The following is a 114,374-nucleotide window of genomic DNA, read 5'->3' as shown; positions in this document are numbered from 1 at the left end:
CGCCCTGCGTGACTTTCCCGGCCTGCCGCTGAACGATGCCATCGCACGGGTGACCTCCACCACGGCGGACCAGTTCCACGCGGACGTGAAGGCGCTGGGCTGCCTTGAGCCGAACCATGAGCCGCGCGCGACCCAGCACATTGCGGGCATGGTTTCGATGATCGAGACGCTGATTGTCCGCGGCCATGCCTATGTGGCTCAGACGCAAGATGGCGGCGAGGTGCTGTTCGACACCGGCTCGATGGAGGCCTATGGCCAGCTCTCCAAGCGCAATCTGGAAGAGCAGAGGGCAGGCGCGCGCATTGCCGTCGATGCCCACAAGAAGAACCCGGGCGACTTCGTGCTGTGGAAGCTGTCTTCCCCGGAAGAGCCGGGCTGGGACAGCCCCTGGGGCCGTGGCCGCCCCGGCTGGCACATCGAATGCTCGGTCATGAGCGCCCATCACCTGGGTGAGGTGTTCGACATCCACGGCGGCGGGCTGGATCTGATCTTCCCGCACCACGAAAACGAAATCGCCCAGTCCTGCTGCGCCCATGGCACCAGCGTGATGGCAAACTTCTGGCTGCACAACGGTTTCGTGCAGGTGGAAGGGCGCAAGATGTCCAAGTCCGAGGGCAACTTCGTCACCATCCACGACCTGCTGCACACGGAAAAATTCGGCGGCCGCAAATGGCCCGGCGAAGTGCTGCGCCTTGCCATGCTGATGACTCATTACCGCGAGCCGATTGATTTCTCGGTGAAACGGCTGGAGGAGGCGGAAGCCTTGCTGCAGAGCTGGGCGTCGTTGATTCAGACCGTTAACATCGGACTGATCAGAGCCAAGCCTTCAGATGAAGTTGTAAATGTGTTGGCAAATGATCTGAATACGCCAGAGGTTGTTCAATCCTTTGCGCATCGAGCCGCAGCAATCAGAGCGGGGGAGGGTTCACTTGAGCAATTTGCAGCTGACTTGTGCTTCGTAACGGGTGCACCCTTTAAAGAAATTCAGGCCTGGTACGATTTACCCCAGGAACAGTTTGACATTGCAGATCAGAAGTTCGGTGAAATTTTGGATCGTGAAGGTCAGCCTTTTCTTATTCAGCGTCCAATGATTAAGGATTATGTTGCCGCCTCTACATTAGGGCTTGAGCCTGACGCGATTAAGCTGAAACTGAGGCTTCGCTCTAGCTACATTGATGAAAAGAATTGGGCCGAAGCTGATCGCATCCGCGACGAACTTTCTGTCATGGGCATTCAACTCAAGGACAGCAAGGACGCCGCTACCGGGAAGCGCGTGACCACATGGGAGGTGAAAATCGCAGGCGAACTTAAACTCCCCGGGCTTAGATAAGTTAGGGCAATGATGGACCGCAAAGCTTGTCTCTGTATTTCAGGATCTGCAGATTGACGAAAATATTCGCCAGTCTTGAAGCCAAAAACTGGGCCGAAGCCGACCGCATCCGCGACGAACTCTCTGCCATGGGCATCCAGCTCAAGGACGGCAAGGACGCTGCAACGGGCAAGCGTGTAACCACGTGGGAGGTGAAGCGCTGAGCCAGCTGCAGGCCGCAGCCTCCCTCTCCCCCCTTGAGGGGGAGATGCCCCCGGCAGGGGGCAGAGGGGGGTAACGGACTGTCCGCTTGCAAGAGAGATTGTGCTGCGTTGAAGTGCTGCTACCCCCCTCTGTCTGCTGGCGCAGACATCTCCCCCTCAAGGGGGGAGAGGGGCGCTGCGGCAAAAGGTGGGCGCGTTCCTCTTCCTCACGCGCAATGTAAACGCCGCTCTCAAGGGGAATGCGGACTGATTGGTGATGTTGGAGGAACATTGCTCCTTTCAAAAAGGGGAGCGGGGTATGGGCTGGAGAAAACGGCATGCCGCATCACAAGGTACCGCAAGCCTTGAGGGGGCAGGCAAAGCGCATGCGCGGAGATTTGACAGAGGCTGAGCGCCGCTTCTGGCACGCTGTTCGGGCGCATCGGCTGAATGGCATTGCCTTTCGCAGGCAGATGCCGATTGCAGGATACATCGCTGACTTTGCAGCGCCGGAATACAAGCTTGTCGTCGAGATCGACGGCGGCCAGCATGGAATGGCGGACGGTTTGACGCGGGACGAGCGCAGGGATGGCGTGATGCGGGATTTGGGGTGGACGGTCCTGCGGTTCTGGAACCGTGACGTTCTGGCCAATCTCAACGCCGTGCTGGAAACGGTACTGGCGAGTTGCAACAGGGAGAGACCAAATCATGATCAATGAACGGTCTGGCGGGTGCCAGTGCGGGGCGGTGCGGTTCCGGGTGCGGGGGCAGCTGGGGCATGCGTCGGTGTGCCATTGCCGCATGTGCCAGAAGGCCTTTGGCGGCTTCTATGCGCCGCTGGTCTCGGTGCGCGAGGCGGACAGCGTGGAGTGGACGCGCGGGGAGCGGGCCATCTTCCGCAGTTCCAATGTGGTGTCGCGCGGCTTTTGTGCGGCTTGCGGCACGCCGCTGACCTATGAGGCGCCGGACGGCATGGCCATCGCCATTGCCGCCTTTGATGACCCGTCGGGGATCGTGCCCATCGTTGCCTATGGGGTGGAGGGCAAGCTGCCTTATGCGGATGCGGTGCCGGATCTGCCGGAACGCAAGACGGAGGAGGATTTTGCGGCGGCGGCGTTTCTGGCCTCCATCGTCAGCTTCCAGCACCCCGATCATGATACAGACGTCTGGCCGCCGGAGGCGGTTTGAGGAAGGCCTGAGAACGGCCTGAGGAAGGAATCATCCAATGACGGAATTGCGCGGCCTTTATCCTGAAATCGAGCCCTATGCCTCCGGCATGCTCGATGTGGGCGATGGTCACACCATCTACTGGGAGCGCTCCGGCACGCCGGGCAAAAAGCCGGCGGTGTTCCTGCATGGCGGGCCGGGCGGCGGCATTTCGCCGGCGCACAGGCGGCTGTTCCATCCGGATCACTATGACGTGCTGCTGTTCGACCAGCGCGGCTGCGGCCGCTCCACGCCCCACGCGGAACTGGAAGCCAACACCACCTGGCATCTGGTGGAGGACATCGAACGCCTGCGCAAGCTGGCGGGCGTGGACCAGTGGCTGGTCTTTGGCGGCTCCTGGGGCTCGACGCTGGCTCTGGCCTATGCGCAAACCTGTCCGCAGCGCGTGAGCGAACTGGTGCTGCGCGGCATCTACACGCTGACCAAGGCGGAATTGGACTGGTACTATCAGTTCGGCGTCTCCGAAATGTTCCCGGAGAAGTTCGAGCGCTTTCAGGCGCCGGTTCCGGAGAATGAGCGCCATGCGATGATGGCGGCTTACCAGCGCCTGCTGACCCATCCGGACAAGGCCGTGCGCGTGGAGGCGGCCAAGGCCTGGAGCCTGTGGGAGGGCGAGACCATCACCCTGCTGCCCAGCCTCGACAACAGCCAGCATTTTGGTGAGGACGAATTCGCCCATGCCTTTGCCCGCATCGAGAACCATTTCTTCATGCATGGCGGCTGGCTGGAAGAGGGACAGCTGCTGCGCGATGCGGGCAAGCTGAAGGACATTCCGGGTGTGATCGTCCATGGCCGCTACGACATGCCTTGCCCGGCGCGCTATGCCTATGGCCTGCACAAGGCCTGGCCGCGGGCGGATTTCCACCTCATCGAAGGGGCAGGGCATGCCTTCAACGAGCCGGGCATCCTCGACCGGCTGATCCGCGCCACCGACATGTTCGCAGGCCTCCCCGAGGCCTGAAGCTAAAAAAACAGCCAGAAACCGGTATCCAGACAATGACCCGCGAGAAACTCTACCTGTTCGACACCACGCTCCGTGACGGGGCGCAGACCAGCGGCATCGACTTTTCCATCGCGGAAAAGATCGCCATTGCCGAGCTTCTGGAGCGGCTGGGTGTCGATTACATCGAGGGCGGCTATCCGGGCGCGAACCCGACGGATACCGAGTTCTTCTCGGAGAAGCGGACGAAGACCGCCCGCTTCACCGCCTTCGGCATGACCAAGCGGGCAGGGCGCTCCGCCTCCAACGATCCGGGCCTGCAGCTGCTGCTGGAGGCCAAGGCGGATGCGAACTGCTTTGTGGCCAAGTCCTGGGACTACCACGTGGAAGTGGCGCTCGGCTGCACCAACGAGGAGAACCTCGAAAGCATCCGCGACACGGTGCAGGCGGCAGTTGCGGCCGGCCGCGAAGCCATGATCGACTGCGAGCATTTCTTCGATGGCTACAAGGCCAATCCGGACTACGCGCTGGCCTGCGCCCGCACCGCCTATGAATCGGGCGCGCGCTGGGTGGTGCTGTGCGATACCAACGGTGGCACCCTGCCGGGCGAGGTGAAGGAGATCATCGCCAAGGTGAAACAGGTGGTGCCGGGCAGTCATCTGGGCATCCACGCCCACAATGACACAGGTCAGGCGGTCGCCAATTCGCTGGCGGCGGTGGAAGCTGGCGTGCGCCAGATCCAGGGCACGCTCAACGGCATCGGTGAGCGCTGCGGCAATGCCAATCTGATCAGCTTGATCCCGACGCTGATGCTGAAGGCGCCTTACAGGGATACGCTGGAGCTTTCCGTCCGGCCGGAGCGGCTGAAGGACATCACGGCCATCTCGCACGCCTTTGACGAGATGCTGAACCGCGCCCCGGACCGGCACGCGCCCTATGTGGGCGAAAGTGCCTTTGCCACCAAGGCCGGCATCCATGCCTCGGCCCTGCTCAAGGACCCGAAGACCTATGAGCATGTGGAGCCGGAAAGCGTCGGCAACAAGCGCAAGGTGCTGGTGTCCGATCAGGCAGGCAAGAGCAACCTGCTGGGCGAGCTCTCCCGCCTTGGCATCGACGTTGACAAGGCGGATCCGAAGCTGGATGCGCTGCTGACGGAAGTGAAGGAGCGCGAGGCCAAGGGCTATGCCTATGAGGCGGCGGACGCGTCCTTCGAGCTGCTGGCGCGGCGTATTCTGGGCAAGGTGCCGCGTTTCTTCGAGGTGAAGTCCTTCCGTGTCATGGTGGAGCGGCGCTTCAATGCGGTGGGCGAGCAGGTCACCATGTCCGAGGCTGTGGTGAAGGTGGATATTGACGGGGAGACCCGCATGTCCGTCTGCGAGGGCAACGGCCCCGTCAATGCGCTGGATGGTGCCTTGCGCAAGGATCTGGGCAAGTATCAGTCAGCCATCGAGGGGCTGGAGCTCGTGGACTACAAGGTGCGTATCCTCGATGGCGGCACAGGCGCCATCACGCGCGTGCTGATCGAGAGCCACGACAAGACGACGCACCAGCGCTGGTTCACCATCGGCGTGTCCGCCAACATCGTCGATGCCTCGTTCCAGGCGCTGACTGACTCCATCACTTATGCACTGTTGAAGTCGGTGGGATAACCAGTCTGAACTTCACTCCCTCTGCTTCAGGCAGCAGGGGGAGTAAACGCTCAGGATCAGGAGGCAACCAGCTGGTTCCGGCCGGCGTCCTTCGCGCAATAGAGCCGGCTGTCGGAGGTGCGGATCGCTTCGGACAGGTCGTGGCCGGGAATGACAGACAGGCCAATGCTGGCAGCAATGCGGAAGGTCTGCTCGCCTGACGTGATGTCGAGATTCTGGAGACGGCAGCGGAACGCTTCCAGACGGGTCGTAACCTCTGCTTCGTTCGCTCCGCACAATACGGCGCAGAACTCGTCGCCGCCCAGCCGCACCGCCAGGCCTTCTTCACCTGCAAGCCGCAGAAGCTCGTCCGAAAGGGCAATCAGCGCCCGGTCCCCGGCCTCGTGACCGTAGGTATCGTTGACATGCTTGAACTTGTCGACGTCCACGAGGGCGAGCCAGCGGACCTCGCCGCGATCCTGCGCTTCGGACGCAAGCCGGATGCCCTCGCTGAACAGGAAACGGCGGTTGTAAAGCCCGGTCAAAGCGTCCCGGAAACTGCGGTCACTGAGATCGGCAAACCGGTCGATCACGTCGAGGTTCTGGGAAACCCGAAGCAGAAGCTCTTCCGGCGGGCAGCTCTTGTGCAGGAAGTCGCTGGCACCATACTTCAGGAAGCGGATGCGGTTTTCCATGTCTTCCGACCCGGAAATGCCGATGACTGCCAGAGACTCCCGGCTGCGCTTGCGCCGGATTGCCTTCAGGAAGGAGAAACCGTCCTCCTCAGGCATGAAGTAATCCACAATGACCAGCCGGATCTCAGGATAGTCCTGCAGGTGCTGCATGCCTTCCTTGGCCGATTTGGCCATGAACATCTTGTAGCGGTGCCGCGCGATCGTCTCGCTCATATAGGTCCGCTCGACGACTGCATCATCAATGACCAGCACGCCAATGGACGAGTTCCGGCCCAGCCGCTGCACCAGGTCGCCAAGATAGTCGAGGCTGGAGGGGCTGTCCTTGATGATGTAGTCGAGCACCCCCTTGTCACGCATGGCCTTGCGCAGGCCGGGTTCAAAGCGGCTGGTGAAGACCACGGTCGGGACCTTGTGCGCAATGCACAGATCTACGATCTGACCGTCCGGAGCATCTGGCAGGGTCAGGTCCACAAGGGCCAGATCGAAGGACTCGCCGCCGCCGTTGCCGAGCAGTGCTGCGGCCTGTGAAAGCGTCCGCGCGACCGTGACCCGGCGCTCTCCGATCTCAGCGAGTTTCTTGAGCGCAGCCTTCTCAAAGAAGGCGGCATCCTCGACGAGAAGGATCTTTTGCATTTTTGTCCGCCGGCATTGATAAAAGTAAGGGGAAGTGTGACCGGCAAATCCCAAACAAAGGGTTATCCCGAGGCGTCAATTTTTCTCAAATGACGGTTATGCCACGGGATCGTAGGAGCGGGAAAAATCCAGAATTTCAACAGTTTGACAAGAATTGCAGGAGACTGCGTGCGTGGAAGAGCCGCACACGCAGGGATATATTACCCGCAATTATACCGATGCGCGGATCAGAAGTTCTCAAGTCCTGCTTCTGCCTCAAGGGCTTGAGCCGTTTCCAGCCGCCCGCAGGCCTTTGCCAGCATGGGAATGATGCTGCTGATATCCTCCGTGACGAGATAGGGCACGTCCTGCTCGGGGCGGATAAAAGCCTCGTTGCGCATGTGATCCAGAAGTTGCAGAAGAGGCGACCAAAAGCTGTTGATATTGGCGAGGAGCACAGGCTTGCGGTGCTGGCCAAGCTGAGCCCAGGTCATCATCTCGATAACCTCTTCCAGAGTGCCGACGCCGCCGGGCAGCGCGACGAAAGCATCCGACTTCTGGAACATCAGCTTCTTGCGCTCGTGCATGTCACGGGTGACGATGAGATCGCTCACCTCATGCAGCATGACTTCACGCTGTTCCAGAAACTCCGGGATGATGCCGGTCACCTGTGCCCCATGATCGAGCGCCGACTTTGCGACCGCACCCATGAGGCCAACGGAACCGCCGCCATAGACGAGCGACAGTCCGGCCTCGCCGATCAAGCGGCCAAGACTGCGGGCAGCCTCCAGATAGGTTGCGTCATGGCCGAAGCTTGATCCGCAATAGACACAAATGCTTTTGAGATTCGTCATGCAAAAATGTTTCGCATTGGCGGACAGCCATGGTCAAGCATTGCCTTTGGTAACAAGGCCTGTGCGCCTTGTGCAAAACGCCGTTTGTGCGGCGAATCTGCTAGATCTTGTGGTGTTCTTCGTGAAACGCTGGGGAACTGTTCAGAAAATGGCTGTCTGGTGCAGCCGGGCATGTGGCAGGGGGCGAGTTGTGCGGCCGTTGAAGAGATCTGCCGCACCTCCAATCAGGGTTTGGGGTCTGAGATGACACGTAAAGGGGTTACCATCAGTCTGGTCATTGCCGTGATCGTGGGGATCATTGCGCTGCTGACAGGCTATCTGAGCCAGAAGGATGCGGGAGCGCCCCAGCAGACTGCAAATGCGCCTCAGCCCGCGGCTCAGGCCCAGGCCCCTGAAGCCGCTCCCGCTGCGCCTCAGCCGGTCACCACGGCAGCCCCGGCGGCAGAGCCGGCACCCGCAGCACTCCCTGAGCCTGCGGCACCCAGCTTTGACGTGGCAGGCATTGAACCGGATGGCGCTGCAGTCATCGCAGGCCGTGCCGCCCCGGGCTCGAAAGTCTCTCTTCTTGCCAACGGCGTAGTGACCGGGAGCGCCACTGCCAATGAGGCCGGGGAGTGGTCTATGGTGCCGGAAAAGCCGCTGGCACCCGGCGACTACGACATGCTGCTGCGTATGGAAATGCCTGACGGTAAGACCGTCGAGTCAAAGCAGCGGCTGACCGTTTCCCTGTCCGGTTCAGGCAATGAGCGTCCGCTGATCGTCCTCAACAGCCCGGATGCCCCGTCCAGTGTTCTGCAGCAGCCCGCCGCTGTCGAGGTGGCGACCGCTGACGCGGAGCCCAAGCCAGAAGACGCAAAGCCGGAACCTGTTGTTGCGGCGCCGGCGGCTGCAGCGGCACCTGCGTCTGAGCCGGCTCCTGCTGCGGCCCCTGAAGCTGCACCAGCGCCTGCCGCAGCTCCTGCTCCTGCCACAGATCCTGCTCCGGTTACCGGCAGCCCGCAGCCCGCAACGGCTCCAGTGGCGGAGGCTGCGCCTGAATCTGCTCCTGCACCGCAGACAGAACCCGCTGCCGCTACCCTTGCGGTTGCTGCTGCTCCGGAGCCGGCAGAAGCCCCGGCGGCAGAGCCCGAACCCGTCATCGCACCGGTCACTGTCGAAGCGGTCGAGTCCGAGGATGGCAAGCTCTATGTGGCGGGAACCAGCACGGCGGATGCGCTGCTGCGCATCTATGTGGCCGATGCTCTGGTTGGCGAAACGAAGGCCAACGGGGAGGGCCGCTGGCTGCTGGAGACCACGGCCGAAATTCCGGTTGGCGACGTGGAAGTGCGTGCCGACCATGTGGATCCGGTGACCGGTGCGGTACTGGCCCGTGCCGCCGTGTCCTTCCGCAAGGCCGAGCCGCAGGAAATCATCCTCAGCAAGGTCGATGAAGCGAAGGCTGAGGGCGGGGCAGAGGCTGAAGCCGCTCCGCAGATGCCGAATGTCATCATCCGCAAAGGCGACAATCTCTGGAACATCTCCCGCCGCCTCTATGGCACGGGCTTCCGCTACACCACCATCTATCAGGCCAATAAGGACCAGATCCGCAATCCGGACCTGATCTATCCGGGACAGGTGTTCCTGACCCCGGGCGCGGAACCGGATGACGCTGCCAAGTAAGCTGCGGATCTGTGCCGACGAATTGCGAGGCGCCGGGAAACCGGCGCCTTCGGTTTTTCTGGCTTTGCAGACCTGTTATGATGGAAGCCGGTTCACGAAAGAAGTTGCTTGGCCATGCGTGTTGTCCTGGCGATGATCGCCATCCTGCTTGCCGCCGCGCAACAGGTGCGCGCTGAGGCTGAGCCGTTCTCCCTTGCCCTGGATGAGCTGCAGGTGGCGCAGCGGTTCAGCTGCGTCGGCTCCTGCGGAACGGTGCGCTCCTGCGAGGAGGCCGTCTATCTCTGGTGTGTCTGCGGCTATTCCCGTGCGGATGGCGACGGTGATGGCGTGCCTTGCGAAAAGGTCTGCGGTGACAGCACGCAGCGCAATCTGCAGAAGGTGCGGGAGCTGATGGACCAGTTCGGTTGCCGCTAGGGATCAGTTGATTCAGCGCCTCAGCGCAGTGACTCAACGGCATCAATCACTTGCACCGGCAACCTGAATCACCTTGCCCCATTTGCCCGCAAAAGCGGATTCAATCTCGCAAGCGCTTGAATCAATTTGTGAAGAAGCCGAATCTGTCTCTCAGCTCTCAAGGCCAAGTGCCTGAGCCGACTCCACAATCCGGTCAATCAGTGCCGCCGATTCACCCATGTGCAGCGCAGGGTCCTTCAGGGCGCTCCAGTCATCGGGAACCGGTGTCATTGCGGCCAGCACATCGAAGAGATGGGTGCCGGTTGCGAGGACTGTAGCACAGGCTTTCTTTACCAAATCTTGCGCCTGCGGACGGGGCATGGTGGCGGCCAGTGCGAAGCTGGCGGCTTCCGCCAGCAGCAGGCCGTTGCTCGCCTCGATGTTGGCACGCATGCGGGCGGTGTCGATGACGAGGCTGTCCAGCAGGCTGGTGGCGGTGGTGAGTGCCTTGCCGGTGGCCGCCGCGATCTGCGGCAGGCTCAGCCACTCGATCAGCCAGGCCGCGCCGCTGCGCTCATATTCGGCGATGGCTGCCTGTTGCAGGGTGCCGAGTTGGCCGCCGGTGTAACGGGCGAGGGCGATCAGCACTTCGGCACCCACCGGGTTGGCCTTGTTGGGCATGGTGGACGAGCCGCCGCCGCTGCCGGGGCGCAGCTCGCCGATCTCGTTCTGGGAGAGGAGGGCAATGTCCTGCCCGATCTTGCCGAGGCTGCCGGTGACGAGGGCGCACCAGCCGGCAAATTCCATCAACCCGTCGCGGCTCACATGCCAGGGCACGGGCGAAATTGTGAGACCCAGCCGTTCGGCGAGCTTTGCCTCTACCTCAAGCCCATGCGGGGTCAGCGCGGCAAGGTTGCCCGACGCCCCGCCCAGCGACAGGCGCAACAGGCGCGGGCGCAACTGGGTGAGGCGCTCCAGATGCGCCAGAAGCGGCGCCAGCCACACGGCCGCCTTCAGCCCGAAGCTTGTGGGCGTTGCCTGCTGCATGCGGGTGTGCGCCGCCATGGGTGTTGCCCGGTGCGTCTCTGCCATGCGCAGCAGCAGCCGGGAAAGATCACGCAGGCGCGTTTCGAAAAGGTCTGCCAGTTGCGACAGCCGCAGCACCAGCCCCGTGTCGGCAATGTCCTGACTGGTCGCGCCCCAGTGGATGAAGGGGGCATGGTCTGCCGGCACGGCCTTGCGCAGGGCCGCGACCAGCGCTGGCACGGGCACGCCGTCCTGCGCGGTGGCCGCCGACAGTGCTGCCGGGTCCAGCGTCAGGTGTCTTGCCGCCGCGCTGATCGCCTTCGCCGCCTCCGGCGGAATGAGGCCGCAGTCCCCTTGCGCCAGTGCGAGAGCTGCCTCCACCTCCAGCATGGCCGCAAGGGCGGCAGCATCGCTGAACAGCGCCGCCGTTTCACCATCCTGCAGCAGGCCGGAAAGGAGAGGGGAATCGAAGGGGCTGACGGTCATGGCTGTCCCTGATGCGGCCGGAAATGGCGCTGGCGGCTATTGGTACTGGAACGGCAAGGGCCCGCCAAGGGCGGGCCGGATGCCGGGTGCTGGAGCATCGCAGAAAAGACTGGAGCCGGGCCGTCTTTGACCCGGCTCCATGCACGGTTCCCGATCAGGGAGTGATGGGCTATCTCGATCGCCCAGATCAGGTCCGTCTCTTGCCTGCGCGGGATCAGATGTCGAAGAACACCGTCTCGTTTTCACCCTGGATGTGGATGTCGAAGGTGTAGACCACCTCGCCATTCCGCTCCCCGCGCCGGGCGATCAGCGTCTTGCGGCGCACCGGGTGTTCCACCAGATTGATCACCGGGTCCTTGGCGTTGGCCTCTTCCTCGTCGGAGAAATAGAGCCGGGTGTTGAGGCCGATGTTGATGCCGCGTGCGACGATCCACAGGCTGATGTGCGGGGCCTGCGGACGCCCGTCACGCCAGCGCACGGAGCCGGGCTTGATGGTTTCGATGACGAACACGCCTGTTTCGAAGTCTGAGCAGGTGCGGCCCCATCCCCGGAAATCCGGATCAAGCTGGCCTGGCCCCTTGTCTTCCGGGTGATTGTAGCGGCCATCGCTGTTGGCCTGCCAGCTTTCGATCAGCACATCCTTCAGCGGCGTGCCGGAGCCGTCGAAGACGCGGCCCTCGATACGGATGCGCTCTCCGCGCGTTTCTGGCCCGGCCACCACGTGGTTGAAGTTTTTCTCGAAAATGTCGAACCCGGCTGCCTGCGGGGCAAGGCCGATGTGGACATAGGGGCCCGCCGTCTGGCTGGCGGTTTCCTGAAGATAGGGAAGCGGCAGAACCATGGCTCAGTTTCCTTCCAGACGATTTTCGAAAAGCGTGGAGCGGCGGCCGCGCAGCACGATGTCGAAGCGGTAGGCCCGGTAGTCGAGCGGAGCGGAGGCCTTCATGTCCAGCGGGGCAATCAGCCGCTCGATGGCACCGGCATCCGGAATGGTCTTGACGATCGGGCAGATGCCGATCAGCGGGTCGCCCTCGAAATACATCTGGGTGATCAGGCGCTGGGTGAAGGAATGGCCGAACACCGAGAAGTGGATGTGGGCCGGGCGCCAGCTGTTGATGTAGTTGCGCCAGGGATAGGGGCCCGGCTTGATGGTGCGGAAGAAGTAGTAGCCGTTCTCGTCCGTCAGGGTGCGGCCGCAGCCGCCGAAATTCGGGTCGATCGGGGCGAGATAGGTGTCCTTCTTGTGGCGGTAGCGCCCGCCGGCATTCGCCTGCCAGGCTTCCACCAGCACTTCGGGCAGTCCGCGGCCGTTCTCGTCCAGCACGCGGCCATGGACCACGATCCGCTCGCCGATGGGCTCCCCCGTCTTGGCGTAGTTGAGGATCATGTCATTGTCGAGCGGCCCGAGGTCGTTGTGGTTGAAGGCCGGGCCGGTGATCTCGCCCATGCCCTGTTCCAGTGACAGAAGCGCCTTCTGCGGCGAGCGCAGAACGGAGCTCTTGTAGCCCGGCGCATAGGCGGGCGGATGCATGGACAGCTCGCGCTGGTAGTAGTCGCCCAGTCCCGGGCTCGGAAAGTTGCTTGGGGTCTCGCTCATGACTGGCCTCCCTGATCCAGATCAGCAGGTTTGCGCATTTCCTCCACTTCGCCCATCCGCCCGTTGGCGGCCAGGGTTTCGCGGGCAATCTTGAAAGCGGTGTTGGCCGCAGGCACTCCGGCGTAGATCGCCACATGCAGCAGCGCTTCGCGGATGTCGCGCGCGCTGGCGCCGGTGTTGGCGCTGGCCCGCACATGCATGGCCAGTTCCTCATGGTGGCCGAGCCCCGCCAGCAGGGCAATGGTGACGAGGCTGCGTTCGCGCTTCGTCAGGCTGTCATCGGCCCAGACCGTGCCCCAGGCGCTCTCCACGATCAGCGTCTGAAAGTCCTCGTCAAAGGGCGTCTGATTGGCAATGGCCCGGTCCACATGGGCGTCGCCCAGAACGGAGCGGCGGGTCTTCATGCCGGTGGCATGGCGCGAGCCGGGGGAACGGTCAGACAAGGGAATGCTCCTCAAGGAAAGTATCGACGGCTGCGCAGAAGGCCTCCGGCGCCTCGACGCAAGGGATGTGGCCGACACCCTCGATAAGGATGAAACGGGCACCTTCGATAAGCTCAGCGGTGCCGCGCACCAGATCCGGCGGGGTCGAGCCATCCTCGCTGCCCGCAATCACCAGCACCGGCAGCTTCAGCTTCGCGGTGGAGGCGGTGAGATCAGCGCCAGCCAGCGCATGGCAGATGCCGGTGTAGCCTTCGCGCGTGGTGCGGGTCAGCATGGCGCGCCAGCCGGAGAGTTCCTCCGGGCGGCTCTGGCGGAAGGCGGCGGAGAACCAGCGTTCCAGAATGGGTTCGGAGAGTGAGGCAATTCCGCCCGCTTCAATCGCGGCGATGCGCTGGCCCCACATTTCGGCCGTGCCCACCTTGGCCGCCGTGTTGCTGAGCACCGCTGCCCGCACCAGACCGGGGCGCAGCGCCGCAAGCCCTTGCGCCACCAGCCCGCCCACGGACAGGCCGACGACAATTGCAGAGGTGATTCCGAGCGCAGCCAAAAGCTGGTCGAGGTCGGCAACGAGATCCTCAATCGAATAGGGGCCATCGGGGCACTCGGACAGGCCGTGGCCGCGCATGTCATATCGCAGGATCCGGAACCTGCCGGAGTAATGCGCCGCCACCCGGTCCCATGAGCGGAAGTCCGTGCCAAGCGAATTGGCAAAGACCAGAACGGGCAGGTGCTGCTCGCCGCTGTCGCTCACATGCAGGCACACCCCGTTTGCGCGGATCATCTGCAACGCACTCTCTCCCTCTTATCGCGTCCTGTGCCGGGCACGTCTTCTCCTGAGGCAGACTATTTCATTCATCCATCGGTTATGTAAAATGACAAATTGTCCAGTCAGCATAACCGGAGGGAATGGATGATCATTGATGGCCGGGTAAAGTACCGCCACATCCAGTGCTTTCTGGAGGTGGCCCGCAGGCGCAGTCTGGTGAAGGCTGCCGATGCGCTGGCCATCACCCAGCCTGCCGTTTCCAAGACACTGAAGGAACTGGAGGAGATTCTCGGCGTGCGCCTGTTCGAGCGCTCGCGCAAGGGCGTGGAACTGACCCAGTTCGGTGATGTGCTGCTGCATTATGCAGGGGCGAGTCTAGCTGCGCTGAAGCAGGGGCTCGACAGCGTGGCGCAGGCGCGCATGTCGGGGGATTCGTTCCTGAATGTCGGCGTGCTGCCCAGTGTCGCAGCGCGCATCTTCCCGGAGGCGGTGCAGCGCTTCGAGGCAGAGGCCATCGGCACTGTGCTGACGATGGAAACGGGCCCCAACCGGTTTCTGCTGGGCCGCCTCAGGGTGGGGGAACTGGATCTCGTCGTCGGGCGGCTGGCTGATCCTGAACAGATGCAGGGGCTCTCCTTCACGCATCTTTATTCCGAAAGCGTGTCGCTGGTGGTGCGCCGGGGGCATCCGCTGCTGGATGAGCCCTTGGCAGATCTGCCACGGATCGCGGATTTCACCGTGCTTTATCCAACGCGGGAGGCGATCATCCGGCCTTACGTGGAGCGGCTGATGATTGCCAACGGCGTCAGCCATTTGCCCAAGCGGGTCGAGACAATCTCTGACACGTTCGGGCGCATCTACACGCTGGACAGCGATGCTGTGTGGATCATCTCCAGCGGCGTGGTCGCGCGCGATATTGCCAATGGGGATCTTGTCGAACTGCCTGTGAAGACGGCGGAAACGCTGGGGCCGGTCGGGCTGACCACCCGCGCCGATACGCCGCCGACACCGGCGCTGATCCTGATGCAGGCCTGCCTGCGCTTTGCCGCCGGAATGGCGCGCTGACTGATTGATACATGCCCCTGTGTTACGGCTTTGGCCCGGGTCCAAGCCTGTCTGGGCGCATGACACCTGAATTGATGCTGCCGAAGGGATTTCTCCCAAGACCCCAAAAAGCGGGAGTAAAGGTCCGGCTTCCGGCAAACTGCGCAAAACTGTTTCTTATGCGCAAGGACAACGCCCTATAGTCTCGCGCACATGTTCCCGGTGCAGCAACGCGGCGGGAAGAGGGAGTGGAAGAAGGCAATCGCATGTCAGACCGGCTCAGCAATCTCCGGCGCCTTGAGGCGGAGAGCATTCACATCATCCGCGAGGTTGCGGCAGAGTTCCGCAATCCGGTGATGCTCTACTCCATCGGCAAGGACTCCTCCGTGATGCTCCATCTGGCGATGAAGGCCTTCTATCCTTCCAGGCCGCCTTTCCCCTTCCTGCATGTGGACACGGGTTGGAAGTTCCGCGAGATGATCACTTTCCGTGACGAGACCGCAAAGCGGCTCGGGCTGGAATTGATCGTTCACACCAACCCGGACGGGCTGGCGCAGAACATCAACCCCTTCGACCATGGTTCGCAGGTCCACACCCACATCATGAAGACCGAGGCGCTGAAGCAGGCGCTGACGAAATACGGCTTCGATGCGGCCTTCGGCGGCGCGCGCCGCGATGAGGAAAAGTCCCGCGCCAAGGAGCGCGTCTTCTCCTTCCGCACGGCAGCCCATACCTGGGACCCGAAGAACCAGCGGCCGGAACTGTGGAACCTCTACAACGCCCGCGTGGCGAAGGGCGAATCCATCCGCGCCTTCCCCCTGTCCAACTGGACCGAGCTGGACATCTGGCAGTACATCCTGGCGGAGAACATCCCCATGGTGCCGCTCTATTACGCCGCACCCCGTCCGGTGGTGGAGCGCGACGGCATGCTGATCATGGTCGATGACGACCGGATGAAGCTGCGTGCCGGGGAGACGGTGGAAGAGAAATCCGTCCGCTTCCGCACGCTCGGCTGCTATCCGCTGACCGGTGCCATTGAATCCGGGGCTGATACGCTGCCTGCTGTTCTGCGCGAGATGCTGATTGCGCGCACATCCGAACGCTCCGGCCGCCTGATCGACCACGACGACAGCGCCTCCATGGAAAAGAAGAAGCGCGAGGGGTATTTCTGATCATGGACTTCTCCGAAAAGCTCACGTCCGAAGAGGCCGTGCTCGACTATATCCGTTCGCAGGAAAACAAGGATCAGCTGCGCTTCCTCACCTGCGGCAGCGTCGACGACGGCAAGTCCACCCTGATCGGGCGCCTGCTCTATGACACCAAGCTGATCTTCGAGGACCAGTTGGCGGCACTCGAAAAGGATAGCCGCAAGCACGGCACCGTGGGCGAGGACATGGACCTTGCCCTGCTGGTGGATGGTCTTGAGGCCGAGCGCGAGCAGGGCATCACCATCGACGTGGCCTACCGCTTCTTTGCTACCGACAAGCGCAAGTTCATCGTCGCCGACACGCCGGGCCATGAGCAATATACCCGCAACATGGCGACCGGTGCCTCCACCGCCGATCTCGCCGTGCTGCTGGTCGATGCCCGCCACGGGCTGATGACCCAGACCCGCCGCCACGCCTTCATTGCTTCGCTGCTCGGTATCCGCCATGCGGTGCTGGCGGTGAACAAGATCGACCTCGTGGATTTTTCGCAGGAGCGCTTCAACGAAATCCGGGAGGCTTTCGAAGAGCTGGCCCGTGGCTTCGGCTTCGAGACGCTGCAGGCGATCCCCATCTCCGCCCGCTATGGCGACAATGTCACCACCCGCAGCGCCCGCATGCCCTGGTATGACGGTCCGGTACTGCTGGAGCATCTGGAAAGCGTCGACGTCAGCCTTGCCGGTACGGGGCAGCCTTTCCGGTTCCCCGTGCAGTGGGTGAACCGGCCGAACCTCGACTTCCGCGGTTATTCCGGCACGATCGCCAGCGGCCGGGTGACCGTTGGCGAGGAGCTGGTTGTCGCCGCCTCCGGAAAGACGTCTTCGGTCACCCGCATTCTGGGCGCTGGCGGCGATGTGGAAAACGCGAGCGCCGGTGAGGCGGTCACCATCGTCCTTCGGGACGAGATCGATATCTCCCGTGGTGATGTGCTGGCGCCCGTTCAGGCGCGTCCGGATGTGGCGGACCAGCTCTCGGCTCATGTGATCTGGATGGCGGAAGACGCCCTGCTGCCGGGCCGCTCGTATCTGATGAAGATCGGCGCACGCACGCTGGCGGCCTCCGTTACCGACATCCGCCACAAGATCAACGTCAACACCTTCGAGCAGACGGCAGCCAAGACGCTGGCGCTGAACGAGATTGGCCTTTGCAACATATCGCTGGCAGCTCCTGCTGCTTTCGAGGCCTACGGCGCCAACCGCACCATGGGCGCCTTCATTCTCATTGACCGCATGACGAATGCGACGGTGGGGGCGGGCATGGTGGCCCATGCGCTGCGCCGGGCCAGCAACATCCACTGGCAGGCGCTGGACGTGGACAAGGCGGCGCGCAGCGAGAGCCTGCGGCAGAAGCCGGTGGTGCTGTGGTTCACCGGGCTTTCTGGCTCCGGCAAGTCCACCATCGCCTCCATCGTGGAGAAGAAGCTGCATCTCGAAGGCCGTCACACCTATGTGCTCGACGGCGACAACGTGCGCCACGGCCTCAACCGCGATCTGGGCTTCACCGACGGCGACCGGGTGGAAAACATCCGCCGCGTCGGCGAGGTGGCCAAGCTCTTCACCGATGCGGGTCTGATCACGCTGGTGTCCTTCATCTCGCCCTTCAAGGCCGAGCGCCAGATGGCGCGCGAACTTCTGGAACCGGGCGAGTTCATCGAGATCTTCGTCGATACGCCGCTGGACGACTGCAAGGCACGCGATCCCAAGGGCCTCTACAAGAAGGCGATTGCGGGCGAGATCCCGAACTTCACCGGCATCAGCAGCCCTTATGAAGCACCGGAAAACCCGGAACTGCACCTCAAGACCGCAGGGCGTGAGGCCGAGGTTCTGGCCGAGGAAGTGCTCAACCACCTGCGCCGGGAAGGCATCATCCCCGCCATCGGCTATTTCTCGGCCGGCGAGGGGATTTGATAACAACTCTCGATGAGCTCGACTCATCGAGAGTTGGTCAAGCCCTTGCGGCGCCTGAGCAATATCAATGCGTGATGCGTCAGCATCCCGGAGCCTTGGTATGAGCCTGAAGGCGGGCACATGCGGGGCCGCCGGAGGCAGGTTGAGCCTTCCGTATTCGTCATGCCATGGCTACGGCCATGGCATCCATGCCGTGACGCTTCTGCCCGGCGAGGCCTCAACATTGCTGTCTTTCCATGCTGACTGCCCGTTGTGAGAGGTCTCGGCATGGATGGCATGATCAAGTCATGCCATGACGACAGGATTGTCGTTTAGTGAAAAACAAACAGGGCGCGGATCATCTCCGCGCCCTTGATCGTTTCAGCTCTGATGCCGTGCGGCGGATTAGCTTCCGCCCGACAGGCAGGTCTTCAGCGAGGCGGCCATGTTGCGGGTCACCTCGAAATAGAGGTCCTTGCCATTGGCCACATCCGCGCCCAGCGGGTCGAGCACGCCGGTGCGCACATCCGTGCCTTCGATCAGCACGCTGACGAGCTTCGGCTCGAACTGCGGTTCGGAGAAGACGCAGACGGCGCCCAGGTCTTTCAGCTTGGTGCGCAGGGCGGCGACACGCTCGGCACCCGGCTGCACTTCCGGGCTGAGGGTGACGGAGCCGGCCGCACGCACGCCGAAGCGGTGTTCGAAATACTGGTAGGCATCGTGGAAGACGATGAAGGGCTTGTCCTTCACCGGTTCCAGCTCCGCTGTCAGCTCGGTTTCCAGCGCCGTCAGCTTTTCCTTCAGGGCCTTGGCATTGGCGGCATAGGTTGCCGCGTTCTCCGGATCAGCTTCGGACAGGTGGTGGGCAATGTCGTCCGCCATGGCCTTGGCGTTTTCCGGATCCAGCCAGACGTGGGCGTCAAACTCGCCATGCTCGTGGCCATGGCCGTGGTCATGCGAATGGCCGTGATCATGGCCCGCCGCTTCCTTGGCTTCGGTGCCATGGTTGTGGCCCGAATGGTCATGGGCGGCATGGTCATGCCCTTCATGGCCGGCTTCACCTTCCTCCTCGCCGTGATGATGCGGTTCGAAATTGGCATCCTCGCGCACCGGCAGCTTGGTGACGCCCGGCGCTTCGGACAACTCGATGGCCTCGGCCTTTTCGCCCAGCGTTTCGAGCGGCTTTGAGAGGAACGGCTCCAGCTCCGGCCCGACCCAGAACACCACATCCGCATCCGCGATCAGCTTGGCGGTGGAGGGCTTCAGCGCGAAGGTGTGCGGCGAGGCGGCGCCATCGACGATGACGGAGGGCTCACCCACGCCGTCCATGACGGCGGCAACGAGGCTCTGCACCGGCTTGATCGAGGCAACGACCTTGGGCGCGGCGAGCGCAGGGGAAAGGCTGAGCAGCATCAGGGCCGTGCCGGCCAGTGCTGCGCGGGCGAGGCGGCTCTTCGAGCCGGTGCGGGAAGTCTGGGACATGGGAAGTCTCCTTCAGTCCTCGGGGAAAGGCCCGGCGCAGGAGGCGCGTCAGGCGGAACTTGTGATGTTATGTTGTTACATTGTTTGCGTGATCGTATAACGTATGAGATAAGTCGCGGCAACCCCGATCCTCACACTGGAAAGCAACCGGCTTGTCTCCCAGCGGTTCCCATCTCATCCAATTGTCCAATGCCGGCGTGCAGCGCGACGGCCGCTGGCTGGTGCGCGGCGTCGATCTGACCGTGGCCCCGCGTGAAATTGTCACGCTCATCGGCCCCAACGGATCCGGCAAGTCCACCACGGCCAAGATGTCGCTCGGCATCGTCGCGCCGACGGAAGGCACCTCCGCCCGCAAGGACGGGCTGAGGGTTGGCTACGTGCCGCAGAAGGTTGCCATCGACTGGACGCTGCCGCTGACGGTCGGCCGCTTCATGCGCCTGACGTCGCCGCTGTCCGAAGCCGAAGCCGCCGAGGCCCTGTCCGCCACCGGCATCGCCCATCTGATCAAGGCCGAGATGCGCAACCTCTCGGGCGGCGAGATGCAGCGGGCGCTGCTAGCCCGCGCCTTTGCCCGCAAGCCGGACCTCCTGGTGCTGGACGAGCCGGTACAGGGCGTGGACTACAACGGCGAGATCCTGCTCTACGACCTGATCAAGGACCTGCGCGACCGGATCGGCTGCGGCATCCTGATGATTTCCCACGACCTGCACGTGGTGATGGCCGCCACCGATCAGGTCATCTGCCTCAACGGCCATGTCTGCTGCCGGGGTACACCGGTCAATGTTGCCCGCTCCAGCGCCTACCGCGAACTCTTCGGCATCCGTGCCGCCGGGGCGCTGGCGGTCTATGAGCACAGTCACGATCACGAGCATCTGCCCGATGGCCGCGTGCGCCATGCGGATGGCTCGGTCACCGACAGCTGCCATCCGGGCGACGGGCATCACGATCACAGTCATGGGCACAGTCATGACCATCATGCTCACCATCACCGTGGACATGATCACGCCCATGAAGCAGGTGCAGAGCCTTGTGGCGGTGTGAAGAAGGATGAGCGCCATGCTGGATGATTTCTTCACCCGTGCCATTCTGGCCGGCATCGGTGTTGCGCTGGTGGCGGGCCCGCTTGGCTGTTTCATCGTCTGGCGGCGGCTGGCTTATTTCGGCGACACCCTGTCCCATGCCTCGCTGCTGGGGGTGGCGCTAGCGTTCCTGCTGAATGTCAACATCACGCTGGCGGTCTTTCTCATCTGCACGCTGGTGTCGCTGCTGCTGCTCACGCTGCAACGGCGCGGTGGGCTGTCGTCCGATGCGCTGCTGGGGCTGCTGGCTCATTCGTCTCTGGCACTGGGCCTCGTGTGCCTTGCCTTCATGACCTGGATCCGCATGGACCTGATGGGCTTCCTTTTCGGCGACATCCTGTCCGTTTCGCGGCTGGACATCGGGATCATCTATGGCGGCGGCGCGGTGGTGCTTGCCGTGCTGGCCATGATCTGGCGGCCGCTGTTTGCCGCCACCGTCAATGCGGATCTGGCCGAAGCAGAAGGCATGCAGCCGCAACGGGCCAACCTCATCTTCATGGTGCTGATGGCGACCGTGATTGCCATTGCCATGAAGATCGTCGGCGTGCTGCTGATCACGGCATTGCTGATCATCCCGGCGGCGACTGCGCGGCGGCTTTCCGCCGGGCCAGAGCAGATGGCCGTGATCGCAGCCCTGGCCGGGGCCTGCGCCGTCGTCATGGGGCTTTTTGCCTCACTGGACTTTGACACGCCTTCGGGGCCGTCCATCGTGGTGGCGGCGATGCTGCTTTTCGGTGTAAGCCTGTTCCCGGTCCGGGCGATGCTGGGCCGCAAGCGCCGCACTGACAGTGCGGGCTGACCGGCGGCTGAGAGAAGGAAACGACGATGAGTGACCACCACGACCATCATCATCACCACCATCACCACGACCGCTCCGGCCTGACGCGCAACCAGAACCTCGTGTTCGGCGCTTTGGAAGAGGCGCAAGGACCGCTGACGGCCTATACCATCCTCGACAAGCTGCGGGTGGAAGGCTTCCGGGCGCCGCTGCAGGTCTACCGGGCGCTGGAAAAGCTCGTTGAAATGGGCATGGTGCACCGGCTGGAAAGCCTCAATGCCTTCGTGGCCTGCCGCCATCCCTCCTGCGAGGACCACGCCAGCACGGCTTTTGCCATCTGCGAAACCTGCGGATCGGTGAGCGAATTTGCCGATGAAGAGATCTCCAAGCGGCTCAGCGGCTGGGCCAAGGCCGAAGGCTTTGCCCTGCACAAGACCGTGATCGAGCTGCGCGGCCTTTGCAGCACCTGCCGGGAAGCTGCCGCCGCGCAGTGACTTTTGCTTATTCCCGGAAAAGCCCGGGCACGTCCGGCCATTCTGCGCCCGGATGATGCGCGGCGATGGCGAGAAATTCCTCCAGAAAAGCCTGGCACCCCTCATCGTGAACGAGGTGATGGGTAAGGATGCCCAGCGGTTCGCCGTCCGTGTTGCGCCGCCGCAGAAGCTGAAGGTCCAGCCGTTCGCGGGCGCTTTCCCAGCCGATGAAGCGCCGGTCCTTCTTCCACTTGATGATGTCCACATGCGCCTGCACCACATGCGGCCCGTGGTAATGCCAAGTGAAGGTGGTCAGGCCCGTCAGCCCGGCCTCCGGCAGAATGCGGATGATGCCGGGAGCGATCCGGTTCCAGGGCGGCACCATGGCTGGCACAAAACGCGGCCCGAACAGCTGGCCGAGCCTTTCGTATCCGGCCTTCAACTCCGCCAGCGCTTCCGCTTCGTCCCGCCGCGTGCCGAACTCGGCGGCCTTCTCGCCCAGGTTCTTGAGCTGATGGTTGAGATGCTGCCAGCCATGCTGCAGCACCACGGCATGGGGATCCTCCGCCAGCCGCTGCGCCAGCGCTTGCGTCGCGTTTCGGGGAATGACGGCAAGGGCCACCTGCACCTTGTGGGCGCGGGCAAGGCCAAGGATGGCCTCCAGCGCAGGCGTGGGCTCAATGGCATCATCATCGCGCCACCAGAAACGCACCTTCCGGTCCCGCTCCGCAAACCAGTCGAGATGCGCCCTGAGGCTGTCCCGGAACGCGGCAAGCTCAATCGTCATTTGCGGAACTCTTCCAGATCCTTGAGGAGAATGTCAGCGCTCGCCTCCGCGCCGCCAAGGCGCACGGAGGTGGCGGCATGGGGCAGGGACAAGGCTTCATCCACCGCCCGGGCAAGGGCTTCGGCGGACAGGTCCTTCTCGGCCAGCATGACGGCGCGGCGGTGGCCGGCCAGCGCTTCGGCGCGCTGGGTCTGCTCGGTCTCCTTCACCTGCGCAAAGGGCACGAGCACGCTCGGCACGCCTGCCCGAAGGATATCGAGCACCGTATTGTAGCCCGCCTGACTGACGGACAGTCTTGCGCGGGCGAGAAGGTTCGGGAAATCCCGCCGTGCCCGCTCCACGATCACGCCCTCCGGCGCGCGCTCCACATAGGAGGCGAAGGCTTCCGCCTCCACGTCGTGGCCCACCAGCAGACGCCAGCGGGTATCACCGGCGCGGGTAGAGAGGAGACGGGCGCCAAGGGCAGCCTCGATCAGCGCGGCAGAGACGGCTCCGCCGCCGCAGGAGAGGATCACCTCGTCCTTTCCATCCTCGCCGGGGGCCTCGGGCCGCCCGTCCGTGCTGACATAGCCGGTGTAGCGCACCAGATGGGTGATGCGGCCCGCGAAGGGGAAGCTGTCGCCCAGCTCGACGAAATCCGGATCGGAATGGACCAGCACCCGGTCATAGGAGGCAAGCGCCTGATCCGCCATCCACTCTTCCTTCCAGAGCTGCTGCTTGCGCACCAGAATGTCGCGGATGGAACTGGCGGTCAGCGGGCGCTCCGGCAATGCACGGGCATGGGCAAGGAGCGGCGCCAGCTCGAACTCAAACTGGCGGCGGCCGAAGGGATAGGTTTCGGTCAGGAGAATATCCACCGGGCGGGCCGTGAAGGCCGTCATCGTGGCCTCTGCCCGGCGGGTCATCCAGGCCGCGTCAATGTCAACGCCTTCCGGCGTCACCAGCCGGTTGAACACCGCATCGGGGCTGCGCACCGGCGGCAGGGCGATGACGGTGAGGCCGGAAACATCCAGCGTCGGCGGCAGAATATTGCCGGTCGCCAGCGTCACGTCCACGCCGCGTGCGGCCAGCGCCTGTCCGATGGCGGCCGCCCGCACCGCATGGCCGGTGCCGAGGAGGTGCTGAACATGGATGAAGGCGTGCAGGGGGCGGGTGGATGTGCTGGTCATCAAGGTCTTGTCCTCACACCCAGATAATGCTTTTGCGCCGCATGGAGAAGGGCATCAAGCCGTGCTGCGCCTGCGGTGAGATCATGCCGGGCGAGAATATGGGCGCGTGCTGCCTCGCCCATGGCAAGCCGCATGTCCCGGCTCAGGATCAGGCGGCGCAGGCTGGCGGCAAGGGCGCCTGCATCGCCTTCCGGCGAGAGAAGCCCGGTTTTGCCATCCTCGACGATATCCGGCACGCCAAAGGTGGCGCCGCCCGCAACGGCCAAGCCGCTGGCCTGCGCTTCGAGAAAGACGAAGCCGAAAGCCTCGCGGATGGCCGGCCAGACGAACACGTCATGGCAGAGATATTGTTGCGGCAGCGCTTCGGGCGGCAGGGCCCCGGCGAAGCGGCTGCGGGCAGCGGGAAACAGCGGCTCTAAAACTTCGCGGGAGGGGCCATCGCCAACAAGGGTCAGCTCCCAGTCGAGATCCATCAGCTGCGCCAGTGCCGCAGCCAGCACCTTGTAGGAGGCTTCCTTGTCGCCGGGGCGCATCATGCCCACAGCCAGCAGCCGCACGGGGCCTTCTCCGGGCCGGACAGGACGGGCTTTCAGGAACGGTGCTGCATCGAGGAACGGCGGGAAGAGATGCAGCACATCCTGCGCCAGCACCGGCTCAAGGCAGCCCGCATCGGCCCGGTGGATCGCACCCACCGCGTCAGCGCGCTGAAGCGCCGCATCGGCAGCGGCAAAGCCGAAGGCCCAGGGGCCGGTCTGGCGCTTGGGTGCGCGGCTGGCTTCCAGCACCACGTAGGGGATCGCGAAATGGTCCGCCACCGCAGGCCCGATCCAGTCCGGGGCCTTGTGGTAGAGGTGATAGGTCACCCACACTTCCGGGCGCCAGCCATCCGCTTCCCAGCCGCCGATGATCCGCCCCGCCTCTGCCTTTGCCGCCGCATGGGCGTCCGGCAGTTCCTGAGGCGCAGCGCGCCAGGTCTTCAGCCGGCTGGCCACGCGGGTGTCATGGCCGCCCGTCTCCAGCGCCCGCAGGATGAGCTGCGCAAAGGTCCGGTCGCCGGAGGGCACCGGATCATCGGCAGGTTTCATCGGCGCGTAGAAGGCGGCGCGCATCCCGTCAGACCAGCGCCTTGAACTTCACCGCCAGCCGGTCCAGCCCCGGCGCGGTGGCAAATTCGGCCCGCACCTTGCGCGAGGCAGCAAGGCCGAGTTCATCACGCAGGGCGGGCGTGGTGATCAGCCGTGCCATCGCTTCTGCCAGTGCTGCGGGATCAGCCGGGGGCACCAGAATGCCGGTCTCGCCGTTGTCGATCAGCTCCGGAATGGCGGATACGGCGGTGGACAGGCAGCACAGGCCCATGGACTGGGCTTCCATCAGCACGTTGGGCAGGCCATCCCGGTCGCCGCTTTTCGTCACCTTGGAAGGCAGCACGAAGAGGTCAGCGTCGAGAGAAGCGGCAATCACCTCCTCACGCGGGCGCGCGCCCATCCAGGTGATGCGGGCGGAAAGGCCGAGCTTGTCTGCCTGCGCCTTGAGTGTGTCGGACAGTTCGCCGCCACCGATATGGGTGAAGTGCCAGTTCAGCTCCTGCGGCAGGCGGGCGAGGGCGGACAGAAGATCGTCATAACCCTTCTTCGCCACAGCCCGGCCAACGGAGAGAAGCCGCACCGGCTCGCCGCTGCCATCACGGGTGGAGGGGCGGCCCGAGGGTTCGGGAAAGCCGGTGAAATCCAGCCCGTGATAAACCAGCTCCACCTTGGCAGGGTCGGCGGAGAGGCTGCGCAGATAATCCACATTCACGGAGGTGCAGGTCACGCCCCAGGCGGCGTCATCCAGCTTCGTGCGCAACTCCCATTCCGGGCTCGTCCAGATGTCCTTGGCATGGGCCGAGAAGGACCAGCCGCGCCCGGACAGATGCGCCGCATAGCGCGCCACCGAACAGGGCGTATGCAGATAGTGGGTGTGGATCCACGTCACGTCTTCCGGCAGTTCATGGGCGAAGACGCAGGCCTGGCCCCAGCGCCGGTGCCGGCCGGCGTTGCTTTCATGTTTCAGATCCGCCTCGAACAGGGCGCGGGCGGCAGCGTAGGTTGGCTGCTGCTCCGCCCAGCGGCGGGCGCGGGCGACGCGCTTCGGATCGTCCTTCAGATATTCCGGCAAATAGAGCACTTCGGCGCTGATCTGCCTGTGCAGCTCGTGAATGAAGGGGTCGTAGGGCTTGCGCAGCGCCACGATCAGCTGGCCGATGCCCCGGCGCTCCAGCCCGAGGATTTCCTGCGCGATGAAGGTTTCCGACAGGCGCGGATAGCCTTTCACGACAACAGCAATGCGGGACATGGGAGAGGCCTCTGGTCTTGATCTGAAAGGGCGCGCTCAGACGGCGGAGCGGCGCGGCTGCTGGAAGCGGGGGCGGGTAGACAGGATTTGCTCGACGCGTGTCTCGATCACCTCGATACCGCCGAGAAGGTTGTCAACACCTGCCATGGACGGGCGGGCCTGGCCGGGCAGGGCAGCGAGCGCATTCAGCATGGGCTCGACCTCCGGATAACGCTCGATCGGCAGCACCGTCAGCAGGCCCTTCTCCTCGGCTTGTCCAGCCCGGATGGCCTGTTCGCGGCGCGGGATGATGCGCGGCACCAGCAGGGTCGGCTTGTCGAAGGACAGGATCTCGCAGAAGGTGTTGTAGCCGCCCATGCCGACAATGGCCGTTGCCGCCTGAAGGTAAGGCTCGATCTGCGGCGTGAAGCGCATGATATGCACGTCGCGCAGATGTTCGGCGCGTGCCATGAAATCGGCCACGGCCGCCGCCGGCATGAAGGGGCCAAGCACGATCAGGGCCGGAAACAGCGGCCGCCCGTGCGATTCATACGCCCGCATCACCCAGTCCACCATTTCCACCCCGTCACCACCACCGCCGGGCGTGACCAGAATGAAGGGCTCATCGCCAAAGGGCAGGGGTTCGGACAGTTTTGCGCCCTTGGGCATCTCGCGGCGCAGGAAGCCGGTGTAGAGCATCTTGTCGAAGACGGATTGCGGCAGGTCGATCCCGGCCAGCGGATCGCACATGCCCTCCGGGCCATAGACCCACAGCTCGTCGTAAAGCTCTTCAAGGGCGGGATGCACGTTCTTGCGCTCCCACTCCTGCTGCAGCATCTGTGGATCGTCCATCACGTCGCGCAGGCCGAGCACCAGCCGGGTGCCGGTCTTCTTCAGCATTTCCAGCGTGCCCACCACCTCGCCGCGCAGGCCGAGCGGCTCCTTGTCGACGATGAAAATGTCAGGGGCAAAGACCTGCGCCGTATGCTCGATGATGGAGGAGCGGATCTCAAGCGTGTGGTCGATGTTGAGATGCAGCGACAGGGACGTGTACTCCCCGTTGCGCAGCTTGATCACGCCGGGAATGCGCACAAAATCCACCCGGGAGCGGAACTCGAAGCTGCCGATGATGGGCGAGCCGGAAAGAATCAGGACCGACAGCGTATCGAACTTGCCGACCAGCGACTGCGCGATGGCGCGGCACCGGCGCAGGTGGCCGAGACCAAAGGAGTCATGGCTGTAGATCAGGATTCGTGGCGATTCGGACTTCATGTGCCCCCGCGTGCATGCCCCGTCTTGTGTCTCTGTCGCGGCTATTCTTTGCGTCAGCCGCTCCGGCCCGAAGCCGGTCCCTGTCCGTCCTGCACTTTGCTCTCTTGAATTCCGGCAGTTTTGGGGCGGATCAGAAAAACTTTCTGCCTCTATGGCATATCCGGCGTTGCGAGTTAACTGGCAACGTCATACCAGTACAAGGATGGCAGCAGTTTCGCCAGACTGGACTTCACTATGGAAAAAAGCCTTTTTCGCTTCATCTGGAAGTTCAGTGCGCGGCAGCAGCTCTTCATTCTTTTTCTCACGGTCCTGTCTTACCCGATAAGCTACATCCTGCTGGAGCTTCCCAAGCAGATCGTCAACGATGCTGTGCAGGGCGACGGTTTCCCAAGGGAAATGCAGGGATTTGAATTTGATCAGATCTCCTATCTTTTCCTGCTCTGCATCACGTTTCTTGCCCTCGTTGTCGTCAGCAACGGGCTGAAGCTCTGGATCAACGTCTACAAGGGACGGCTGGGCGAGCGCATGCTGCGCCGCCTGCGCTTCGAGCTTTTTCAACGTGTGCTCAGGTTCCGCCTGCCGCATTTCCGCAAGGTGAGCTCCGGCGAGATCATCCCCATGATCACCGCAGAGGTGGAGGATGTCGGCGGCTTCGTCGGCGATGCCATCGCGCTGCCTGCCTATCAGGGCGGCCTTCTTGTGGTGCAGGTCGGCTTCATCTTCATGCAGGACCCGCTGCTTGGGCTTGCCGCCGTCAGCTCCTATCCGCTGCAGGCCTATATCATTCCCAAGCTGCAGAAGAAGGTGGTTCTGCTGTCGCGTCAGCGAGTGAAAAATGTTCGCGTTATTTCCGACAAGCTGGGTGAGGCGATTACTGGTGTTCACGAGATACATGCGAATGATACTTCGGCGCTGCATTCTGCCGATATTGCTGACCGGCTCTATGAAAATTTCAAGATCCGCTACGAGATCTACAATCGGAAGTATTTCATCAAGTTCGTGAATAATTTCATGAACCAGCTGACGCCGTTCTTCTTCTATCTGATCGGCGGCTATCTGGTCATCCAGGGCAATCTCAGCATCGGTGCGCTGCTGGCGGTGATCGCCGCCTACAAGGATCTGGCCGGCCCCTGGAAGGAACTGCTGGCCTATTACCAGCTCGTCGCCGACGTGCAGGTGAAGTACCAGACAGTGGTGGAGAACTTTGATGCCGCCGACATTTATCCTGTCGAGCGGCTGGTGGGGGATGAGCGCACCACGCTCACGGGTGCACTCGAGATGCACAATGTCAGCTTCTCCGGCGGCGCGGCAGGGCAGGAAGTTTTCGGTGTTTCTCTCGATGTGCCGGAAGGCACCCATTGTGCCGTTATCGGCGGCGATGGCTCCGGCCGCTCTGAAGTGCTGCAATTGGCGGCAGGGCTTGTGAGCCCTACTTCGGGCCGGGTGGAGATCGGCGGTCATGATCTGGAGAAGCTGGGGGAGGCAACTCTCGGCCGGGAAATCGCCTATGTGGGCGGCGCTGTGCATATCTGGACCGGCACCATCCGCGACAATCTCTTCTATGGACTGAAGCACCGGCCACAGAACGAGGTGCAGCGCACGGGCAAGGATCTCGACAGTTTCCTGCGGGCGATGCGCGAGGCGCGGGAGACCCGCAATCCGCTGCATGACATTCACGCCACCTGGGAGGATCTGCGGGCGGCGGGTGTTGCATCCAGGAACGATCTTGACGTTCTGGCGCTGGCGCTGCTGTCGGCGGCGGGGATGGAGGGAGACATCTACCGTCTTGGGCTCCAGTCCCGCTTTGATCCGGCGCGCGATCCGGTTTTTATCGAGCGCATCCTGGCGGTGCGTGCCCGCATTGGCGAACGTATTGCCGAGGATGGCCGTATCGCCGCTCTGGTTGAACTGTGGGACGTCAACGCCTTCAACCAGAATGCCTCGCTGGCCGAGAACCTTTTCTTTGCCGTGCCGTCTGATCCCAATGTGATGATGGACCAGATGCCGTCGATGCCGGAGGTCAAGCAGTTCCTGTCTGACACCGGATTGGAGACCAAGCTGCAGTTGCTGGGCCTGCGCATTGCCGAGACGATGGTGGAGCTTTTTGCCAATGTCAGCGGCGATTCAGGGCTTCTCAGCACTTATTCCTTCATCACGCAAGATGATCTGCCCGAGTTCGACCGGATCGTGCGGGCCTTCCGCTCCGAGGCGCTGAAGAACACGATCACGCCAGCCGACCGGGCACGCCTTGTGACGCTGGCCTTCCGTCTCATTCCTGCCCGGCACCGCCTGGGCGTTCTGGACGAGGACATGCGGGCGAAGGTGGTCGAGGCCCGGCGCGACTTCCGGCACAAGGTGGTGGAAGGCAGCCGCAATTTCATTGCGGTTGATCCGGCCGTCTATCTGCCCCCTCTCAGCATCGAGGACAATCTGCTCTTCGGCCGCGCCCGTCTCGACAGACGTGACGCGCGCCAGCGGATTGATGCGCTGGTGCGGCAGGTTGTGGAGGAGGAGGGGCTGCGCGAGCCGATCATCTTCACAGGGTTCGATTATCACGTGGGTGTCAGCGGCTCGCGCCTGTCCGCGGGCCAGCGCCGCAAGCTTGCACTCGTCAGAGGCCTGCTAAAGAATGCGCCAGTCACCATTCTCGACGATATCGCCGCAGGTCCCGGCGAGGATGACAAACAGTTGCGCCGCATATTGCGGGAGATCCTTGCGGGCCGTACGGTACTGTTCGGAACGGCGCACGCTGACATAGCTATTGAATTCGATCAGGCCGTGATCATGGATCAGGGCCGGACCGTCCGGCAGGACAACAGGGAAGAACAAGCCTGAAACAAGCTCTGGCTGCAAGTAATGGTGTAATGGAGGTTGGCCGTGTCTCTCGATCTGGAAGTCGACGCCCTGCGCAAGGTGCCCCTGTTCCGGGGTATCGATGAAACCAAATTGCGGCTTCTGGCATTTATCAGTGACCGGATCGGATTTCAGCCGGGAGAGCATCTGTGCGAGCAGGGGGATGAGGGTGACACGGCCTTCATCATTCTGAAGGGCGAGGCGGATGTGCAGGTGCGCAGCAATGGCCAGGACCAGACCGTGGCCGTCGCCCGCCAGCACTCCATCGTTGGCGAGATTGCAATCCTGTGTGATGTGCCGCGAACCGCAACGCTGGTTGCCAGAACCGATATGGATGTGCTGTCTGTCAGCAAGGACGATTTCCTGAAACTTTTGAAAGAATTTCCTGATATGTCGTTGGAAGTGATGAGAACTCTGGCCCAGCGTCTTGAACGCACCACCCGCGATCTGGCTGCTGCCAGGTCTGGTGAAGCGGCAGCATAGGGAGAGGCCGCGTGGCGGAAGACTTCTGGCTCCGGTGCTGGGGCGTGCGTGGATCCACCCCTACACCGGGAGCCGACACGCTGAAGTATGGCGGCGAGACGACCTGCTTCGAACTGAGGGCCGGCGATGCGCTCGTGCTGGTTGACTGCGGCTCTGGCGCCCGCAAGCTGGGTGCCGACCTGTGCACGCAGGGAAGCCGGTCCTTTGACCTGCTCTTCACCCATACGCATCTCGATCACATCTGCGGTCTGCCCTTCTTCAAGCCTGCCTATGATCCGGCTTTCAACATCAATGCCTGGGCTGGCCATTTTCAGGACGATACGGACCTGACCGACATCATCTGCCGGATCATGTCGCCCCCGATCTTCCCCGTGGCCGCCAACACGCTGAAGGCAGTGACCTTCCGCAGCTTCCGCGCCGGCGAAGACCTGCCGCGTGAAGACGGCCTTTCGATCCGCACCATCCGCCTCAATCATCCGGGTGGAGCCTGTGGTTACCGGTTCGATTTTCAGGGTAAATCCATCTGCATCATCACCGACCACGAGCATGGCGATCCTGAGATCGACGCCAATGTGGAGCGCTTCGTCGCCGGTGCGGATGTGATGATCTATGATGCGATGTTCACGGATGAGGAATATCCCACCTATCGCGGCTGGGGCCATTCCACGTGGCAGAAGGCGGTGGAACTGTCGCAGAAGGCCGGGGTGAAGACGCCCGTTCTCTTCCACCATGACCCGCGCCGCCTGGATGACGGGATGGACAAGATTGCCGCTGCCGCAAGCGCCGCCTATCCCGGCTGCCTGACCGCCATGGAAGGCATGATCCTGCGGCCATAAGGCCGCAGGCGGGGAATTTGCACCAGATCCCGTGCGGTGCATGAGCCTCTTCAAGGCTGGATTCGTCAACGTCGGAAGCCTTGGCATTATGGCGGGGCTCGTGCCCCTGTGTCCGCTTCTCCGCTTCCTCAACGTAAGACTTCCCCCGCCATCCCCCCTTTCGCCGAAGGCTGCGCGGCTTGACCGCCTTCGACTTTCGGCGCAGCGTCTCCTCATGTGACGCTTTCGTCAATGAAAGCGGTAAAAGCCGATATGAATCATTGGCTTGACTGAAAAATACAGGAGGAATTCATGCAGCTTTCATCCGCCATTGCGGCTGTTGTCACCGGGGGGGCGTCGGGCCTGGGCGCGGCGACGGCCCGGCTTCTGGCCGCCAGCGGCGTGAAGGTGGCCCTGTTCGACCGCAACGCGGAGCAGGGCGAAGCGGTTGCGAAGGAGATCGGCGGGCTGTTCGTCAGCGTCGATGTGACAAATGAGGAGAGCGTCAAGGCCGGCTTTGCCGCCGCCCGCGCCGCCCATGGCGTGGAACGCATCCTCGTCAACTGCGCGGGCATTGCCCCTGCCGCCAAGACCACCTCGCGCGGTGAGCCGCATTCGCTGGAACTGTTCGAGAAGGTAATCGCGGTCAATCTCTCGGGCACATTCCGCTGCATCGCCCATGCAGCCACGGCCATGTCGGCGCAGGACCCGCTGACCGCAGACGGCGAGCGCGGCGTCATCGTCTCCACCGCGTCTGTCGCAGCGTTCGACGGGCAGGTGGGGCAGGTGGCCTATGCCGCTTCCAAGGCCGGGATTGCCGGCATGACCCTGCCGATCGCCCGTGACCTGTCGAAGTCGGGCATCCGTGTCATGACCATCGCCCCCGGCATCTTTGAAACGCCGATGCTTCTTGGCTTGCCGGAAGACGTGCAGAAGTCACTGGGCGAGCAGGTGCCGTTCCCCTCACGCCTCGGCAAGGCCGCCGAATATGCCCAGCTGGTGAAGGCCATCTGCGAAAATGAAATGCTCAACGGCGAGACGATCCGTCTCGATGGCGCCATTCGCATGGCCCCGCGATAAGGCCGGTTTCTGCACAGTCCGGCCGGGCGGCTTTCGAGCCGCCGCAAAGCTTGAGAACTTTGCCCGAGAACGGCGGGCGAGGTGGTTGATGCCCGCATGTCGTTGATCCCCTTGGGGCAGTATAGCAGGCGCCTCTCCATGCAAATGGATGGCGTCTGTTCTTTTTTGTGCAGTTCTAAAGAATAGATCTGAGCAGCTCTTTTGTTGTTTTCCACAGGGGTTTCTCGTTTTTTCAGAAAATAAGCTCTGATCTCATTCAAAGAGAAACTTTGTGATTTAGATGGCAGTTTTGGACTTTGGATCTTCCTAAAACTCCCAGGATATCTCCTGTTAGTTGCAAGAAAGAGGTCTCATGGCACCCCGACTGCTTGATTTACCCGTGCGCCCCCTCTCCCTCAAAGGGGACGTTATCTCCATGCCCAAGGCGGTTTTTTGGGCAGTGCCCATCATGCTGGCTCTCTGCATCTTCCTTCTTGTCAGGGAGGGACCGGAGCTCTGGCGGGACATCCGCATCAGCTTCAATCCGGTGGAAGTGGAGGGGGACGTGCGCAACGGCCAGTGCACCACCCGGCGCGGCGTTTTCACCGACTGTGAGGCTGAGGTTGCCTATGCCTTTGAAGGGCAGACCTATCAGAGCGAAGTGCGGATCATGTTCCTCGACATTCACATGGGGGATTATGAGACGGGCATCGTCATCTCCCGTGACAATCCTGAGCTTGCGACGCTGACGCTCGGTCTCGACAAGCTGTGGAATCGCGTCCTGACGCTCGGCAGCTTCTGCCTGCTGATGTTCGGCCTCTGCTTCTACACCGTCTTCCAGTACATCCGCGCCCTTGGTGTGCAGAAGCGCTTGCGCAATCCTGCAATCCTGAAGGAGATTCCTGTCCAGGTAACCGGCTTTGAAAGCAAGAAGGACGGCCTCTACATCACCTATACGGACAGCCTGGCCGAGGACAAGACAGGCCGCGTCACCCATACGAAGCTGGAAAATGGCCAGCTGCCGATGATTGTCGGGCAGCAGAAGGGCCATGCGGTGGCTCTTGCCGTGCGCCATGGCAATTCGGCGCTGCCGGTGCTTCTGGACGATCAGTTGACCCGTATCGAGATGACGGAGGAAGAACGGCAGACTGCGCTGCATCCGCTGGCAGGTCTGGATGTGCCTGCCAGCGAAGGCACTGCAGCGGAGGCGATGTCTGGCCCTCCGGCTCCGTCGGCCGGTCAGGTGGTGATGCGCGGTGTGAAGGCCTTTCTGGGCATCATCCTGCTCATGATCGTCGGTGCCGCCGGTTTCTGGGTCTGGTACGTGACCAGTTCGCCGACCGCCTTCCAGCAGCCGGGCATGGAGATCAACAACATGATGCCCGCTCCGCTCAACCGCTGGGGCTGTGATCAGCTGAAGGCCCGTTTCGGCAACGACCGCGCGCCCTACGGCTGCACAGCTGCCGATCATCAGAGCTGGAAGTAATCACTTCCTGGCGAGTGAAAGAGAAAGGCCCGGAGCCATACGGTTCCGGGCCTTTCTCGTTCTTCTTTCCCTCACAGCCTCTGCAGCAAGGCCGGTGTCGGCCAGCCGTCGGCGGGGATGCCGAGGCGCTGCTGTTCTGTCTGGACGGCGCGGCGGGTGCCGGAGCCGAGGATGCCGTCGATCTTGCCCACATCATGGCCGCGGGCCTGCAGCTTGGTCTGAAGCGCGCGCATGCCTGCATCATCAAGACCCGGCTCGGGCGAGGTCTTGGCCAGTACCGGCGCACCGGCAAGGCGCGTGGCGAAATAGGCGGCGCTGGTCGTGTAGATGAAGGACTGGTTCCATTTCAGGTAAATGCCGAAATTCGGAAAGGCGAGAAAGGCCGGTCCCTTGCGCCCCTGCGGCAGAATGAGAGAAGCGGGCAGGGCACCGGTTGGCAATGCGCCGCTGCGGGCCTTGACGCCTAGGCCCGCCCATTCGGACACGGGCTTGGTCTTGTCGAGGCTGCTGTCCGCCCAGGGCAGGTTGTCCGGTGTTTCCACCTCGATGAGCCAGGGCTGACCGCGCTGCCAGCCGAGCGACTGGATGAACTTGGCCGCGGTCAGGATGGCATCGGGCGCCGAGTTCTTCAGGTCAACGTGGTTGTCGCCGTCACCATCGACGCCGTAGCGGATGATATCCTCCGGCAGCATCTGCACCTGTCCGATTTCGCCCGCCCAGGCCCCGGTGGTGGTCGCCGGGTCAAGGTCGCCATGCACCACCATGTGCAGGGCGGCAATCAGTTGCGGCCGGAACAGATGCGGGCGGCGGCAGTCGTGCGCCAGTGTGGCAAGGGCGTTGAAGGTGTTGAAGTCGCCCTGAACGGCGCCGAAATCGGTCTCAAGCCCCCAGAAGGCCGTGATGACGGCAGCTGGAACGCCATACTCCGCTTCGGCGCGGGCAAAGACCTGCGCATATTTTTTCATGTTGTTGGCGCCGTGCTGCAGGCGCGCGGAGCTGACAGAACGGGCAGAGAATTCGATGAAGGTCTGCTTGAAGACAGCCTGCCCACGGTCACGCGAGAGGACTTTCTTGTCGATCCGGGCGTTTGCCAATGCCCGTGCGGCGATGCCCTGGGGGACGCCGCTAGCCACCGCTTCCTGTTCCACGCCTGCGAGAAAGGCTCTGAAGTCGCCGCCGCATTTCTGCTGCGCCGCGAAGGCGGGCGTGGCGGTAAGGCCGGTCAGAAGGGCAAGCGCAGCGGTGCGGATGAGACTGCTGCGGGAAAAGGCTTTCATCGGGCGACTCCGTCTCTCCAAGGTTGCGAGAGGGTGGCCCGTCAGGGGGAAGCCGTCAACCGCCTGTAAAAGGGAGGCGGCAGGATTGCTCCTGCCGCCGGTCCGTCAAACAGGGCTTTCGCTCAGGCGAGCGAGAGCTTGACGTCGATGTTGTTGCGGGTGGCGTTGGAATAGGGGCAGACCTGATGAGCCTCCTCGATCAGCTTCTGAGCCTGCTCCTGCGGCAGGCCCGGCAGGGAAACGGCGAGGGACACTTCAAGGCCGAAGCCGCCTTCCGAACGCGGGCCGATGCCCACCGTTGCCGTGACCGTGGTGTCTGCGGGAACCTTCACGCCCGTCTGGCCGCCCACGAATTTCATGGCGCCAAGGAAACAGGCGGAGTAGCCGGCGGCAAACAGCTTTTCCGGGTTGGCTGCGTCGCCGCCTGCGCCGCCCAGTTCCTTCGGGGTGGAGAGGCTGACCTTGAAGGTGCCGTCGAGAGTCTCGGCGGAGCCGTCACGGCCACCGGTTGCGCGGGCTGCGGTTGTGTACAGAACGTTCACGGGCATTTCGGTCTCCTGTATTTTTATCGTGCGCGATTTAATCGCAAGAGATAGATAGGCTGGTTATGCCTGATTGTCAAGCGTTGCGATTTGATCGTGTGCGAACTAAATTCCTCTCCTGAAGGAGTAACCCATGACCCCATCCGCCTGTTCCCCTGAAAGTGACGCCTCCGGCCCGCTGACGCTTGGGGATCTCCTGTGCTTCTCCATCTATTCGGCCAGTCACGCCTTCAACCGCGCCTACAAGCCGCTGCTGGAGGGGCTGGGCCTCACCTATCCGCAGTTTCTGGTGATGATGGTGCTGTGGGAGGAGGACGACCAGACGGTTGGCGGGCTCGGCCAGCGGCTGGGGCTGGAATCCAACACGCTGACGCCACTGCTGAAGCGTCTTGAGGCCATGGAGCTTGTTGCCCGCCGGCGTGATGCGGCAGACGAGCGGCAGGTGCGCGTCAAGCTGACGGACAAGGGCGCAGACATGCGCAGGGCCGGACAGGCGATCCCGGAATGCCTTGGCGGGGCAGCCGGGTTGGATCTTGCGGAAATCCGCGACCTGAAGCGCAGGCTCGGCGAGCTTCATCAGGCGCTGGAAAAGGCCACGGCAAGCCTCACGGCCTGAGTGCCAGCCCTACTGGCAATTGCCGCCGGATCTTGCGGTAAATGTCGAGGGCTGGGTGCCGGGCGCAAATTTGCGGTAGCTGGCGCTGGAGCCGCAGGGCCCGCCCGAGGACTGAAATTCCTCCAGCGGCATGGACGGTGCAGGCTGCTGGGGGAGAACCTGTTGCGGCGGCGGTGGCATTTGCGCTCCCTGTGCCGGAGCAACGTAAGAGGGAGCACCGTAAGAGGGCAGGCCATAGGCAGGCACGCCGTAAGCCGGTGCGCTGTATCCCGGTGCGCTGTATCTTTGTGTCAGGCAGGTGCGGTAGGCGCTGTCGTAAAGCGCCTGCCAGACGCGCGGGTCCTGCGCCATGGTGCCGAGCACGCCAAGGGCTGCACCCGCATGGGCGCCGCGCTCTGCGCCGGAAGGGCCAGCCCAGGCGCCGCCGGCAACCGTGCCACTCATCGCGCCTTCCAGAATGCTGGTGCCCATGTCCCGCCCGCCGCCCGCGTGGGCATTGGCAAAGTCCCGCGCCGAGGCATCACACGTCATGTCCAGCCTTTGAGCGGCCGCAGGCCGCAGGGCTCCGGCCGCCGTAAGACCGGCGGCGAGACAGAAGACAGGAAACAAGGCACGGACAGTCGGCATCAGGAAGCTCCTTGGCCCCAGCCTAGCACAGTCCAGACCCTGGCGCCCACCATGGCCGGATTTTCACCCGGCCGCCTGAGGCGTCATCGCCTCCGTCACGTCCTTCAGGGCGGCCACCGTGCGGGTGAAGGAGGCCTTGCGGGCAGCGGGATCGTGGATGTTGCCGTTGAACATGATCTCGTCCGGCTGGTAGCGCTCGATCAGGCTGGCAAGCTGGCTGCGGATGGTTTCCGGCCCGCCGGTGACGCTGCAGGAGAGCGCCATCTCCACCATCGCCAGCATCTGCGGATCGAGCACGGCGTGGATGTTCCCGACAGGCCTGGGCAGGGGGCCGGGCCGTCCGCTGCGCAGGTTGGCGAAGGCCTGCTGCATGGAAGAGCGCAGATAGACGCCTTCTGTATCATCCTCCCCGGCAAAGGCATTCACCGCCAGCATGAAATGCGGGCGCGCAAGATGGCGCGAGGGCTGGAAGCGGCTGCGGTAGATGGTGACCGCCTGATCCAGCGCCTGCGGCGCGAAATGCGAGGCAAAGGCATAGGGCAGCCCGAAATGAGCCGCCAGCTGTGCGCCATAGAGGCTGGAGCCAAGGATCCAGACCGGAACTTCCGTGCCTTCGCCGGGGATGGCCCGCACCTGCGCCCCCGGTTGGGCCGGGGAGAGGTAGCCGATCAGCTCTTCAACATCGGCCGGAAAATCATCGGAGGCCTGCAGCGTCCGGCGCAGGGCGCGGGCGGTGCCCATGTCGGTGCCGGGCGCACGGCCCAGCCCAAGGTCGATGCGGCCCGGAAAGAAGGTTGCCAGCGTGCCGAACTGCTCGGCCACCACAAGCGGGGCATGGTTCGGCAGCATGATGCCGCCGGACCCGACGCGGATGCGCTTCGTGGCATTGGCCACCTGACCGATGACGATCGCCGTGGCCGCGCTGGCAATGCCGGGCATGTTGTGGTGCTCGGCCAGCCAGTAGCGGGTGAAGCCGAGGTCTTCCGCATGGCGGGCAAGGTCCAGTGTGGCCGCCAGCGCATCGCGCGCGTCCGAGCCTTCGGGAATGGGGGAAAGATCCAGCATGCTGTAGGGCAGCATATGCGCCTCCGTGCTGTTTGCGGTGCAAAGGGTGGACAGGCGGGGCGGCCTGTTCGTGTCCCCCTTGAATTACGGACTGAGCAGTCCATATTCAAGGCCATGACGAAAAAGACTGCCGAACCACGCCTCTCTGCTGCCGGAGCCACTGCCGGTCCGGGCCGCCCGCGTTCCTATGACGAGGGTGAGGTTCTGCGTGCGGCGCTGGAGCTGTTCCGCCGTCAGGGCTTCGAGGCGACTTCGCTGGACGACCTGACACAGGCGATGGGCATCAGCCGTTCGTCACTTTATGCCGCCTTTGGCTCCAAGCAGGATGTGCTGCTGGCGGCCCTGCGGCGCTATTCGGCAACGGCACTTGAGGCGCTGAAATCCATCGGCGATGCGCCGCATGCGCACCGGACCGGGGCGGTGGCCGCCATGCTGCGGGCGCTGGCCGATCCTTCCGGCGGCAAGCATGGCTGCCTGCTGGTCAATTGCATCACCGAACTTGCCCCCCAGAATGATGACGTGGCCACCCTTGGCCGCCGCCATCTGGAGCGCATCGAGGCCATCATCGCCGAGGCGCTGGACGAGAACGAGCCGCAGGCTTTCCGTGACCGGGCAAGGGCGCTGGCAGCGCTTGCCATCGGCACGCTGACCTTGCGCAAGTCCGGCCTGGATGAGGCCTATATCACCTCGGCGCTGGACGAAGGGCTCGCCCGGCTTCTGGCTCCGCCGCAAGCCGTCCCCGCTTAGCACCCCTCACACATAACCAGATCTCGAATCCCGCCCAATTATGGACTGATTGATCCAGAAAAGGCTGAAAACACCCCGGAAGAAGGAATGATCCATGACGGAAGCAAAGCTTTTCTCACCCGTGCAGGCTGGCCGCATGAAGCTGGCGAACCGCATTGCCATGGCCCCGCTGACCCGCAACCGCGCCGAAGACGACACGCCCTATGACATTCACGCCGAATATTACGCCCAGCGTGCCAGCGCCGGCCTGATCATCACCGAGGCCTCGCAGATCAGCCCGCAGGGCAAGGGCTACGCCTGGACGCCGGGCATCTACTCCGATGCTCAGGTGGAAGGCTGGAAGAAGGTGACGGATGCCGTGCACGCCAAGGGCGGCAAGATCGTGATCCAGCTCTGGCATGTGGGCCGCATTTCGCACAACGTTCTGCAGCCGGGTGGCGCCGCGCCGGTTGCTCCGTCCGCAATTGCCGCCCAGTCCAAGGTCTATGACGGCAACGGCTTTGTCGACACGCCGCAGCCCCGGGCGCTGGAGACCTCCGAGATTGCCGGCATCGTTGCCGACTATGTGAAGGCTTCCCGCAACGCGATTGCTGCCGGGTTCGACGGCGTCGAGATCCACGCGGCCAACGGCTATCTCATCGATCAGTTCCTGCGCACCGGCTCCAACACCCGCACGGATGCCCATGGCGGCAGCCTCGAGAACCGCACCCGTTTCCTCAAGGAAGTCATGGACGCGGTGGTGGATGCCATCGGCGCGGACCGGGTGGGCGTGCGCCTTAGCCCCTTCTCCAATGCCAATGGCATTCATGATGAGAACCCGGTCGAGACCTTCTCCCGCGCCGTGGACATTCTCAATGGCTACGGCCTTGCCTATCTGCACATGGTGGAAGGCCAGACCGGCGGCACGCGCGAGCTGAAGCCGGGCGAGGACATCGGCGCCCTGCGTGCCCGTTTCAGTGGCATCTACATCGCCAACAACGGTTATGACCGGGCCAGTGCCATCGAGGCGGTGGAGAGCGGCCGAGCGGATATGGTCGCCTTTGGCCGTCCCTTCATCGCCAACCCGGATCTGGTGGAGCGCCTGCGCCGTGACGCCCCGCTCAACGAGATGGACCGCGACACGCTCTATGGCGGCGGCACCAAGGGCTACACGGACTATCCGGCTCTTGAGGGCAGCACTGCCGCCTGAAGCCTGAGGGCTTCAATAATATTAAAATGGCGTGAAACTGCGCTCCGGGCGGCTCCTGCGCAAGGAACCGTACCGGAGCGTACTCTTTTTGGGTTTTCCGCCCTTTCGCTCTCCCGAAAAACCTGCCAAACCCTACATCTGAAGCACGCAACAAGCGTGAGGCGGACAAAGAGGCCGCCAATAGGATAACCCCAGGGAGTTCCAGATGCCCGCCTATCGTTCCAGAACCTCCACCCACGGCCGCAACATGGCCGGCGCGCGCGGCCTGTGGCGCGCCACGGGCATGAAGGACGGCGATTTCGGCAAGCCGATCATCGCCATTGCCAACTCCTTCACCCAGTTCGTTCCGGGTCATGTGCACCTGAAGGACCTTGGCCAGCTTGTCGCCCGCGAAGTCGAGAAGGCAGGCGGTGTTGCCAAGGAATTCAACACCATCGCGGTGGATGACGGCATCGCCATGGGCCATGACGGCATGCTCTATTCGCTCCCCTCGCGCGAGATCATCGCCGATGCGGTCGAGTACATGGTTAATGCCCATTGCGCCGATGCGCTGGTCTGCATTTCCAACTGCGACAAGATCACCCCGGGCATGCTGATGGCCGCCATGCGCCTCAACATCCCGGTGGTCTTCGTCTCCGGTGGTCCGATGGAAGCGGGCAAGGCGGTGCTGGCCGACGGTACCACCAAGGCGCTGGATCTGGTGGACGCCATGGTGGCAGCTGCTGATGACCGCGTGTCCGAAGAGGACGTGAAGGTGATCGAGCGCTCCGCGTGCCCCACCTGCGGTTCCTGCTCGGGCATGTTCACCGCCAACTCGATGAACTGCCTCACCGAGGCGCTGGGCCTTGCCCTGCCGGGCAATGGTTCGACGCTGGCCACCCACGCCGACCGCAAGCGCCTGTTCGTGGAAGCCGGCCACCTGATCGTCGATCTCGCCCGCCGCTATTACGAGCAGGACGACGAAAGCGTGCTGCCGCGCAGCATTGCCTCGTTCAAGGCCTTTGAAAACGCCATGACGCTGGACATCGCCATGGGCGGTTCCACCAACACGGTGCTGCATCTTCTCGCCGCTGCCTATGAGGGCGAGGTGAATTTCACCATGGCGGACATTGACCGCCTGTCGCGCCGCGTGCCGGTGCTCTGCAAGGTCGCGCCTTCCGTGCCGGATGTGCACATGGAAGACGTGCACCGTGCCGGTGGCATCATGGGCATTCTGGGCGAGCTGGACCGTGCCGGCCTCATCGACACCTCGCTGCCGGTGGTTCATGCCGCCAGCATGAAGGATGCGCTGGACCGCTGGGACGTGGTGCGCACCTCGAGCGAAGCGGTGCATACGTTCTACTCGGCGGCCCCCGGCGGCGTGCCGACGCAGGAAGCGTTCTCCCAGTCGCGCCGCTACAGCGAAGGCGTTGATACCGACCGCAAGACCGGCGTCATCCGCTCTGCGGAGCATGCCTTCTCCAAGGACGGCGGCCTCGCCGTGCTCTTCGGCAACATCGCGCTGGATGGCTGCATCGTGAAGACGGCGGGCGTGGACGAGAGCATCCTGAAGTTCTCCGGCCCGGCCTACATCTGCGAAAGCCAGGATCAGGCGGTGAGCGACATTCTCACCGGCAAGGTCAAGGCGGGCGATGTGGTGGTGATCCGCTACGAAGGCCCGAAGGGCGGCCCCGGCATGCAGGAGATGCTCTATCCGACGAGCTACCTGAAGTCCAAGGGCCTCGGCAAGGCCTGCGCGCTCATCACCGATGGCCGCTTCTCCGGCGGCACCTCGGGCCTGTCCATCGGCCATGCTTCCCCGGAAGCGGCTGAAGGCGGCGCCATCGGTCTGGTGGAGCATGGCGACCCCATCGTCATCGACATCCCGAACCGCATCATCCGCGTCGATGTGAGCGACGAAGTTCTGGCCGATCGCCGGGCGAAGATGGAAGCCAGGGGCGCTGCCGCCTGGAAGCCGGAAAAGCCGCGTACCCGCAAGGTTTCGGCAGCCCTCAAGGCCTATGCCGCCCTCACCACCTCCGCTGCCCGCGGCGCGGTGCGTGACGTGGAGCAGCTGACCCGCAAGTGACCTTTTTCGGAAGGTGCAAAATCAAAGAGCCGCCGGTCTTGTGCCGGCGGCTTTTTTCATTCTCGAAAGCTCAAGGCATCTGCCTTCAGTTCCGGCGGCTGCGCGCCTCGCGCCCCCGCGCCTTGCGGCCGTAGAGCCAGTCGCCAAAGACGCCGAGGCTCACCGTCACAAGCATGCCGAACAGAAGGCCCCAGCCGAAAATGTAAGAAATGACGATGCCGCCGAAGAAGCCGGCGATCATGCTCATCAATTCAATAAGCGAGTTGCGTTGCATGGGGGCTTCCGCCGTTTCCTGCAGGGCTTGTAAGCAGCTGTTTCTCTGGTGCGCAACTTTCGTATGTCAGAGAGCGCTGTCTTGTCACGTAAAAATCTTGAATTGAAAGAAAAATGCAGATGTTTTGAACTGCATTACTAAGTCTGATGAAATTTAAAATCATCCATTGAGAAATTATCTTCGTCTCATGAGAAGTTTGTTTCTTTAGTTCGAAACTTTATAGGAAAAGAGACGCGCTCAGGTTGAGTGTGTGGTGTGAAGACGCGGCCTCTGCGGAAGCTGGTCCGACTCAATGCTGGCTGGATTTGAGGCGATCTGTTCCGTTGCGTAATATATTCTGCGCAGCGCCGGTCAGCTTTCGGCCCCTGCGCGCAGCACCATGCCGAACAGATCCCGCGGATCATCCGGATCAGCCAGCAGGTCCAGCATCTCGCAATAGGGCAGATCCTTCAAAAGCCCGCGCAGGTAGCGCAGGGCCGAGAAGTCCTCCACCGCAAAGCCGACAGAATCGAACAGCGTCGTTTCCAGCGCCGACCGGCGGCCCGGCGCCTCTCCGGCAATCACCTGCCACAGTTCCGTGACCGGGTGATCTGCTTCAAGCTGCTGAATTTCGCCCTCGATGCGGGTCTGGGGCGTGTATTCGACAAAGATGGACGAGCGCAGCAGGATATCCCGGTGCAGCTCCGTCTTGCCGGGGCAGTCGCCGCCCACCGCGTTGATGTGCTGGCCGCTGGCGACCATGTTGTCGGTGAGGATCGTGGCCCGCTGCTTGTCCGCTGTAACCGTGGTGATGATGGCAACACCTTCAACCGCCTCTTCCGCGCTGGAGCAGACGGTGATGTGGAAGCCGAAACCTTCAAGATTGCGGGCGCAGCGGCGGCAGGCCGCCGGGTCGGTATCGTAGAGCCGCAAGCGGTCCACACCCAGAAGCTTGCTGAAGGCAAGCGCCTGAAATTCCGACTGTGCGCCATTGCCGATGATCGCCATGGAGCGGGCATCGGCCGGGGCCAGATATTTTGCCGCCAGCGCCGACATGGCGGCGGTGCGCAGGGCGGTGAGGATCGTCATCTCCGACAGGAGCACGGGATAGCCCGTCTCCACCTCTGCGAGCACGCCAAAGGCCGTCACGGTCTGGCGGCCGGTGCGGGTGTTCTTCGGGTGGCCGTTCACATACTTGAAGCCATAGGCAACGCCATCCGACGCAGGCATCAGCTCGATGACACCTTCCCTCGAATGGGAGGCAACGCGCGGCGTCTTGTCGAACAGCGGCCAGCGCCGGAAATCCTCCTCGATCACCTGCGCCAGCCCCTCGATAAAGGCCTCGATGCCCACCGCATTCAGAATGCGCATCATGTTGCCGACGCTGACGAAGGGCACCAGTGCGAGAGGCGAGGGGGCTGCCTGTGCCGGATGGCTTGCGGTCGCGGTCATCTTCTGGCTCCGGGTCAATAGCTGCGGGTGGGGCGGTCCATGACGCGCCGTCCGAAGAGGCTGGCGGTCAGGTCCACCATCAGGCGGGCGGTGCGGCCCCGGTCGTCGAGGAAGGGGTTCAGTTCCACCAGATCCAGCGAGGTGACGAGGCCGCTGTCATGCAGCATCTCCATCACTAAATGTGCCTCGCGGAAGGTGACGCCGCCCGGCACGGTGGTGCCGACCGCCGGAGCGATGTCCGGGTCGATGAAATCCACATCAAGACTCACGTGCAGGAAGCCGTGGGCGCGGGCGCAGCGCTCCAGAAACGGCTCCAGAAGCCGGGCGATGCCGTTTTCGTCAATGGCCCGCATGTCATGGGCGGTGATGCCAAGCTCCCGGATCAGCGCCCGCTCAGGCGGATCGACCGAGCGCAGACCCAGCAGGCAGAGGTTGCCCGGCGAAACCGGCGTGTCCAGCTTCTCGCCCAGCAGCACGTCAAACCCCGGCAAGCCGCAGGCAAAGGCAACCGGCGTGCCGTGCAGATTGCCGCTGACCGTGCTCTCGAAGGTGTTGATGTCGGAATGGGCGTCGAGCCACAGCACGAATTGCGGCCGCCCGGCCCCCGCCGCATGGGCTGCGTGCCCGGCGAGGGTGCCAAGAGCCAGCGCATGGTCGCCGCCCATGTAGATGGGCATCTGCGGCCCCGCCGCCAAAGACCGGGCCTTGCGGTAAAGCGCCCGCGTCCAGCCGGCAACAGCGCGCAGGTTCTTCAGCTTCGGGTCCGTGTCCGGCACATCCAGCGCCTGATCCGGCACAACGTCGCCATGGTCCTCGACGGCAAGGCCGAGCGCTTCCAGTTCTTCCTGAAGGCCCGCAGTGCGATAGGCGGCCGGTCCCATCAGACAGCCCCTGCGCCCTGCGCCTGCTTCCACCGGTGCTCCCACAAGCGCAATCTGCGTCATCCCTCGGCCTCCTTCACTGCGGATCTGCATCTCTTTCAGAGTGCAGCCATCAGATGGCAGTCTGAAGACAAAAAATTGCGCACTCTGGGCAGTAGACTATCCAAAGTGATAAGCTGAACTTCCCAAACTGGAAGGATGCCGCATGCTGGACGATACTGATCTTGCCCTGATCGCTGCGCTCAGAGCCGATGGCCGCCGCTCGATCTCGGATCTGGCGCTTGACCTGAAGCTCTCCCGCGCCACCGTGCGGGCACGCCTGTCGCGGCTGGTGGAAAACGGCGAGATTCAGGGCTTCACTGCCGTTTTGCGCAACGAAGGGCAGGACCTGCCGATCCGCGCCATGATGATGCTGGCCATCGAGGGCAAGCGGGCCGATGCAGTGATCCGCCGCCTCAGCGGCATGCCGGAAGCCCGCTCGATCCACACAACCAATGGCCGCTGGGATCTGGTGATCGAGCTCGCCACGCCGGATCTCGCCTCCTTCGACGCCGCCCTCCACCGCATCCGCCTCATAGAAGGCGTCTCCGCCACCGAAACCAGCCTGATGCTGTCAGCGGTGAAGACCTGGCGGCGGTAGGCGGATTGCAGCACCAGTTGCCTCAGATCGGCGGAAAGCGCGCGCGCAAGGAGCGGGCTTGTGGACTGTCCCAGTGGGCGACGAGTTGATCCCGCAGGGCCGCGTGTGCGGAAACCTCCAGCGGGGCACTGGCGATGAAGCGCCGGAGGCGGGACGCGCGGATGCCCTCGTTGGCAACATGGTCTGCCCGGTCGGGATAGCGCTCGTATTCAGCACGCGGCATTGGCTTGCCCAGACGGTCGAGGATCTCCCCATCCTCATTGGTCTTCGGCACTGCCTTGTGATGAAGAGCGACGACTTGCCAGTCCCGGCTGAAGACCGGCGCGCCGGAACTGCCTCTTTCCGTGTCTGCCGTATACCAGCAGAACCGCTCCTCATCGTCCGTCTTACCCAGCAGCAGGAAATAGCTGTTGTGCAGGGCGATGCATTTGGGCCGTCCCTGCGGATGCTGGATCACGCTGACCGGATGGCCCTCGAGGATCTTGCCCTCGTCCAGCAGCGGATGCCAGCCAAAGTCCGTCAACGGAACTCCGGTGTCGCCGACCGGAGAGACCGCCACGAGCGCAAAGTCATGCTCCTTGTCGGCAAGCCAGAACGTGCCCGGGTCAAGCGCATATTCGCTGGTCGCTGACGGAATGCCGAATTTTTGCTCCTCATGGCCAAATACTGCCGTCGCCGCAGCGGCCATGGCGGGCGTTTCCAGAACATGCTGGTTGGTGAGCAGCAGGCCGGGCCCGGCCAGAAAGCCCGTCCCGCTGATGGCTCCGCCTGCGATCTGAATGCAGGCAACGGCTCTGGCGGCAAGTTGTCCAGCTTCCAGAAACTCGACCGACAGAAGGTCGCTGGTGCCGATCAGCGCTTCCTTGCCCAGATCGTCATGCCCTTCAATCAGGGCCCGCTGGCGCTCTGGCGGGCGGCTTTGTCCTTCCAGATAACGTTCAATACGCGCCTTCGTCTCGGTCGGCGAGACAAGGCCCTGGCTTGCATACTTGAGTGCTCTGCGCAGATTGCGCAGGTTCTTCTGGACGCGCCCCGCAGCTGCTTCTGCAAGCTTATCCCCGAGTTCAGAAATTGTGATTGTGCCCTCTTCCCGCATGATGCCTCCTTATCAACTGGTGCGTTGACCGGTATGCAATTTAAGGTATAGTTAACGTAAGGGAATAAGAAGAGGGGGCAAGTCATGTCTGAGAAAATAAGCTACGCTGAGTATCTGGAAATTCTTCTTGATCCGGAGTCCGCGGATGAGGAAATTCTGGCCGTTGCCAAGGTTCGTGCACGGCATCACGGTCTGGATTTCGCCATCATTCCGGACCCGAAAAAGGTCGATATACCGCCTGATCAGGCGGAGTTGGAAAGTGCCCTTGGTATCGGCAACAATCTGGAGCGCTGGCGGCGCTGGGTCCGGTTCCGCAACCGGTTCAACTCAGGGGAAAAACTGCCTGTAATCGTTGAGGAAGGCGATAGCTGGCATCAGTTTCCCTTGCTTGTGAAGGATGTTGTCGATCATCTGGGCAAGGATTACCTGATCTATTCAGTTGCCGCGGCTGGAGATACTGCGGAAAACATTGTCTATGGCCCTGCGGGCAAGGGCGGGAATGAATATCTGGCAGCCCTCTGGCAATACAAGGACAACGTGAAGGGCTTCCTGTTTTCCGCTGCCGGCAACGACATTATCGGCGAGGACCCAAAGACCGGAAAGGCGGCGCTGCACGACATTCTGAAGCCGTTCAACAGCAACAAGAAGGACGTGCCGGGGCACATCAACATGGCGGTTCTGGGCGAAAAGCTGACTTTCCTTGAAAAAGCCTACCGGGATGTGATCACCAACATCCGCCAGTACGCCGAGTTCAAGACGCTGCCAGTCTTCATTCACGGCTATGATCACGCTTATCCGGAACTGAAGCAGAAAAAGGACCCGCGCAAGCCAAAGCATGCGAAGCGGGACGAATGGCTTGGCGAACCGCTGGATGCGCGGGGTATAGTCGACGATGCCCTTCGGCGCAACATCATCAAGTTTCTGGTGGATGCGCTTTACGACATGCTGGAGCGCGTCGCGGGTGATCCCAAGCAGACAGGGGTCTGGCTTGTCGACTGCCGGGGTGCCATGCCGGATGTGACAGACTGGATCGATGAGATCCACGGTACGGATGACGGCTTTGGCAAGGTGGCGGCGAGGTTCCGCAAGGTGCTGACGAAGGCCGGGGTTTGACGAGACTGAAGGCCAGGCTTGAAATACCCCCCCCGGCGCAATTTCTGCGCCGGGGGCTTGCACTTTACGCCCGGCGCGTCTTCACCAGGCGGGTCACGACGTTCTCGATGATCCGGTGGCCGGCATCCTGATCGAGGGACATGATGCTTTCCGGGTGGAACTGCACGGCGGCAATCGGCTCGCTGGAGTGCTCGATGGCCATGATGACCCCGTCTTCCGTCTCCGCCGTGATGCGGAAATCTGCGGGCAGCTTGTCCTTCTTCGCAAACAGCGAGTGATAACGGCCAACCGTGACAGGCGAGCTCAAGCCCTCGAACAGCACCGAATTGCCGGTGAGGGTTATGGGGGAGGGCTTGCCGTGCATTGGCACGTCGAGCTGGCCCAGTTCCCCGCCCAGCCCTTCGGCGAGAGCCTGCAGGCCGAGGCAGACGCCGAACAGCGGCAGGCCCCGCGCGCGGGCGCGGCCGATGGTGGCGGCGCAGTCGAAGTCCTTCGGGCTGCCGGGGCCGGGGGAGAGCACCACCAGGTCCGGGTTCACGTCATGGAACACGTGGTCGGCAACCGGCGTGCGGTAGGTGACCACATCGGCCCCTGTCTGGCGGAAGTAGTTGGCCAGCGTGTGGACGAAACTGTCCTCATGGTCCACCAGCAGGATCTTCAGACCGGCTCCGGGCTTCTTCTCGCGCACGGTTTCCGTGGCCTTCACGGCCAGTCCTGCCTCGCGCACGGCGGCGCGCATGGCTTCGGCCTTCAGCTCGGTCTCGGCCTCTTCGTCTTCCGGGATGCTGTCATAGAGCAGCGTTGCACCGGCGCGGATCTGGGCAACGCCATCCTTGATGCGCACGGTGCGCAGGGTGAGGCCGGTGTTCATGTCGCCGTTGAACAGCACGGCACCGATGGCCCCGCCATACCAGGCGCGGGAGCTCTTCTCGTTGTTCTCGATGAATTCCATTGCCCAGCGCTTCGGCGCGCCGGTCACGGTCACGGCCCAGGCGTGGGAGAGGAAGGCGTCGAGCGCGTCCATGTCCTCGCGCAGGCTGCCCTCGATATGGTCCACCGTGTGGATCAGGCGGGAATACATCTCGATCTGGCGGCGGCCGATGACCTTGACCGAACCGGGCACGCAGACGCGGCTCTTGTCGTTGCGGTCCACGTCCGAGCACATGGTCAGCTCTGCCTCGTCCTTGGCGGAATTCAGCAGCTTGCGGATCTGCGCCTCATCCTCGATGGCATTCTTGCCGCGCCGGATGGTGCCGGAGATGGGGCAGGTTTCCACACGCCGCCCGCCGGTGACGCGCACATACATCTCCGGCGAGGCGCCGACGAGATATTCCGCATTGCCGAGGTTGATGAAGAAGGAATAGGGCGAGGGATTGATCTGCTGCAGGCGGCGGGAGACGGCCGAAGGCGGGTTGGCGCAGGGCTCGTAGAAGGTCTGGCCCGGCACGGTCTCGAACAGGTCGCCCCGGCGGAAGTATTCCTTGGCCCGGTCCACGATCTTCGCATATTCGCCCGGTTCATGGTCGCCCCGGCCCGGATCTTCATTGGCCGGTTGATAGGCTTGTTTCTCCCCGTCACGCGGCAGGCCGTGGGTGCGCTTGCCATCCACCTCGAAGTCATACTCCAGCACATAGGCACGGCGGCCATGGTGATCGACGATGAGGATTTCATCGGGCAGGAACAACACCAGATCGCGCTGGTCTGCCGGGCGCTTCAGCTTCAGCTCGATCGGCTCGAACTGGAAGGCCAAGTCGTAGCCGAAGGCGCCGTAAAGGCCAAGCTGATCGTCATCACAGGCAAACAGTTCCTTGATGGCACGCACGACGGAGAAGGTGGAAGCCTGACGCGAGCGGTCTTCCTCTCGGAAGGGGGCGGCTGGCTTGCGCACCGTCAGGGTCATGCGGCCCTCACTGGCAGCGAAGTCCTCCACGTCCGGATGGCCCGCCAGCACCCCGGCAATGGCCGGCAGCAGAACGAGGCCACGGGCGTTGAGGGCGCGGATTTCCACGTTGCGCCCGGCCGATTCCAGCACCAGCGGCGGATTGACCAGCGCCATGTCCCAGCGGGTGTAGCGGCCCGGATATTCATAGGAGGAGGAGAGGACCGCGCCGCGCTCCGCGTCCAGCCGGTCGATCCAGCGGGAGGTGCCTTCCGCATAGTCGGCCGGGCGTGCGCCGCGCGTGACGGCAATGCCGCCCTTGGTCTTGAAAGTCTGCTCAGCCGGTACCGGCATTCGTCCATCCTCCAGTTCAGGTCCAGGCCTTCCCCCGGCCAGACCCCAGACAGACCAAAGGCCGCCTGCGGGTCTTGCCGCGGCGGCCTTTGGGTCAACTTCGATCACGTCAGAACATGAGAAATCGCAAGGCCGCCAATCAAGCGTCCTGCCACCACCAGCCCATGCGGATCATCTGCGTGTTCATGCCTGTTTGCCTAGCGCAGCCACAGGCGGCAGGCAACCGGGGAAACGGCGGAAGAACCACCCCTGCGCCACTTGCCTGGTCCCTGTTGCAAAATAGACCAGTCGCTTCAAGCTTGAATTATTTGCGCGTCTTGCGGATGCGGCTCTTTTCATCTTTCACAGTCCGAAAATCGCTCCCGTCCGGCAGTTGCGCACTTTGTCGGCGATGGTGCCGTTCCAGTGGAAGTCGAAGTGATCGGCTTGCAGGGGAATGGGGATGAGGTCCGGCCAGAAGATGGCGGCGCAGTCTCCACCCTCGCAACGGACACTGCGGTAGAGGATGCCGTTGGCGCCTGAGGCTCTGAGTTCCCGGCCCAGCGCCTGCGAGGGGGCATAGTCATCCGGGTGGTGATAGCGGGTGTCCGGTCTTGCATCATGCAGGTCAAGATCAAGGCGGCAGGTAAGCATACGGAACTGGGAGGTCCAGCCCGGCGCTTCCTGTGTGGCCCGCATGGTGCGGCCGTGATGATGGGCGACTTCCCGGATCGCCACTTCCTCGGCATTGCCCGCGCTGTAGATGCCATAGGTGCCATCGGTGAACCGGCCCGGCCGGTCGGTGCTGACATGGACGAAAGGCGCCATCAGATAGCTGGCACCGCTGCCGCTTACGCGCCGGTGCGGAGGCACCAGATCCAGTTGCCCGAGATGATCCCAGATCCGCGGATTGGTTTTCGATTCGGCTGAAGCAAGCGCTTCCCAGTCCTGCGGGTCGGCAATGTCCTCGAACAGATCAATCGGTGGATAGATGGAGCGGATGAGGCGGAAGGCGCTGGGCCACTCCACCCGTGTCAGGGCCGGTGAGTTCATCAGAAGCCGCCGCGTTCCGCGTCGAGATAGGCACGCACACGGGCCAGCGAGAACATGTCGCCCTGCGCCATCACTTCAACCGGCGAACGCCCGCCGAAGACCGGATTGGGTTTGCGCACCCAGGCATAACCGCGCTCCGCTTCGGTAAAGAGATAACGCAGGCCCTTGTGGATGCCCATCAGCAGGGAGAGGCGGGTGGCAAGGTCACGGTCGATACGCCCCGGCTCACCCGCCTTCCAGCGCGCATGGGTGCGGGGCGGGAGGCCGCCGAGGATCTCCCGTGCCTGCGCATCGGAAAGCTGCCAGCGTTCGAACAGCCGGATCACCGCCCGCGCCATCGCAGCCGCTTCTTCGGCGGTGATCTTCGGCACGTCCGGCATGGCGCGGGTGCGGGGGATTTCCTGCAGCATGATCATCTCCCTTTGGCGTAAAGTATGTTTGTTCATGCCAAATGGCAAGACTTCGTGCTGAAACGGCTCCCGAATCCGCAGATCGGCCTGCTCACTCCGTCCCCGAAGTTTCTTTTTGCATGCCAATATTTCAAGCTTGAAATAATATCCGGCTGGTGGCAGGCTCATGCTCAACAAGACAAACGGAAGGGACTGCGGCGATGAAGATCCTGTGCCTGGGAGGAGGGCCTGCGGGGCTCTATTTTGCGATCTCGATGAAGCTGCGCAATCCGGCGCATGACATCACTGTGCTGGAGCGCAACAAGGCCAACGATACGTTTGGCTGGGGCGTCGTGCTGTCGGATGACGCGCTTGGCAACATGGCGCGCAACGACCCCAAGAGCACGGAAGAGATCCGCGCCAACTTCTCCTACTGGGATGACATTGCCGTCGTGCACGACGGTGTGCGCACCGTCTCTGGCGGCCACGGCTTTGCCGGCATTGGCCGCAAGAAGCTGCTGATCATCCTGCAGGAGCGGGCGCGCGAGCTGGGCATAAATCTGGAATTCCAGCAGGAGTTCAAGACCGCCGAAGAGTACCGCAAGGACTATGACCTCGTGGTCGCCAGCGACGGCATCAACTCGCTGGTGCGGCGTGAATATGCCGATGTGTTCAAGCCCGATGTGGACCTGCGCCTGTGCAAGTTCATCTGGCTCGGCACGCACCAGAAGTTTGATGACGCCTTCACCTTCATCTTCGAGAAGACCGAACACGGCTGGATGTGGGTGCATGCCTATCAGTTCGATGCCGACACGGCGACGGTGATCGTGGAATGCACGCAGGAGACCTGGGACCGCTTCGGTTTCGAGCATATGTCCAAGGAAGAGACCATCGAGACCTGCGAGAAGGTGTTTGCCGCGCATCTGGATGGCCACAAGCTCATGTCCAATGCGGCGCATCTGCGCGGCTCTGCTGTCTGGATGAACTTCCCGCGGGTGATCTGCGAGAAGTGGTACAACGGCAATGTGGTGCTGATGGGCGATGCAGCGGCGACGGGGCATTTCTCCATCGGCTCCGGCACCCGGCTTGCGTTTGACAGTGCCATTGCGCTGGCCACCTATCTCCACAGCGAAGCCAGCATGGAAGCGGCCTTCGAACGCTATCAGGAAGAGCGCCGCATCGAAGTGCTGCGCTTGCAGTCAGCCGCCCGCAACTCGCTGGAATGGTTCGAGCAGGTGGAGCGCTATCTGGACCTTGATCCGGTGCAGTTCAACTATTCGCTGCTTACCCGCTCCCAGCGCATTTCCCACGAGAACCTGCGCCTGCGTGATCCGGAGTGGCTGCGCTCGGCGGAGGACTGGTTCCAGAAGCAGGCTGGCGGCCAGCCGGGCCGCACGCCGATGTTTGCCCCGTTCACGCTGCGCGGCATGCGGCTGGAAAACCGCATCGTCGTCTCGCCCATGGCCCAGTACAAGGCGGTGGATGGGGCGCCGGGCGACTGGCATCTGATCCATTATGCTGAGCGGGCAAAGGGCGGGGCAGGGCTTGTCTTCACCGAAATGACCTGCGTGTCGGCGGAAGGGCGCATCACCCCCGGCTGCCCCGGCCTCTATGCGCCGGAGCATGAGGCGGGCTGGAAGCGGCTGACGGATTTCGTTCATGCCGAGACGGCAGCCAAGATCTGCTGCCAGATCGGCCATTCGGGCCGCAAGGGCTCGACGCAGGTCGGCTGGGAAGGCATGGATGCGCCGCTGCCGGACGGCAACTGGCCGCTGCTGTCCGCTTCCGCCATTGCCTGGTCCAAGGGCAATGCGGTGCCGAAGGCGATGGACCGGGCCGATATGGATCTGGTGCTCGGCCAGTTCGTCGAGGCGGCGAAGATGGCGGAGCGTGCCGGGTTCGACATGATCGAGCTGCACGCCGCCCACGGCTATCTCCTGTCGTCCTTCATCTCGCCGGTGTCGAACGTGCGGGACGATGAATATGGCGGCAGCCTTGAAAACCGCCTGCGCTATCCGCTGGAAGTCTTCCGCGCCATGCGCGCCGTCTGGCCGGAGAACAAGCCCATGTCGGTGCGCATCTCGGCCAATGACTGGGTGGGTGAGGCTGGTGTGACGCCGGACGAGGCGGTGGAGATCGCCCGGGCCTTCTCTGAGGCGGGTGCCGACATCATCGACGTGTCCGCCGGTCAGACGACGACGGACGCGCGCCCCGTCTATGGCCGCATGTTCCAGACCCCGTTCTCCGACCGCATCCGCAACGAGGCGGGTCTGGCGACCATGGCCGTGGGCAACATCACAGAGGCCGATCAGGTCAACTCGATCCTGATGGCGGGCCGCGCCGATCTGGTCTGCCTTGCCCGTCCGCATCTGTCAGATCCCTACTGGACGCTGCATGCGGCGGTGGAGCAGGGCGACCGCAAGGCCAGCTGGCCGCTGCCTTATCTCGCCGGGCGTGATCAGGCCCTTCGCCTTGCCGAGCAGGCAAAGGCGAAGGTGGACGGCGCCAAGGCTGCGGGAGAGGTGATCCGGGCATGACGGTGGCAGGACGGCGCGTTCTCATCACGGGCGGCGGCACGGGCGCGGGGGCAGATCTGGCCCGTGGCTTCCATGCTGCCGGAGCGCAGGTCATCATTACCGGCCGGAGGGCGGAGCCGCTGCAGGCGGTGGCGGCTTCCCTGCCGGGCGTGCGGGCGCTGACGGCGGACGTGACGGATGAGGCTTCCGTGAAGGCGCTGTTCGAGGCTGCAGGCCCGGTGGATGTGGTGATTGCAAATGCGGGCGCTGCCGAAAGCGCCCCCTTTGGCCGCACGTCGCTGGATCAGTGGAATGCCATGCTGGCGGTGAACCTGACCGGCGTGTTCCTCACCTTCCGCGAGGGGCTTGCGCGGATGGATGGCTGGGGCCGGCTCATCGCCATTGCCTCCACCGCAGGCCTGAAGGGCTATCCCTATGTGGCGCCCTATGTGGCGGCCAAGCACGGGGTTGTCGGCCTTGTGAAGGCGCTGGCGCTGGAGGTGGCCCGCCGTCCGGTGACAGTCAACGCCATTTGTCCCGGCTTCCTTGATACGGAGATGACGGAACGCTCCGTTCAGAACATCATGGCCAAGACCGGCAAGAGCCGGGACGACGCCATGGCCGCCCTTGCGGACACCAATCCGCAGAAGCGCCTCATCACCCCGCAGGAGGTGACTGCCATGGCCCTTTATCTGTGCGCTGCCGGATCTGACGGGGTGAACGGGCAGGCGATGGCCATTTCGGGAGGCGAGGTATGAGCGCAGAGACAGGTATGAGCGCAGAGAGGGGAACAGCCGCGCAGGAAGCGGAAGCAGCCTCCGTGCCGCTGTCCAAGCGCCGGCTGAAGACCTGGATCCGCATTCTCGGCGTCACCCGCATGGCGGAAGCGCATCTGCGCGAGTTCCTGCGGGTGGAGCATCACACGACGCTGCCGCGCTTCGACGTGATGGCTGCGCTCTACCGCCGCCGCGTGCCGCTGAGCATGAGCGAGCTGTCGCGCCTGCTGCTCGTCTCCAACGGCAACGCCACCACGGTGGTGGACCGGCTGGAGAAGGACGGCCTCGTCCGCCGTGTGCCCTTCGAGGCGGACCGGCGCACGGTGCATGTGTCGCTGACGGACGAGGGGCTGGCGCAGTTCGAGAAGCTGGCCGCCGATCATGAGCGGGAGGTGGATCAGCTCTTCGCCAGGCTGACGGACGCGGATCTGGACGCGCTCAAGGACATATTGAAGAAACTCGGGAAGGATGCGCAATGACCGCTCTGGCTGATCTGAAGCCCCGGCACTTTCTCTGGCAGGTGAAGGACCGCATTGCGCGTGTGAGCCTCAACCGTCCAGACCGCAAGAACCCGCTGACTTTCGACAGCTATGCGGAACTGCGCGACACCTTCCGCGCCCTTGTCTATGCCGATGACGTGGATGTGGTGGTCTTCGCCTCCAATGGCGGCAACTTCTGCTCGGGCGGTGATGTGCATGACATCATCGGCCCGCTGGTCGGGCTCGACATGAAGGGCCTGCTTGCTTTCACCCGCATGACTGGTGATCTGGTGAAGGCCATGATCGGCTGCGGCAAGCCCATCATCGCGGCGGTGGATGGTGTGTGCGTCGGGGCCGGGGCGATCGTCGCCATGGCCAGCGACCTGCGGCTGGCAACGCCGGAGGCCAAGACAGCTTTCCTCTTCACCCGCGTTGGCCTTGCGGGCTGCGACATGGGCGCCTGCGCCATGCTGCCGCGCATCATCGGTCAGGGCCGGGCGGCGGAACTGCTTTACACGGGCCGCACCATGAGCGCAGCCGAGGGCGAGCGCTGGGGCTTCTTCAATGCCTTGCATGAGGCAGACAAGCTGGAAGAGGAAGCCATGGCGCTGGCTGCAAGGCTCGCCTCCGGACCGGTTTTTGCCCATGGCATCACCAAGACCCAGCTGAACCAGGAATGGAACATGGGGCTGGAACAGGCCATCGAGGCAGAAGCGCAGGCGCAGGCCATCTGCATGCAGACGCAGGATTTCGCCCGCGCCTATCATGCCTTCGTTGCCAAGCAGAAACCGGTTTTCGAGGGCAACTGAGATGGCCGACCGTTCTTTCCTCTCCTGGCCCTTCTTCGAGGCCCGCCACCGCGAGCTGGCCGGGGCGCTGGATGCATGGTGCGCAGCGCATCTGCATGTGGACCACGCCGACACGGACGAGGCCTGCCGCGCGCTGGTGCGCGATTTGGGGCAGGCTGGCTGGCTGCGTCATTCGGGGGCTGGCGAAGGTGAGACGCTGGATGTGCGCAGCCTCTGCCTCATCCGTGAAACGCTGGCCCGGCATGATGGCCTGGCCGATTTTGCCTTTGCGATGCAGGGGCTGGGCATGGGAGCCGTCTCGCTGTTCGGCACGGCGGAGCAGCGCAAGTGGCTGGAGCGTACCCGTGCCGGCACCGCGATCAGCGCCTTTGCCCTGACGGAGCCGGGCTCCGGTTCGGATGTGGCCAACAGCACCGCAGCGGCAGAGGCCGTGCCGGGCGGCTTCATCCTGTCCGGCGAGAAGACCTACATTTCCAACGGCGGCATCGCGGACCTTTATGTGGTGTTTGCCCGTACGGGCGAAGCGCCGGGGGCCAAGGGCCTTTCCGCCTTCCTGCTGCCTGCGGATACGCCGGGGCTGGAGATCGTCGAGCGCATCGAGGTGATCGCGCCCCATCCGCTGGCGCATCTGCGTTTCAACAACATCCGCCTGCCGGAGACGGCGTTGATCGGCAAGCACGGGGACGGCTTCAAGATCGCCATGTCGGTGCTGGACGTGTTCCGCTCCACCGTCGGCGCAGCGGCGCTGGGCTTTGCCCGCCGGGCGCTGGACGAGGCTTTGGCCCGCGTGCGCCAGCGCCAGCTTTTCGGGGCTCCGCTGTCCGAGCTGCAGATGGTGCAAGGGCATATCGCGGATATGGCGCTGGATGTGGATGCCTCGGCGCTGCTGGTCTACCGCGCTGCCTGGACCAAGGACATGGGCGCGGCCCGCGTCAGCCGCGAGGCGGCGATGGCCAAGCTGCATGCAACGGAAGCGGCCCAGCGCGTCATCGACACGGCCCTGCAGCTGCATGGCGGCGACGGGGTGCGCAAGGGCTTTGCCGTGGAAAGCCTGTACCGCGAGATCCGCGCGCTGCGCATCTACGAGGGGGCGAGCGACGTGCAGAAGATCGTCATTGCCCGCGCCGCGCTGGGCGAGGCGCGCTGAGCAAACCGGAATTTGAATGCAATCAGCGGGGCGGATGGCCCCGCAGGAAGACGGGAAGGCCACATGACACAGACAACGGCAGATGCCTCCACCGCCGAAAGCCCGCACGCGTTTCTGAACCCGCGCAACTGGAAGCCCGCCAAGGGCTATTCCAACGGCGTCGCCGCGAGCGGCCGCATGCTTTTCCTTGGCGGCCTCATCGGCTGGAACGGCCAGCAGGAGTTCGAGGCGAAGGACTTCACCGGTCAGGTGGAACAGACGCTGAAGAACATCGTCGAGGTGCTGCGCGAGGGCGGGGCCGGGCCGGAGCATCTGGTGCGGATGACCTGGTACGTCACCGACAAACAGCTTTATCTGGCCAGCCTGCGCGATGTGGGCGCCGTCTACCGCAAGGTGCTCGGCAAGCACTTCCCGGCCATGGCGCTGGTGCAGGTGGCTGGCCTAGTGGAAGACGAGGCGCTGGTGGAGATCGAGGCAACCGCCGTGGTGCCGGAATGATCCGCCTTTGCGGATCGTGACATTCGGGAAGACGACGCTCAGGAACAAGACAAGGCGGCTCAAGGGCAAACCCGCTTCCGCAAAATGGAAGGGCCGCAGGTCCGCGACAGCGGGCAACCATCCAGGGGATTGATGATGACAGCTGTGCTGAAACTGGGCCCGAGTGCCCATGTGGATACATTCACCCGGGACAACCTGCCGCCCGTGGAGCTGTGGCCGGAGTTGAAGCTCGAGGGCTTCGACTACCCCGACTACCTCAACGCGGGCGTCGAGCTGACCGACCGCATGGTGGAAAAGGGCTTCGGCGACCATGTGGCGCTGATCGGCAACGGCCGCCAGCGCACCTACAAGGAGCTGGCCGACTGGACGAGCCGCATCGCCCATGCGCTGGTCGAGGATTATGGCGTGAAGCCTGGCAACCGGGTGCTGATCCGCTCGGCCAACAATCCGGCCATGGTGGCCTGCTGGCTGGCGGCGACCAAGGCCGGTGCCGTGGTGGTCAACACCATGCCGATGCTGCGGGCAGGCGAACTGGCCAAGATCGTCGACAAGGCCGAGATCACGGTTGCCCTTTGCGACACGCGGCTGATGGACGAGATGGTCGCCTGCGCCAAGAATTCTGCCTACCTGAAGACCGTGATCGGTTTCGACGGCACCGCCAATCACGATGCGGAACTGGACCGGGCCGCGCTGGGCAAGCCGGTGCGCTTTGAAGCCGTGAAGACGGGCCGCGATGACGTGGCGCTGCTGGGTTTCACCTCGGGCACCACCGGTGACCCCAAGGCGACCATGCACTTTCACCGGGACATCCTGATCATCGCAGATGGCTATGCCCGTGAGGTCCTCGGCGTGACGCCGGATGACGTGTTCGTCGGCTCCCCGCCGCTCGCCTTCACCTTCGGCCTTGGCGGTCTTGCCGTGTTCCCGCTGCGCTTTGGGGCGGCGGCTGCGCTGCTGGAAACCGCCTCGCCGCCGAACCTCATCGAGATCATCCAGAAATACCGCGCCACGGTCTGCTTCACGGCGCCCACCGCCTACCGGGTGATGCTGAAGGCCATGGACGAGGGCGCGGACCTGTCCAGCCTTCGCGCTGCGGTCTCGGCGGGCGAAACGCTGCCTGCGCCCGTCTATGAGGAGTGGAAGGCCAAGACCGGCAAGCCGATGCTGGACGGCATCGGTGCCACGGAAATGCTGCATATCTTCATCTCCAACCGCTTCGGCGACAGCCACCCGGCCTGCACGGGCCGTCCCGTCACCGGCTACGAGGCGCGGATCGTTGATGATCTGGGCGGCGAGATGCCGCGCGGCGAGGTGGGGCGTCTGGCCGTGCGCGGGCCGACCGGATGCCGCTATCTCTCCGACAGCCGCCAGACCGGCTATGTGCATGAGGGCTGGAACATCACCGGCGATGCCTTCTGGCAGGACGAGCAGGGCTACTTCCACTTTGCCGCCCGCAACGACGACATGATCATTTCCGCCGGTTACAACATCGCCGGGCCGGATGTGGAAGCGGCGCTGCTGGCCCATCCCGACGTGCTGGAATGCGCCGTCATCGGCGCACCGGACGAGGAGCGCGGGCAGATCGTGGAAGCGCATGTGGTGCTGAGCGCCGGCGCCGAGCCGGACGCCGCCACCGTCAAGCGCCTGCAGGACCACGTGAAGGCAACCATCGCGCCCTACAAATACCCGCGCCGCATCCTCTTCACCGACGCCCTGCCCAAGACGCAGACCGGCAAGATCCAGCGGTTCCGGCTGAAGGAGGCGAGCTGAAGGGAAGGGGGGCAGACTGTGGGTTATACCCGCTGCCCCCATTATGCTGCGGCCAGCCGTTTGAGGGCGCGGGTCAGGTGCTCGATGAAGGCCTGTGCGGCGGGGGTGGGCATGCGGTCGCGGGATTTCAGCAGCATGATCTCGCGGGTGATGACCGGCTCTTCCAGGGGCAGTGCGCGGATGGCGGGGCCGCGCACGGCAGCGCGCGCATAGGCGGGCAGGACGGCAACGCCAAGCCCTGCCTCCACCAGCGCCAGGGCGGTGGTGATCTGCGTCACCTCGAAGCTGATCCGGGGCTCGATCCGCACGCTTTCATAGCCCACTTCCACTAGCAGGCGGATGCCGGAGTCCCGCGTCAGCGTCACCAGCGGCGCCTCGGCAAGGCCGGACCAGACCGCGCGGCCTCTCGCGGCAAAAGCACTGTCCTCCCGGCAGAACAGCATCAGGCTGTCACGCACCAGCGGCTGGCGCTCGATGTCATCGCCTGCCGGGGGAAACGTGCCGACGGCGCAGTCGGCCCTGCCGCTGCGCACGGCTTCCAGGATTTGCTCGGTGCCCACATCGGACAGCTGCACGGCAATGCCGGGTGAGGCGGACTGAAAGCTGGCGATCACCTGCGGCAGCACGAAACTGGCGAGAAGCGGCGGAGCTGCCACCCGCAGCTTGCCGCGCCGCCGGTCGGCCAGCATGTGCAGGCCCTCAACCGCATGTTCCAGATCTTCCAGCACCTTGGCGGAGGAATGGCGGAACTCTTCGCCTGCCGCCGTCAGCTCCACCCGCCGGGTCGTGCGGTCGAACAGGCGCACTCCAAGATCAGTCTCCAGGTCCTTGATGGATTGAGACAATGCCGGCTGGGCGGTGTTGAGGCGCTTGGCGGCGAGAGAGAAGCTGCCAGCCTCCGCCACGGCGAGAAAGCTCTGGATCTGCTTCAGGGTGATTTTCATGGAGGCACTCCGCCACCGGTCTGATTGATATGAAATTCAATATAAATTTATCAGATAAATCTGTCTTGCCGATAATTTAGCTTTCGACGATCCTGCCTTCAACACGCTTCGCCCCGCGGCCTCACAGGCTGCTGGCGAGGGCGAAAGAGACAAGGAACAGAAGGCCCCATCATGCACGACTATCCGGACCTCCAGCTCTATATCGGCGGCGCCTGGCGCAAGACGGGGGAAACCCTGCGCGTGATCAATCCGGCGAGCGAAGCAGAGACCGGCAGGCTGCCCGTTGCGGCCACGGCGGATCTGGATGACGCGCTGGAGGCGGCAGCAAAGGGCTTTGCCGTGTGGCGGCGCACCGCGCCGATGGAACGGGCGCGGATCATCCGCGCGGCCGCTGGCCTGCTGCGCGAGCGGATCGGGACAATCGCCGCCGATATCACCCGCGAACATGGCAAGCCGCTGCAGCAGGCGAGGCTGGAGGTGATCCGCGGCGCGGAGTTCTTCGAGTGGGACGCGGGCGAGGCGGAGCGGCTCTATGGCCGGGTGATCCCGAGTGAACCGGGCATCCGCTATATCGTCCACCACCAGCCCATCGGCACGGTGGCTGCCTTCTCACCCTGGAACTTTCCGCTCAGCCAGCCTGCGCGCAAGGTGGCAGGGGCGCTCGCTGCCGGCTGCTCCATCATCCTCAAGGCGGCAGAAGAAACGCCTGCCGGTGCCTGGCACATTGCCCGCGCCTTCCACGATGCGGGCCTGCCAGCGGGTGTGCTGAATCTTGTATTCGGCGTTCCGGCACAGATTTCCGAGTATCTCATCCCCAAGCCGCAGGTGCGCCTTGTCGCCTTCACCGGCTCCACGGTGGTGGGCAAGCATCTGACAGGCATTGCCGCCCGCCACGCCAAGCCGGTGCTGATGGAACTCGGCGGCCATGCGCCGGTGATCATCTGCGAGGATGCTGATGCAGGGAAGGCGGGCACCGTCTCCGCCATCCGCAAGGCCCGAAATGCTGGGCAAGTCTGCACCTCGCCCACCCGTTTCTTTGCGCATGAAACTGTCTTCGGCGCCTATCGCGACGCCTTCGTTGCCCGCGCCAGGGCGGTGAAGATGGGCAATGGCCTTGATCCGGACACCGAGATGGGGCCGACCGCCAATCACCGCCGGGTGGAGGCGATGGAAATGCTGGTGGCTGATGCGCTGGCCAAGGGGGCAAAGCTCCTGTGCGGCGGAGAGCGGCCCAAGGGGCCGGGTTACTTCTATCCGGTCACGGTCCTGTCGGAAGTGCCCGATGATGCCCGTGTCATGCAGGAAGAGCCCTTCGGCCCGCTGGCAGTTATCAATCCTGTCCGCTCGCTGGATGAGGCGATCGCCCGTGCAAACAGCGTGCCCTACGGCCTTGCCGCCTATGCCTTCACCCACTCCGCCGCCAATGTGGACCGCATCACCGATGAGGTGGAGGCGGGCAATGTGTCCATCAACACGCTGGAAGCCTCGGTGGCTGCGACGCCCTTCGGCGGGGTCAAGGAAAGCGGCTTTGGCCGTGAGGGCGGTGCGGAAGGCATCCTGCATTACACGGTGGTGAAGACCGTTTCCCACCGCATGGAAATCTGACGGCCAAAGCAGCCGTCCTGCGCAACTTTGCCCCTCGGAGGGCATCTGCCCGAAAGGCAATGAGGATGAAATACACACGCAAGGACGCCAAGGCGCATGCTTTTGCCACCATGCGCGGCATCTGGGCAGCTGCCCTGATGCCGTTCCGGGAAGATCTGGCCATCGATGAGGACGGCTTCCGCGCCAACATGAACCACTGGATTGATGACCTTGGCATCGATGGCTTCTTCATCGCCGGAAAGCAGGGCGAGTTCTTCTCCATGTCCGTGGACGAGCGCAAGCGCTGCTTTGATCTGGCCGTCGAGGCGGCAGGCGGACGGGCGCAGACGATCATGTCCTGCTCGGACCAGAACATGGATGTGGTGATCGATCTTGCCCGCCATGCGCAGGCCTGCGGCGCGGACTATATCGTCGTCCACGCGCCCATCCTGCATTTCTTCAAGGCGCAGGACGAGACGTTGCTGCGCTACTACGAAACCATCGCCTCGAAGGTGGATATCGGCATCGCGCTCTGGTCCCACCCGGACAGCGGCTATCTGATGAGCCCGGAGCTGTGCAACCGGCTGGCGGATATCGAGACTGTGGTGGCGATCAAATACTCCGTGCCGCGCGAGATGTACAAAAAGCTGACCGCGCTCGCCGGAGACCGGATCCTCGTCTCCACCGCCTCGGAGGAGGAGTGGCTCGACAACATTCTGGAGCTGAACTGGCAGCTCTATCTCTGCTCGTCACCGCCCTATCTGCTGCAGACCGCCGCCGACAGGCGGATGCGCGCCTACACGGATCTGGCCTTTGCAGGCAAGGCGGAAGAGGCGCAGGCGCTGCGCGATTCCCTTGAGCCGGTCCGCCGGGCGCTCAAGGACACACGTCCTGCCGAAAAGCCCCATGCCCACCAGAAATACTGGCAGGACCTGCTGGGTCAGACCGGCGGACGGGTGCGCCCGCCCATGCTGGAACTGACCGAAGACGAGAAGGCCCGCACACGGGCGGCATTTGACGCCTGCGGGCTCAGGCTGGATGATGGCGCCCGCAAGGCCTCCTGATCCCGCGTCCCGCTACCCCAAAATGACAAGAGCGGTCTGAAGACCCTGAGGAGAACGGCAATGGCCAGATTGAAAGCCTTCAATTTCCAGAAGTGGATCGACGAGCACAAGCACCTGCTGAAGCCGCCGGTCGGCAACCAGATGGTGTTCAAGGACGCGGACCTGATGGTCACGGTCGTCGGAGGGCCGAACAAGCGCACCGACTATCATGATGATCCGGTTGAGGAATTCTTCTATCAGCTGAAGGGCGACATGCTGCTGAAGCTCTATGACGGGGAAGAGTTCTACGACGTGCCGATCCGGGAAGGGGATGTGTTCCTGCTGCCGCCGCATGTGCGCCACTCGCCCCAGCGCCCGCAGGAAGGCTCCATCGGCCTCGTCATCGAACCGGCCCGCCCGGAAGGCGCGCTGGATGCGGTGGAATGGTACTGTTTCGAGTGCAAGGCGCTGGTGCACCGGGCCGAGGTGGACCTTGAGTCGATCGTTGACGACCTGCCGCCAATCTACAAGGCCTTCTATGCGGACGAGGCCAAGCGCACCTGCCCGAAATGCGGCACCATCCACCCCGGCAAGGAGCCGCCTGCAGGTTGGGTCAATCTGTAAATGTTTTAGGCTTGAAATATTTCTGGACCCTGTGCAAGCTGGGTCCCGGAAAAAAGATCAAGACTGGAGCTGACCAAAGATGGCAGCATCCGGCTGGCTGCCGCAAGGCGACAACAGAGGGTGAAGACATGAAGAAGAGACTGTTTCTGGCCGCAGCGGGCATCGCTGCGCTGATGAGCGGCACTGCCCTGGCGCAGGATCCCCTGAAAATCGGCATGATCACGACCCTGTCCGGCCCCGGCGGCTATCTCGGTCAGGACATCCGCGACGGCATGCTGCTGGCCATCGAAATGGAAGGCGGCAAGCTGGGCGGCGTTCCGGTCGAGCTGGTTGTCGAGGATGACGGCCTGAAGCCGGGCAACGGCCGCCAGATCGCCGAAAAGTTCATGAACGACGACGGCATGAAGCTGCTCACCGGCATTGTCTTCTCCAACGTCGCCGGTGCCACCGTGCCCGATATCGTCAACAATGACGCGATCTATATTTCCCCGAACGCGGGCCCGTCCAACCTTGCCGGTGCCGAGTGCCACGAGAACTATTTCGTCGTGTCCTGGCAGAATGATGCCCTGCACGAGGCAGCCGGTGCCGCAGCCAAGAAGCTCGGCTTCAACAAGGCTTTCGTGCTGGCGCCGAACTATCAGGCGGGCAAGGACGCCATCAACGGCTTCAAGCGCACCTTCGGCGGTGAAATCGTCGGCGAACTTTACACCCAGCTCGACCAGACCGATTTCGCTTCGGAAATGGCGCAGATCCGCGCGGCTGATCCGGAGGTTGTGTTCCAGTTCCACCCGGGCGGCCTCGGCATCGCCTTCCTGAAGCAGTATGCGCAGGCTGGCCTGAACGGCCAGATCCCGATGGTTCTGTCCGAGCCTTCCACCGATGCGGTGGTGCTGAACGCCGTAGGTGATGCGGCCGTTGGCATCTTTGCGACGGCTCACTGGAACCGCGATTTCACCAATGACGCGAACCTTGAGTTCGTTGAGGCCTGGGACAAGAAATACGGCCGCCCCATCACCTATTACGCCTCTCAGGGCTATGACACGGCCAAGCTGATCTCCTCCGCTCTGGCCAAGACCGGCGGTGTGGACGATATCGCCAAGTTCCGCGAAGCCGTACGCGCTGCGGACTTCAAGAGCGTGCGCGGCGACTTCAAGTTCGGCCCGAACCAGCATCCGGTGCATGACTGGTATCTGCTGGACATCGTTGCCGGTCCGGATGGCAAGCCGGTGGCCGTCACCAAGGACAAGCTCCTTGAAGACTATGGCGACGCCTACGCCGATCAGTGCAAGATGTAAGCTGACAGGTTGGACGCGGCGGGGGGCTCCGCCGCGCCGGATCTGTTTCACGGCACAAGCGCATCCGGTTCCCGGCCTCAACCTCAGGCCTGCCGGGTGCGGCCAGCCGGACGTCCGCCACGGGCGCCGGACTGCACCTCTGTGCCTTGCCAGTCATAGTTCTGACAATTACCGGACGGGCGGATGATCCTAGTACTCGAGCAATTGCTGAACGGCCTTCAGTACGGCGTCATGCTGTTTCTGCTGGCGGCCGGGCTGACGCTGATTTTCGGCATTATGGGGGTGATCAACCTCGCCCATGGGTCGCTCTACATGGTGGGCGCCTATGCGGGCACTTGGGTGGCGGGGGAGACGGGCAGCTTCTGGCTCGGTATTCCCGCAGCCCTTGGCGCCGCTGCCCTCACCGGCCTTGCCATCGAGGCGCTGGTGATCCGCAAGCTCTACAGCCGTGATCATCTGGATCAGGTGCTGGCGACCTTCGCGCTCATTCTGATGTTCAACCAGATCATTGTCATGCTGTTCGGCCGCTCACCGGTCTTCACGCTGCTTCCCTCCGGCTTCGATGGATCGGTGGAACTGCTGCCGGGGCTTTACTATCCGCCGTACCGGCTGCTGATCATCGGCACGGGGCTTCTGGTGGCGGTGGGGCTCTATTTCCTCATCAACCGCACCCGCATCGGCATGCTGGTCCGGGCAGGCTCGACGAACCGCGAGATGGTTCGGGCGCTGGGCGTTGATATCCGCCTGCTCTACACCGTGGTCTTCGGCCTTGGTGCGCTGCTGGCGGGGCTGGCCGGCTACATGGCCGGTCCGATCCTGGCCGTGCAGGTGGGCATGGGCGAGCAGATCCTGCTGGCGACTTTTGTTGTGGTCGTCATCGGCGGGGTCGGATCGATCCGGGGCGCATTCGTGGCGGGCATCGGTCTTGGTGTCATCGACACCTGCCTGCGCGCCTTCCTGCCGGGGCTCCTGCGCAATTTCATGGCCGGGCCGGAAGCCGATGCGCTTGGCACCGGCATTTCGTCGATGGGGATCTACCTGCTGATGGCCCTTGTCCTTCTTGTCCGGCCCAAGGGCCTGTTTGCAGCGGGGTCGTGATGCGCAAGCCTATCCTTGCCCTTCTGCTCGTCGTCTTTCTCGCCGCCATTCCCGCGCTCACGGCCGAATTCGGCCAGGCCTCGCTGCTGGCGCTGGCAACACGCATTCTCATCTATGGCATGGCCGCTGCCAGCCTCAATTTCGTGCTCGGCTATGGCGGCATGGTCAGCTTCGGACACGCTGCCTTCTTCGGCATCGGCGCCTATGTGGTGGGCATTCTCGCCACCCACCATTCCAGCGGCGAGCCGCTGTTCGGCTTCATTCCCGGCACGGATCAGATGCTGATCACCCTGCCGGTGGCGGTTCTGGTGGCCGGGTTCTTCGCGGCGGTCATCGGCTCTCTGTCGCTGCGCACCGGCGGCGTGCAGTTCATCATGATCACGCTCGCCTTTGCGCAGATGCTGTTCTTCCTGTTCGTTTCGCTGAAGGCCTATGGCGGCGAGGACGGCATCATCATCCGCCGCAGCAACGAGCTGCCGGGACTCAACATGCGCGACAGGGCCACCTTCTATTACGTGGTGCTGGCCATAACCGTCCTGTTCTTCTTCGGCCTGCGCCGCCTGACGCAGTCGAGCTTCGGTGCGGTGATTTCCGGCATCCGCCAGAACGAGCGGCGCATGGCCGCCCTCGGCATCCCGGCCTACCGCTACAAGCTCTACGCCTTCGTGCTGTCGGGCATGGGTGCGGGGCTTGCCGGGGCGCTGATGGCCAACTTCCTGCGCTTTGCCTCGCCGGACATGATGCACTGGACCAAATCGGGCGAGCTGATGATCATGGTCATCCTCGGCGGTGTCGGCACCCTGTTTGGCCCCTTCCTTGGCGCAGGCGCCTTTCTGGTGCTGGAAACATTCCTCGCGCAATGGTCCGAACACTGGCCTCTGGCGCTTGGCCTGATCCTGCTGCTGCTGGTGCTGGGCACACGCGGCGGCCTGCAGGCCCTCATCGCCCGCGTGTCACGTCTTGTCAGGGGAGGCGGCCAATGAGCGTCATCCTGTCCATAGAGGGGCTGGTGAAAACCTTCGGCGGCCTCATTGCCACCGATCACGTTAGCCTGGATGTGCGCGAGGGCGAGATCCACGCCCTCATCGGCCCGAACGGGGCGGGCAAGTCCACCCTGATCAACCAGCTCTGCGGCGAACTTGTCTCCGATGAAGGCTCCATCAAGCTGGCGGGGCAGGAGATTTCCGGTCTCAAGGTGCCGGAGCGCGTGGCGCTCGGCCTTGGGCGCACGTTCCAGATCACCAGCCTGCTCGACGAGATGACCGTGCTAGAGAACATCGGCATGGCGATCCAGGTGCGCGAGTGCCACAATTTCCGCATCTTCGATCTCGTCCGCGGCCGCCGTTCCGTCTGGGACGAAGCGGAGGAGCGGGTGGCATCCAGCGGCCTTGCCGGGCGGGGCAGGGTGCGTGTGTCCGATCTCTCCCATGGCGAGAAGAAGCAGCTGGAACTGCTGGTGGCCCTTGCCATGAAGCCGCGCCTCCTGCTGCTGGACGAACCCATGGCCGGTCTTGGCCATGTGGAAAGTCAGGCCATGATCGGCATGCTGAACGAGACGCGCAAGAGCGCTGCGATGCTGCTGGTGGAGCATGACATGGAGGCGGTCTTTGCGCTTGCCGACCGTATCTCTGTGCTCGTCTATGGCCGCATCATCGCCAGCGGCACGGTGGACGAGATCCGCAACAATCCGGCCGTGCGTGAGGCCTATCTCGGAGCGGAGGACGAACTGTGCTGAGCGTCTCCAACCTTCAGGCCGCCTATGGCAAGAGCCAGGTTCTGTTCGACATCAATCTTGAGATCCGCGAGGGCGAGGTGGTGACGCTCATGGGCCGCAACGGCATGGGCAAGACCACCACCGTCCGCTGCATCATGGGGCTTCTGGCCCCGCGCGGCGGCGCCATCCAGTTCGAGGGCGTGGCCACCGCAGGCCTTGCGCCGGAGCGCATTGCCCGGCTCGGGGCAGGGCTGGTGCCGGAAGGGCGCCAGATCTTCCCCACGCTGAATGTGCGCGAGAACCTTGTCGCCACCGCCTCCAACCGGCTGAAGCGCAAGGACCCCTGGACGCTGGAGCGGGTCTATGACCTGTTCCCCCGCCTCAGGGAGCGGGCGCACCAGATGGCGGCCACCCTGTCCGGCGGCGAGCAGCAGATGCTGGCCGTGGGCCGCGCGCTGATGACCAACCCGCGCCTGCTGATCCTTGACGAGGCGACCGAAGGGCTTGCCCCGGTCATCCGCACGGAAATCTGGCACTGCATCGAGCACCTCAAGCGCGAGGGTCAGTCAATCCTGCTGATCGACAAGAACCTCTCGGTTCTCAAGCGCCTTGCCGACCGGCACTATGTGGTCGAGAAAGGCCGTACGGTCTGGAGCGGTACGGGGGAGGACATGGACCGGGATGCTGAACAGGTGCAGGCCTATGCAGGGCTCTGAGCTGGCCGTCGCCCTCATCGGCTGGGGCGCCATCGCCCGCCGGGTGGCGGCGGTTCTGGCTGAGCGCAAGGCGCCGGTCCGTATTGTTGCGGTTGCCACCCGTGATGCGGCTGCAGATCTTGCGGGGCTGCCGGACGGGTGCCGCCACATCAGTTCTGCGGAAGAGCTGACGGAGGGGGCAGGGCAGAGGCCGGGCCTCGTGCTGGAAGCCGCAGGGCGGGAGAGCGTCGCCCCGTTTGGCCGAGCTGCCCTTGCGGCCGGCATGGACTTTGCCGTTTCCTCCACATCGGCCTTCGTGGAGGGGGATCTTCTGGACGAACTGCTGGCGCTGGCCGCACGCACCGGCGCCCAGATCCTCGTGCCCCCCGGCGCCCTCGGCGGCATTGATGCACTGGCCGCAGCCTCCCGGCTGGGGCTTGATCATGTGCGTCACGAGATCATCAAGCCCCCTGCCGCATGGCAGGGCACACCGGCCATGGCGGCCTGTGATCTGGACCATCTCACCTCGGCCCACACCTTCTTCACTGGCACCGCCCGGCAGGCGGCAGCCGCCTATCCGCAAAATGCCAATGTTGCCGTCATCTCCGCCATGGCCGGGCTCGGTCTCGACCGGACGGAAGTGGCGCTGGTGGCAGACCCGGCGGCTGCCGGAAATGCTCACCGCCTCACGGCCAGCGGCGCCTTCGGCAGCATGGAACTGATGCTGAGCAACAAGCCGCTCGCCTCCAATCCGAAATCCTCCGAAATGACCGCCCTGTCGCTGGTGCGCCTGATCGAGAACCGCGCGGGCGCGCTGGTGCTCTGACGCGGGCAGTGCCGCAGCTTCTGCTTGAAGGAATTGAGCCATGTCCGACGTTCCTGCCACTGCCTCCACCCTGATTGCCGAAGGCGCCTGGCCGCGCGACCGGCTTGACGTGGATTACACCGCGAAGAACTGCGTCACGCCCGAGCAGTTTGCGCAGATCATCGCGGAGTACGGTAGCCGCTCCCGCCCGGCTAAGGCGATGGCCGGGGCAAAGCTCGATCTTGTCTATGACGCAGCAAGCGGCGGGAAGCTCGATCTTTACGGCACCCGCGCGGGCGAGCTGCGGCCTCTGCTGGTCTTCATCCATGGCGGCTACTGGCGGGCTCTGTCGAAGGACCAGTCGGCCTTCATGGCACCGCTGCTGGCCGACCTTGGCATTGCCACCGCCGTGCCGGATTACACACTCGCTCCCGCCGTTTCGCTCACCGAAATCACCCGCCAGATGCGTGCGGCCCTTGCCTGGCTCTGGCATCAGGCGGAAAGCCTCGGCATCGACCGCAACCGCATTGTGGTCACCGGCAGCTCTGCCGGCGGGCATCTGGCCGGAACACTGATGATGAACGGCTGGCAGCAGGCGTTTGATCTGCCGGGGCAGGTGCTGAAAGGCGCGCTGCCGCTCAGCGGCCTGTTCGAACTGGCGCCCATTGCAGGAAGCCATGTGCAGGACTGGATGAGCCTGACCCCGCAGGAGCTTGAAACCCTCAGCCCCTTGCGCGCACCGGCAGGCGCGCCTGCCTCGGTGGTTGCGGTTGCAGAGCACGAGGTTTCCGGCTTCCACCGCCAGACCCGCGCCTATGCCACGGCGCTCGGTGCTCCGGAACTGGTGGTGCCCGGCCGCAATCATTTCGACATCGTCTTCGATCTCTGCGATCCGGCGAGCAACCTTTCTTCTGCGCTGATGCGCCTGTTGCGCTGACATCTCCACCTTTCGGCCAATTTGCATCGCAGCATCTCACATCGCCACGGCAAATCCGCTAGACTTGCCGCTGGCAGGTGATTTGCGGCACGGCGCAGGGTGGGGGCATCCGGCGTCCGGCGAGGAGAATGACGGTGCGGCTGAGGCAGGTTCTGGCGGGTGAATTTCGTGGAAGTGGCTTTCTGGCGGGCAAAGGCCGTGCCGCTTGCGGCCTGGTGGCGGCTGCGGTGCTCGGCAGTTTCGCCGGTGTTGGAGAGGCCCGCGCGCTTGGCAGCTGCCTTGAACGGCTGAAGAACGATGCGGTGGCAGCAGGCGTGCGGCCCGAGATCGCCGCCCGCATGCTCGACGGAGCCAAGACGGACGAGCGCGTTCTGCGCTTTTCCACCAGCCAGCCGGAATATGAAACGCCGATCTGGGACTATATGGCAACCCTGGTGGACGAGGAGCGCATCCGCGACGGCAAGGCCCTGCTGCAGCAGCATAAAACAGTGCTGGCTGCCGTTGAAAAGGCCTATGGCGTCGAGGCGCATGTGGTTGTCGCCGTCTGGGGTATCGAGAGCGACTTCGGCAAGTCCATGGGCGATTTCTATACGCCTCATGCCTTGGCGAACCTTGCCTGTGCCGGAAGCCGCCGCTCCAAATATTTCCGCGATGAGCTGATCAAGACCCTGCAGATTGCCAGCCGGGGCGATGTGCCGCCGGAGAAGTTCATCGGCTCTTGGGCCGGAGCCTTCGGTCAGACCCAGTTCATGCCCACCACCTATATCCGCCTTGCCGTGGACTTTGACGGCGATGGCCGCAAGGATCTGGTCGGCACCACCGCCGATGCGCTGGCCTCCACCGCCAATTTCCTCAAGGACGCAGGCTGGCAGCAGGGCCGGGCCTGGGGCTACGAGGTACGCCTGCCGAAGGACTACAAGGGGCCTGTCGGCCGCCGTGACAAGGCAAGTCTCGACAACTGGGCCCGGCGCGGCATCCGCCGTCTCGATGGCAAGCCCCTGTCCGGCGGCACGGAGGCGGGGCTGATCCAGCCCGCTGGCGCCAATGGCCCGGCCTTCCTTGTCACCCGCAACTTCGACGCCCTGTTCTCCTACAATGCCTCGCAGTCCTATGGCCTTGCGATTGCGCTTTTGTCGCAGCTGATCTCGGGCGGAGAGCCTTTTGCAGCGGCCTGGCCGACGGAAGATCCCGGCCTTTCCCGCGCCAAGCGGCTGGAATTGCAAAAGCTTCTGGCGCGCGGCGGGTTTTATGACGGCGAGGTGGATGGCCGTATCGGCCCGGCAACCCGTGAGAGCATCAAGAAGGCGGAACAAAACTTTGGCTTGCCTGTAACGGGCAGACCGGGTTACCGCATCTATCAGGCTCTTGGCGGCCAGTAGGCTGCCGCAGATCGCTTGCGCGGGGGCAGGAATGACGGGACATATTCTGACAGTCGCCCAGCAGAAGGGTGGATCGGGCAAGACCACCCTGACCGCGCATGTGGCATCCGGGTTCCTGAACGGTATCGTGACGGGACTGCCCATGGGGCTGAGGGTCGCCATTCTGGATGTGGACCCGCAAGGCTCGCTCGGCACCTGGTATGAAGCGCGCGAGCGCAAGCTGGGTGAGGAGACGACCGGCATCACCCTGCGCACCGCCAGCGGCTGGGGCGCGCGGCGTGAGGCCAAGGCGCTCGCCCGGGACCATGACTTCGTCATCATTGACACGCCGCCGAAGACCGATGTGGACGCAAGGCCGGCCATCGATGCGGCCGAACTGGTGCTGGTGCCGGTGCAGCCGACCCCGGTGGACCTGTGGGCCACGGGCCAGACCTTCCAGATGGCAAAGCGTGAGGACACACCCGCATTCCTGATCCTCAACCGGGTGCCGCCGCGTGCGGCCCTGACGGTGGATGTGGAAGAAGCCATCCGGGCGCAGGGGCTGGAGCGGCTGGCGCCGATGCTCGGCAACCGCACCGGTTTTGCCGCTTCCATGGGCGAGGGGCTGACCGTGTTCGAGACCGATCCGCGCGGCAAGGCGGCGGCGGAAGCTGCCAGCCTGATGCAGGCCATCGCTGCGCTGCTTGGTCCGAAGGCCGAATAACGGACGGACCCGTTCAGCCGGGCTCTTCGAGTGTCTCGCATCAGCCATGCCATCGCCCAAAATGTGATCTGCATCGCTTGACGCGGAGGGGGGCTGCCGCGATGCTTCCGGTGGATTTTTTGAGGTCATTTTGCCCCGTTTGGGGCGTCTGGGGTTTTGCTGTGCCGGCAGGTTTTGGCCGGCAGGCAATGTTGCGGCGGTTCGAACGGCCTGAAACCGTCAGAAACCGCCCGGGAGGCACTATCATGCAGATTTTGAAGCGGATGTTCACGCCGGAAGGATGGAGCGCGGCTCCGGTTCCGGCCTTCGTGCGCCACGGCTTCGCAGCGCTTCTGGCGGCATCGGTGATTCTGCCGCTGACCGGAGTGGCGCCAGCCGCAGCCCAGCAGCAGCGCATCGTGCAGGTGCCCAATGCCGATTATTTCGGGGGGGACTACCGCACGGTCAAGGACGTTGACATCGCCACCTGCGAGACTGCCTGCCTTGATGACCGCCAGTGCAAGGCCTTCACCTACAACACCTCCGCCCGCTGGTGCTTCCTGAAAAACACGCAGGGCGAGCTTCAGGCCTTCAACGGGGCCATCGCCGGCCGTGTGGTCGAGGTCAAGGCCTCTTCCAAGGCCACCGTTGCCGAGCGGCGGGCGGAGCTGAGCTTCGTTTCCAACTACTACATGGAAGAAGCCCAGCGTTATGCCTCGCAGGTGACCCGGACCAGCACCCCGGCCAGCACCCCTGTCGAGACCCAGTTGCAGCAGGCCGAACAGGACCTGTTGATGAGCTCCTATACGCAGGCGCAGGCGGCCTTCAGCTCGCTTCTGGCCGTGGATACGGCCAACAGTGCCGCATGGACCGGCCTGTCTCTGGCGCAGGTCAACCAGCAGCCGGACGACTGGGAGCAGCGCATGGCCCTGCGCCGCAACAGCATTTCGGCGGCGGTCAATGGTTATCTCAACGCCGCTGACAGCGGGCAGCAGGGTGCTGCGCTGGAGGCGCTGTCGCGGGCCTTTGCCCTGTCGCAGGAGTGGAAGCCTGCGATCCGCAGCCTGCGCAAGGCGCGCGATCTGAACCCGGCAGATTCGCCTCTCGCCGAACGTTACCAGCAGATGGTGGCGGACCATGGCTTCCGCATTCTCGATCACCGGGTTGATGCAGATGCTGCCGAGCCGCGCATCTGCGTGATTTTCTCCGATGAGCTGGAGAAGAACAGGGACTTTTCCGACTTCCTGAAAGTGCAGGGCGGCAACGGCACGGCGGTTGCCGCTGACGGTTCGCAGCTCTGTGTCACCGGTGTGCGCCATGGCCTGCGCTATGAAGTGCAGGTGCGTGCAGGCATCACCGCCAATGATGGCGAGAAGCTGGAACGCTCCGCCCGCCTCGAACTCTACATCCGCGACCGTGCGCCGTCCGTGCATTTCCTTGGCCGTGCCTATGTGCTGCCGAAGGGCAAGGATGCGACGATTCCGGTCGTTTCCGTCAACAGCACGGAAGTCGCGCTGGAAATCTTCCGCATCGGCGACCGCGGCCTTGTGGACGTGGTGCGTGACGAGCGTTTCATGCGCCAGCTGTCCTACTATGACAGCAGCCAGCTGGAAGATGAGCTTGGCGAGAAAGTCTGGTCCGGCGTTGTCGAGACAGCCAGCCCGCTCAACGAGGACGTGACGACGGCGATCCCGCTGGAGGACATGGGCCTTGAGCTGAAGCCGGGCGTCTATGCCATGTCGGCGAAGTCGAAGCTCGACAAGACCGACGAGTGGAGCAGCAAGGCCACCCAGTGGTTCATCGTCTCCGAAATCGGCCTCAGCTCCTATTCGGGCACGGAAGGCGTGATTGCCTCGCTGCGCTCGCTCTCCGATGCCAAGCCGATGGCAGGCGTGACAGTCCGCCTCGTTGCCGTCAACAATGAGGTGCTGGGCGAGGCCGTCTCCGATGCCAACGGCCTTGCGGCCTTTGCTGCGGGCCTGTCGCGTGGCCGCGGCGGCCGGGCTCCGGCGCTGGTCGTTGCTGAAACAGAGCAGGGCGACTACTCCTTCCTCGACCTGCGCAAGCCTGCCTTCGATCTGTCCGACCGTGGCGTCGAGGGGCGTCCGGCTCCGGGGCCGCTGGATGTGTTCAGCTGGACTGACAAGGGCATTTACCGCTCGGGTGAGACGGTGCACGCCCAGGCGCTGCTGCGCACGGCCAAGGCCGATGCCCAGACGGATCTGCCGCTGACCTTCATCTTCATCCGGCCCGATGGCGTCGAGTACTCCCGCACCGTGATCAATGACGGTGGTCTGGGCGGCTATCTTCAGGACCTGTCCCTCCCGGCCGGCGTGCAGCAGGGCTCCTGGACGCTGCGTGTCCATCTGGACCCCAAAGGCAACGCGCTCGCAGAGAAGACCTTCCTCGTGGAGGACTATCAGCCGGAACGCGTAGACTACACGCTGAAGGCATCGGCCGAGGCGCTGAGCCTTGCCCGTCCGGTGGACGTGACCGTGGAAGGGCGGTTCCTCTATGGCGCCCCGGCGGCCAACCAGACGCTTGAGGGCGAGATCATCGCTGCCCCGGTCCGCAACCTTGCGGGTTTCCCCGGCTATGTCTTTGGCCTTGCGGACGAGGGTATCTATCCGGAACGCGCCAGCCTGCCCGAAGGCCTTGCGACCGACGAAAACGGTGTGGTGACGTTCCCGCTCTCCCTGCCGCAGCTGCAGCCCACCTCAGGGCTCTACACCTCGACGCTGATCACCCGTCTGGTGGAAGCTGGCGGACGCTATGTAGAGCGCAGCCTTGATCTGCCGGTTCTGCCCGGCGGTCCGCGTATTGGCGTGAAGCCTCTGTTCTCCGGTGGCGTCGATGAAGGCGGCCCGGCGGATTACGAGATCGTGCTCGTCGATGAAAACGGCAAGCAGATTGCAGGCAAGGACATCAACTGGACCCTGTCGCGCATCGACCGCCGCTATCAGTGGTACCGCAGCGATGGCCAGTGGAACTTCGAACCGGTGACCTCCAGCGAGCGGGTGTCCTCCGGCAAGATCGACGTTCCCTCTGACAGCCCGGCGCGGCTCTCCCTGCCGGTCAACTGGGGTGAGTACAAGCTGGAAGTCTCGCTCGGCGGCAATCAGCCGGCTGAGACCAGCGACACCTTCTCGGCCGGCTGGTACTCGGCTGGCGGCTCGTCCGACACGCCGGACCGGCTGGACGTGGGCCTCGACAAATCCGCCTACCGCCCCGGCGAAACGGCCATCCTGCGCCTGAAGCCGAAGACGGAAGGCGTTGCCATCATCAATGTGTTCGCTGATGGCCTGCTGGAAACGAAAACCGTCGAGGTGGATGGCTCGGAAACCGAAGTCAGCCTGACAGTGACCGATGACTGGGGGGCAGGCGCCTATGTGACCGCAACCCTGCTGCGGCCGATGGACATTGACGCCAAGCGCATGCCTGCCCGCAGCCTCGGCCTTGCCTGGGGGCAGGTGGAAGCGGGTGACCGGAAGCTGGCGGTGGAGATCACCGCACCGGACACCATGCGCCCGCGCCAGGAACTTGCCGCAACCCTGAAGCTTGCCAACCTGCCGGCTGGCGAAAAGGCCTATCTCACGCTCGCTGCCGTGGATGTGGGCATCCTCAACCTTACGGGCTACAAGGCACCGGAGCCCAGCTCCTGGTACTTCGGCCAGCGCCGCCTCGGCATCGAGATCCGTGACCTTTACGGCCAGCTGATTGACCGCACCGCCGGCACACGCGGCACGGTGCGCTCCGGTGGCGACGGCGGCTCCGGCCTCAAGGCCCCGCCGCCCGACGAGGAGCCGGTGGCCCTGTTCTCCGGCATCGTTGAAGTCAGCGATGACGGCACTGCGGCTGTCACCTTCAACGTGCCGGACTTCAACGGAACCCTCAAGCTGATGGCCGTTGCCTGGTCCGCCAGCGGCGTGGGCGAAGCCAGCCGCGACGTGCAGGTGCGTGATCCGGTGGTGATGAGCACCAGCCTGCCGGCCTTCATGGCGCCGGGGGATACTTCGCGCATCCTGATCGAGATCGACAATGTGGATGGTCCTGCCGGGTCCTACGAGCTGGTGACCAGCATCGATGGGCCGGTGGAGCTGGAAGACGGCCAGACCACCCGTACGGTGGAGCTCGCCAAGGGCGGCAAGCTGGAACTGCGCCTGCCCGTAAAGGCCATGGAGGCGGTGGGTGATGCGGCCATTGATCTGGCCATGTCCGGGCCGGAAGGCACCACGGCATCCAAGTCCCTGAAGCTTGGCGTGCGCGATACCCAGCCCTATTCCACCCAGACGGAGACGATCGAACTTGGGGCCGGCGAGGAACTGGTGCTGGACAGCGCCACCCTCGAGGGTTTCCATGCGGACACCGCGTCTGTCAGCCTTGCCATTGGTGGCAAGGCAAATATTGACGTGACCGGGCTGCTCGACGCGCTCGACCGCTATCCCTATGGCTGCACCGAACAGACGACGAGCCGCGCCCTGCCGCTGCTGTATCTGAACGAAGTGGCGGAGGATGCGGGGCTTGGCACCGATCCCGAGCTGCGTGAACGGGTCGTCAATGCCATTGCCCGGGTGCTGGCGAACCAGAACTCTTCCGGTTCCTTCGGCATGTGGAACAGCTATGGCGAAAGCGACACCTGGCTCGACGCCTATGTAACGGACTTCCTCGTGCGTGCCCGTGAAAAGGGCTATGACGTGCCGGATGTGGCCTATACCGCGGCGCTCGACAGCCTGCAGAACCGTGTCTCCTACGCCAATGACTTCTCGTCGGGCGGGGAGGGCATTGCCTATGCGCTTTATGTCCTGTCACGGACTGGCCGGGCCTCCATCGGTGATCTGCGCTACTATATGGACGTGAAGTTCGAGGACTTCTCCACCCCGCTTGCCAAGGCGCAGGTCTCCGCCGCTCTCGCTCTTTACGGCGAACAGCAGCGTTCGGCCCGCGGTTTTGAAAAGGCTGCCGATGCCCTGCCGCTGGAGCGGGCCGGCATCTTCCGCGCGGACTATGGCTCGCCGGTGCGCGATGCTGCCGGCATTCTGACCTATATGTCGGAAGCCGGGCAAAGCAAGGCGAGCAGCCCGGTGGCGGACTTCATCGCCGGAAAGCAAGAGGTCTCTGCCTACAACTCCACGCAGGAAATGGCATGGATGCTGATGGCTGCCCGTCAGGCAAATGAAGATGCCCGTAAGTCCACCTTCTCCGTGGACGGGCAGGAACAGACGGGCCGTCTGGGCTGGCGCTTCACCGGGGCTGATGTGTCAGATGAAGCTGTCACCTTCGCCAATACGAGCGGCAGGCCGCAGCGTGTTATGCTGACCGTGACCGGCCAGACGACCGAGCCGCTGCCGGAAGGCGGTGAGGGCTTTGCCATCTCCCGCAAGATCTATGATCTGGACGGGGCCGAGGTTGATCCTGCAGCCGTGCCCTATAACAGCCGCCTTGTGGTGGTGATCGAAGTGGAGCCGCTGACGGAAAACAATGGCCGGCTGATCGTGGTGGACCGCCTGCCGGGTGGCCTTGTCATCGACAATCCGCGCCTTGTCCGCTCCGGCGATCTGGGGGCACTGTCCTGGCTGAACACCATCGACATGCCAGACCATGTGGAGTTCCGTCAGGACCGCTTCGTGGTCTCCGTTGACCAGCGCCGCTTCGGCGATCCCGTGCTGACCTTCGCTTATCTGGCGCGGGCCGTGACGCCGGGCTCCTATGCTCATCCGCCCGCCACGGTGGAGGACATGTATGTCACCAGCCGCTACGGCGTGACGGCCACAAGCCGGTTCGAGATCCTCGGGCCGGTGCGCTGAGCGGGGGAGGGGAGGCCCCCTCTCTTCCCTGCTGAAACGGCACTGTTCACTTTGGACGCACGGAGAAGGATTGGGCCTTCGTTTTGCCGCAGCGCCCCTCTCCCCCCTTGAGGGGGAGATGTCAGCGCAAGCTGACAGAGGGGGGTAGCTGCGCCTCAATACGGCAGGATCTCTCTGTCGCGGACAGTCCGTCACCCCCCTCTGCCCCCTGCCGGGGGCATCTCCCCCTCAAGGGGGGAGAGGAGCTGGAGCCTGACTGGCAGTCTGTTGTAAACACTGCCTGCTGAAACGGGATGAGCCAGTCATGACCGATGGCGAAGACAAGCTGGTTCAATCATCTGAACTTTCCGGGCGGGAGACCTCCTGCCCGGACAGCAAACCGCCGCGCAGGCGCATCAGGCGCCGCCGCTTCTGGCTAATGGGCTGTGTTGCCGGGCTGGTTCTTGCCACAGCCGGGGCTGGGGCCTTGCAGGTGGCGCTCGATGTGGCGGCGGTGCCCTCTGCCCGCAAATATGATGATCTGTCCGTTTCCCGGACAGTGCTCGACCGCAATGGCGATCTGCTGCGCGCCTTCACCGCCTCTGACGAGCGCTGGCGCCTGCCGGTGGACGTCACCGCCGTCGATCCTCTTTATATACGGATGCTCATCGCCTTCGAAGACAGGCGCTTCCGTGATCATGGCGGCGTTGATCCTCTGGCGCTGGCCCGCTCGCTCGGCCAGATGCTGATGGCGGGGCGCATCATCTCCGGCGGTTCCACCCTCACCATGCAGACCGCGCGTCTTGCCCGCGAGGCAGACACGCGCAGCCTGTCCGGCAAATATCAGCAGATGATGGCCGCACTGGCCATGGAGCGGGATCTGTCCAAGGACGAGATTCTGCGGCTCTATCTTCTGCGCGCGCCCTTCGGCGGCAATCTGGAAGGCGTGCGGGCGGCAAGCCTCGTCTGGTTCGGCAAGGAGCCGGGCCGCCTGACGCCGGCAGAAGCTGCGCTGCTCGTCGCCCTGCCGCAGGCGCCTGAAGCCCGCAGGCCGGACCGGTCGCCAGAGGCTGCCCGTGTGGCGCGGGACCGGGTGCTGGACAGGGCCGTAGAGGCCGGTGTTCTGGATGAAGAAGAAGCAGCCGCCGCCAAGGGCGAATCTGTTCCTTCCGTCCGCCGCGCCATGCCGATGATCGCCCCGCACCTGACCCGCCAGGTGGTGAGCGCCAATCCTCAGGCCCTGGAGCAGCGCCTGACCATTGACCGCAATCTGCAGCAGTCGCTCGAAGCCCTGCTGGCCTCGAAAGTGCGGGGCGGCAATTCCCGCCTTTCCGCCGCAGCCCTTGTGGCCGATCACACCACGGGCGAGATTCTGGCCTGGGTCGGCTCGCCCGGCCTTGAGGAAGAAAGCCGTCAGGGGCACGTGGACATGGTCACCGCCGTGCGTTCCCCCGGCTCGGCGCTGAAGCCCTTCATCTATGGGCTGGCCTTCGAGGAGGGCGTCGCTCACCCGGAAAGTTATATCGAGGACCGGCCCGTCCGCATTGGCGGCTACACGCCGACAAACTTTGACATGTCGTTTCAGGGCACGGTGACCGTACGCGAGGCCTTGCAGCTATCCCTCAACATTCCCGCAGTCCGGCTGCTGGATGCGGTGGGACCTGCCCAGCTGACGGCGCGCATGCGCCGCGCGGGCGTCGAGCCGGTTCTGCCCTCAGGCATTGCGCCGGGGCTGGCCATTGGTCTTGGCGGCGTTGGCCTCAGCCTCAAGGACCTCGCAACGCTTTATGCGGACCTTGCCAGCGGCGGCAAGGCGATGCCGCTGCGCTATGACATGAAGGCTGCCGCCCGTCCCTCGGGCCTGCCGCTGCTGGAGCCTGCGGCCGCCTGGTATGTCGGCGATGTTCTTCTCGGCGTGCCGCGGCCCGATTCGAGCGGTGAAGGCGAAATCGCCTTCAAGACCGGCACGGCCTATGGCTACCGGGATGCGGTGGCGGCCGGATTCGATGGCCGCCACGTGGTGGCCGTCTGGACCGGACGGCCTGATGGCACGCCGGTGCCGGGCATGACCGGCATCAATTCTGCCGCACCGATTCTCTTTGAGGCGTTCCAGCGGCTCGGGGCCAAGCGCATTCCCCTGCCGCAGCCGCCTGCCGGTGTGCTGCAGAGCGCCAATGCCGGATTGCCTCTGCCGCTGAAGGAAGCACGTGTCCGTTCGCTCGACAGCGGAGGACCCGTTGCAACGCATTCTGCTGGAACACAGCCAGCACAGAAGAGTGCAGCACTGCGAATCGCCTATCCGCCCGATGGTGCAGAGGTCGAACTTGGTCTTGCATCAGACCGGAATGCGGCGCTGGTGGTGAAACTTCAGGGCGGCCGCGGGCCTTATGCCTGGTTTGCCAACGGGCGCCCTGTCGGAACCGGCCAGTTCATGACCAGCCTCGCCTGGGCGCCAGACGGTCCGGGCGATTCTGTCATCACAGTCGTGGATGCGGATGGCCGCAGCGACCGGATCAGTGTCCGCCTGCACTGAACCCAGCAGATCTTCAGCGCTTGCCTTGCGGCCACGAACGGCGGAAACCGCCTGCTGTTGCCGCTGTGCCGCGCCGAATCCGCTCTGCGGGACATTCTTTCAACAGGGGCGCAGCTGCAGATTAACCAGGGAAGAAACGGATTCGTAAGGGTTTTTCCGCCCAGATCCGGCCTCACTGGTTACGGGAATCTTAAGATCGCCCCCAAAGTCGTGACTTTCGTGCAACACCGCATTTTGAAAGCGGCCCCGGACCGGGGTGGGAGGGTGTTTCGAGGTTGAACGAAAAACGAGGATGGGTATGGTCACTGTGCGAGCGGCCTCCGGGTCGCACTGGATTGCCGTCCAAGGACTATTCATACCTCCGGCCGGTGGCAATATCAGAACAATTCGCGGGGATCGGTGGAATTCGATTGTAGCCCAAGAGGGCGGCGGCGATGAACACCATTGATTGACTGATTTGGAGGTCAGAAAATGAACCTTAAGAGCATTCTGCTCGGCGCGGCTGCTGCCGCTGCTGCTGCCACCACCGCACAGGCCGCTGATCTGCCGGTCGCTCCGGAGCCGGTTGACTACGTTCGCGTTTGCGACGCTTTCGGCACGGGCTTCTTCTATATCCCGGGTACCGAGACCTGCCTCCGCGTTGGCGGCCGTATCCGCGCTGACTTCTACTTCAACGACTTCGGCGACAGCAACGCTTCCGGTTCCAACGCTTGGGACCAGCGTACCGATGCCGGCACCTCGACCCGCGCTCGTGGCTACATCCGTCTGGATGCACGCACCAACACCGAATACGGTCTGGTTCGCGCCTACATCGACACCTACTTCACTGCCAACTCTGGCATTGGTGACTCCTCTTCGACTGGCACCACGCTCGACAAGGCGTTCATCCAGTTCGGAAGCTTCACCTTCGGCCGCACTACGTCCTTCTTCGACTACTTCACCGGTGGCGCCTTCAACGGCCCGATCGGTCACGTCTGGTCTGACAAGGGCTCGACTTGGGTTGCTGCTTACACCGCTGCTTTCGGCAACGGCATCAGCGCAACCCTGTCAGTTGAAGATGGCACCTACCGCCAGATCGGCACCACTGGTCACCGCGCTCCGGACCTCGTCGCAAACCTGCGCGTCGACCAGGGTTGGGGTTCCGCTCAGATCATGGGTGCTCTGCATGAAGCACGCCTTGCTCCGACCGCTTCCAAGACCAAGGTTGGCTACGCAATCGGCGCTGGCGTGACCTTCAAGCTGCCGATGATCGCAGCCAAGGACTCCATCTCCTTCCAGGCTCAGTATGCTGACGGCGCTATCTCCTACGCCGGTGCTCCGAGCATCACCGGCCTGCAGGACGCGTACTTCTTCGGCGGCACGACCAAGACCACCAAGGCTTGGTCGGTCAGCGGTGGTCTGACCCACTACTGGACCTCGCAGTGGTCGACCAACATCGACGCTTCCTACGCCAAGATCGACCTGCCGTTCGGCTTCAACGATGCGACCCAGTGGGGCGTTTCGGGCAACCTGGTTTGGGAGCCGGTCTCCGGTCTCATCTTCGGTGGCGAGCTCGAGTACCGCAACCGTTCGATCAAGAACAGCCCGGACAAGGACTCCATCGCTGGTATGTTCCGCGTTCAGCGCACGTTCTAATCAGATCCTCTGGATTTGATGGAAACCCCGCAGCGAAAGCTGCGGGGTTTTTCTTTGTTCAGGAGGATGTGCGGTCACAATGACCGCGTTGCCTTGGCATCGCCCCAACCCTGCATATTACTGTGACATGATCAGGCTGCTGGTCTGCGGTATGCAGGTCCCCTCGTGGCGGCGGGTTTCAAGCGGAAGATGCGGAAGACGCAGTGTCAGGTGCGTCTGCGGCCACTCAACCGTCCACTCTTGTCCGCAGAAAGTCCTCTATCGCTCTCTGGCTCAGACTGTCCCACAAAAGCGGCGCGTGGCCCTCGTCTGGGATGGTCAGGCTTGAGAGGTCCGGATGTGTGGCGGCCATGTCCTTTAGCGTGGCTTGCGTCAGCAGCCGGGAATTGGCGCCGCGCAGCACGAGAACCGGCCTGTCCAGCAACGGGGCGAACAGGGGCCAGAGTTCGGGCCAGGGCGTATCGGCGGTGATCGCCTCCATCGGCTTGTCCAGCGCAGGGTCGTGGTCAAAGATCACCCCTTCAGCGGTGGCTTTGCCGGCCTGCCTCGCAAATTTCAGCCAGCCGGCATCGTCGATCTTCGGGAAATCACGGGCGAGGGCGCTCTTCAGTGTGGCTGCCACGTCCTCGAAGCTGGCATAGACCCGGCGCGCGGCAAAGCTGTCGCGGATTTCGAGGAGCGCGCCAAGTTCGATTCGCGGTCCCACATCGTTGAGGATCGCCGCACAGAAGATCTCACGCGGGATTTGCGCTGCCATCATCATGGCATGCAGCCCGCCGCGGGAGGTGCCCAGCACCGCAAATCGGGGCAGGGCGGCCTGTGCCAGAAACAGCGCAATGTCAGCGGCTTCTACGGGCAGGCTGTAGTTGGTCCAGTTCGGGTCCCAGTCGCTGCGCCCGCGCCCGCGATAGTCGAGCGCATAGACCTTGCGGCCATTGGCGGCCAGAGCCTGCCCCACATCCGCAAAATCCCGGGTGTTGCGGCTGAGGCCCGGAAGGCAGATCAGCGGCACGGCGCCGGGCACTTCAACAGGCGGATGCCAGACGCATCCGGCCAGTCTCAGCCCGTCGGCGGCCGTCCAGTGGAAGTCTTCTGCCGTAATGCTCATAATCTCTCCCCGGCTGCCCGGCCGCTTGCTGCCGGTTTGCAGCCACCATTTGCGGATGCTGCAGGAGCAGCCATGCTACCTTGCTGCAACAGGTGTGCAAGGCCTGTCCGCAAGCGCAATCTGATGCCGTCTAAGCCATTGCCGCAAGGCCACTTGCACATTATTGTGCCGGACCATTCCCGCCTGAAATCTGCGGGAAAACAAAGTCCAACAAGGAATTCTGAAAATGTTCAAGGGATCGATACCAGCGCTGATCACTCCGTTCCGGAATGGCGCGGTCGATGAGAAACGCTTTCAGGATTTTGTGGACTGGCAGATCAAAGAAGGCAGCTCCGGCCTCGTTCCGGTGGGCACCACGGGCGAAAGCCCGACGCTGACTCATGACGAGCACAAGCGCGTGATCGAACTCTGCATCGAGGTGACGGCCGGCCGCGTGCCGGTGATTGCCGGTGCCGGTTCCAACAACACCACCGAGGCAATCGATTTCGCCCGCCATGCGGAAAAGGCCGGCGCAGATGCGCTGCTGGTGGTGACGCCGTATTACAACAAGCCGAACCAGGCGGGCCTCAAGGCGCATTTCCGGGCGATTGATGATGCTGTGGGCATCCCCATCATCATGTACAATATCCCGGGCCGCTCGGTCATCGACATGACGCCGGAGACCATGGCGGAGCTGTTCAGCACCTGCCGGAACATCAAGGGTGTCAAGGACGCGACCGCGAACATGGCGCGCGTCACCATGCAGCGCAAGGCCTGCGGCCCGGACTTCCTCCAGCTCTCGGGCGAGGACATCACGGCGCTCGGCTTCAACGCTCATGGCGGGCAGGGCTGCATTTCGGTGACGGCCAATGTCGCGCCGAAGCTGTGTGCCGATTTCCAGGCCGCCACGCTGCGCGGTGACTATGCCGCCGCGCTCGCCATCCAGGACCGGCTGGGCCCGCTCCACAACGCGCTCTTCATCGAACCGAATCCGACGGGCGTCAAATATGCCCTGTCGCTTCTCGGCAAGATCGAGAACGAAGTCCGCCTGCCGCTTGTGCCGGTTTCGCCGGAAACGCAGGCCCAGATCCGCGATGCCATGGTGCACGCGGGCCTGATCAACTGAGATAGAGTGACCGGAAGGGCCTGCAATCGCCCTTCCGGTCTGATCTTTCGGGAATTTCTTTCCGTAGTCATCCCGGACGCAGCGAAGCGGAGATCCGGGACCGGTGGGCCAAGGCGCACCAGTTATGGCTCTGGAGAAAAACAACTTGCCCCCCCGGCTCACCGGTCCCGGCTCGCGCTGCGCTTGGCCGGGATGACGAAGGAGGGGCGGGTTGTGTTGATAAACTGACCGGAAGGGCCGGGATGTGGCCCTTCCGCGTCCATGCAGGGAAGATGTGACCATGGCGCCCAAGTCTGGCGGCCCCGCCCGGACGGTTGTTTCGGACAACAGGAAGGCGCGGTTCAACTACGAGATCGAGGACGTTCTGGAAGTCGGCATCGAGCTGCGCGGCACGGAAGTGAAAGCCTTGCGCGGCGGCAAGGCCAACATTCAGGAATCCTACGCGGCGGAGAAAGACGGCCAGATCTGGCTCTACAATTCCTATCTGCCGGAGTACCTTCAGGCCAACCGTTTCAACCACGAGCCGCGCCGTCCGCGCCGCCTGCTGCTGCACAAGCGCCAGATCGCCAAGCTGGCAGCAGCCGTGGCCAAGGAAGGCAAGACGCTGGTGCCGTTGAAGATCTATTTCAACGAGCAGGGCCGCGCCAAGCTGGAGCTCGCCCTTGGCCGCGGCAAGAAGCTGCACGACAAGCGCGAAACCGAAAAGGCCCGCGACTGGGCCCGCGAAAAGGGCCGCTTGCTGAAGTCTGGCAGCTAAGGGCTGACAGCTGAGAGCTGACTGGAGACTGCTTCAGCTGACGCGCCTGCCTTGTGCAAACCTTCTGGAAAACCCTGTGTCCAAGCCTGTTGGCAGCTTGTGAAAGAGTTGTTGGCAGGCTGTGGATATGTTGTGGATGAAACTCATAGCGGCACGATCATGCTCATGCTCATGCGCATGCGCATGAGCATGAGCAAGACGCCGCCACCTGTGACTGAACACACCGTATTCGTCATCCCATGACTTGATCATGGGATCCACGCCGTTCCGTTTCAGGTTGCGCCTTGTGGCATTCCAGTGCGATTTGGAAGGTCTTTGCTCTTGGATGGGCAATGGAATGGATGCCATGATCAAGTCATGGCATGACGGAGTGTGTGATTTTTGTGGGGAGGCTGGTTGAAACGCTGCTTCGGTCTTGCCCGATCCGGATTTGACCTGCTTTGGGCAGGCTTTGGAGCCGCATTGGGCCATTCGCCTGTCACTGACCACACCGTATTCGTCATCCCATGACCTGATCATGGGATCCATACCGTTCCGCTTCAGCTTGCTCCTTGCGTCATTCCGGCGTGACGAGGAACGCCTCTATCCTTGGATGGGTAATGGAATGGATGCCATGATCAAGTCATGGCATGACGGAGAGTGTGGATTTGGTGCTGGAGAGGTCCAAACGCATCGGGGAGAAGCTTTTCAGCTTCTCCCCGTGTCATTTCATGCCAAGGCTTTCGATGCTGACGCATCACGCCTTGAAAGTGCTCAGCCGCCGCACGGGCTGCTATCAAAGCTTGCCCGTGCCGAACTTGTTGGTGCGGGGGAAGCCGGTGGGGGGCAGGCGGCCCGCCTGGCCCCGGTCGCCACGCCAGTCGGCGAGGTCATCCATGGAGCGGTTGAAGCTGCGGCCCGAGCTGTCGATCCAGACAAGGCCGGCTTCGCCTGAGAAGACCACCGCATCGGCGACGCTGCCATCCCGGTAGCGCTGCAAGCGCACGCCGCGTCCGCGGCCCATTTCCGGCACCTGCGCCAGCGGGAAGACCAGCAGCTTGCGGTTCTGGCCGATGATGGCGACCTGATCGCCCTCCACCGGAATGCAGAGAACCGCTTCGTTGGGCGCGGTGACATTCAGCACCTGCTTGCCCTTGCGCGTGTTGGCAATGACATCGGCCTCCGGCACGATGAAGCCGCGCGCCTCGTCGCTGATCACCATCAGCTTGCGGCCCGGCTTGTGGAGGAAGGCGCAGACAATGTCCTGGCCCTCGTCCATGTCCACCATCAGGCGCACCGGCTCTCCATGCCCGCGCCCGCCCGGCAGGTTGGCGGCGGAAAGGGTGAAGAACTTGCCGGCGGTGGTCAGCAGCAGGATCTTGTCCGTCGTCTCGCCATGGAAGGAGAACTTCAGCTTGTCGCCCTGCTTGAAGGCGACGGTTGCGAGGTCCTGCTGGTGGCCCTTGAGCGCGCGGATCCAGCCCTTTTCCGAGATGATGACCGTGACCGGCTCCTTCTCGATCATGGCCTGCTGGATGTCGCCAATGTCATGGTCCGGCGCTTCGGCCACATCCGTGCGGCGCTTGCCGAGAAGGGTTTCGGGGCCATAGGCCTTGGCGATTTCCGCCGTTTCCCTGGCCAGATTTGCCCACTGTTTGGCATCGGACCCGAGCAGCGCGTTCAGGGCATCCCGTTCGGCACTGAGCTTCTCGTGCTCCTTGCGGATTTCCATTTCCTCAAGCTTGCGCAAGGAGCGCAGGCGCATGTTGAGGATGGCTTCCGCCTGCACGTCGGAGAGGCTGAAGGTGCGCATCAGCGAGGCCTTCGGCTCATCCTCCTCGCGGATGATGCGGATCACCTCGTCGAGGTTCAGGTAGGCGATCAGATAGCCTTCCAGCACCTCAAGCCGGTGCAGGATCTGCGCCAGACGGTGCTGCGAGCGGCGCACCAGCACTTCCTTGCGGTGATCCAGCCACTCGCGCAGAACCTGCTTCAGGCCCATCACCATGGGCACCTTGCCCATGGACAAGACGTTGAGGTTCAGCGGGAAGCGGGTTTCAAGCTCGCTGAGCTTGAACAGGGATTCCATCAGAAGGGCAGGGTCGACGTTGCGCGAACGCGGCACCAGGACGACGCGCACGTCTTCAGCGGATTCGTCGCGCACATCGTCCAGCAGCGGCAGCTTGCGGGCGGTCAGCAGCTCGGCGATCTTCTCGATCAGGCGCGACTTCTGCACCTGATAGGGGATCTCGGTGACGACGACGACCCACTGGCCGCGCCCCAGATCCTCCACGGCCCAGCGGGCGCGGACGCGAAAGCTGCCACGACCGGTCTCATAGGCCTCCAGCAGCCCCTTGGGGTCCTCCACCAGAATGCCGCCGGTTGGGAAATCCGGCCCCTTGAGATAGGCCAGCAGATCCCGCGTTTCGGCTTCCGGGTGCTTGATCAGGTGCTGGGCGGCAAGGCACAGCTCATGGGCATTGTGCGGCGGAATGGAGGTCGCCATGCCCACGGCAATGCCGGAAGAGCCGTTGGCGAGGAGGTTCGGGAAGCCGCCCGGCAGAACCAGCGGTTCGCGTTCTTCGCCGTCATAAGTCTCTCGGAAATCGACCGCATCCTCGTCGAGCCCGTCGAGCAGGCGCTTGGCCGTGTCGGTCAGGCGCGCTTCGGTGTAACGCATCGCCGCCGCGTTATCGCCGTCGATGTTGCCGAAGTTGCCCTGGCCCTCGATCAGCGGATAGCGCTGTGCAAAATCCTGGGCAAGGCGCACAAGGGCGTCATAGACAGCCTGGTCGCCATGCGGGTGATACTTACCGATCACGTCGCCGACCACGCGGGCGCATTTCTTGAAGCCGGCACCGGGGTCCAGCTTCAGAAGGCGCATGGCGTAGAGCAGGCGCCGGTGAACCGGCTTCAGGCCGTCGCGCACATCGGGCAGCGCCCGGTGCATGATGGTGGAGAGGGCATAGGCAAGGTACCGTTCTTCCAGCGCTTCGCGCAGGTTGACGCCTTCAATGCCGCTTGGTGGAATCAGCTCGTTTCCCATGCTGCGAGCCATAGCCCGGATTGGCCCATCCACACAATTCTGCGGGGGTGGAAATGGCAGAATTCTGCAGGTTTTTCCCCGGTCTTGAGCGGTTTATCCGCCAAACCCCATCAGGCCCGCCTGCTCATATGCCTTGGCGAAGGCCGCTGTCATGCCGGTGCGCGTGGTGGAGAGGTCAAGACCGGCGGGACCGGTGACGTGCCGGTCGAGGAAGAAGGCCGTCAGCGTGAAGCCGCCGGAGAGGTCGGTGAAGTTGATTTCCGTGCCGGGCTGGCGCTCACCGTCCACCAGAAATGCAGGCAGGGGCAGCAGCTTGTTCCGGTAGGGGGCGCCAGCATCGCGGCTGACGGCGCGCGCGCTTTTCGGGGAAACATAGGCCAGATCCCATGCCTGTCCCGTGGCCGCACAGCGGCTGAGATCAAGGCCGAAGCCGAGTTCCGTCAGCATCGCCAGTTCATAGCGCACGATCAGTGGACCGGCGATCAGCGGCTCGTGCAGGTGATCCAGCACTACGGTCAGCGCCTGAAAGATGCCCTCATGGGCAGCGCGCTCCGGCAGCAGGCGGGTGAGGGCGGCAAGATGCTGCACGCCGTAGAGTGCCGCAGCTTCCTGCATCAGGAAACCGGCACGCAAGGATAGGCCTTCAACAGAAAAAAGACCAAGCTGGCCAGGCAGGCGGGCGCGCCACGTGAGGCGCAGCGTGTTGCCGGGCTGCAGCAGCGGCGTCATGCGGGGGGAGCGGGCCGAGCGGACAAGGCCGAGATGCCGGCCCTGATGGCGGGTCATCACCTCGGCGACAGCCGCGCTTTCCCCTTGCGGGCGGCAGGAAAGGAGAACGCCGTCATCTGTCCATTCCATCGGCGTGCCACCCGGTTTCCCTGTTCTGTGTCCCGCGCCGGATCAGCGCGGGAATTCCAGCCCCATTTCGCGGTAGCGCTCCGGATCATCGGCCCAGTTCTCGCGCACCTTGACGAAGAGGAACAGATGTACGGGCCGTTCCACGATTTCCGTCAGTTCGGTGCGGGCGGCCTGCGAGATGATCTTGATGGTCTGGCCCTTCTTGCCCAGCACGATGGCCTTCTGGCTGTCGCGCTCCACATAGATCGTCTGCTCGATGCGCACGGAGCCATCCTTGCGCTCTTCCCAGAGCTCGGTCTCGACGGTCGAGACGTAAGGGATTTCCTCGTGCAGGCGCTCGAACAGCTTCTCGCGGGTGATTTCCGCCGCCAGCATGCGCATGGGGGCATCGGAAACCTGATCTTCCGGATAAAGCCAGGGGCCGGGGCGCACTTCCCCGGCGAAATAGGCGAGAATGTCCGAAACGCCATCACCTGTCAGGGCCGAGACCATGAAGGTGCGCTCGAAGGTGACGGTTTCGTTCGCGGTGGTCGCGACCTTTAGAAGTTTCTCCCGATTGGCCACGTCCGTCTTGTTGAGGATCAGCACCTTCTTGCCGGGCATGTTTGCAAGGCGGCCAAGGATGGCTTCCACTTCTTCCGTCAGGCCCTTGCGCGCATCGATCAGCAGGGCCGTCACATCCGCGTCGCGTGCGCCGCCCCATGCGGTGTCGACCATTGCCCGGTCCAGCCGGCGCTTGGGTTTGAAGATGCCGGGGGTATCGACGAAAATGATCTGCGAGGCACCATGCATGGCAATGCCGCGCACGATGGCGCGGGTGGTCTGGACCTTGTGGGTGACGATGGAGACCTTGGTGCCGACCAGCTGGTTGATCAGCGTCGACTTGCCGGCATTCGGCGCGCCGATGAGGGCAACGAAGCCCGCGCGGGTGCCGTCTGCGGTATGAAGGGCGTCCATGTCGGTCCCGGCGGTGCCGGGCAGGTCCTGATCGGTCAAATCTGTCGTCTTTCAAAGTGTCATCCGGCGTGGCGGACAGCAGTCCGGCCCCGGCGGGTCAATCATAGCTGGTTTGTTGGGCGAGGCGAAGCATCCCGTGCATGGGCCTCGGGCGTCAGTCGCTCCAGACGCCTTCCCGCCGCAGCATGGTCTCGGCGGCAGCCTGTTCGGCCACGCGCTTGGAGTTGCCGCGCCCTTCGGCGCTGGGGAATTTTTCCACCTGCACGGCAACGATGAACTCCGGCGCATGGTCCGGGCCGGTGCGGTCGACCACCTTGTAGAGCGGTGCCGGCAGGCTCTTGGCCTGCACCCACTCCTGCAGGGTGGTCTTGGCATCGCGCAAGGGGCCGGAGAAGGTCAGCATGCGCGGCTCCCACAGGCGGCGCACGAAGTCTTCCGCCGTCTCGAAGCCCGCATCCAGATAGATGGCGGCAATCACGGCCTCGCAGATATCGGCCAGCAGCGCCGTCTTCTGGCGTCCGCCGGTCTGCGCCTCGCTCTGGCTGATGCGCATGTCATCGCCCAGTTTCAGCTCGATGGCGATTTCGGCGCAGGTCTCGCGCTTGACCATGTGGTTCAGGCGCCGCGCCATTTCGCCTTCGTCGGCACGGGGATAGTGCTTGTGCAGCATGCTGGCGACTGCAAGGCCGAGCACCCGGTCGCCGAGGAACTCCAGCCGCTGGTAGCTGCCACCGGACGTGTCGGCCCCGGACAGGGCGCTGGCGTGGGTCAGCGCCTGTTGCAGCAGACTGCGGTCGGCAAAGGTGTGGCCGATCCGCGCCTCGACGGCGGAAAGCATGTCAGTCTTCCGGGAAATGGTCATACCGTCTCCTGCCTCAGATCGACTGGAACAGGCGGTCCCAGCGCACGGACCAGGGCCAGTACCAGAACATCCAGGCCGGATGCCCGCCGTCCACGGAGAAGAAGATCACTTCGGCGCGGCCGACGAAATTGTCAACCGGCACATAGCCGACGCCGCCCAGTTCCACCGGCACGCGGCTGTCGGTGGAGTTGTCGCGGTTATCGCCCATCATGAAGTAGTGGCCGGGCGGCACCTTGAAGACGCGTGTGTTGTCGGACTGGCCGCGCGGGGTCAGGTCCAGCGTGTCGTAGCTGACGCCATTGGGCAGGGTTTCACGGTAGCGGGCGACGCGGCGCTCGTTGCCGAAGCTGTCTTTGTCGATGAAGTCCTCGATGCGCTCGCGCGGCACGGCTTCGCCATTGATATGCAGCACGCCATCGATCATCTGGATTTCGTCGCCGGGCAGGCCGATGACACGCTTGATGTAGTCGGTCGAATTGTCATGCGGCGTCTTGAATACGGCCACATCCCCACGCTCCGGATCCGAACTCAGCACACGCCCCTCGAAGGGCGGCATGCCAAAGGGGAAGGAGTAGCGCGAATAGCCGTAGCTGTATTTCGACACAAACAGATAGTCGCCGATCAGCAGCGTGTTCATCATCGACCCGGAGGGGATGTTGAACGGCTGGAACAGGAAGGTGCGCACGACCAGCGCGATCAGCAGGGCCTGAACGATCACCTTGACCGTTTCACCAAGGCTGCCTTCCTTGGCTTTTTTCTTGTCCGTCACGCTCATGTCGTCCTTCATTCGTGCCATGAGGCACCATTGGCCTCAGTCTGTTGCAGCGACTTTTAGCCGTTCATGCCGGGGCTGGCAACGCAAGGCTTGGCGCAAGGTTTGCGGTCAGGCTTGCAAACATGGCTTTATGGCGGTTTGAGAAAGCCTCAGGCCTCCTCGCGCACTGGCGGGGCGGGGGGCTCCGGCCAGTCCTGCGGCCAGGCGGAAATCACCACGAAGGCCTGCGCCAGCGGGTAATCATCGGTTATGGTCAGGTCGATGCGGGCCTTGAAGCCTTCCGGCGTCAGCCGGGCAAGCCGTCCGGCGGCGCTGCCGGTGAGTTCCAGCGTCGGGCGGCCGCTCGGAAGGTTCACCACCCCCATCTCCCGCCATGCAACGCCCATGCGGATGCCGGTGCCAAGAGCCTTGGAACAGGCTTCTTTCGCGGCAAAGCGTTTGGCATAGGAAGCCGCCCGCTCGGTACGCCGGTCGGAGCGCTGGCGCTCCCGCTCGGTGAAGACACGGTTGGTGAAGCGCTCGCCAAACCGTTCCAGTGTCTGCTCGATGCGGCGGATGTCGATCAGATCGCTGCCGATGCCAAGAATCATGGCTGCCTTTCCCTGGCCGGTCAGAACGCGCAAGACATGGAGTTAAGATGCCGGATAGGCATCTTCAAGCTATTCGGCCTTGCGGCTTGCGTCCCGCCGCTTTTCAAGGCGCAGGCGCTTGGCTTCCTGATAGGTGCGCACGCTCTGGAAGACGATGACATAGCACAGTGCACCGCAGATCAGGCCAAGGGGAATTCCGCCGATCAGCATGGGCTTGATCACCGGCCAGAGCGTGTCGAACGACTGTTCCAGAAGGTTGAAACCATGCTCGGTCGCGCCTTCGCGGCGCGCAATCTCATGCTGGTTCGACCCGAGGATCAGGTGACCCAGCTTGTAGGTCGCGGCCCAGATGAAGGGAAAGGTCAGCGGATTGCCGACAGCGGTGCCAAGAGCCGAAGCAATCATGTTGCCCCGGATCGCGAAGGCACACGCGGCCGCCAGCAGGAAATGAAAACCCATCAAGGGCGTGAAGGACGCAAAGGCGCCTGCCGCAAATCCTCTGGCGACGGCATCGGGACTGGCGGTCAGGCGCAGGACACGCTTGCCGTAATAGCGGAACGACCGGGACCAGCTTTCCCGCGGCCAGACGGCCACGCGCATCTTTTGAAGCCGGGTTGGCGGTGTTCTGCGCTGAAACAGCATGCGGTCCTGTCTCCCTTTCCCGTTTTGCCCGCTCAGGCGAGGTTGCGGCTTCCCGGCTTCACGGCTGGAAGCGCGGCCAGCTCCGGCGGCAGATTGTCGGGCTCATAGGCCGGCACCTTGTACTGTGTCAGCGATACAAGTGGCACGGTTGTGTCCGCCTCTCCGGCAGAGCGGTCAATCAGGCAGGCCACGGCCAGAACTTCGGCGCCGATTGCCTTCAATGCGTCAACCGTCTCGCGGCTGGACAGGCCCGTGGTGACGATGTCTTCAACGATGACGACGCGCGCGCCCTTTTCCATCTCGAAGCGGCGCAGGCGGAACTCTCCGCCCTCACGCTCCACCCACATGGCCGGAACGCCGAGGTGGCGGGCCGTTTCATAACCGGGGATCAGGCCGCCAAGGGCAGGGGAGACAACGGCATCGATCTTGCCAAGGCCGGCCGCTTCAATCTTCTGCGCCAGCGCCTTGCACAGGCGCTCGGTCTTCTCCGGATACATGAAGACGCGGGCCTTCTGCAGGAAGACCGGGCTGCGCAGCCCGGAGGAAAGAATGAAATGCCCTTCCAGAATGGCCCCCGCCTCGCGGAAAACGGCCAGGACTTCGTCCTGCGTCATCGTCCAAAGTCTCCGTCTTGTGCCGGGTCAGCCGTTGACACGTGTCACGCTCGACACGTTCGGCTTGGCCCGCAGCTGGTTGATGATACGGTTCAGATGTTTCAGATCCCATACCTCGAGATCGATGATCATCTGATGGAAGTCGGCCACCTTGCGGACCATCTTCAGATTGTCGATGTTGCCGCCGTTGTCGCCGATCACCTGGGCGATGGCGGCGAGGGAGCCGGGCTCGTTCAGCGCTGACACGTTGATGCGCGCCGGGAAACGCTCCGGATTGTCCACATCGATGTCCCAGCGCACGTCGATCCAGCGGTCGCTCTGGTCGTCGAATTCCTTCAGTGCCGGCGACTGGATCGGATAGATCGTCAGCCCCTCCGAAGGCGTCAGGATGCCGACGATCCGGTCACCGGGCACGGCGCCGCCATTGGGGGCAAAGCTCACCGGAATGTCACCGGTCAGGCCGCGGATCGGCAGCGCCAGGCCATCGGAGCCCTGCACGGCATCGGGAATTCGGAACTTGAGGCCTTGGCCCTTCTCAAGATCGAACCAGCCTTCACCGGGCTCCGGCTTGAGATGAGCGGTGCGCTCGTCCTGATAGTCCGGATGGACTGCCTTGACCACCTGCTGCGCACTCAACTCGCCGCGCCCGACGCTGGCCAGCAGATCGGCAACGGTCTCCTGATTGAGCAGGCCGAGAACGCCGTCCAGAAGACCTTCCGAATAAGGCTTGTCCGCACGGTTGAAGGCGCGCTGCAGCACGTGCTCGCCAAGGGCGCCGTACTGCTTGCGGATGGATTCGCGCGTGGCCCGGCGGATCGCGGCCTTGGCCTTGCCGGTCACGGCAATCGATTCCCAGGCGGGCGGCGGCGTCTGCGCCTGCGAGCGGATGACTTCCACCTCGTCGCCGTTCCGCAGCTCGGTCACCAGCGGCATGATCTTGCCGTTGATCTTGCAGCCGACGCAGGTGTTGCCGATGCCCGTATGCACCGCATAGGCAAAGTCGATCGGCGTTGCCCCGCGTGGCAGGGCGATCAGGCGGCCCTTGGGCGTGAAGCAGAACACCTGGTCGTGGAACAGTTCCAGCTTGGTGTTCTCGAGGAATTCCTCCGGCGTGTCGCCCTGCGACAGAAGGTCGATGGTCCGCCGCAGCCAGTCATAAGCGCGGCTTTCGTCCGTATGCCGGGCAATGTTGCGCCCGCCCGTCTGCCCGTCCTTGTAGAGGGCGTGGGCGGCAATGCCGTACTCGGCCACCCGGTCCATCGCCTCGGTACGGATCTGCAGTTCCACGCGCTGGCGGCTGGGGCCGACGATCGTGGTGTGGATCGAGCGGTAGTCGTTCTGCTTCGGCGTCGAGATGTAGTCCTTGAACCGCCCCGGCACGGTCGGCCAGGTGGTGTGGATGATGCCCAGCACCCGGTAGCAGGCCTCGGTGGTGCCGACGATGACGCGGAAGCCGTAAATGTCGGAAAGCTGCTCGAAGCCCAGAGACTTCTGCTGCATCTTGCGGAAGATGGAGTAGGGGCGCTTTTCACGGCCCTTGACCCGGGCAGCGATGCCGCGCTCGGCGATCTGGGCGGTCAGCAGGCTTTCGATCTCGCCGATCAGCCCGCCATTGCGCTCGCGCAGGCCCGTGAGCCGCTCGGCAATCGTGGCATAGGCTTCCGGATTGAGCACCTGGAAGGACAGGTCCTCCAGCTCCTCGCGCATGTCCTGCATGCCCATGCGCCCGGCGAGCGGGGCATAGATCTCCATCGTCTCTTCGGCGATGCGGCCGCGCTTGTGCTCCGGCATGTGCTGGAGCGTGCGCATGTTGTGCAGCCGGTCCGCCAGCTTCACCAGCAGCACGCGCACATCATCGGCGATGGCGAGCAGAAGCTTGCGGAAATTCTCCGCCTGCTTGGTCTTCTGGGAGACGAGGTCGAGGCGCTTGATCTTGGTCAGGCCTTCGACAAGCTTGCCGATTTCCTCGCCGAAGACCGTGTCGATCTCCGCGCGGGTGGCATCCGTGTCCTCAATGGTGTCATGCAGCAGCGCGACCGCAACTGTGGCGTCATCCAGCCTGAGATCGGTCAGGATGGCGGCCACTTCGAGCGGGTGGGAGAAATAGGGATCTCCGGAAGCGCGGGTCTGGGACCCGTGCTTCTTCATGGCATAGACATAGGCCTTGTTCAAAAGGCCTTCATCGGCATTCGGATTATAGCGGGTAACCCGTTCGACAAGCTCGTATTGGCGCATCATGGCCGCAGCAGACACCCTTGGACACAGATTGCAGCACCAGGGCTTGCCAACTCAGATGACCCGCCTCATGCCGGAAATCAGATGTCGTCCGAACGCTCCGGCGGCACAAGGCCTTCCAGACCGCGCAGCAGATCTTCTTCCGACATGCGGTCGAACTCAACGTTCGAATCGTCTACCGCATTGACCTGGGTGCCGCCAGAATTGCTGGACGGAACGAGCGGTACGGCTTCCGCCTCCGGCTCATCCACTTCCACATATTTCTGCAGAGAATGAATGAGGTCTTCCTTAAGATCTTCCGGGCTCACCGTCTCATCTGCGATTTCGCGCAGTGCGACGACCGGGTTCTTGTCGTTGTCGCGATCGATGGTCAGCGGCGAACCGCTTGAGATCATCCGGGCGCGATGTGCTGCCAGCAGCACCAGCTCGAACCGGTTATCAACCTTGTCGATGCAATCCTCGACGGTCACGCGCGCCATAGGACTTCTCCATATGTTCTGGAATTCAAGTGATGAGCGTATATTAGCAACTGCACCTTAGCGCAACCCTCGCTGTTTCGTGATCGATCTTGAGGTGCCAGAGCGGCGAAAAAATGGCTTGAGAACCTTTCACACGTCCAAATGGTGGCCATATTTATGATTGCGGAAGGCTGCGCCAATGTAGTACCCCAACTGTTGCGCCCATGAAAAGACGTCCAAATAATGGCGTTCAGTTAAAAGTTTAGCTTTTGCTGACTTGGAGGCAACGCAAGCGAGCGAGTGATTGTTTATACAAGTCAATCAATTGCGCTGTGATAGGTTGAATGCTGCACCAGAGCCCGCTGGTGCTGGAAAGGAATTACTTTATGTTTGATTCAAGAGAAAAAATTGCTTTGTTTATTGATGGTGCGAACCTGTATTCGACGGCAAAGGCGATCGGTTTCGATATCGATTATAAGATGCTGTTGAAGGAGTTTCAGAGCAAAGGCTATTTGCTGCGCGCATATTATTATACCGCGATCATTGAGGATCAGGAGTATTCCTCAATTCGCCCTCTGATTGATTGGCTTGATTACAACGGTTACAAGGTTGTGACGAAGCCGGTGAAGGAATTTGTTGATTCCAGCGGCCGCCGCAAGGTCAAGGGCAACATGGATATCGAGCTGGCGGTTGATGCCATGCAACTCGTCGACAGCGTTGATCACATTGTCCTGTTCTCGGGGGATGGTGATTTCCGCTCGCTGGTTGAAGCTCTGCAGCGCAAGGGCCGCAAGGTCAGCGTCGTCTCCACGCTTCAGACCCAGCCGCCGATGATTGCCGATGATCTGCGCCGCCAGGCTGACCACTTCATCGAGCTGGCGAGCCTTGCCAACCGCGTTGGCCGTGATCCGGCCGAGCGTCCCTCGCGTGTCTCCGACCGCGACCGTGACGCCGACGAAGATGACGACTACTGAGGCCTGAACCACATATGGCTGATGTTGCTCTGGACCCGGCACGCGATTGTCCGCTGTGCCCGCGTCTCGTTGCCTTCCGCGAAGAGCACCGGCGCCTGTCGCCGGACTGGTTCAACGCGCCCGTGCCGTCCTTTGGTGACAAGGCGCCGTCCCTGCTGATCGTTGGTCTTGCGCCGGGCTTGCGTGGTGCCAACAGGACAGGGCGGCCGTTTACCGGGGATTATGCCGGCGATCTTCTCTACGAGACGATGATCGACTTCGGCTTTGCCAGGGGCGTCTATGAGGCGCGCCCGGATGACAGCCTTGAGCTGGTGGATGCCCTGATCACCAATGCGGTGCGCTGCGTCCCGCCGGAGAACAAGCCGACAGGGCCGGAGATCAAGACCTGCCGGCCGTTTCTGATTGCAACGCTTGACGCCATGCCCTCGGTCCGTGCGGTGCTGGCGCTGGGGCGCATTGCCCATGACACATTCCTGACCGCCCTGTCGCTGCCGCGTGCAAGATCACCCTTCGTGCATGGGGCAGGGCATGACATTCAGCTGTCCGGCCGGCCGGTGAAGCTTTTCGACAGCTACCACTGCTCGCGCTACAACACGAACACGGGACGGCTGACGCGGGACATGTTCCGCAGCGTCTTTGGTTCGATCCGCGCTCACGTGGATGAGACCAGCTCTTTACGGGCCTGATCAGGCGTCAGACAGGCTTGTGGACGGGCCGGGCTGGGCCCAGCCTTCCGGCCCCAGATGTTCCTGCGGCTGGAACCGTTCCTTGTAGGCCATCTTCTGCGAGCCCTCGACCCAATAGCCGAGATAGACATAGGGCAGGCCAAGCTTTCTGGCCCGCTCGATGTGCTCAAGGATCATGAAGGTACCAAGGCTGAAGGCTTCGATCGTGGGGTCGTAGAAGGAATAGACCATCGACAGGCCATCAGCCATGCGGTCGGTCAGGGCAACGCCGGTCAGCGGCCCGGTGCCGCGCCGGGTGAGGAACGTGTCCGGCCCGCGGCGGCGGTATTCGATGACCATGGTATCCACATGGGTGTCTTCCACCATCATCGCATAGTCCAGCACGCTCATTTCCGACATGCCGCCATTTTCATGCCGGGCCAGAAGATAGGTGCGGAAGAGATCATATTGTTCGCTGGAGGGTGAGGGCGGCAGCTCTGCGCCGACCAGCCAGCTGCCTTTCTTCCAGGTGCGCTTGAAGGAGCTGGTCCACTGGAAATCCGCCACCCGCACCCGCACGGAAACGCAGGCCCGGCAGGCCTCGCAGGCCGGGCGGTAGGCGATGTTCTGGCTGCGGCGGAAGCCGCCCTGCGTCAGCACGTCATTGAGGGCAGGGGCCTGATGACCGACCAGATGGGTGAACACCTTCCGCTCCTGCCGGCCCGGCAGATACGGGCACGGCGCAGGGGCCGTCAGGTAGAACTGGGGATGGTCGATCGGGTGCCGGGTCACGTCGGAAGATCTGCCTCTCGTTGCAGACAATGATATCCCGACAGGATGGCGCGGCAAGAGGGAACGTCAAGCACCCATTTCCGGCAATTTCCGGTGCCGGAACGCCGCGCAATCCGGTCTGGCGTCAGAAACGGCGGTCCGCGTTGATGACGACGGTTCCAAGGATGATGTCATGCAGGAGGCGCTTGCGGTCCGACACGAGGCTGATCAGCAGCACCAGCGGCGTCAGCAGCGTCACCGAGAACCAGAACAGCAGCGCATGCATCGCCGCCAGCAGGGCATAGGGCTTGCCGCCGTGCCACAGGCGCATTTCGAGGCCCATGGCGCGCATGCCCAGCGTTGAAGCACGCTCGCCGCCCAGCGTGATGGCGGTGTAGGTCAGCGCCACGCCCTGCCACAGGAAGGCATAGGCAAACCACGCAAGACCCAGCGTGAAAATGCCAAGGAAGAAGATGAGTATTCCCGCCATCACGGTGAAGAAGGCGATGATGGCCATGTCGATCAGGAAGGCCATGATGCGCTTGCTGCGCAGCCCGCTGAAAAGTGCAGGATCATCGGTGGCGCCAAAGCCGCCGCGCCGGGGTTCCAGAATTTCAGCCTGATAGGACATCGCCGCCTCCGTTTCTGCCATTCATGTGGGAAGAACGGGACGAACAGTCAATTGTTCCGTTCCAGTTTGCGGGCGGAGTTTTTCGCAAGCCCGCCAGCTTCACCGCGCAGCATGCCGCCTCAGGCCATCACCTCGGCCACATTCATCTGGCGCACCGCATAGCCGCGCTCGCGCAGGGCTTCGATGATGGTCTGGCCGTGGGCAGCGTCAAAGGTCTCGAAGGTCACATCCAGCGTCGCGCCCTTCGCAGGCACGTTGAGGAACAGGCGGTGGTGCGACACGTCCACCACATTGCCGCCGCGCCCGCCGATGATGGAGGCGATTTCGCCCAGCACACCCGGCCGGTCCGGCGTGTCGATGCGCACCGATACGAGACGGCCATCGCGGGAAAGCTCGCGGATCACGATCGAGGAGACCAGACGCGGGTCGATGTTGCCGCCGCACAGCACCAGCCCCACCTTCTTGCCCCGGAACAGCTCTGGTGCCGTCAGCAGTGCGGCAAGACCGGCAGCGCCCGCGCCCTCCGCCAGTGTCTTCAGCTGGGTCAGGAACAGGTTGATGGCCCGTTCGATGGCGCTTTCCTCGGCCAGAACAATGTCATCGACCAGTTCACGCACGATCTTGCGCGTGAGGGCGCCGACGTCCTTCACCGCAATGCCTTCCGCAATCGTCGGCCCGCCGCAGGGCAGGTCTTCGTCATGCACGGCGCTCCACATGCCCGGATAAAGCCGCGATTCAACGCCGACGATGGAAATATCCGGCTTTGCCCCCTTCGCCGCCACGGCCATGCCGGAAATCATGCCGCCACCGCCGACCGGAACGACCATGCACTCAAGGTCCGGCACGTCTTCCAGCATCTCCAGCGCGATGGTGCCCTGGCCGCGGATGACATGGGGGTCGTCGAAGGGATGCACCCAGACGAATCCCTTTTCCTCCGACAGGCGCTGCGCTTCGGCCGTTGCCCCCACCAGCGTGTCACCGGCCAGAACCACTTCCGCGCCATAGCCGCGCGTGGCGGTGATCTTCACGAAAGGCGTCGTCTCCGGCATGACGATGGTGGAGGGAATGCCGAGCCGGCCGGCGTGATAGGCGACAGCCTGTGCATGGTTGCCGGCCGACATGGCGATGACGCCGCGCCGGCGCTCTTCCGCTGTCAGCGACAGCAGCTTCACCAGCGCCCCGCGCTCCTTGAAGGCGTTGGTGACCTGCATGTTTTCGTACTTCACGAAAACCTCGGCACCGGTCAGCGCCGACAGCTTGGGTGCTGGCAGGAACGGCGTGCGCAGCACGGCCCCCCGGATCAGACGTGCCGCATCTTCCACATCGGCAAGGGAAAGCGGCAGGGTGCCAGAAGCCTGTTTTTCAGAGGTCTGGCGATCAGAGGGGCTGTGCATGTCACCGTCCGGAAAAGGGCGGCCTCTTAAAGGCCGCTTTTGAGAAGTTCTGCCACGCGCGGCGCGAAATAGGTGAGGATCCCGTCTGCTCCGGCGCGCTTGAAGGCCAGAAGGCTTTCCAGCATGGCGCGTTCGCCGTCAAGCCAGCCATTGGCGGCAGCGGCCTGGATCATCGCGTATTCACCCGACACCTGATAGGCATAGGTCGGCATGCGGAAGGTGTCCTTCACCCGCCAGACAACGTCCAGGTAGGGCATGCCCGGCTTGACCATCACCATGTCGGCGCCTTCGGCAATGTCCAGTTCCACCTCGCGCAGGGCCTCGTCCGTGTTGGCCGGGTCCATCTGATAGGTGCGCTTGTCGCCGATCAGCGTCTTGGACGTGCCCACCGCATCGCGGAAGGGGCCGTAGAAGGCGGAGGCATATTTGGCGGCATAGGCCATGATCTGGGTTTCGCGGTGGCCATTGGCATCCAGCGCCCGGCGGATGGCGCCGATGCGCCCGTCCATCATGTCGGAAGGGGCGATCACATCCGCACCCGCTTCCACCTGCGTCAGGGCCTGGCGGCAGAGCTGATCGACGGTCTCGTCATTCAGGATGCGCTCGCCGTGCATCAGGCCATCGTGGCCGTGGCTGGTGTAGGGGTCCAGCGCCACATCGGTGATGAGGCCGATGTTGAGGCCCGCCTGCTTGATGGCGCGGCAGGCGCGGCAGATGAGGTTTTCCGGATTGAGGGCCTCGTTGCCGGCATCATCGCGCAAGCCGGGATCGGTGTAGGGGAAGAGCGCCAGTGCCGGGATCGACAGGCTCGCCGCATATTCTGCCTCGCGCACGGCTTCATCCACCGACATGCGCTCGACGCCCGGCATGGAGGGCACCGGCTGGCGGATGTTGCTGCCATCGACGAGGAAGATCGGCCAGATCAGGTCATTCACGGTCAGGGCGTTTTCCTGCACCAGCCGGCGCGCCCAGTCGGCGCGGCGGTTGCGGCGCAGGCGGCGGCCGCCGAGAATGTCGTCAATGTGCTCGGGGGAAACGCTGTGGAACGGGTTGGACATGCGGCGGGTCCTGGAGTTCGGAAGTTTTGATCATGCTTGATGGGCGCGGACTGTAACAACAGCGCCGCCGTGATGCCATAGGGAGGACTGCGGCATCATGGACTTTGCCTCTTGATCTGGCCACTTGCGCCAACCCATAGGCCAAAGAGACGATCTGCCGCCAAATTGACGTTAAAGTCAAAACGGGCTACCCCGGAATGACAAGGGTTGCAGAGCGGCAAGGGGCAGGCAGGAGGAGAGCCGCCGCCCCGGACCGCCATCTGCGGCCATCCGTGCAGGCGGGAGGAGCCCCATGGACTTTGCCTTGAACGAAGAGCAGCGCGCCTTTCAGGAGGTGGCCGCCAGCTTTGCCCGCGACGAGATGGAGCCCCATGCGCGGGAGTGGGACGAGAAGTCCATTTTCCCGGTGGAGACCCTGCGCAAGGCGGCAGAGCTTGGTTTCGGCGGCATTTATGTGCGCGAGGATCTGGGCGGTTCGGGCCTGACGCGGCTGGATGCAGCGCTGATCTTCGAGGAACTCGCGAAGGGCTGCACCTCGACGGCGGCCTATATCTCCATCCACAACATGACCGGCTGGATGATCGACCGCTTCGGTTCGCAGGAGCTGCGCGAGCGCTATCTGCCGGACCTGTGCAGCATGCGCCGCTTCGGCAGCTATTGCCTGACGGAGCCGGGCGCGGGCTCGGACGCGGCAAGCCTCAGAACCCGCGCCATGCGGGACGGGGATAGCTATGTTCTCAACGGCACCAAGGCCTTTATCTCCGGCGGCGGGGTGTCGGACATTTATATTGTCATGGCTCGTACGGGCGGGGAGGGGCCGGGCGGCATCTCCTGCTTTGTCGTGGACAAGGGCACGCCGGGGCTGAGCTTCGGGGCGCAGGAAGTGAAACTCGGCTGGAAGAGCCAGCCGACGGCGCAGGTCATTTTTGAAGACTGCCGCATTCCGGCGGCGAACCGCATCGGCGAAGAGGGCGAGGGCTTCAGGTTCGCCATGGCCGGACTTGATGGCGGGCGGCTGAACATCGGCGCCTGCTCGCTGGGCGCAGCGCAGACCTGCCTTGAGCGCAGCATTGCCTATATGAAGGACCGTCAGCAATTCGGCCGTTCCCTCTCCACTTTTCAGGCCTTGCAGTTCCGGCTGGCCGACATGGCGACGGAACTGGAGGCGGCCCGGCTGCTGCTGCACAAGGCGGCCATGGCCGTCGAGGAAAAGGCGGAAGGGGCCACGCGCCTTGCCGCCATGGCCAAGCGCCTTGCGACGGACACGGGCTTTCAGGTGGTCAACGAGGCGCTGCAGCTGCACGGCGGCTACGGCTACTTGCGCGACTATCCCATTGAGCGTTTCCTGAGGGATGTGCGGGTGCACCAGATTCTGGAAGGCACCAACGAAATCATGCGCGTCATCATTTCGCGCGATCTGATTGGCCGGTGAGAACAGCAACCGGGGAGGCAGAAGAGCATGAGCGAGAGCGCGGACGAGGTTCTGTTCGAGGTGGCGGGGCAGGCGGGGCTGATCTCCCTCAACCGGCCCAAGGCGCTCAATGCGCTCAGCCACGGCATGGTCAAGGCCATCGCCGCCCGGCTGGATGACTGGGAAGCGAACCCGGCCATCACCCGCATCGTGTTGCGCGGCAGCGGCGAGAAGGCCTTCTGCGCAGGCGGCGACATCCGTCAGGTCTATGACATGGGTGTGGGGCAGGGGCTTAAGGGCGCACCGGAGCAGACAAGCTTCTTCGCGGACGAGTACATTCTCAACAGCCGCATCAAGCATTTCCCAAAGCCGTGGGTATCGCTGATCGACGGCATCGTCATGGGCGGCGGTGTCGGCCTGTCGGTGCATGGCTCGCACCGGGTGGGCACGGAAAAAACGCTCTTCGCCATGCCGGAAACCGGTATCGGTTTCTTCCCGGATGTCGGGGGCAGCTTCTTTCTGCCGCGCATGCCGCGCCGCACCGGCTATTATTGCGCGCTGACCTCGGCCCGGCTGAAGCAGGCCGATGCGCTGCTGACCGGGGTGCTCACCCATGCGGTGGCGTCCTCCTCAATTCCGGCGCTGACGGACGCGCTCTGCGCCGGGGAGCCGGTGGATGCAGCGCTTTCCCGTTTTGCGGTGAATGCAGGCCCTGCACCACTGCTTGAAGTGATGGATGAACTGGAGCGCGTTTTCGGTCTCTCCAGCGTTGACCAGATCTGGCAGGCGCTGGCCTCAAGTGATTCAGACTTTGCACGAAATTGCCTGGGGATGCTGGCCTCCAAGTCGCCCACCAGTCTGGCGCTGACCTTCGAGCAGCTGAACCGGGGCGCGGAGCTGGATTTCAACGGCTGCATGCGGATGGAATTCCGCATTGTCAGCGAGATCCTGAAGCACACGGACTTTTATGAGGGCGTGCGCTCCGTGCTGGTGGACCGGGACAATGCACCGCGCTGGCAGGCGGCAAGTCTGGCAGAGGTGGACAGGACGGGGCTGGCGGCTTATTTCGGAAGGCCAGAGGGCGGCGATCTTCCGCTGCCCTGAGTGAAGCGCGGGCACTGGCTAACCAAGCCTGATGCCTCTTCCCGCAAGGCCGGCCATGATCACAAGCTTTCAGGATCTCCTCAAGAACCGCCCGCCCTGGAGCACCGTGCTGCTGTGGTATCTGCGCTGCATGGCGCTGCTGCTGATCGCGGGCGGGGTGATCCACTGGGCCCGCATCGTCGGCTTTACGCCATGGCGCGGTGCGTGGTTCTGGGAAATGCCGGTCGAATGGCAGACGGCGACCGTCTTCTTCGCCGTGCTGGATCTGGTGGCGGCGATCGGCCTCTGGCTGGCGGTGTCCTGGGGCACGGTCATGTGGCTGTTCCGGGCCTTCAGCCAGATCGTCATGCATACGGCCTTTTCCGACATGTTCGGGCGGCGGCCTTACGAGATCACGTTCTATCTGGCGACCATCGGCATCTACCTGCTGCTGGTCTATCTGGTGGAGCAGGAACACAGGAAGAAATAGCCGGACCGCAGATGGCCCAAGCCTGACACGGTTCCGGATGAGACTTTGCGAACCGGGAGGAGTTGCGTCATGGCATCAGTGGGTTTCATCGGTCTTGGCAACATGGGCGGCCCGATGGCGGCCAATCTGGTCAGGGCAGGGCATGCGGTAAAGGGGTTTGACCTGTCGCCGGAGGCCAAGGCCCAGCTGGAGGCCGCAGGCGGCAAGGCGGTCGCATCCGTCGCCGAAGCGGTGCGCGATGCCGATGCCGTGGTTTCCATGCTGCCCGCAGGCAAGCATGTGCGCGCCGTCTACACCGGGGAAGAGGGCGTTCTCGCCAGCGCCCGGCCCGGCACGCTCCTGATCGACAGCTCCACCATCGACGTGGACAGCGCCCGCGCCGTGGCGCAGGCGGCGGCCTCCGCCGGCATGGTCATGGTCGATGCTCCGGTTTCCGGCGGTACCGGCGGAGCGGCCGCAGGAACGCTGACCTTCATGGTGGGCGGCGAGGATGCCGCCTTTGAGCGCGCCAAGCCTTTCCTTGAGGTGATGGGCAAGACCATCGTCCACGCCGGTGGCTCGGGTACCGGTCAGGCCGCCAAGATTTGTAATAACATGATACTCGGCATTTCCATGATCGCGGTTAGTGAAGCGTTTAACCTTGCCGAGCGGCTGGGCCTCGACGCCCAGAAACTTTTCGACATTTCATCCACAGCCTCCGGCCAGTGCTGGTCGCTGACAAGCTACTGCCCGGTGCCCGGTCCCGTGCCGTCCTCGCCTGCCAACCGGGACTACCAGCCGGGCTTCGCGGCGCAGATGATGCTCAAGGATCTCAAGCTTTCCCAAGAGGCGGCGCAGTCCTCCGGTGCGGCAACCCCGCTGGGTGCACAGGCCGCAGCCCTCTATGCCCTCTTCTGCAATTCGGGCCATTCGGGCACGGACTTCTCGGGGATCGTCCGGTTCCTTCGTGGTGAATGAATTCTTTCGATGGATCGAAACAGACGAAAAGTCTCCGGTAAATTTTAAGAGATGATTCAGCGTATCTCTTAAGCGGATTTTAGAAGCGCCTCTGTATGGTCAGTCTCAAGGTGGAAAAAATAACCACCCAATGACAGGTAGAAATATAGAGGCGCAAACAAATGATCTCAGCTAACAGAGCTATGGATGCCGTTGCTCAGGCAGAAGAGGACACGGAACTCAAGCCGCTGTACCTGGAAGCACTGACGCTCGTCGAAAGACTTCACCGCCGTCTTCTTGACGTCATCAAGGACGAGTTCGACCGCATGGGCCGTTCCGACGTGAACAGCGTGCAGGCCCTGCTGCTGTTCAACATCGGCGACAGCGAGCTGACGGCCGGCGAGCTGCGCACCCGCGGTTATTACCTCGGGTCCAACGTCTCCTATAACCTCAAGAAGCTGGTGGAGACCGGTTACATTCATCATCAGCGTTCGCGCATGGACCGCCGTTCGGTCCGTGTCAGCCTGACGCCGAAGGGCCAGGAAGTCGCCAAGATCGTGAATGACCTCTATGAGCGCCACATTCTCTCGGTCGAGCAGGTGGGCGAGATCCATGCCGGTGACTTCGCCATGCTCAACAAGTCGCTGCGCCGCCTGGAGCGTTTCTGGACCGACCAGATCCTCTACCGTCTCTGACCCGCAGGGACTGCAGGCAGCACGAAATGAAAAGGCCCGTACCGGACACCCGGCACGGGCCTTTTCTGTTATGCAGGAGCCAGAAGCGATCAATCCGCCTTGATGACGCCGATCACGGCAGCGCTGATCTCCTGCAATGCCGCGTTCCGGGTGGCGAAGTCCGCTTTGACATCGGATACGAAAATCACGGCGATCCACGGTGCCCGGTCGGGCGGCGTGATCATGGCGATGATGTTGCGGGTCCGGTCGCCGCTGCCGGACTTGTCCGCAATGTGCCAGCCTTCAGGCGCGGTTTTGCGCAGGAGTGCGCCAGTCACGCCGCCGTGGCTCATCCACTCGATCAGCTGATTGCGGGATTGAGGGCTGAGGACATCGCCCAGAAGCAGCTTTTCCAATGCCGCCGACATGGCCGCGGGGGAGGTTGTGTCGCGCGGATCGCCGGCCTTGAACGTGTTCATGTCTGGTTCCAGCCTGTCCAGCCGGCTGACGGTGTCGCCGTTCTGGCGGAAGAACTCTGTCACTGCTTCCGTGCCGCCCAGGCGGTTGATCAGAAGATTTGCGGCTGTGTTGTCGCTCATGTCGATGGTGGCCAGACACAGTTCGCTCAGGGACATGGACTGCCCCACTTTTTTCTCCGTCACAGGTGCATAGGACAGGATATCGGCGCGCAGAATGGGAAGTTCCTCGTCAAGGCTCAGTGTGCCCGCATCTGCTGCTGCCAGAATGGCACCACAGAGCGGGGCCTTGAAGGTGCTGTTCATCAGGAACCGCTCATCGGCACGATTTGTCCATGACCAGCCGCTACCGCTATCATGCAGAACCACGCCCACGCGGGCATTCAGCCGGGATTCGATTTTGGCAACAGTTTCAGCGAGCTGAGCGTCCGACGGGCCTGCTGCCGCCGGGGCTGCCAGCAGCAGGGAGAAGGCAAAAACCTGAGCGGAACGGCGGAGACGGGAAAGTGTTTTTTGCATGATCAATCCTTGGAAATGCCGGGCGTCAGAAAACGCACTTGCGGCTCTCTGACATCAAATGATGTCATGCGTTCCTTCTATTTCGGCTTGCATTCCGGGCTCAAACGACAAATCCTCAGGCGCGGTATTAGGAAAAGTAATGCTATGGACCGGCCCGATATTCCCCTCAATGCGCTGCGTGTCTTTGAAGTTGCCATGCGGCAGGGCAGCTTCACGAAGGCGGCGGTCGAACTGCGCGTGACGCAGGCGGCTGTCAGCCACCAGATCGCGCGGCTGGAGGATCAACTCGGCGTGATCCTGTTCCAGCGCACCTCTCAAGGCCTCGTGCCGACGGACGAGGCGAGGCTGCTTGCGCCGGTTCTGGAACACAGTTTCGATGTGATTGGCCGGACGCTCGACAGGTTTCACGGCAAGCGGCACGTTGAAGTGCTCAGCATCGGCGTCAACACAACCTTTGCCCTTGGCTGGCTGATGCCGAGACTTGAGGCTTTTCACCGCGCCCATCCCGAGATCGACCTGCGGATTTCGACGAACAACAACAGGGTCGAGATCCTGCGTGAAGGCCTGGACATGGCCATCCGTTTTGGTGCCAGCGGCTGGAGCGGGCATGATGCGCTTCCGTTGATGGAGGCACCGCTGTCGCCGCTCTGCGCGCCTCACTTGGCAAACCAGCTCCATGAGCCGGCTGACCTTGCGAATATGCTTCTTTTGCGCAGCTACCGCAGTGCCGAGTGGCCGCAATGGTTTGATGCGGCCCGGACGCCGTCTCCACCGCTGAAGGGGCCGGTCTTTGACAGCTCGGTCGCATTGGCGGAACTGGCCGCCGAAGGTGTGGGAGCTGCGCTGCTGCCTGTTGCGATGTTCCAGCGCCAGATTTGGCAGGGACGGCTCATTCAGCCGTTTCCGGTCTCGGTTTCTGCCGGGCGGTATCTTCTGGTTTGGCCCTCGGACCGTCCGCAGACACGGGCAATGGCGGCCTTCGCGCAGTGGATTGCAGAAGCCTGCGGTCTGCCTGAGCAAACTGCCCCGGCAGCCCATGCAAAAAACGCAGTGTAGCTTTGCAGCACCAGTGTTCGCGTTTCTGGCAAAGATGTGTTTACTGGACATGTTTCGGCCATAAACCCCTGACTAATGAAACTCATGACTGCTGTGCCATGAGCGCAGGCAGGGGCTGACGATTGCGCAGGGGCTTTCCCCGTTTGGGCATGCGGCGGCCGACCGTACTAGGCTGCAATTTGTTAAGCCGCCGTGTGGTTAACTGGAATTCACCGGCTGGCTGCGGCGCAGTGACTGCAGATCAGGGCCGGCCAGGTGAACCTCCACGCGATGCGAAAGGGAGCGACGGGTGTTGTTGCGCAACGGGAATCAGATCACGAAAGTTTCCGCCACTCTGGCCCGTGCGGCTGCTCTGGCAGGGGCGCTGACCGGCATCTGTGCGGGCGTGGCAAACGCCCAGTCGCCGCTGGAAGCTTTGCAGCAGTACAATCAGCGCGCCGAATGGGAAGACCGCTTTGACGCAACGCTGCAGGACCTGCAGTCGATCAAGACCGCGACGCCGACCCTCGCGCCCCAGACGGCCGAATATGTGGCTTCGGCCATCAATCAGTACGCCATGATCGTGCAGCGCGGCGGCTGGGAAACCGTGCCGACGCCCGGCAAGACGCTGCGCATCGGTGCAGAGGACAACATCGTCGCTTCCCTCCGCCGCCGCCTGATCGCATCGGGTGATCTGGAGCAGCAGGCCGGTGTCTCGACCACATTCGATTCCTATGTTGATTCCGCTCTGCGCCGGTTCCAGGTGCGTCACGGCCTCATTCCCGACGGCACGCTGGGGCAGACCACGCTGACGGCGCTGAACATCCCGGCCGATGTGCGCCTGCGCCAGCTGGAAACCAATCTGGTGCGCCTGCGGTCCCTGTCGGGTGATCTGGGTGCGCGTTATGTGATGGTGAACATTCCTGCAGCTGAGATCGAGGCCGTTCAGAATGGCCGCGTCCGCTCGCGCCACACCGCTGTCGTCGGCAAGATCGACCGTCAGACCCCGATCCTGAATTCCAAGGTCTATGAGGTCAACTTCAACCCCTACTGGACCGTGCCGGTTTCGATCATCCGCAAGGACCTGATCCCGAAAATGAAGCAGGATCCGGAGTATCTGGCCAAGAACAAGATCCGTATCTTCGACTGGAAGAACAACGAACTGGCTTGGCAGCAGATCGACTGGAACTCGGACGAGGCCACGAAGTACCAGTTCCGGCAGGATCCGGGCGAGATCAACTCGCTGGGTGCCATCCGCATCAACTTCCACAACACCCATCAGGTGTATCTGCACGACACCCCGTCGAAGACGCTGTTCGGCACCGACAACCGTTTCCATTCGTCTGGTTGCGTGCGCGTGCAGAACGTTCGTGACCTCGTGTCCTGGATGCTGGAATCGACCACGCCGGACTGGAACCGCGCCCGCGTTGACCAGACCATCCGCGACGGCCTGCGGGAAGACGTGAAGCTGAAGACTCAGGTGCCGCTGTACCTGACCTACGTCACGGCCTGGGCCAATGAAGACGGCACGGTGCATTTCCGCGAGGACATCTACAACCGTGATGGCCTTTATGGCGACGTGGCAGAGCTGCAGCTGCCCGGCCAGTGAGCCGCATCATCAGATGAGACTGGAAAAGGGGGCTCTGGCTCCCTTTTTTGTTGCGCCTCAGGCAATGATGCCCATCTGATCCTTCATGGGGCGTGTGTTTCATGTGCCGCCCGTTCTTCTGTCTCTGGAGATGCCAGCATGTCCGGCCATGCCAAGGGTGAAGTCTATCTGGAATTCGTGCCCATCGGCCGTCAGGTCAAGGTGGTGGCAATTGATGCTGCGACCGGCGTTGAAGTGTCGGTGATCGGCCCGGTCAATGCGGCGCAGTCGGACCTGCAGGCGCTGGCTCTTCGCAAGCTGGCAAAGCGTCTGTCGGAGGAGAACGGCACGCCGGAGGTTCCTCGCGGGGGCTGGACGGCGTAAATTCCTGCGCCATTTCCGATATGGATCAGATCAACGCCGGATTTGCGGATCACTGTGACGGTCTGCCACTTGGTTCACCGGAATGCCTATGCTAAGTGCAGGGCTCCCGAAGGGGCCAATGCCGGAGCAATGTCATTTGCCCGCGCTTGGGCGGATAAAAAGGGCGAAGGGGCCCTTTGTGAATCGCTGAAAAGGACCTAGCCATGTCGATGTCGGATACCTTGGCCGGCGAGCCGATCTACACCGGTTTCTTCACTCAATCTCTGGCTGATGCCGATCCGGATATCTTCGGCGCCATCCAGAAGGAAGCCGGCCGTCAGCAGCACGAGATCGAGCTGATCGCCTCCGAAAACATTGTCTCCAAGGCCGTTCTCGAGGCTCAGGGCTCGGTCCTGACCAACAAATATGCCGAAGGTTATCCGGGCAAGCGCTATTACGGCGGTTGCCAGTATGTGGATATCGTCGAGACGCTGGCAATCGAGCGGGCCAAGGAGCTGTTCGGCGCAAAGTTCGCCAACGTGCAGCCGAACTCGGGCAGCCAGATGAACCAGGCCGTCTTCCTGGCGCTGCTGCAGCCGGGCGACACCTTCATGGGCCTTGACCTCAACTCCGGCGGCCACCTGACCCACGGCTCCCCGGTCAACATGTCCGGCAAGTGGTTCAATGTCGTGTCCTACGGCGTGCGCAAGGACGATCATCTGCTCGATATGGAAGAGATCGAGCGTCTGGCGCATGAGCACAAGCCGAAACTGATCGTTGCCGGCGGCACGGCCTATTCGCGCGTCTGGGACTGGAAGAAGTTCCGCGAGATCGCTGATGCAGTCGGCGCCTATCTGATGGTCGACATGGCTCATATCGCCGGTCTTGTGGCTGGCGGCGCGCATCCCTCGCCGGTGCCCCATGCCCATGTCTGCACCTCGACCACGCACAAGTCCCTGCGCGGCCCGCGCGGCGGCCTGATCCTCACCAACGATGAAGACATCGCCAAGAAGATCAATTCCGCCGTGTTCCCCGGTCTTCAGGGCGGCCCGCTGATGCATGTGATTGCCGCCAAGGCTGTTGCCTTCGGTGAAGCGCTGCGTCCGGAGTTCAAGTCCTACGCTGCAGCCGTTGCAGCCAATGCCAAGATGCTGGCCCAGACCCTGCAGGAGCAGGGGCTGAACATCGTCTCCGGCGGCACCGACAACCACCTGATGCTTGTGGATCTGCGCCCGAAGAACGCCACCGGCAAGAAGGCGGAGGCCGCCCTTGGCCGCGCCAACATCACCTGCAACAAGAACGGCATTCCGTTTGACCCGGAAAAGCCCTTCGTCACCTCCGGCGTGCGTCTCGGCACTCCGGCCGGCACGACGCGCGGTTTTGGGCTTGCCGAGTTCCGTGAGATCGGCATGCTGATCACCGAGGTTCTCGACGGATTGAAGGCGGCAAACAGTGAGGAAGGCAACGCGGCTGTGGAAGCTGCGGTGAAGGCCAAGGTGATCGAACTCACCAGCCGCTTCCCGATCTATCCGGCCTGATTGCCTGACTGACGAGTACAAGAACCGGTCCGCGCCCTCCGGCGCGGATCGTTTGCATTTTGAGCGGAATTCGAAGAGCTTACGGCCACCAGATTCTTCGCGCCCAAGCGGTGCTTGTGGCTTGGCAGGGCCCTGTATCTCAGGGCCTTGGTATAAGGAACGGATGACATGCGGTGCCCCTTTTGCGGCGGTGAAGAGACCCAGGTTAAGGATTCGCGCCCGACCGAAGACAACACGGCCATCCGCCGCCGCCGTGTCTGCTCCACCTGCGGGGGGCGGTTCACGACGTTCGAGCGGGTGCAGCTGCGTGAACTGATGGTGGTCAAGCGCTCCGGCCGCCGCGTGCCGTTTGACCGCGAAAAGCTGATGCGTTCCGTCGAAATCGCCGTGCGCAAGCGCCCGGTTGACCCGGAGCGCATCGAGCGTATGGTCAGCGGTATCGTGCGCCAGCTGGAGAGCACCAGCGAAGGCGAGATCACCAGCGAGATGATCGGCACCCATGTGATGGAAGGCCTGAAGACCATCGATGATGTGGCCTATGTGCGCTTTGCATCCGTATACCGGAACTTCCGCGAGGCGCGCGACTTCCGCGAGCTTCTCGGTGAACTGGGCGGCTTGCCCGGCAATGACGAACCCCAGGAGGATGCGTGAGCGAAGCTGAGGCTGTAGCTGTGACGCCCGCCGCCGCCAGCAAGGCTGCGGTGAGCGGGATTGACCGCCGCCTGATGCGCGCCGCTGCTGCCCTTGCAGCGCGGGGGCAGGGGCAGGTCTGGCCCAATCCTTCGGTGGGCGCGCTCATCGTTCAGTTCGAGGACGGCGGACCGGTCATCGTTGGCCGCGGTGTCACCTCCCGCCCCGGCGGCCCTCACGCAGAAGTGAGCGCGCTGCGGCAGGCGGGGGATCTGGCCCGCGGCGCCACCTGCTACGTCACGCTGGAGCCTTGTTCCCATTACGGCCGCACGCCGCCTTGTGCCCTTGCGCTGCGCGAGGCAGGTGTTGCCCGCGTGCTGATCGGCTGTCTCGACCCCAGCCCGCGTGTCGCCGGGCGCGGTGTTGCCATGCTTGAGGAAGCGGGCATTTCCGTCTCCACCGGCGTTGAGGAAGACCTTTGCCGCCTGCTCCATGCCGGCCACCGGCTGCGCGTCACCGACCAGCGCCCGAATGTGGTGCTGAAGCTGGCGCTCTCGGCTGATGGCGGCATTGGCCGCGTTGGAGAGGGGCAGTTGGCGATCACGGGTCCTCTGTCGCGCAATGTGGTGCACGGTTTGCGTGGCAGCTGTGACGCGATTCTTGTCGGCATAGGCACGGCATTAGCCGATGATCCGGAACTGACCTGCCGCATGCCCGGCATGAAGGACCGCTCGCCCGTGCGCGTGGTGCTGGACAAGGATGCAAGGCTGCCGCTGAAGAGCCGTCTCGTTCAGTCTGCCGCCGATGTGCCGGTGTGGCTGGTGACGGGCAATCAGGCCGACCCCGAACGGGTGCAGGCGCTGGCCGATGCGGGCGTGCTGGTGATCCGCGTGCCCGCCAATGAAGAGGGCATTGAGCCGAAGATCGCGCTGACGGCGCTGGCCAACCGGGGCGTGACGCGGCTGATGGTGGAAGGCGGCGCGCGCGTTGCCCGGTCCTTCCTGCAGGCCGGTGTGGTGGACGAGACGTGGATCTTCCACGGCGTGGCCGAACTCGGCGCAGGGCGCATCCTGCCGTTCGACGGCGGGGCAGGCGGCTTTACCGCCGAGTACCCGGATTTCCGTCTGGTTGATACGGCCGTCTACGGGCCGGACAGGCTGCTGCGGTTCCGCCGCAAGGAGAGTTGAGATGTTCACCGGAATTGTCACCGATCTTGGCACCATTGTCTCCGTCACGGATATTCCCGCCGGCAAGCGCACCCGCATTGCCACGTCCTATGACGTGGACACGATCGATATCGGCGCTTCGATTGCCTGCGGCGGCCCGTGCCACACGGTGACGGCCAAGGGGCGCGATGAGACCGGCAACTGGTTCGAGGTGGAAAGCGGCGCGGAGACCCTGCGCCTGACCACGGCGGCGGACTGGACGGCAGGGCAAAAGCTCAATCTGGAGCGCTCCCTCAGCCTTGGCACGGAGCTGGGCGGCCATCTGGTGCTCGGCCATGTGGACGGGCTTGCCCGCATCGTCGAGCGGCGCGACCATCCGGACACGGTCTATTTCCGCTTTGACGCTCCGCGCGCCTTTGCGCCCTTTATCGCCCGCAAGGGATCGGTGGCGCTGGATGGCACGTCGCTGACGGTGAACGAGGTGGAGGGAACGGAGTTTTCCGTCTTCCTCATTCCGCACACGCTGGCGGTAACCACCTGGGCCGAAAGGCAGGTGGGGGACAACGTAAACCTTGAAGTCGACATGATGGCGCGCTATGCCGCGCGCCTTGCCGAATTCCGCGAGCAGGCCTGAGGGGCTCGCCCCCGCAAAAGGCTGGACAAAATCGGGCAGGCATGGTTCCTGACCGCATCTCTCAGACAGAAAGCGACACGACCGATGAGCTCCGCGCCTCACCTCCTGATCATTGAAGCCCGATTCTACGAAGACATCGCTGATGCGCTCTACGAAGGGGCTGCAAAGGCGCTGGACGAGGTGGGCGCGACCCATGACCGGATCGCTGTTCCGGGCGTGCTGGAAATCCCGGCGGCCCTGTCCATGGTGCTGACCTCCATGGAAAACGACGGCACGTTCTATGACGGCTTTGTCGTTCTGGGCTGCGTCATTCGCGGTGAGACGACCCATTACGACATCGTCGCCAATGAATCGGCCCGGGTGC

General features: G+C 63.4%; 104 protein-coding genes and 1 pseudogene (2 of these 105 cut by a window edge). 64 read left to right on the top strand and 41 right to left on the bottom strand.

The genetic code is table 11. From position 1 onward, the window contains the following. From cysS to cimA, 6 genes and pseudogenes are all read left to right on the top strand, one after another. Positions 1–1,330: the 3' portion of a cysteine--tRNA ligase gene (cysS, locus tag H163_RS0100830; protein ID WP_019962640.1), read on the top strand. The gene continues 263 nt to the left of window position 1, outside the view; the window shows 1,330 of its 1,593 coding nt (coding positions 264–1,593); the start codon falls outside the window, past its left edge; the stop codon is at positions 1,328–1,330. A gap of 74 nt (positions 1,331–1,404) precedes the next feature. Next, positions 1,405–1,533, top strand: a pseudogene (locus H163_RS24230) (CysS/YqeB C-terminal domain-containing protein); the annotation flags it as partial. A 317-nt stretch (positions 1,534–1,850) separates the two neighbouring features. After that, entirely contained in the window at positions 1,851–2,231 is a 381-nt protein-coding gene (locus tag H163_RS0100820) for an endonuclease domain-containing protein (protein ID WP_040677739.1), read from the top strand. Next, the gene (locus H163_RS0100815) at positions 2,221–2,700 is read left to right on the top strand and encodes a GFA family protein (protein ID WP_081625929.1); all 480 of its coding nucleotides are present in this window, start codon (positions 2,221–2,223) and stop codon (positions 2,698–2,700) included. The genes H163_RS0100820 and H163_RS0100815 overlap by 11 nt, the downstream gene beginning before the upstream one ends. A gap of 37 nt (positions 2,701–2,737) precedes the next feature. Further along, a complete protein-coding gene (gene pip / locus H163_RS0100810) occupies positions 2,738–3,700 on the top strand; it encodes a prolyl aminopeptidase (protein WP_019962636.1) in 963 nt (320 codons plus the stop codon). Positions 3,701–3,735: 35 nt separating this feature from the next. Next, the gene (gene cimA / locus H163_RS0100805) at positions 3,736–5,328 is read left to right on the top strand and encodes a citramalate synthase (protein WP_019962635.1); all 1,593 of its coding nucleotides are present in this window, start codon (positions 3,736–3,738) and stop codon (positions 5,326–5,328) included. 56 nt (positions 5,329–5,384) lie between these two features. On the opposite strand, the gene H163_RS0100800 is transcribed toward cimA, so the two are convergent. Both H163_RS0100800 and H163_RS0100795 read right to left on the bottom strand, forming a co-directional pair. Next, positions 5,385–6,635 carry a diguanylate cyclase gene (locus tag H163_RS0100800; protein ID WP_019962634.1) on the bottom strand — a complete coding sequence of 417 codons (1,251 nt, stop codon included), beginning with the start codon at positions 6,633–6,635 and terminating at the stop codon, positions 5,385–5,387. A gap of 227 nt (positions 6,636–6,862) precedes the next feature. Next, a complete protein-coding gene (locus tag H163_RS0100795; RefSeq protein ID WP_019962633.1) occupies positions 6,863–7,468 on the bottom strand; it encodes an LOG family protein in 606 nt (201 codons plus the stop codon). A 243-nt stretch (positions 7,469–7,711) separates the two neighbouring features. On the opposite strand from H163_RS0100795, the gene H163_RS0100790 reads away from it, so the two are divergent. Continuing rightward, complete coding sequence (locus H163_RS0100790; RefSeq protein ID WP_019962632.1) at positions 7,712–9,127, top strand: LysM peptidoglycan-binding domain-containing protein; 1,416 nt, start codon at positions 7,712–7,714, stop codon at positions 9,125–9,127. Between the two features lie 114 nt (positions 9,128–9,241). After that, positions 9,242–9,541: an excalibur calcium-binding domain-containing protein gene (locus H163_RS21865; RefSeq protein ID WP_019962631.1), complete on the top strand. Its 300-nt coding sequence runs from the start codon at positions 9,242–9,244 to the stop codon at positions 9,539–9,541. Between the two features lie 150 nt (positions 9,542–9,691). On the opposite strand, the gene H163_RS0100780 is transcribed toward H163_RS21865, so the two are convergent. The 5 genes from H163_RS0100780 to pcaD all read right to left on the bottom strand — a co-directional run bounded on the left by H163_RS0100780 (position 9,692) and on the right by pcaD (position 13,853). Then, positions 9,692–11,032, bottom strand: a complete 1,341-nt coding sequence (locus H163_RS0100780) for a 3-carboxy-cis,cis-muconate cycloisomerase (RefSeq protein ID WP_019962630.1) — start codon at positions 11,030–11,032, stop codon at positions 9,692–9,694. Between the two features lie 214 nt (positions 11,033–11,246). Next, positions 11,247–11,873, bottom strand: a complete 627-nt coding sequence (gene pcaG, locus H163_RS0100775; protein WP_019962629.1) for a protocatechuate 3,4-dioxygenase subunit alpha — start codon at positions 11,871–11,873, stop codon at positions 11,247–11,249. A 3-nt stretch (positions 11,874–11,876) separates the two neighbouring features. Beyond that, positions 11,877–12,629, bottom strand: coding sequence for a protocatechuate 3,4-dioxygenase subunit beta (pcaH, locus tag H163_RS0100770; protein ID WP_019962628.1), 753 nt, complete (start codon positions 12,627–12,629; stop codon positions 11,877–11,879). After that, the gene (gene pcaC / locus H163_RS21860; protein WP_019962627.1) at positions 12,626–13,072 is read right to left on the bottom strand and encodes a 4-carboxymuconolactone decarboxylase; all 447 of its coding nucleotides are present in this window, start codon (positions 13,070–13,072) and stop codon (positions 12,626–12,628) included. Before pcaC ends, pcaH begins: the two co-directional genes overlap by 4 nt. Further along, positions 13,065–13,853, bottom strand: a complete 789-nt coding sequence (gene pcaD, locus H163_RS0100760) for a 3-oxoadipate enol-lactonase (RefSeq protein ID WP_019962626.1) — start codon at positions 13,851–13,853, stop codon at positions 13,065–13,067. Before pcaD ends, pcaC begins: the two co-directional genes overlap by 8 nt. Positions 13,854–13,985: 132 nt before the next feature. On the opposite strand from pcaD, the gene pcaQ reads away from it, so the two are divergent. The 3 genes from pcaQ to cysN all read left to right on the top strand — a co-directional run bounded on the left by pcaQ (position 13,986) and on the right by cysN (position 17,994). Further along, positions 13,986–14,903, top strand: coding sequence for a pca operon transcription factor PcaQ (pcaQ, locus tag H163_RS0100755; RefSeq protein ID WP_040677877.1), 918 nt, complete (start codon positions 13,986–13,988; stop codon positions 14,901–14,903). A 245-nt stretch (positions 14,904–15,148) separates the two neighbouring features. Further along, a complete protein-coding gene (cysD, locus tag H163_RS0100750) occupies positions 15,149–16,054 on the top strand; it encodes a sulfate adenylyltransferase subunit CysD (protein ID WP_026355301.1) in 906 nt (301 codons plus the stop codon). 2 nt (positions 16,055–16,056) lie between these two features. Further along, positions 16,057–17,994 (top strand): sulfate adenylyltransferase subunit CysN, encoded by a 1,938-nt coding sequence (gene cysN, locus H163_RS0100745; RefSeq protein WP_019962623.1) that lies wholly within the window; start codon positions 16,057–16,059, stop codon positions 17,992–17,994. Positions 17,995–18,378: 384 nt separating this feature from the next. Here cysN and znuA read toward each other — a convergent pair whose 3' ends face one another. Then, positions 18,379–19,455, bottom strand: a complete 1,077-nt coding sequence (gene znuA, locus H163_RS0100740) for a zinc ABC transporter substrate-binding protein ZnuA (RefSeq protein WP_019962622.1) — start codon at positions 19,453–19,455, stop codon at positions 18,379–18,381. Between the two features lie 152 nt (positions 19,456–19,607). Between znuA and H163_RS0100735 the strand changes: the two genes are divergently transcribed. From H163_RS0100735 to H163_RS0100725, 3 genes are read left to right on the top strand one after another with little or no spacing between them, the layout of a single operon-like run. Continuing rightward, positions 19,608–20,522, top strand: a complete 915-nt coding sequence (locus H163_RS0100735; protein WP_026355300.1) for an ATP-binding cassette domain-containing protein — start codon at positions 19,608–19,610, stop codon at positions 20,520–20,522. Then, entirely contained in the window at positions 20,512–21,333 is an 822-nt protein-coding gene (locus H163_RS0100730; RefSeq protein WP_040677871.1) for a metal ABC transporter permease, read from the top strand. The genes H163_RS0100735 and H163_RS0100730 overlap by 11 nt, the downstream gene beginning before the upstream one ends. A gap of 26 nt (positions 21,334–21,359) precedes the next feature. Continuing rightward, positions 21,360–21,806: a Fur family transcriptional regulator gene (locus H163_RS0100725; protein WP_019962619.1), complete on the top strand. Its 447-nt coding sequence runs from the start codon at positions 21,360–21,362 to the stop codon at positions 21,804–21,806. 7 nt (positions 21,807–21,813) lie between these two features. Here the strand turns inward: H163_RS0100725 and H163_RS0100720 are convergent, their stop codons facing one another. Genes H163_RS0100720 through H163_RS0100700 form a run of 5 tightly spaced genes read right to left on the bottom strand, consistent with a single transcriptional unit; the run spans position 21,814 to position 27,326 of the window. Beyond that, on the bottom strand, positions 21,814–22,572 hold the full coding sequence (locus tag H163_RS0100720) for a polysaccharide deacetylase family protein (RefSeq protein ID WP_019962618.1): 759 nt from the start codon (positions 22,570–22,572) through the stop codon (positions 21,814–21,816). Further along, positions 22,569–23,741, bottom strand: coding sequence for a glycosyltransferase family protein (locus tag H163_RS0100715; protein ID WP_019962617.1), 1,173 nt, complete (start codon positions 23,739–23,741; stop codon positions 22,569–22,571). The genes H163_RS0100720 and H163_RS0100715 overlap by 4 nt, the downstream gene beginning before the upstream one ends. Beyond that, positions 23,741–24,850: a glycosyltransferase family 4 protein gene (locus H163_RS0100710; RefSeq protein WP_019962616.1), complete on the bottom strand. Its 1,110-nt coding sequence runs from the start codon at positions 24,848–24,850 to the stop codon at positions 23,741–23,743. Before H163_RS0100710 ends, H163_RS0100715 begins: the two co-directional genes overlap by 1 nt. A 4-nt stretch (positions 24,851–24,854) precedes the next feature. After that, positions 24,855–26,075: a glycosyltransferase family 4 protein gene (locus H163_RS0100705; RefSeq protein ID WP_019962615.1), complete on the bottom strand. Its 1,221-nt coding sequence runs from the start codon at positions 26,073–26,075 to the stop codon at positions 24,855–24,857. 36 nt (positions 26,076–26,111) lie between these two features. Further along, positions 26,112–27,326 carry a glycosyltransferase family protein gene (locus tag H163_RS0100700; RefSeq protein WP_019962614.1) on the bottom strand — a complete coding sequence of 405 codons (1,215 nt, stop codon included), beginning with the start codon at positions 27,324–27,326 and terminating at the stop codon, positions 26,112–26,114. A gap of 234 nt (positions 27,327–27,560) precedes the next feature. Here H163_RS0100700 and H163_RS0100695 point away from each other — a divergent pair, with 234 nt between their 5' ends. The 5 genes from H163_RS0100695 (at position 27,561) to H163_RS0100675 (ending at position 34,022) form a co-directional block, all read left to right on the top strand. After that, positions 27,561–30,161 (top strand): ABC transporter ATP-binding protein, encoded by a 2,601-nt coding sequence (locus H163_RS0100695; protein ID WP_019962613.1) that lies wholly within the window; start codon positions 27,561–27,563, stop codon positions 30,159–30,161. Positions 30,162–30,203: 42 nt separating this feature from the next. Then, positions 30,204–30,662, top strand: a complete 459-nt coding sequence (locus H163_RS0100690; protein ID WP_026355299.1) for a cyclic nucleotide-binding domain-containing protein — start codon at positions 30,204–30,206, stop codon at positions 30,660–30,662. An 11-nt stretch (positions 30,663–30,673) separates the two neighbouring features. Continuing rightward, positions 30,674–31,498, top strand: coding sequence for an MBL fold metallo-hydrolase (locus H163_RS0100685; RefSeq protein ID WP_019962611.1), 825 nt, complete (start codon positions 30,674–30,676; stop codon positions 31,496–31,498). A gap of 291 nt (positions 31,499–31,789) precedes the next feature. Further along, positions 31,790–32,557, top strand: coding sequence for an SDR family NAD(P)-dependent oxidoreductase (locus tag H163_RS0100680; protein ID WP_019962609.1), 768 nt, complete (start codon positions 31,790–31,792; stop codon positions 32,555–32,557). A gap of 415 nt (positions 32,558–32,972) precedes the next feature. Beyond that, a complete protein-coding gene (locus H163_RS0100675) occupies positions 32,973–34,022 on the top strand; it encodes a hypothetical protein (RefSeq protein ID WP_019962608.1) in 1,050 nt (349 codons plus the stop codon). Between the two features lie 71 nt (positions 34,023–34,093). On the opposite strand, the gene H163_RS0100670 is transcribed toward H163_RS0100675, so the two are convergent. Beyond that, the gene (locus tag H163_RS0100670; RefSeq protein ID WP_019962607.1) at positions 34,094–35,299 is read right to left on the bottom strand and encodes a lytic murein transglycosylase; all 1,206 of its coding nucleotides are present in this window, start codon (positions 35,297–35,299) and stop codon (positions 34,094–34,096) included. 122 nt (positions 35,300–35,421) lie between these two features. Beyond that, positions 35,422–35,847 carry an organic hydroperoxide resistance protein gene (locus tag H163_RS0100665; RefSeq protein ID WP_019962606.1) on the bottom strand — a complete coding sequence of 142 codons (426 nt, stop codon included), beginning with the start codon at positions 35,845–35,847 and terminating at the stop codon, positions 35,422–35,424. A 127-nt stretch (positions 35,848–35,974) separates the two neighbouring features. Here H163_RS0100665 and H163_RS0100660 point away from each other — a divergent pair, with 127 nt between their 5' ends. Then, on the top strand, positions 35,975–36,457 hold the full coding sequence (locus H163_RS0100660) for a MarR family winged helix-turn-helix transcriptional regulator (protein ID WP_019962605.1): 483 nt from the start codon (positions 35,975–35,977) through the stop codon (positions 36,455–36,457). Between the two features lie 9 nt (positions 36,458–36,466). Here H163_RS0100660 and H163_RS23490 read toward each other — a convergent pair whose 3' ends face one another. Both H163_RS23490 and H163_RS21850 read right to left on the bottom strand, forming a co-directional pair. Next, positions 36,467–37,084, bottom strand: a complete 618-nt coding sequence (locus tag H163_RS23490) for a hypothetical protein (RefSeq protein WP_019962604.1) — start codon at positions 37,082–37,084, stop codon at positions 36,467–36,469. Positions 37,085–37,147: 63 nt separating this feature from the next. After that, positions 37,148–38,164, bottom strand: coding sequence for an LLM class flavin-dependent oxidoreductase (locus H163_RS21850; protein ID WP_019962603.1), 1,017 nt, complete (start codon positions 38,162–38,164; stop codon positions 37,148–37,150). A 99-nt stretch (positions 38,165–38,263) separates the two neighbouring features. On the opposite strand from H163_RS21850, the gene H163_RS0100645 reads away from it, so the two are divergent. From H163_RS0100645 to ilvD, 3 genes are all read left to right on the top strand, one after another. Continuing rightward, positions 38,264–38,896: a TetR/AcrR family transcriptional regulator gene (locus H163_RS0100645; RefSeq protein WP_019962602.1), complete on the top strand. Its 633-nt coding sequence runs from the start codon at positions 38,264–38,266 to the stop codon at positions 38,894–38,896. A 94-nt stretch (positions 38,897–38,990) separates the two neighbouring features. Then, complete coding sequence (locus H163_RS0100640) at positions 38,991–40,085, top strand: alkene reductase (protein ID WP_019962601.1); 1,095 nt, start codon at positions 38,991–38,993, stop codon at positions 40,083–40,085. A 205-nt stretch (positions 40,086–40,290) separates the two neighbouring features. After that, entirely contained in the window at positions 40,291–42,153 is a 1,863-nt protein-coding gene (gene ilvD, locus H163_RS0100635) for a dihydroxy-acid dehydratase (RefSeq protein WP_019962600.1), read from the top strand. Positions 42,154–42,238: 85 nt separating this feature from the next. On the opposite strand, the gene H163_RS0100630 is transcribed toward ilvD, so the two are convergent. The 3 genes from H163_RS0100630 to rocF all read right to left on the bottom strand — a co-directional run bounded on the left by H163_RS0100630 (position 42,239) and on the right by rocF (position 44,802). Next, on the bottom strand, positions 42,239–42,427 hold the full coding sequence (locus H163_RS0100630; RefSeq protein WP_026355296.1) for a hypothetical protein: 189 nt from the start codon (positions 42,425–42,427) through the stop codon (positions 42,239–42,241). A gap of 351 nt (positions 42,428–42,778) precedes the next feature. Then, positions 42,779–43,858 (bottom strand): ornithine cyclodeaminase, encoded by a 1,080-nt coding sequence (locus H163_RS0100625; protein ID WP_019962598.1) that lies wholly within the window; start codon positions 43,856–43,858, stop codon positions 42,779–42,781. A 14-nt stretch (positions 43,859–43,872) separates the two neighbouring features. Beyond that, positions 43,873–44,802, bottom strand: coding sequence for an arginase (gene rocF / locus H163_RS0100620; RefSeq protein ID WP_026355294.1), 930 nt, complete (start codon positions 44,800–44,802; stop codon positions 43,873–43,875). Between the two features lie 145 nt (positions 44,803–44,947). On the opposite strand from rocF, the gene H163_RS0100615 reads away from it, so the two are divergent. Next, positions 44,948–45,379, top strand: coding sequence for an Lrp/AsnC family transcriptional regulator (locus H163_RS0100615; RefSeq protein ID WP_026355293.1), 432 nt, complete (start codon positions 44,948–44,950; stop codon positions 45,377–45,379). A 22-nt stretch (positions 45,380–45,401) separates the two neighbouring features. Here the strand turns inward: H163_RS0100615 and H163_RS0100610 are convergent, their stop codons facing one another. Then, complete coding sequence (locus H163_RS0100610; RefSeq protein ID WP_019962595.1) at positions 45,402–46,475, bottom strand: trypsin-like serine peptidase; 1,074 nt, start codon at positions 46,473–46,475, stop codon at positions 45,402–45,404. Between the two features lie 84 nt (positions 46,476–46,559). On the opposite strand from H163_RS0100610, the gene H163_RS0100605 reads away from it, so the two are divergent. Then, positions 46,560–47,588 (top strand): hypothetical protein, encoded by a 1,029-nt coding sequence (locus H163_RS0100605; protein WP_019962594.1) that lies wholly within the window; start codon positions 46,560–46,562, stop codon positions 47,586–47,588. 64 nt (positions 47,589–47,652) lie between these two features. Here the strand turns inward: H163_RS0100605 and H163_RS0100600 are convergent, their stop codons facing one another. The 3 genes from H163_RS0100600 to H163_RS0100590 all read right to left on the bottom strand — a co-directional run bounded on the left by H163_RS0100600 (position 47,653) and on the right by H163_RS0100590 (position 51,269). Next, positions 47,653–49,821: an anthranilate synthase gene (locus H163_RS0100600; protein ID WP_019962593.1), complete on the bottom strand. Its 2,169-nt coding sequence runs from the start codon at positions 49,819–49,821 to the stop codon at positions 47,653–47,655. A gap of 342 nt (positions 49,822–50,163) precedes the next feature. Beyond that, the gene (locus H163_RS0100595; RefSeq protein WP_019962592.1) at positions 50,164–50,853 is read right to left on the bottom strand and encodes an RES family NAD+ phosphorylase; all 690 of its coding nucleotides are present in this window, start codon (positions 50,851–50,853) and stop codon (positions 50,164–50,166) included. After that, positions 50,853–51,269, bottom strand: a complete 417-nt coding sequence (locus tag H163_RS0100590; RefSeq protein WP_019962591.1) for an antitoxin Xre-like helix-turn-helix domain-containing protein — start codon at positions 51,267–51,269, stop codon at positions 50,853–50,855. The genes H163_RS0100595 and H163_RS0100590 overlap by 1 nt, the downstream gene beginning before the upstream one ends. 194 nt (positions 51,270–51,463) lie before the next feature. Here H163_RS0100590 and H163_RS0100585 point away from each other — a divergent pair, with 194 nt between their 5' ends. The 7 genes from H163_RS0100585 (at position 51,464) to H163_RS0100555 (ending at position 59,237) form a co-directional block, all read left to right on the top strand. Next, positions 51,464–53,779: a bifunctional salicylyl-CoA 5-hydroxylase/oxidoreductase gene (locus H163_RS0100585; protein ID WP_019962590.1), complete on the top strand. Its 2,316-nt coding sequence runs from the start codon at positions 51,464–51,466 to the stop codon at positions 53,777–53,779. Next, positions 53,776–54,516 (top strand): SDR family NAD(P)-dependent oxidoreductase, encoded by a 741-nt coding sequence (locus H163_RS0100580; RefSeq protein ID WP_019962589.1) that lies wholly within the window; start codon positions 53,776–53,778, stop codon positions 54,514–54,516. The genes H163_RS0100585 and H163_RS0100580 overlap by 4 nt, the downstream gene beginning before the upstream one ends. Continuing rightward, on the top strand, positions 54,513–55,013 hold the full coding sequence (locus H163_RS0100575) for a MarR family winged helix-turn-helix transcriptional regulator (protein WP_244296076.1): 501 nt from the start codon (positions 54,513–54,515) through the stop codon (positions 55,011–55,013). The genes H163_RS0100580 and H163_RS0100575 overlap by 4 nt, the downstream gene beginning before the upstream one ends. After that, positions 55,010–55,822: an enoyl-CoA hydratase family protein gene (locus tag H163_RS0100570; RefSeq protein WP_019962587.1), complete on the top strand. Its 813-nt coding sequence runs from the start codon at positions 55,010–55,012 to the stop codon at positions 55,820–55,822. Before H163_RS0100575 ends, H163_RS0100570 begins: the two co-directional genes overlap by 4 nt. A gap of 1 nt (position 55,823) precedes the next feature. Continuing rightward, entirely contained in the window at positions 55,824–56,969 is a 1,146-nt protein-coding gene (locus H163_RS0100565; protein ID WP_019962586.1) for an acyl-CoA dehydrogenase family protein, read from the top strand. Positions 56,970–57,032: 63 nt separating this feature from the next. Continuing rightward, positions 57,033–57,467: a RidA family protein gene (locus H163_RS0100560; protein ID WP_019962585.1), complete on the top strand. Its 435-nt coding sequence runs from the start codon at positions 57,033–57,035 to the stop codon at positions 57,465–57,467. 135 nt (positions 57,468–57,602) lie between these two features. Then, on the top strand, positions 57,603–59,237 hold the full coding sequence (locus tag H163_RS0100555; RefSeq protein ID WP_019962584.1) for an AMP-binding protein: 1,635 nt from the start codon (positions 57,603–57,605) through the stop codon (positions 59,235–59,237). Positions 59,238–59,278: 41 nt separating this feature from the next. On the opposite strand, the gene H163_RS0100550 is transcribed toward H163_RS0100555, so the two are convergent. Then, positions 59,279–60,181, bottom strand: coding sequence for a LysR family transcriptional regulator (locus H163_RS0100550; RefSeq protein WP_019962583.1), 903 nt, complete (start codon positions 60,179–60,181; stop codon positions 59,279–59,281). Between the two features lie 171 nt (positions 60,182–60,352). On the opposite strand from H163_RS0100550, the gene H163_RS0100545 reads away from it, so the two are divergent. The 15 genes from H163_RS0100545 to H163_RS0100475 all read left to right on the top strand — a co-directional run bounded on the left by H163_RS0100545 (position 60,353) and on the right by H163_RS0100475 (position 81,988). Then, the gene (locus H163_RS0100545) at positions 60,353–61,786 is read left to right on the top strand and encodes an NAD-dependent succinate-semialdehyde dehydrogenase (RefSeq protein WP_019962582.1); all 1,434 of its coding nucleotides are present in this window, start codon (positions 60,353–60,355) and stop codon (positions 61,784–61,786) included. A 65-nt stretch (positions 61,787–61,851) separates the two neighbouring features. Then, positions 61,852–62,829, top strand: a complete 978-nt coding sequence (locus H163_RS0100540; protein ID WP_019962581.1) for a dihydrodipicolinate synthase family protein — start codon at positions 61,852–61,854, stop codon at positions 62,827–62,829. Between the two features lie 60 nt (positions 62,830–62,889). Next, complete coding sequence (locus H163_RS0100535) at positions 62,890–63,432, top strand: 3-hydroxyanthranilate 3,4-dioxygenase (protein WP_019962580.1); 543 nt, start codon at positions 62,890–62,892, stop codon at positions 63,430–63,432. A gap of 128 nt (positions 63,433–63,560) precedes the next feature. Further along, positions 63,561–64,727 carry an ABC transporter substrate-binding protein gene (locus H163_RS0100530; RefSeq protein ID WP_026355291.1) on the top strand — a complete coding sequence of 389 codons (1,167 nt, stop codon included), beginning with the start codon at positions 63,561–63,563 and terminating at the stop codon, positions 64,725–64,727. Between the two features lie 183 nt (positions 64,728–64,910). Beyond that, positions 64,911–65,825: a branched-chain amino acid ABC transporter permease gene (locus tag H163_RS0100525; RefSeq protein ID WP_026355290.1), complete on the top strand. Its 915-nt coding sequence runs from the start codon at positions 64,911–64,913 to the stop codon at positions 65,823–65,825. After that, complete coding sequence (locus H163_RS0100520) at positions 65,825–66,808, top strand: branched-chain amino acid ABC transporter permease (RefSeq protein WP_019962577.1); 984 nt, start codon at positions 65,825–65,827, stop codon at positions 66,806–66,808. The genes H163_RS0100525 and H163_RS0100520 overlap by 1 nt, the downstream gene beginning before the upstream one ends. Continuing rightward, a complete protein-coding gene (locus tag H163_RS0100515) occupies positions 66,805–67,560 on the top strand; it encodes an ABC transporter ATP-binding protein (RefSeq protein ID WP_019962576.1) in 756 nt (251 codons plus the stop codon). The genes H163_RS0100520 and H163_RS0100515 overlap by 4 nt, the downstream gene beginning before the upstream one ends. Then, a complete protein-coding gene (locus H163_RS0100510) occupies positions 67,554–68,255 on the top strand; it encodes an ABC transporter ATP-binding protein (protein ID WP_019962575.1) in 702 nt (233 codons plus the stop codon). Before H163_RS0100515 ends, H163_RS0100510 begins: the two co-directional genes overlap by 7 nt. Continuing rightward, on the top strand, positions 68,242–69,060 hold the full coding sequence (locus H163_RS0100505; protein WP_019962574.1) for an aspartate dehydrogenase: 819 nt from the start codon (positions 68,242–68,244) through the stop codon (positions 69,058–69,060). Before H163_RS0100510 ends, H163_RS0100505 begins: the two co-directional genes overlap by 14 nt. A 40-nt stretch (positions 69,061–69,100) precedes the next feature. Then, positions 69,101–69,976: an alpha/beta hydrolase gene (locus H163_RS0100500; RefSeq protein ID WP_019962573.1), complete on the top strand. Its 876-nt coding sequence runs from the start codon at positions 69,101–69,103 to the stop codon at positions 69,974–69,976. A gap of 128 nt (positions 69,977–70,104) precedes the next feature. Continuing rightward, positions 70,105–71,355 carry a lytic murein transglycosylase gene (locus H163_RS0100495; RefSeq protein WP_019962572.1) on the top strand — a complete coding sequence of 417 codons (1,251 nt, stop codon included), beginning with the start codon at positions 70,105–70,107 and terminating at the stop codon, positions 71,353–71,355. 31 nt (positions 71,356–71,386) lie between these two features. Continuing rightward, a complete protein-coding gene (parA, locus tag H163_RS0100490; protein WP_019962571.1) occupies positions 71,387–72,058 on the top strand; it encodes a ParA family partition ATPase in 672 nt (223 codons plus the stop codon). Positions 72,059–72,303: 245 nt separating this feature from the next. Then, positions 72,304–77,841, top strand: coding sequence for an alpha-2-macroglobulin family protein (locus H163_RS0100485; protein WP_115336415.1), 5,538 nt, complete (start codon positions 72,304–72,306; stop codon positions 77,839–77,841). Between the two features lie 304 nt (positions 77,842–78,145). Then, entirely contained in the window at positions 78,146–80,353 is a 2,208-nt protein-coding gene (gene pbpC, locus H163_RS0100480; protein ID WP_019962569.1) for a penicillin-binding protein 1C, read from the top strand. A gap of 471 nt (positions 80,354–80,824) precedes the next feature. Next, on the top strand, positions 80,825–81,988 hold the full coding sequence (locus H163_RS0100475; protein ID WP_019962568.1) for a porin: 1,164 nt from the start codon (positions 80,825–80,827) through the stop codon (positions 81,986–81,988). Positions 81,989–82,214: 226 nt separating this feature from the next. On the opposite strand, the gene H163_RS0100470 is transcribed toward H163_RS0100475, so the two are convergent. Next, complete coding sequence (locus H163_RS0100470; RefSeq protein ID WP_019962567.1) at positions 82,215–83,096, bottom strand: alpha/beta fold hydrolase; 882 nt, start codon at positions 83,094–83,096, stop codon at positions 82,215–82,217. A gap of 226 nt (positions 83,097–83,322) precedes the next feature. Between H163_RS0100470 and dapA the strand changes: the two genes are divergently transcribed. Then, positions 83,323–84,201, top strand: coding sequence for a 4-hydroxy-tetrahydrodipicolinate synthase (dapA, locus tag H163_RS0100465; protein ID WP_019962566.1), 879 nt, complete (start codon positions 83,323–83,325; stop codon positions 84,199–84,201). 280 nt (positions 84,202–84,481) lie between these two features. Then, the gene (gene smpB, locus H163_RS0100460) at positions 84,482–84,958 is read left to right on the top strand and encodes an SsrA-binding protein SmpB (protein ID WP_019962565.1); all 477 of its coding nucleotides are present in this window, start codon (positions 84,482–84,484) and stop codon (positions 84,956–84,958) included. 775 nt (positions 84,959–85,733) lie between these two features. Here the strand turns inward: smpB and parC are convergent. From parC to rpoZ, 10 genes are all read right to left on the bottom strand, one after another. After that, entirely contained in the window at positions 85,734–87,983 is a 2,250-nt protein-coding gene (gene parC / locus H163_RS0100455; RefSeq protein ID WP_019962564.1) for a DNA topoisomerase IV subunit A, read from the bottom strand. Between the two features lie 93 nt (positions 87,984–88,076). Then, positions 88,077–88,841 carry a DNA repair protein RecO gene (gene recO / locus H163_RS0100450; RefSeq protein ID WP_019962563.1) on the bottom strand — a complete coding sequence of 255 codons (765 nt, stop codon included), beginning with the start codon at positions 88,839–88,841 and terminating at the stop codon, positions 88,077–88,079. A gap of 42 nt (positions 88,842–88,883) precedes the next feature. Next, positions 88,884–89,798: a GTPase Era gene (gene era, locus H163_RS0100445; protein WP_026355288.1), complete on the bottom strand. Its 915-nt coding sequence runs from the start codon at positions 89,796–89,798 to the stop codon at positions 88,884–88,886. 154 nt (positions 89,799–89,952) lie between these two features. Beyond that, positions 89,953–90,660, bottom strand: coding sequence for a ribonuclease III (gene rnc / locus H163_RS0100440; RefSeq protein WP_019962561.1), 708 nt, complete (start codon positions 90,658–90,660; stop codon positions 89,953–89,955). Between the two features lie 13 nt (positions 90,661–90,673). Further along, a complete protein-coding gene (gene lepB, locus H163_RS0100435) occupies positions 90,674–91,435 on the bottom strand; it encodes a signal peptidase I (protein WP_026355286.1) in 762 nt (253 codons plus the stop codon). 149 nt (positions 91,436–91,584) lie between these two features. Beyond that, positions 91,585–92,025, bottom strand: a complete 441-nt coding sequence (gene acpS / locus H163_RS0100430) for a holo-ACP synthase (RefSeq protein WP_026355285.1) — start codon at positions 92,023–92,025, stop codon at positions 91,585–91,587. Between the two features lie 69 nt (positions 92,026–92,094). Continuing rightward, positions 92,095–92,625: a DUF2062 domain-containing protein gene (locus H163_RS0100425; RefSeq protein WP_019962558.1), complete on the bottom strand. Its 531-nt coding sequence runs from the start codon at positions 92,623–92,625 to the stop codon at positions 92,095–92,097. A 74-nt stretch (positions 92,626–92,699) separates the two neighbouring features. Next, the gene (gene pyrE / locus H163_RS0100420; protein ID WP_019962557.1) at positions 92,700–93,281 is read right to left on the bottom strand and encodes an orotate phosphoribosyltransferase; all 582 of its coding nucleotides are present in this window, start codon (positions 93,279–93,281) and stop codon (positions 92,700–92,702) included. Positions 93,282–93,308: 27 nt separating this feature from the next. Further along, positions 93,309–95,519: a RelA/SpoT family protein gene (locus H163_RS0100415; protein ID WP_019962556.1), complete on the bottom strand. Its 2,211-nt coding sequence runs from the start codon at positions 95,517–95,519 to the stop codon at positions 93,309–93,311. A 77-nt stretch (positions 95,520–95,596) separates the two neighbouring features. Beyond that, positions 95,597–95,995 carry a DNA-directed RNA polymerase subunit omega gene (rpoZ, locus tag H163_RS0100410; protein WP_019962555.1) on the bottom strand — a complete coding sequence of 133 codons (399 nt, stop codon included), beginning with the start codon at positions 95,993–95,995 and terminating at the stop codon, positions 95,597–95,599. Positions 95,996–96,360: 365 nt separating this feature from the next. On the opposite strand from rpoZ, the gene H163_RS0100405 reads away from it, so the two are divergent. Next, a complete protein-coding gene (locus H163_RS0100405) occupies positions 96,361–96,948 on the top strand; it encodes a LabA-like NYN domain-containing protein (protein ID WP_026355283.1) in 588 nt (195 codons plus the stop codon). A 14-nt stretch (positions 96,949–96,962) separates the two neighbouring features. Continuing rightward, positions 96,963–97,634, top strand: coding sequence for a uracil-DNA glycosylase (locus tag H163_RS0100400; protein ID WP_019962553.1), 672 nt, complete (start codon positions 96,963–96,965; stop codon positions 97,632–97,634). Here H163_RS0100400 and H163_RS0100395 read toward each other — a convergent pair whose 3' ends face one another. The 4 genes from H163_RS0100395 to hemB all read right to left on the bottom strand — a co-directional run bounded on the left by H163_RS0100395 (position 97,635) and on the right by hemB (position 101,467). After that, entirely contained in the window at positions 97,635–98,405 is a 771-nt protein-coding gene (locus H163_RS0100395; RefSeq protein WP_019962552.1) for an arginyltransferase, read from the bottom strand. Between the two features lie 124 nt (positions 98,406–98,529). Then, a complete protein-coding gene (locus H163_RS0100390) occupies positions 98,530–99,015 on the bottom strand; it encodes an RDD family protein (RefSeq protein ID WP_040677844.1) in 486 nt (161 codons plus the stop codon). 119 nt (positions 99,016–99,134) lie between these two features. Then, entirely contained in the window at positions 99,135–100,409 is a 1,275-nt protein-coding gene (locus H163_RS0100385; RefSeq protein WP_019962550.1) for a threonine ammonia-lyase, read from the bottom strand. Between the two features lie 26 nt (positions 100,410–100,435). Then, positions 100,436–101,467: a porphobilinogen synthase gene (gene hemB, locus H163_RS0100380; protein WP_019962549.1), complete on the bottom strand. Its 1,032-nt coding sequence runs from the start codon at positions 101,465–101,467 to the stop codon at positions 100,436–100,438. A 292-nt stretch (positions 101,468–101,759) separates the two neighbouring features. Between hemB and H163_RS0100375 the strand changes: the two genes are divergently transcribed. The 5 genes from H163_RS0100375 (at position 101,760) to ldtR (ending at position 106,082) form a co-directional block, all read left to right on the top strand. Beyond that, positions 101,760–102,899, top strand: a complete 1,140-nt coding sequence (locus tag H163_RS0100375; RefSeq protein ID WP_019962548.1) for an isobutyryl-CoA dehydrogenase — start codon at positions 101,760–101,762, stop codon at positions 102,897–102,899. A gap of 27 nt (positions 102,900–102,926) precedes the next feature. Further along, positions 102,927–103,982: an enoyl-CoA hydratase/isomerase family protein gene (locus tag H163_RS0100370; RefSeq protein WP_019962547.1), complete on the top strand. Its 1,056-nt coding sequence runs from the start codon at positions 102,927–102,929 to the stop codon at positions 103,980–103,982. 55 nt (positions 103,983–104,037) lie between these two features. Beyond that, entirely contained in the window at positions 104,038–104,451 is a 414-nt protein-coding gene (locus tag H163_RS0100365) for a DUF6163 family protein (RefSeq protein WP_019962546.1), read from the top strand. 45 nt (positions 104,452–104,496) lie between these two features. Further along, on the top strand, positions 104,497–105,408 hold the full coding sequence (mmsB, locus tag H163_RS0100360) for a 3-hydroxyisobutyrate dehydrogenase (protein WP_280176601.1): 912 nt from the start codon (positions 104,497–104,499) through the stop codon (positions 105,406–105,408). Positions 105,409–105,569: 161 nt separating this feature from the next. Then, positions 105,570–106,082, top strand: a complete 513-nt coding sequence (gene ldtR, locus H163_RS0100355) for a transcriptional regulator LdtR (RefSeq protein ID WP_026355281.1) — start codon at positions 105,570–105,572, stop codon at positions 106,080–106,082. Positions 106,083–106,171: 89 nt separating this feature from the next. Here the strand turns inward: ldtR and bla are convergent, their stop codons facing one another. Then, a complete protein-coding gene (bla, locus tag H163_RS0100350) occupies positions 106,172–107,056 on the bottom strand; it encodes a class A beta-lactamase (RefSeq protein WP_040677842.1) in 885 nt (294 codons plus the stop codon). Between the two features lie 144 nt (positions 107,057–107,200). Between bla and H163_RS0100345 the strand changes: the two genes are divergently transcribed. The 8 genes from H163_RS0100345 to ribH form a co-directional block, all read left to right on the top strand. Then, positions 107,201–108,112 (top strand): LysR family transcriptional regulator, encoded by a 912-nt coding sequence (locus H163_RS0100345; RefSeq protein ID WP_019962542.1) that lies wholly within the window; start codon positions 107,201–107,203, stop codon positions 108,110–108,112. A 295-nt stretch (positions 108,113–108,407) separates the two neighbouring features. Beyond that, positions 108,408–109,700: a L,D-transpeptidase family protein gene (locus H163_RS0100340; protein ID WP_019962541.1), complete on the top strand. Its 1,293-nt coding sequence runs from the start codon at positions 108,408–108,410 to the stop codon at positions 109,698–109,700. Positions 109,701–109,838: 138 nt separating this feature from the next. Continuing rightward, the gene (locus tag H163_RS0100335; RefSeq protein ID WP_019962540.1) at positions 109,839–110,063 is read left to right on the top strand and encodes a DUF6898 family protein; all 225 of its coding nucleotides are present in this window, start codon (positions 109,839–109,841) and stop codon (positions 110,061–110,063) included. A 209-nt stretch (positions 110,064–110,272) separates the two neighbouring features. Next, positions 110,273–111,580 carry a serine hydroxymethyltransferase gene (gene glyA / locus H163_RS0100330; RefSeq protein WP_026355280.1) on the top strand — a complete coding sequence of 436 codons (1,308 nt, stop codon included), beginning with the start codon at positions 110,273–110,275 and terminating at the stop codon, positions 111,578–111,580. A 168-nt stretch (positions 111,581–111,748) separates the two neighbouring features. Continuing rightward, the gene (gene nrdR / locus H163_RS0100325) at positions 111,749–112,231 is read left to right on the top strand and encodes a transcriptional regulator NrdR (protein WP_019962538.1); all 483 of its coding nucleotides are present in this window, start codon (positions 111,749–111,751) and stop codon (positions 112,229–112,231) included. Continuing rightward, entirely contained in the window at positions 112,228–113,397 is a 1,170-nt protein-coding gene (gene ribD / locus H163_RS0100320) for a bifunctional diaminohydroxyphosphoribosylaminopyrimidine deaminase/5-amino-6-(5-phosphoribosylamino)uracil reductase RibD (RefSeq protein WP_019962537.1), read from the top strand. The genes nrdR and ribD overlap by 4 nt, the downstream gene beginning before the upstream one ends. A 1-nt stretch (position 113,398) precedes the next feature. Continuing rightward, on the top strand, positions 113,399–114,010 hold the full coding sequence (locus tag H163_RS0100315) for a riboflavin synthase (protein WP_019962536.1): 612 nt from the start codon (positions 113,399–113,401) through the stop codon (positions 114,008–114,010). A gap of 84 nt (positions 114,011–114,094) precedes the next feature. Continuing rightward, positions 114,095–114,374: the 5' portion of a 6,7-dimethyl-8-ribityllumazine synthase gene (gene ribH, locus H163_RS0100310; RefSeq protein ID WP_019962535.1), read on the top strand. Its footprint extends 170 nt past the window's final position; the window shows 280 of its 450 coding nt (coding positions 1–280); its start codon is at positions 114,095–114,097; the stop codon falls past the right edge of the window.

This window comes from Pannonibacter phragmitetus DSM 14782 (assembly GCF_000382365.1).
GTDB lineage: Bacteria > Pseudomonadota > Alphaproteobacteria > Rhizobiales > Stappiaceae > Pannonibacter > Pannonibacter phragmitetus.
This window is presented reverse-complemented; position numbering and strand designations above follow the sequence as displayed.

Coding starts and splice junctions, on each gene's coding strand:
- H163_RS0100820 (WP_040677739.1), top strand. CDS start 1,851: ATGCCGCATCACAAGGTACCGCAAGCCTTGAGGGGGCAGGCAAAGCGC.
- H163_RS0100815 (WP_081625929.1), top strand. CDS start 2,221: ATGATCAATGAACGGTCTGGCGGGTGCCAGTGCGGGGCGGTGCGGTTC.
- pip (WP_019962636.1), top strand. CDS start 2,738: ATGACGGAATTGCGCGGCCTTTATCCTGAAATCGAGCCCTATGCCTCC.
- cimA (WP_019962635.1), top strand. CDS start 3,736: ATGACCCGCGAGAAACTCTACCTGTTCGACACCACGCTCCGTGACGGG.
- H163_RS0100800 (WP_019962634.1), bottom strand. CDS start 6,635: ATGCAAAAGATCCTTCTCGTCGAGGATGCCGCCTTCTTTGAGAAGGCT.
- H163_RS0100795 (WP_019962633.1), bottom strand. CDS start 7,468: ATGACGAATCTCAAAAGCATTTGTGTCTATTGCGGATCAAGCTTCGGC.
- H163_RS0100790 (WP_019962632.1), top strand. CDS start 7,712: ATGACACGTAAAGGGGTTACCATCAGTCTGGTCATTGCCGTGATCGTG.
- H163_RS21865 (WP_019962631.1), top strand. CDS start 9,242: ATGCGTGTTGTCCTGGCGATGATCGCCATCCTGCTTGCCGCCGCGCAA.
- H163_RS0100780 (WP_019962630.1), bottom strand. CDS start 11,032: ATGACCGTCAGCCCCTTCGATTCCCCTCTCCTTTCCGGCCTGCTGCAG.
- pcaG (WP_019962629.1), bottom strand. CDS start 11,873: ATGGTTCTGCCGCTTCCCTATCTTCAGGAAACCGCCAGCCAGACGGCG.
- pcaH (WP_019962628.1), bottom strand. CDS start 12,629: ATGAGCGAGACCCCAAGCAACTTTCCGAGCCCGGGACTGGGCGACTAC.
- pcaD (WP_019962626.1), bottom strand. CDS start 13,853: ATGATCCGCGCAAACGGGGTGTGCCTGCATGTGAGCGACAGCGGCGAG.
- cysD (WP_026355301.1), top strand. CDS start 15,149: ATGTCAGACCGGCTCAGCAATCTCCGGCGCCTTGAGGCGGAGAGCATT.
- cysN (WP_019962623.1), top strand. CDS start 16,057: ATGGACTTCTCCGAAAAGCTCACGTCCGAAGAGGCCGTGCTCGACTAT.
- znuA (WP_019962622.1), bottom strand. CDS start 19,455: ATGTCCCAGACTTCCCGCACCGGCTCGAAGAGCCGCCTCGCCCGCGCA.
- H163_RS0100730 (WP_040677871.1), top strand. CDS start 20,512: ATGCTGGATGATTTCTTCACCCGTGCCATTCTGGCCGGCATCGGTGTT.
- H163_RS0100725 (WP_019962619.1), top strand. CDS start 21,360: ATGAGTGACCACCACGACCATCATCATCACCACCATCACCACGACCGC.
- H163_RS0100720 (WP_019962618.1), bottom strand. CDS start 22,572: ATGACGATTGAGCTTGCCGCGTTCCGGGACAGCCTCAGGGCGCATCTC.
- H163_RS0100715 (WP_019962617.1), bottom strand. CDS start 23,741: ATGACCAGCACATCCACCCGCCCCCTGCACGCCTTCATCCATGTTCAG.
- H163_RS0100710 (WP_019962616.1), bottom strand. CDS start 24,850: ATGCGCGCCGCCTTCTACGCGCCGATGAAACCTGCCGATGATCCGGTG.
- H163_RS0100705 (WP_019962615.1), bottom strand. CDS start 26,075: ATGTCCCGCATTGCTGTTGTCGTGAAAGGCTATCCGCGCCTGTCGGAA.
- H163_RS0100700 (WP_019962614.1), bottom strand. CDS start 27,326: ATGAAGTCCGAATCGCCACGAATCCTGATCTACAGCCATGACTCCTTT.
- H163_RS0100695 (WP_019962613.1), top strand. CDS start 27,561: ATGGAAAAAAGCCTTTTTCGCTTCATCTGGAAGTTCAGTGCGCGGCAG.
- H163_RS0100680 (WP_019962609.1), top strand. CDS start 31,790: ATGCAGCTTTCATCCGCCATTGCGGCTGTTGTCACCGGGGGGGCGTCG.
- H163_RS0100675 (WP_019962608.1), top strand. CDS start 32,973: ATGCCCAAGGCGGTTTTTTGGGCAGTGCCCATCATGCTGGCTCTCTGC.
- H163_RS0100670 (WP_019962607.1), bottom strand. CDS start 35,299: ATGAAAGCCTTTTCCCGCAGCAGTCTCATCCGCACCGCTGCGCTTGCC.
- H163_RS0100665 (WP_019962606.1), bottom strand. CDS start 35,847: ATGCCCGTGAACGTTCTGTACACAACCGCAGCCCGCGCAACCGGTGGC.
- H163_RS0100660 (WP_019962605.1), top strand. CDS start 35,975: ATGACCCCATCCGCCTGTTCCCCTGAAAGTGACGCCTCCGGCCCGCTG.
- H163_RS23490 (WP_019962604.1), bottom strand. CDS start 37,084: ATGCCGACTGTCCGTGCCTTGTTTCCTGTCTTCTGTCTCGCCGCCGGT.
- H163_RS21850 (WP_019962603.1), bottom strand. CDS start 38,164: ATGCTGCCCTACAGCATGCTGGATCTTTCCCCCATTCCCGAAGGCTCG.
- H163_RS0100645 (WP_019962602.1), top strand. CDS start 38,264: ATGACGAAAAAGACTGCCGAACCACGCCTCTCTGCTGCCGGAGCCACT.
- H163_RS0100640 (WP_019962601.1), top strand. CDS start 38,991: ATGACGGAAGCAAAGCTTTTCTCACCCGTGCAGGCTGGCCGCATGAAG.
- ilvD (WP_019962600.1), top strand. CDS start 40,291: ATGCCCGCCTATCGTTCCAGAACCTCCACCCACGGCCGCAACATGGCC.
- H163_RS0100630 (WP_026355296.1), bottom strand. CDS start 42,427: ATGCAACGCAACTCGCTTATTGAATTGATGAGCATGATCGCCGGCTTC.
- H163_RS0100625 (WP_019962598.1), bottom strand. CDS start 43,858: ATGACCGCGACCGCAAGCCATCCGGCACAGGCAGCCCCCTCGCCTCTC.
- rocF (WP_026355294.1), bottom strand. CDS start 44,802: ATGACGCAGATTGCGCTTGTGGGAGCACCGGTGGAAGCAGGCGCAGGG.
- H163_RS0100610 (WP_019962595.1), bottom strand. CDS start 46,475: ATGCGGGAAGAGGGCACAATCACAATTTCTGAACTCGGGGATAAGCTT.
- H163_RS0100605 (WP_019962594.1), top strand. CDS start 46,560: ATGTCTGAGAAAATAAGCTACGCTGAGTATCTGGAAATTCTTCTTGAT.
- H163_RS0100600 (WP_019962593.1), bottom strand. CDS start 49,821: ATGCCGGTACCGGCTGAGCAGACTTTCAAGACCAAGGGCGGCATTGCC.
- H163_RS0100595 (WP_019962592.1), bottom strand. CDS start 50,853: ATGAACTCACCGGCCCTGACACGGGTGGAGTGGCCCAGCGCCTTCCGC.
- H163_RS0100590 (WP_019962591.1), bottom strand. CDS start 51,269: ATGATCATGCTGCAGGAAATCCCCCGCACCCGCGCCATGCCGGACGTG.
- H163_RS0100585 (WP_019962590.1), top strand. CDS start 51,464: ATGAAGATCCTGTGCCTGGGAGGAGGGCCTGCGGGGCTCTATTTTGCG.
- H163_RS0100580 (WP_019962589.1), top strand. CDS start 53,776: ATGACGGTGGCAGGACGGCGCGTTCTCATCACGGGCGGCGGCACGGGC.
- H163_RS0100575 (WP_244296076.1), top strand. CDS start 54,513: ATGAGCGCAGAGACAGGTATGAGCGCAGAGAGGGGAACAGCCGCGCAG.
- H163_RS0100570 (WP_019962587.1), top strand. CDS start 55,010: ATGACCGCTCTGGCTGATCTGAAGCCCCGGCACTTTCTCTGGCAGGTG.
- H163_RS0100565 (WP_019962586.1), top strand. CDS start 55,824: ATGGCCGACCGTTCTTTCCTCTCCTGGCCCTTCTTCGAGGCCCGCCAC.
- H163_RS0100560 (WP_019962585.1), top strand. CDS start 57,033: ATGACACAGACAACGGCAGATGCCTCCACCGCCGAAAGCCCGCACGCG.
- H163_RS0100555 (WP_019962584.1), top strand. CDS start 57,603: ATGACAGCTGTGCTGAAACTGGGCCCGAGTGCCCATGTGGATACATTC.
- H163_RS0100550 (WP_019962583.1), bottom strand. CDS start 60,181: ATGAAAATCACCCTGAAGCAGATCCAGAGCTTTCTCGCCGTGGCGGAG.
- H163_RS0100545 (WP_019962582.1), top strand. CDS start 60,353: ATGCACGACTATCCGGACCTCCAGCTCTATATCGGCGGCGCCTGGCGC.
- H163_RS0100540 (WP_019962581.1), top strand. CDS start 61,852: ATGAAATACACACGCAAGGACGCCAAGGCGCATGCTTTTGCCACCATG.
- H163_RS0100535 (WP_019962580.1), top strand. CDS start 62,890: ATGGCCAGATTGAAAGCCTTCAATTTCCAGAAGTGGATCGACGAGCAC.
- H163_RS0100530 (WP_026355291.1), top strand. CDS start 63,561: ATGAAGAAGAGACTGTTTCTGGCCGCAGCGGGCATCGCTGCGCTGATG.
- H163_RS0100525 (WP_026355290.1), top strand. CDS start 64,911: ATGATCCTAGTACTCGAGCAATTGCTGAACGGCCTTCAGTACGGCGTC.
- H163_RS0100520 (WP_019962577.1), top strand. CDS start 65,825: ATGCGCAAGCCTATCCTTGCCCTTCTGCTCGTCGTCTTTCTCGCCGCC.
- H163_RS0100515 (WP_019962576.1), top strand. CDS start 66,805: ATGAGCGTCATCCTGTCCATAGAGGGGCTGGTGAAAACCTTCGGCGGC.
- H163_RS0100505 (WP_019962574.1), top strand. CDS start 68,242: ATGCAGGGCTCTGAGCTGGCCGTCGCCCTCATCGGCTGGGGCGCCATC.
- H163_RS0100500 (WP_019962573.1), top strand. CDS start 69,101: ATGTCCGACGTTCCTGCCACTGCCTCCACCCTGATTGCCGAAGGCGCC.
- H163_RS0100495 (WP_019962572.1), top strand. CDS start 70,105: ATGACGGTGCGGCTGAGGCAGGTTCTGGCGGGTGAATTTCGTGGAAGT.
- parA (WP_019962571.1), top strand. CDS start 71,387: ATGACGGGACATATTCTGACAGTCGCCCAGCAGAAGGGTGGATCGGGC.
- H163_RS0100485 (WP_115336415.1), top strand. CDS start 72,304: ATGCAGATTTTGAAGCGGATGTTCACGCCGGAAGGATGGAGCGCGGCT.
- pbpC (WP_019962569.1), top strand. CDS start 78,146: ATGACCGATGGCGAAGACAAGCTGGTTCAATCATCTGAACTTTCCGGG.
- H163_RS0100475 (WP_019962568.1), top strand. CDS start 80,825: ATGAACCTTAAGAGCATTCTGCTCGGCGCGGCTGCTGCCGCTGCTGCT.
- H163_RS0100470 (WP_019962567.1), bottom strand. CDS start 83,096: ATGAGCATTACGGCAGAAGACTTCCACTGGACGGCCGCCGACGGGCTG.
- dapA (WP_019962566.1), top strand. CDS start 83,323: ATGTTCAAGGGATCGATACCAGCGCTGATCACTCCGTTCCGGAATGGC.
- smpB (WP_019962565.1), top strand. CDS start 84,482: ATGGCGCCCAAGTCTGGCGGCCCCGCCCGGACGGTTGTTTCGGACAAC.
- parC (WP_019962564.1), bottom strand. CDS start 87,983: ATGGGAAACGAGCTGATTCCACCAAGCGGCATTGAAGGCGTCAACCTG.
- recO (WP_019962563.1), bottom strand. CDS start 88,841: ATGGAATGGACAGATGACGGCGTTCTCCTTTCCTGCCGCCCGCAAGGG.
- era (WP_026355288.1), bottom strand. CDS start 89,798: ATGGACGCCCTTCATACCGCAGACGGCACCCGCGCGGGCTTCGTTGCC.
- rnc (WP_019962561.1), bottom strand. CDS start 90,660: ATGACCATTTCCCGGAAGACTGACATGCTTTCCGCCGTCGAGGCGCGG.
- lepB (WP_026355286.1), bottom strand. CDS start 91,435: ATGAGCGTGACGGACAAGAAAAAAGCCAAGGAAGGCAGCCTTGGTGAA.
- acpS (WP_026355285.1), bottom strand. CDS start 92,025: ATGATTCTTGGCATCGGCAGCGATCTGATCGACATCCGCCGCATCGAG.
- H163_RS0100425 (WP_019962558.1), bottom strand. CDS start 92,625: ATGCGCGTGGCCGTCTGGCCGCGGGAAAGCTGGTCCCGGTCGTTCCGC.
- pyrE (WP_019962557.1), bottom strand. CDS start 93,281: ATGACGCAGGACGAAGTCCTGGCCGTTTTCCGCGAGGCGGGGGCCATT.
- H163_RS0100415 (WP_019962556.1), bottom strand. CDS start 95,519: ATGATGCGCCAATACGAGCTTGTCGAACGGGTTACCCGCTATAATCCG.
- rpoZ (WP_019962555.1), bottom strand. CDS start 95,995: ATGGCGCGCGTGACCGTCGAGGATTGCATCGACAAGGTTGATAACCGG.
- H163_RS0100405 (WP_026355283.1), top strand. CDS start 96,361: ATGTTTGATTCAAGAGAAAAAATTGCTTTGTTTATTGATGGTGCGAAC.
- H163_RS0100400 (WP_019962553.1), top strand. CDS start 96,963: ATGGCTGATGTTGCTCTGGACCCGGCACGCGATTGTCCGCTGTGCCCG.
- H163_RS0100390 (WP_040677844.1), bottom strand. CDS start 99,015: ATGTCCTATCAGGCTGAAATTCTGGAACCCCGGCGCGGCGGCTTTGGC.
- H163_RS0100385 (WP_019962550.1), bottom strand. CDS start 100,409: ATGCACAGCCCCTCTGATCGCCAGACCTCTGAAAAACAGGCTTCTGGC.
- hemB (WP_019962549.1), bottom strand. CDS start 101,467: ATGTCCAACCCGTTCCACAGCGTTTCCCCCGAGCACATTGACGACATT.
- H163_RS0100375 (WP_019962548.1), top strand. CDS start 101,760: ATGGACTTTGCCTTGAACGAAGAGCAGCGCGCCTTTCAGGAGGTGGCC.
- H163_RS0100370 (WP_019962547.1), top strand. CDS start 102,927: ATGAGCGAGAGCGCGGACGAGGTTCTGTTCGAGGTGGCGGGGCAGGCG.
- H163_RS0100365 (WP_019962546.1), top strand. CDS start 104,038: ATGATCACAAGCTTTCAGGATCTCCTCAAGAACCGCCCGCCCTGGAGC.
- ldtR (WP_026355281.1), top strand. CDS start 105,570: ATGATCTCAGCTAACAGAGCTATGGATGCCGTTGCTCAGGCAGAAGAG.
- bla (WP_040677842.1), bottom strand. CDS start 107,056: ATGCAAAAAACACTTTCCCGTCTCCGCCGTTCCGCTCAGGTTTTTGCC.
- H163_RS0100345 (WP_019962542.1), top strand. CDS start 107,201: ATGGACCGGCCCGATATTCCCCTCAATGCGCTGCGTGTCTTTGAAGTT.
- H163_RS0100335 (WP_019962540.1), top strand. CDS start 109,839: ATGTCCGGCCATGCCAAGGGTGAAGTCTATCTGGAATTCGTGCCCATC.
- glyA (WP_026355280.1), top strand. CDS start 110,273: ATGTCGGATACCTTGGCCGGCGAGCCGATCTACACCGGTTTCTTCACT.
- nrdR (WP_019962538.1), top strand. CDS start 111,749: ATGCGGTGCCCCTTTTGCGGCGGTGAAGAGACCCAGGTTAAGGATTCG.
- H163_RS0100315 (WP_019962536.1), top strand. CDS start 113,399: ATGTTCACCGGAATTGTCACCGATCTTGGCACCATTGTCTCCGTCACG.